This window comes from Neorhizobium sp. T6_25 (assembly GCF_002968555.1).
Classification (GTDB): domain Bacteria; phylum Pseudomonadota; class Alphaproteobacteria; order Rhizobiales; family Rhizobiaceae; genus Neorhizobium.
The window spans coordinates 105,618-217,044 of sequence record NZ_PVBL01000009.1 but is presented as its reverse complement, the minus strand read 5'-3'; the positions used below and the strand labels follow the sequence as shown (position 1 = coordinate 217,044).

At 62.0% G+C, this 111,427-nt stretch carries 116 protein-coding genes, 1 tRNA gene, 2 pseudogenes and 2 riboswitches (1 of these 121 running past the window's edge); of the genes and pseudogenes, 51 read left to right on the top strand and 68 right to left on the bottom strand.

What is annotated here, in order from left to right:
• Positions 1-76 precede the first annotated feature (76 nt).
• The 4 genes from C5L10_RS15255 to C5L10_RS15240 form a co-directional block, all read right to left on the bottom strand.
• Positions 77-1,705, bottom strand: coding sequence for a CTP synthase (locus tag C5L10_RS15255; protein ID WP_172717046.1), 1,629 nt, complete (start codon positions 1,703-1,705; stop codon positions 77-79).
• A gap of 135 nt (positions 1,706-1,840) precedes the next feature.
• Complete coding sequence (gene secG / locus C5L10_RS15250; RefSeq protein ID WP_105430364.1) at positions 1,841-2,293, bottom strand: preprotein translocase subunit SecG; 453 nt, start codon at positions 2,291-2,293, stop codon at positions 1,841-1,843.
• Positions 2,294-2,389: 96 nt separating this feature from the next.
• The gene (gene tpiA / locus C5L10_RS15245; protein WP_105430363.1) at positions 2,390-3,160 is read right to left on the bottom strand and encodes a triose-phosphate isomerase; all 771 of its coding nucleotides are present in this window, start codon (positions 3,158-3,160) and stop codon (positions 2,390-2,392) included.
• Positions 3,161-3,304: 144 nt separating this feature from the next.
• Positions 3,305-4,189: an alpha/beta hydrolase gene (locus C5L10_RS15240; RefSeq protein ID WP_172717045.1), complete on the bottom strand. Its 885-nt coding sequence runs from the start codon at positions 4,187-4,189 to the stop codon at positions 3,305-3,307.
• A 195-nt stretch (positions 4,190-4,384) separates the two neighbouring features.
• Here C5L10_RS15240 and parE point away from each other — a divergent pair, with 195 nt between their 5' ends.
• On the top strand, positions 4,385-6,436 hold the full coding sequence (gene parE, locus C5L10_RS15235; RefSeq protein ID WP_046666904.1) for a DNA topoisomerase IV subunit B: 2,052 nt from the start codon (positions 4,385-4,387) through the stop codon (positions 6,434-6,436).
• 42 nt (positions 6,437-6,478) lie between these two features.
• Here the strand turns inward: parE and C5L10_RS15230 are convergent, their stop codons facing one another.
• Positions 6,479-9,028, bottom strand: coding sequence for an HWE histidine kinase domain-containing protein (locus C5L10_RS15230; protein ID WP_105430361.1), 2,550 nt, complete (start codon positions 9,026-9,028; stop codon positions 6,479-6,481).
• A 251-nt stretch (positions 9,029-9,279) separates the two neighbouring features.
• Here C5L10_RS15230 and C5L10_RS15225 point away from each other — a divergent pair, with 251 nt between their 5' ends.
• Entirely contained in the window at positions 9,280-10,500 is a 1,221-nt protein-coding gene (locus C5L10_RS15225; protein WP_105430410.1) for an AI-2E family transporter, read from the top strand.
• Here the strand turns inward: C5L10_RS15225 and C5L10_RS15220 are convergent.
• On the bottom strand, positions 10,478-10,936 hold the full coding sequence (locus tag C5L10_RS15220) for a GNAT family N-acetyltransferase (protein WP_105430360.1): 459 nt from the start codon (positions 10,934-10,936) through the stop codon (positions 10,478-10,480). The genes C5L10_RS15225 and C5L10_RS15220 overlap by 23 nt on opposite strands.
• Positions 10,937-11,056: 120 nt before the next feature.
• Here C5L10_RS15220 and C5L10_RS15215 point away from each other — a divergent pair, with 120 nt between their 5' ends.
• On the top strand, positions 11,057-11,500 hold the full coding sequence (locus C5L10_RS15215; RefSeq protein ID WP_105430359.1) for a hypothetical protein: 444 nt from the start codon (positions 11,057-11,059) through the stop codon (positions 11,498-11,500).
• An 8-nt stretch (positions 11,501-11,508) separates the two neighbouring features.
• Here C5L10_RS15215 and C5L10_RS15210 read toward each other — a convergent pair whose 3' ends face one another.
• Positions 11,509-12,636, bottom strand: a complete 1,128-nt coding sequence (locus tag C5L10_RS15210; protein WP_105430358.1) for a DUF2336 domain-containing protein — start codon at positions 12,634-12,636, stop codon at positions 11,509-11,511.
• Between C5L10_RS15210 and C5L10_RS15205 the strand changes: the two genes are divergently transcribed.
• Positions 12,569-13,402, top strand: coding sequence for an aldolase/citrate lyase family protein (locus C5L10_RS15205; protein ID WP_245448008.1), 834 nt, complete (start codon positions 12,569-12,571; stop codon positions 13,400-13,402). The two genes, C5L10_RS15210 and C5L10_RS15205, sit on opposite strands and share 68 nt — an antisense overlap.
• Here C5L10_RS15205 and C5L10_RS15200 read toward each other — a convergent pair.
• Together C5L10_RS15200 and C5L10_RS15195 are read right to left on the bottom strand one after the other, a co-directional pair.
• Positions 13,392-14,012: a flavin reductase family protein gene (locus C5L10_RS15200; protein WP_105430356.1), complete on the bottom strand. Its 621-nt coding sequence runs from the start codon at positions 14,010-14,012 to the stop codon at positions 13,392-13,394. The two genes, C5L10_RS15205 and C5L10_RS15200, sit on opposite strands and share 11 nt — an antisense overlap.
• A gap of 8 nt (positions 14,013-14,020) precedes the next feature.
• On the bottom strand, positions 14,021-14,599 hold the full coding sequence (locus C5L10_RS15195) for a nitroreductase (protein WP_046667144.1): 579 nt from the start codon (positions 14,597-14,599) through the stop codon (positions 14,021-14,023).
• A 105-nt stretch (positions 14,600-14,704) separates the two neighbouring features.
• Between C5L10_RS15195 and C5L10_RS15190 the strand changes: the two genes are divergently transcribed.
• Positions 14,705-15,691: a hypothetical protein gene (locus tag C5L10_RS15190; RefSeq protein WP_105430355.1), complete on the top strand. Its 987-nt coding sequence runs from the start codon at positions 14,705-14,707 to the stop codon at positions 15,689-15,691.
• Between the two features lie 114 nt (positions 15,692-15,805).
• On the opposite strand, the gene thrS is transcribed toward C5L10_RS15190, so the two are convergent.
• The 4 genes from thrS to C5L10_RS15170 form a co-directional block, all read right to left on the bottom strand.
• On the bottom strand, positions 15,806-17,818 hold the full coding sequence (thrS, locus tag C5L10_RS15185) for a threonine--tRNA ligase (RefSeq protein ID WP_105430354.1): 2,013 nt from the start codon (positions 17,816-17,818) through the stop codon (positions 15,806-15,808).
• Between the two features lie 126 nt (positions 17,819-17,944).
• The gene (locus C5L10_RS15180) at positions 17,945-18,469 is read right to left on the bottom strand and encodes a DUF1697 domain-containing protein (protein WP_105430409.1); all 525 of its coding nucleotides are present in this window, start codon (positions 18,467-18,469) and stop codon (positions 17,945-17,947) included.
• A 7-nt stretch (positions 18,470-18,476) separates the two neighbouring features.
• A complete protein-coding gene (yidD, locus tag C5L10_RS15175; protein ID WP_105430353.1) occupies positions 18,477-18,854 on the bottom strand; it encodes a membrane protein insertion efficiency factor YidD in 378 nt (125 codons plus the stop codon).
• A gap of 4 nt (positions 18,855-18,858) precedes the next feature.
• Complete coding sequence (locus C5L10_RS15170) at positions 18,859-19,308, bottom strand: iron-sulfur cluster assembly scaffold protein (RefSeq protein WP_172717043.1); 450 nt, start codon at positions 19,306-19,308, stop codon at positions 18,859-18,861.
• A gap of 286 nt (positions 19,309-19,594) precedes the next feature.
• Here C5L10_RS15170 and folE point away from each other — a divergent pair, with 286 nt between their 5' ends.
• From folE to C5L10_RS15155, 3 genes are all read left to right on the top strand, one after another.
• Entirely contained in the window at positions 19,595-20,209 is a 615-nt protein-coding gene (folE, locus tag C5L10_RS15165; RefSeq protein WP_105430351.1) for a GTP cyclohydrolase I FolE, read from the top strand.
• A 27-nt stretch (positions 20,210-20,236) separates the two neighbouring features.
• Positions 20,237-20,698: a phosphoribosyl-AMP cyclohydrolase gene (hisI, locus tag C5L10_RS15160; protein WP_105430350.1), complete on the top strand. Its 462-nt coding sequence runs from the start codon at positions 20,237-20,239 to the stop codon at positions 20,696-20,698.
• Between the two features lie 108 nt (positions 20,699-20,806).
• Positions 20,807-21,766, top strand: a complete 960-nt coding sequence (locus tag C5L10_RS15155; RefSeq protein ID WP_105430349.1) for a patatin-like phospholipase family protein — start codon at positions 20,807-20,809, stop codon at positions 21,764-21,766.
• A 58-nt stretch (positions 21,767-21,824) separates the two neighbouring features.
• Here the strand turns inward: C5L10_RS15155 and C5L10_RS15150 are convergent, their stop codons facing one another.
• Together C5L10_RS15150 and C5L10_RS15145 are read right to left on the bottom strand one after the other, a co-directional pair.
• On the bottom strand, positions 21,825-22,259 hold the full coding sequence (locus C5L10_RS15150) for a CBS domain-containing protein (RefSeq protein WP_105430348.1): 435 nt from the start codon (positions 22,257-22,259) through the stop codon (positions 21,825-21,827).
• A gap of 130 nt (positions 22,260-22,389) precedes the next feature.
• Positions 22,390-23,148: a rhomboid family intramembrane serine protease gene (locus C5L10_RS15145; protein WP_105430347.1), complete on the bottom strand. Its 759-nt coding sequence runs from the start codon at positions 23,146-23,148 to the stop codon at positions 22,390-22,392.
• Between the two features lie 220 nt (positions 23,149-23,368).
• Here C5L10_RS15145 and C5L10_RS15140 point away from each other — a divergent pair, with 220 nt between their 5' ends.
• From C5L10_RS15140 to C5L10_RS15115, 6 genes are all read left to right on the top strand, one after another.
• Positions 23,369-23,950 (top strand): PAS domain-containing protein, encoded by a 582-nt coding sequence (locus C5L10_RS15140; RefSeq protein WP_105430346.1) that lies wholly within the window; start codon positions 23,369-23,371, stop codon positions 23,948-23,950.
• 112 nt (positions 23,951-24,062) lie between these two features.
• Entirely contained in the window at positions 24,063-24,674 is a 612-nt protein-coding gene (locus C5L10_RS15135; RefSeq protein WP_046666919.1) for a PilZ domain-containing protein, read from the top strand.
• A 542-nt stretch (positions 24,675-25,216) separates the two neighbouring features.
• Entirely contained in the window at positions 25,217-25,828 is a 612-nt protein-coding gene (locus C5L10_RS15130; protein ID WP_105430345.1) for a transglutaminase-like cysteine peptidase, read from the top strand.
• Positions 25,829-26,055: 227 nt separating this feature from the next.
• Complete coding sequence (locus tag C5L10_RS15125; RefSeq protein ID WP_105430344.1) at positions 26,056-26,790, top strand: hypothetical protein; 735 nt, start codon at positions 26,056-26,058, stop codon at positions 26,788-26,790.
• 278 nt (positions 26,791-27,068) lie between these two features.
• The gene (locus tag C5L10_RS15120) at positions 27,069-28,511 is read left to right on the top strand and encodes a D-alanyl-D-alanine carboxypeptidase (RefSeq protein ID WP_245448007.1); all 1,443 of its coding nucleotides are present in this window, start codon (positions 27,069-27,071) and stop codon (positions 28,509-28,511) included.
• A gap of 86 nt (positions 28,512-28,597) precedes the next feature.
• On the top strand, positions 28,598-28,867 hold the full coding sequence (locus C5L10_RS15115; protein WP_105430342.1) for a hypothetical protein: 270 nt from the start codon (positions 28,598-28,600) through the stop codon (positions 28,865-28,867).
• 15 nt (positions 28,868-28,882) lie between these two features.
• Here the strand turns inward: C5L10_RS15115 and C5L10_RS15110 are convergent, their stop codons facing one another.
• The 3 genes from C5L10_RS15110 to C5L10_RS33675 form a co-directional block, all read right to left on the bottom strand.
• Positions 28,883-29,320, bottom strand: coding sequence for a DUF1489 family protein (locus C5L10_RS15110; RefSeq protein WP_105430341.1), 438 nt, complete (start codon positions 29,318-29,320; stop codon positions 28,883-28,885).
• Positions 29,321-29,389: 69 nt separating this feature from the next.
• On the bottom strand, positions 29,390-30,790 hold the full coding sequence (locus C5L10_RS15105) for an L-serine ammonia-lyase (RefSeq protein ID WP_105430340.1): 1,401 nt from the start codon (positions 30,788-30,790) through the stop codon (positions 29,390-29,392).
• 183 nt (positions 30,791-30,973) lie between these two features.
• Positions 30,974-31,204: a hypothetical protein gene (locus tag C5L10_RS33675; protein ID WP_172717030.1), complete on the bottom strand. Its 231-nt coding sequence runs from the start codon at positions 31,202-31,204 to the stop codon at positions 30,974-30,976.
• 114 nt (positions 31,205-31,318) lie between these two features.
• Here C5L10_RS33675 and C5L10_RS15100 point away from each other — a divergent pair, with 114 nt between their 5' ends.
• Together C5L10_RS15100 and C5L10_RS15095 are read left to right on the top strand one after the other, a co-directional pair.
• The gene (locus tag C5L10_RS15100) at positions 31,319-32,017 is read left to right on the top strand and encodes a DUF599 domain-containing protein (protein ID WP_046636193.1); all 699 of its coding nucleotides are present in this window, start codon (positions 31,319-31,321) and stop codon (positions 32,015-32,017) included.
• A gap of 23 nt (positions 32,018-32,040) precedes the next feature.
• Positions 32,041-33,027 (top strand): DUF1624 domain-containing protein, encoded by a 987-nt coding sequence (locus C5L10_RS15095; RefSeq protein ID WP_105430339.1) that lies wholly within the window; start codon positions 32,041-32,043, stop codon positions 33,025-33,027.
• A gap of 15 nt (positions 33,028-33,042) precedes the next feature.
• Here the strand turns inward: C5L10_RS15095 and C5L10_RS15090 are convergent, their stop codons facing one another.
• Positions 33,043-33,435 carry a MerR family DNA-binding transcriptional regulator gene (locus C5L10_RS15090; protein ID WP_037082306.1) on the bottom strand — a complete coding sequence of 131 codons (393 nt, stop codon included), beginning with the start codon at positions 33,433-33,435 and terminating at the stop codon, positions 33,043-33,045.
• Positions 33,436-33,493: 58 nt separating this feature from the next.
• Entirely contained in the window at positions 33,494-34,912 is a 1,419-nt protein-coding gene (gene mgtE, locus C5L10_RS15085; RefSeq protein ID WP_105430338.1) for a magnesium transporter, read from the bottom strand.
• A gap of 205 nt (positions 34,913-35,117) precedes the next feature.
• Between mgtE and C5L10_RS15080 the strand changes: the two genes are divergently transcribed.
• The 3 genes from C5L10_RS15080 (at position 35,118) to C5L10_RS15070 (ending at position 36,499) form a co-directional block, all read left to right on the top strand.
• Positions 35,118-35,609, top strand: coding sequence for a peptide deformylase (locus tag C5L10_RS15080; RefSeq protein WP_105430337.1), 492 nt, complete (start codon positions 35,118-35,120; stop codon positions 35,607-35,609).
• Positions 35,610-35,676: 67 nt separating this feature from the next.
• A complete protein-coding gene (locus tag C5L10_RS15075; RefSeq protein ID WP_052754717.1) occupies positions 35,677-35,934 on the top strand; it encodes a BON domain-containing protein in 258 nt (85 codons plus the stop codon).
• 73 nt (positions 35,935-36,007) lie between these two features.
• Positions 36,008-36,499 carry a BON domain-containing protein gene (locus tag C5L10_RS15070; protein WP_046666929.1) on the top strand — a complete coding sequence of 164 codons (492 nt, stop codon included), beginning with the start codon at positions 36,008-36,010 and terminating at the stop codon, positions 36,497-36,499.
• On the opposite strand, the gene C5L10_RS15065 is transcribed toward C5L10_RS15070, so the two are convergent.
• Both C5L10_RS15065 and C5L10_RS15060 read right to left on the bottom strand, forming a co-directional pair.
• On the bottom strand, positions 36,496-36,918 hold the full coding sequence (locus C5L10_RS15065; protein ID WP_105430336.1) for an OsmC family protein: 423 nt from the start codon (positions 36,916-36,918) through the stop codon (positions 36,496-36,498). The two genes, C5L10_RS15070 and C5L10_RS15065, sit on opposite strands and share 4 nt — an antisense overlap.
• Before the next feature lie 177 nt (positions 36,919-37,095).
• Positions 37,096-37,180: transfer RNA gene (locus C5L10_RS15060), tRNA-Leu, on the bottom strand.
• Between the two features lie 176 nt (positions 37,181-37,356).
• Here C5L10_RS15060 and lipB point away from each other — a divergent pair.
• From lipB to fghA, 10 genes are all read left to right on the top strand, one after another.
• A complete protein-coding gene (gene lipB / locus C5L10_RS15055; protein WP_105430335.1) occupies positions 37,357-38,085 on the top strand; it encodes a lipoyl(octanoyl) transferase LipB in 729 nt (242 codons plus the stop codon).
• 62 nt (positions 38,086-38,147) lie between these two features.
• Positions 38,148-39,068 carry a DMT family transporter gene (locus C5L10_RS15050; protein ID WP_105430334.1) on the top strand — a complete coding sequence of 307 codons (921 nt, stop codon included), beginning with the start codon at positions 38,148-38,150 and terminating at the stop codon, positions 39,066-39,068.
• A gap of 157 nt (positions 39,069-39,225) precedes the next feature.
• Positions 39,226-39,879: a hypothetical protein gene (locus tag C5L10_RS15045; protein WP_172717042.1), complete on the top strand. Its 654-nt coding sequence runs from the start codon at positions 39,226-39,228 to the stop codon at positions 39,877-39,879.
• Between the two features lie 136 nt (positions 39,880-40,015).
• Positions 40,016-41,284: a hypothetical protein gene (locus C5L10_RS15040; RefSeq protein ID WP_105430408.1), complete on the top strand. Its 1,269-nt coding sequence runs from the start codon at positions 40,016-40,018 to the stop codon at positions 41,282-41,284.
• 77 nt (positions 41,285-41,361) lie between these two features.
• Positions 41,362-41,976, top strand: a complete 615-nt coding sequence (locus C5L10_RS15035) for a GNAT family N-acetyltransferase (protein WP_105430332.1) — start codon at positions 41,362-41,364, stop codon at positions 41,974-41,976.
• A 104-nt stretch (positions 41,977-42,080) separates the two neighbouring features.
• The gene (locus C5L10_RS15030) at positions 42,081-43,208 is read left to right on the top strand and encodes an S-(hydroxymethyl)glutathione dehydrogenase/class III alcohol dehydrogenase (protein WP_046611292.1); all 1,128 of its coding nucleotides are present in this window, start codon (positions 42,081-42,083) and stop codon (positions 43,206-43,208) included.
• Between the two features lie 86 nt (positions 43,209-43,294).
• The gene (locus tag C5L10_RS15025; protein WP_046636214.1) at positions 43,295-43,483 is read left to right on the top strand and encodes a YegP family protein; all 189 of its coding nucleotides are present in this window, start codon (positions 43,295-43,297) and stop codon (positions 43,481-43,483) included.
• Between the two features lie 87 nt (positions 43,484-43,570).
• Positions 43,571-44,017, top strand: a complete 447-nt coding sequence (locus C5L10_RS15020) for a YaiI/YqxD family protein (protein WP_105430331.1) — start codon at positions 43,571-43,573, stop codon at positions 44,015-44,017.
• A 16-nt stretch (positions 44,018-44,033) separates the two neighbouring features.
• Positions 44,034-44,696, top strand: coding sequence for a DUF1345 domain-containing protein (locus C5L10_RS15015; protein ID WP_105430330.1), 663 nt, complete (start codon positions 44,034-44,036; stop codon positions 44,694-44,696).
• Between the two features lie 19 nt (positions 44,697-44,715).
• Positions 44,716-45,549: an S-formylglutathione hydrolase gene (gene fghA / locus C5L10_RS15010; protein WP_105430329.1), complete on the top strand. Its 834-nt coding sequence runs from the start codon at positions 44,716-44,718 to the stop codon at positions 45,547-45,549.
• A gap of 3 nt (positions 45,550-45,552) precedes the next feature.
• On the opposite strand, the gene C5L10_RS15005 is transcribed toward fghA, so the two are convergent.
• From C5L10_RS15005 to crcB, 5 genes are read right to left on the bottom strand one after another with little or no spacing between them, the layout of a single operon-like run.
• A complete protein-coding gene (locus tag C5L10_RS15005; protein ID WP_105430328.1) occupies positions 45,553-46,041 on the bottom strand; it encodes a hypothetical protein in 489 nt (162 codons plus the stop codon).
• A gap of 57 nt (positions 46,042-46,098) precedes the next feature.
• A complete protein-coding gene (locus C5L10_RS15000; RefSeq protein WP_105430327.1) occupies positions 46,099-46,890 on the bottom strand; it encodes an ATP12 family chaperone protein in 792 nt (263 codons plus the stop codon).
• A gap of 12 nt (positions 46,891-46,902) precedes the next feature.
• Complete coding sequence (locus C5L10_RS14995; protein ID WP_105430326.1) at positions 46,903-47,556, bottom strand: HAD family hydrolase; 654 nt, start codon at positions 47,554-47,556, stop codon at positions 46,903-46,905.
• Entirely contained in the window at positions 47,553-48,545 is a 993-nt protein-coding gene (locus C5L10_RS14990) for an RluA family pseudouridine synthase (protein WP_046666940.1), read from the bottom strand. The genes C5L10_RS14995 and C5L10_RS14990 overlap by 4 nt, the downstream gene beginning before the upstream one ends.
• A gap of 49 nt (positions 48,546-48,594) precedes the next feature.
• Positions 48,595-48,972, bottom strand: a complete 378-nt coding sequence (crcB, locus tag C5L10_RS14985; RefSeq protein ID WP_046636229.1) for a fluoride efflux transporter CrcB — start codon at positions 48,970-48,972, stop codon at positions 48,595-48,597.
• A gap of 124 nt (positions 48,973-49,096) precedes the next feature.
• Here crcB and C5L10_RS14980 point away from each other — a divergent pair, with 124 nt between their 5' ends.
• Positions 49,097-49,375 carry a hypothetical protein gene (locus C5L10_RS14980; RefSeq protein ID WP_052751782.1) on the top strand — a complete coding sequence of 93 codons (279 nt, stop codon included), beginning with the start codon at positions 49,097-49,099 and terminating at the stop codon, positions 49,373-49,375.
• Positions 49,376-49,392: 17 nt separating this feature from the next.
• Here C5L10_RS14980 and C5L10_RS14975 read toward each other — a convergent pair whose 3' ends face one another.
• A complete protein-coding gene (locus C5L10_RS14975) occupies positions 49,393-50,988 on the bottom strand; it encodes an EAL domain-containing protein (RefSeq protein ID WP_105430407.1) in 1,596 nt (531 codons plus the stop codon).
• A 177-nt stretch (positions 50,989-51,165) separates the two neighbouring features.
• The gene (locus tag C5L10_RS14970) at positions 51,166-51,651 is read right to left on the bottom strand and encodes an Lrp/AsnC family transcriptional regulator (protein WP_105430325.1); all 486 of its coding nucleotides are present in this window, start codon (positions 51,649-51,651) and stop codon (positions 51,166-51,168) included.
• 138 nt (positions 51,652-51,789) lie between these two features.
• On the opposite strand from C5L10_RS14970, the gene C5L10_RS14965 reads away from it, so the two are divergent.
• Positions 51,790-52,206, top strand: coding sequence for a DUF2000 domain-containing protein (locus C5L10_RS14965; RefSeq protein WP_105430324.1), 417 nt, complete (start codon positions 51,790-51,792; stop codon positions 52,204-52,206).
• Between the two features lie 40 nt (positions 52,207-52,246).
• Here the strand turns inward: C5L10_RS14965 and C5L10_RS14960 are convergent, their stop codons facing one another.
• Together C5L10_RS14960 and C5L10_RS14955 are read right to left on the bottom strand one after the other, a co-directional pair.
• Positions 52,247-52,735 (bottom strand): copper chaperone PCu(A)C, encoded by a 489-nt coding sequence (locus tag C5L10_RS14960; RefSeq protein WP_105430323.1) that lies wholly within the window; start codon positions 52,733-52,735, stop codon positions 52,247-52,249.
• Positions 52,736-52,802: 67 nt separating this feature from the next.
• Positions 52,803-53,180 (bottom strand): hypothetical protein, encoded by a 378-nt coding sequence (locus C5L10_RS14955; RefSeq protein ID WP_105430406.1) that lies wholly within the window; start codon positions 53,178-53,180, stop codon positions 52,803-52,805.
• 195 nt (positions 53,181-53,375) lie between these two features.
• Positions 53,376-53,463, top strand: a riboswitch (glycine riboswitch).
• A riboswitch (glycine riboswitch) is annotated at positions 53,464-53,543 on the top strand.
• A gap of 67 nt (positions 53,544-53,610) precedes the next feature.
• On the opposite strand from C5L10_RS14955, the gene gcvT reads away from it, so the two are divergent.
• The 6 genes from gcvT to C5L10_RS14925 all read left to right on the top strand — a co-directional run bounded on the left by gcvT (position 53,611) and on the right by C5L10_RS14925 (position 59,368).
• Positions 53,611-54,747 carry a glycine cleavage system aminomethyltransferase GcvT gene (gene gcvT, locus C5L10_RS14950; protein WP_105430322.1) on the top strand — a complete coding sequence of 379 codons (1,137 nt, stop codon included), beginning with the start codon at positions 53,611-53,613 and terminating at the stop codon, positions 54,745-54,747.
• A gap of 16 nt (positions 54,748-54,763) precedes the next feature.
• Positions 54,764-55,126 (top strand): glycine cleavage system protein GcvH, encoded by a 363-nt coding sequence (gene gcvH, locus C5L10_RS14945; protein WP_046666948.1) that lies wholly within the window; start codon positions 54,764-54,766, stop codon positions 55,124-55,126.
• Positions 55,123-57,990: an aminomethyl-transferring glycine dehydrogenase gene (gene gcvP / locus C5L10_RS14940; RefSeq protein ID WP_105430321.1), complete on the top strand. Its 2,868-nt coding sequence runs from the start codon at positions 55,123-55,125 to the stop codon at positions 57,988-57,990. Before gcvH ends, gcvP begins: the two co-directional genes overlap by 4 nt.
• Before the next feature lie 135 nt (positions 57,991-58,125).
• Entirely contained in the window at positions 58,126-58,380 is a 255-nt protein-coding gene (locus tag C5L10_RS14935; protein WP_105430320.1) for a hypothetical protein, read from the top strand.
• 131 nt (positions 58,381-58,511) lie between these two features.
• A complete protein-coding gene (locus C5L10_RS14930) occupies positions 58,512-58,796 on the top strand; it encodes a hypothetical protein (protein WP_105430319.1) in 285 nt (94 codons plus the stop codon).
• A 242-nt stretch (positions 58,797-59,038) separates the two neighbouring features.
• Positions 59,039-59,368 (top strand): flagellar basal body protein, encoded by a 330-nt coding sequence (locus tag C5L10_RS14925; protein ID WP_105430318.1) that lies wholly within the window; start codon positions 59,039-59,041, stop codon positions 59,366-59,368.
• A 654-nt stretch (positions 59,369-60,022) separates the two neighbouring features.
• Here the strand turns inward: C5L10_RS14925 and dusA are convergent.
• The 6 genes and pseudogenes from dusA to C5L10_RS14895 form a co-directional block, all read right to left on the bottom strand.
• A complete protein-coding gene (dusA, locus tag C5L10_RS14920) occupies positions 60,023-61,087 on the bottom strand; it encodes a tRNA dihydrouridine(20/20a) synthase DusA (protein ID WP_172717041.1) in 1,065 nt (354 codons plus the stop codon).
• 345 nt (positions 61,088-61,432) lie between these two features.
• Positions 61,433-61,855 (bottom strand): annotated as a pseudogene (locus C5L10_RS14915) (CBS domain-containing protein); the annotation flags it as partial.
• 17 nt (positions 61,856-61,872) lie between these two features.
• Complete coding sequence (locus C5L10_RS14910) at positions 61,873-62,337, bottom strand: YbhB/YbcL family Raf kinase inhibitor-like protein (protein ID WP_105430316.1); 465 nt, start codon at positions 62,335-62,337, stop codon at positions 61,873-61,875.
• Positions 62,338-62,351: 14 nt separating this feature from the next.
• Positions 62,352-62,486, bottom strand: a pseudogene (locus C5L10_RS14905) (DUF2267 domain-containing protein); the annotation flags it as partial.
• 98 nt (positions 62,487-62,584) lie between these two features.
• Complete coding sequence (locus C5L10_RS14900) at positions 62,585-63,637, bottom strand: AI-2E family transporter (RefSeq protein ID WP_105430315.1); 1,053 nt, start codon at positions 63,635-63,637, stop codon at positions 62,585-62,587.
• Positions 63,638-63,787: 150 nt separating this feature from the next.
• On the bottom strand, positions 63,788-64,315 hold the full coding sequence (locus C5L10_RS14895; RefSeq protein WP_046666956.1) for a DUF4142 domain-containing protein: 528 nt from the start codon (positions 64,313-64,315) through the stop codon (positions 63,788-63,790).
• Between the two features lie 146 nt (positions 64,316-64,461).
• On the opposite strand from C5L10_RS14895, the gene C5L10_RS14890 reads away from it, so the two are divergent.
• Positions 64,462-64,680, top strand: a complete 219-nt coding sequence (locus C5L10_RS14890; protein WP_046666957.1) for a hypothetical protein — start codon at positions 64,462-64,464, stop codon at positions 64,678-64,680.
• A gap of 69 nt (positions 64,681-64,749) precedes the next feature.
• Here the strand turns inward: C5L10_RS14890 and C5L10_RS14885 are convergent, their stop codons facing one another.
• The 4 genes from C5L10_RS14885 to C5L10_RS14870 all read right to left on the bottom strand — a co-directional run bounded on the left by C5L10_RS14885 (position 64,750) and on the right by C5L10_RS14870 (position 69,275).
• Entirely contained in the window at positions 64,750-67,152 is a 2,403-nt protein-coding gene (locus C5L10_RS14885) for an FdhF/YdeP family oxidoreductase (protein ID WP_105430314.1), read from the bottom strand.
• A gap of 134 nt (positions 67,153-67,286) precedes the next feature.
• Positions 67,287-68,282, bottom strand: coding sequence for a TIGR03885 family FMN-dependent LLM class oxidoreductase (locus C5L10_RS14880; protein WP_105430313.1), 996 nt, complete (start codon positions 68,280-68,282; stop codon positions 67,287-67,289).
• A gap of 89 nt (positions 68,283-68,371) precedes the next feature.
• A complete protein-coding gene (locus C5L10_RS14875; protein WP_172717029.1) occupies positions 68,372-68,704 on the bottom strand; it encodes a hypothetical protein in 333 nt (110 codons plus the stop codon).
• A 127-nt stretch (positions 68,705-68,831) separates the two neighbouring features.
• On the bottom strand, positions 68,832-69,275 hold the full coding sequence (locus tag C5L10_RS14870) for an SRPBCC family protein (protein ID WP_046636274.1): 444 nt from the start codon (positions 69,273-69,275) through the stop codon (positions 68,832-68,834).
• 246 nt (positions 69,276-69,521) lie between these two features.
• Here C5L10_RS14870 and C5L10_RS14865 point away from each other — a divergent pair, with 246 nt between their 5' ends.
• Positions 69,522-71,201 (top strand): Na/Pi cotransporter family protein, encoded by a 1,680-nt coding sequence (locus C5L10_RS14865; RefSeq protein ID WP_105430311.1) that lies wholly within the window; start codon positions 69,522-69,524, stop codon positions 71,199-71,201.
• Here C5L10_RS14865 and C5L10_RS14860 read toward each other — a convergent pair.
• A complete protein-coding gene (locus C5L10_RS14860) occupies positions 71,198-71,731 on the bottom strand; it encodes an NUDIX hydrolase (protein WP_105430405.1) in 534 nt (177 codons plus the stop codon). The two genes, C5L10_RS14865 and C5L10_RS14860, sit on opposite strands and share 4 nt — an antisense overlap.
• Before the next feature lie 94 nt (positions 71,732-71,825).
• Between C5L10_RS14860 and C5L10_RS14855 the strand changes: the two genes are divergently transcribed.
• Positions 71,826-72,470 carry a DUF47 domain-containing protein gene (locus C5L10_RS14855; protein ID WP_046636276.1) on the top strand — a complete coding sequence of 215 codons (645 nt, stop codon included), beginning with the start codon at positions 71,826-71,828 and terminating at the stop codon, positions 72,468-72,470.
• On the top strand, positions 72,470-73,474 hold the full coding sequence (locus tag C5L10_RS14850; RefSeq protein WP_105430310.1) for an inorganic phosphate transporter: 1,005 nt from the start codon (positions 72,470-72,472) through the stop codon (positions 73,472-73,474). The genes C5L10_RS14855 and C5L10_RS14850 overlap by 1 nt, the downstream gene beginning before the upstream one ends.
• A gap of 89 nt (positions 73,475-73,563) precedes the next feature.
• Here C5L10_RS14850 and C5L10_RS14845 read toward each other — a convergent pair whose 3' ends face one another.
• Complete coding sequence (locus C5L10_RS14845) at positions 73,564-74,310, bottom strand: SDR family oxidoreductase (protein WP_105430309.1); 747 nt, start codon at positions 74,308-74,310, stop codon at positions 73,564-73,566.
• 99 nt (positions 74,311-74,409) lie between these two features.
• Between C5L10_RS14845 and C5L10_RS14840 the strand changes: the two genes are divergently transcribed.
• Positions 74,410-75,315, top strand: coding sequence for an AraC family transcriptional regulator (locus C5L10_RS14840; protein ID WP_105430308.1), 906 nt, complete (start codon positions 74,410-74,412; stop codon positions 75,313-75,315).
• 49 nt (positions 75,316-75,364) lie between these two features.
• Here the strand turns inward: C5L10_RS14840 and C5L10_RS14835 are convergent, their stop codons facing one another.
• Both C5L10_RS14835 and C5L10_RS34320 read right to left on the bottom strand, forming a co-directional pair.
• On the bottom strand, positions 75,365-78,112 hold the full coding sequence (locus C5L10_RS14835) for an ATP-binding protein (protein WP_245448012.1): 2,748 nt from the start codon (positions 78,110-78,112) through the stop codon (positions 75,365-75,367).
• Between the two features lie 5 nt (positions 78,113-78,117).
• Positions 78,118-79,143, bottom strand: a complete 1,026-nt coding sequence (locus C5L10_RS34320) for a hypothetical protein (RefSeq protein ID WP_245448006.1) — start codon at positions 79,141-79,143, stop codon at positions 78,118-78,120.
• A 406-nt stretch (positions 79,144-79,549) separates the two neighbouring features.
• Between C5L10_RS34320 and C5L10_RS14830 the strand changes: the two genes are divergently transcribed.
• Together C5L10_RS14830 and C5L10_RS14825 are read left to right on the top strand one after the other, a co-directional pair.
• Positions 79,550-80,236, top strand: a complete 687-nt coding sequence (locus tag C5L10_RS14830) for a fumarylacetoacetate hydrolase family protein (protein WP_105430307.1) — start codon at positions 79,550-79,552, stop codon at positions 80,234-80,236.
• 24 nt (positions 80,237-80,260) lie between these two features.
• Positions 80,261-80,788: a gamma carbonic anhydrase family protein gene (locus tag C5L10_RS14825; protein ID WP_105430306.1), complete on the top strand. Its 528-nt coding sequence runs from the start codon at positions 80,261-80,263 to the stop codon at positions 80,786-80,788.
• Here the strand turns inward: C5L10_RS14825 and C5L10_RS14820 are convergent.
• Genes C5L10_RS14820 through C5L10_RS14810 form a run of 3 tightly spaced genes read right to left on the bottom strand, consistent with a single transcriptional unit; the run spans position 80,785 to position 82,950 of the window.
• Positions 80,785-81,225 (bottom strand): Fur family transcriptional regulator, encoded by a 441-nt coding sequence (locus tag C5L10_RS14820; protein ID WP_105430404.1) that lies wholly within the window; start codon positions 81,223-81,225, stop codon positions 80,785-80,787. The genes C5L10_RS14825 and C5L10_RS14820 overlap by 4 nt on opposite strands.
• On the bottom strand, positions 81,225-82,049 hold the full coding sequence (znuB, locus tag C5L10_RS14815) for a zinc ABC transporter permease subunit ZnuB (protein WP_105430305.1): 825 nt from the start codon (positions 82,047-82,049) through the stop codon (positions 81,225-81,227). Before znuB ends, C5L10_RS14820 begins: the two co-directional genes overlap by 1 nt.
• Positions 82,042-82,950 carry a metal ABC transporter ATP-binding protein gene (locus tag C5L10_RS14810; RefSeq protein WP_105430304.1) on the bottom strand — a complete coding sequence of 303 codons (909 nt, stop codon included), beginning with the start codon at positions 82,948-82,950 and terminating at the stop codon, positions 82,042-82,044. The genes znuB and C5L10_RS14810 overlap by 8 nt, the downstream gene beginning before the upstream one ends.
• Positions 82,951-83,045: 95 nt before the next feature.
• On the opposite strand from C5L10_RS14810, the gene C5L10_RS14805 reads away from it, so the two are divergent.
• Complete coding sequence (locus C5L10_RS14805; protein WP_105430303.1) at positions 83,046-84,050, top strand: zinc ABC transporter substrate-binding protein; 1,005 nt, start codon at positions 83,046-83,048, stop codon at positions 84,048-84,050.
• A 95-nt stretch (positions 84,051-84,145) separates the two neighbouring features.
• On the opposite strand, the gene C5L10_RS14800 is transcribed toward C5L10_RS14805, so the two are convergent.
• From C5L10_RS14800 to C5L10_RS14750, 10 genes are all read right to left on the bottom strand, one after another.
• A complete protein-coding gene (locus C5L10_RS14800; RefSeq protein WP_105430302.1) occupies positions 84,146-84,478 on the bottom strand; it encodes an RcnB family protein in 333 nt (110 codons plus the stop codon).
• 125 nt (positions 84,479-84,603) lie between these two features.
• Complete coding sequence (locus C5L10_RS14795; RefSeq protein WP_105430301.1) at positions 84,604-86,217, bottom strand: glycoside hydrolase family 43 protein; 1,614 nt, start codon at positions 86,215-86,217, stop codon at positions 84,604-84,606.
• A gap of 63 nt (positions 86,218-86,280) precedes the next feature.
• The gene (mgrA, locus tag C5L10_RS14790) at positions 86,281-87,324 is read right to left on the bottom strand and encodes an L-glyceraldehyde 3-phosphate reductase (RefSeq protein ID WP_105430300.1); all 1,044 of its coding nucleotides are present in this window, start codon (positions 87,322-87,324) and stop codon (positions 86,281-86,283) included.
• Positions 87,325-87,393: 69 nt separating this feature from the next.
• Positions 87,394-88,530: a Gfo/Idh/MocA family protein gene (locus tag C5L10_RS14785; protein WP_105430403.1), complete on the bottom strand. Its 1,137-nt coding sequence runs from the start codon at positions 88,528-88,530 to the stop codon at positions 87,394-87,396.
• Between the two features lie 23 nt (positions 88,531-88,553).
• On the bottom strand, positions 88,554-89,315 hold the full coding sequence (locus tag C5L10_RS14780) for a sugar phosphate isomerase/epimerase (protein WP_105430299.1): 762 nt from the start codon (positions 89,313-89,315) through the stop codon (positions 88,554-88,556).
• Positions 89,312-91,771 carry a glycoside hydrolase family 2 protein gene (locus tag C5L10_RS14775; RefSeq protein ID WP_105430298.1) on the bottom strand — a complete coding sequence of 820 codons (2,460 nt, stop codon included), beginning with the start codon at positions 91,769-91,771 and terminating at the stop codon, positions 89,312-89,314. Before C5L10_RS14775 ends, C5L10_RS14780 begins: the two co-directional genes overlap by 4 nt.
• Positions 91,772-92,015: 244 nt before the next feature.
• Positions 92,016-93,128: an ABC transporter ATP-binding protein gene (locus C5L10_RS14765; protein WP_046636290.1), complete on the bottom strand. Its 1,113-nt coding sequence runs from the start codon at positions 93,126-93,128 to the stop codon at positions 92,016-92,018.
• A 5-nt stretch (positions 93,129-93,133) separates the two neighbouring features.
• The gene (locus C5L10_RS14760; protein ID WP_046636422.1) at positions 93,134-94,063 is read right to left on the bottom strand and encodes a carbohydrate ABC transporter permease; all 930 of its coding nucleotides are present in this window, start codon (positions 94,061-94,063) and stop codon (positions 93,134-93,136) included.
• A gap of 10 nt (positions 94,064-94,073) precedes the next feature.
• Complete coding sequence (locus tag C5L10_RS14755) at positions 94,074-94,976, bottom strand: carbohydrate ABC transporter permease (RefSeq protein WP_105430297.1); 903 nt, start codon at positions 94,974-94,976, stop codon at positions 94,074-94,076.
• Positions 94,977-95,075: 99 nt separating this feature from the next.
• Positions 95,076-96,311, bottom strand: a complete 1,236-nt coding sequence (locus C5L10_RS14750) for an ABC transporter substrate-binding protein (RefSeq protein ID WP_046636292.1) — start codon at positions 96,309-96,311, stop codon at positions 95,076-95,078.
• Positions 96,312-96,728: 417 nt separating this feature from the next.
• Here C5L10_RS14750 and C5L10_RS14745 point away from each other — a divergent pair, with 417 nt between their 5' ends.
• A complete protein-coding gene (locus C5L10_RS14745; protein WP_105430296.1) occupies positions 96,729-97,781 on the top strand; it encodes a LacI family transcriptional regulator in 1,053 nt (350 codons plus the stop codon).
• 66 nt (positions 97,782-97,847) lie between these two features.
• On the opposite strand, the gene gndA is transcribed toward C5L10_RS14745, so the two are convergent.
• Positions 97,848-99,281, bottom strand: a complete 1,434-nt coding sequence (gndA, locus tag C5L10_RS14740) for an NADP-dependent phosphogluconate dehydrogenase (protein ID WP_105430295.1) — start codon at positions 99,279-99,281, stop codon at positions 97,848-97,850.
• A 185-nt stretch (positions 99,282-99,466) separates the two neighbouring features.
• On the opposite strand from gndA, the gene C5L10_RS14735 reads away from it, so the two are divergent.
• From C5L10_RS14735 to C5L10_RS14725, 3 genes are all read left to right on the top strand, one after another.
• A complete protein-coding gene (locus C5L10_RS14735) occupies positions 99,467-100,243 on the top strand; it encodes a helix-turn-helix domain-containing protein (protein WP_105430294.1) in 777 nt (258 codons plus the stop codon).
• A gap of 68 nt (positions 100,244-100,311) precedes the next feature.
• The gene (locus tag C5L10_RS14730) at positions 100,312-100,779 is read left to right on the top strand and encodes a polyketide cyclase (protein WP_105430293.1); all 468 of its coding nucleotides are present in this window, start codon (positions 100,312-100,314) and stop codon (positions 100,777-100,779) included.
• The gene (locus tag C5L10_RS14725) at positions 100,728-101,084 is read left to right on the top strand and encodes a VOC family protein (RefSeq protein WP_046666983.1); all 357 of its coding nucleotides are present in this window, start codon (positions 100,728-100,730) and stop codon (positions 101,082-101,084) included. Before C5L10_RS14730 ends, C5L10_RS14725 begins: the two co-directional genes overlap by 52 nt.
• 3 nt (positions 101,085-101,087) lie before the next feature.
• Here the strand turns inward: C5L10_RS14725 and C5L10_RS14720 are convergent, their stop codons facing one another.
• From C5L10_RS14720 to C5L10_RS14685, 8 genes are all read right to left on the bottom strand, one after another.
• Positions 101,088-101,801, bottom strand: a complete 714-nt coding sequence (locus C5L10_RS14720) for a PAS domain-containing protein (RefSeq protein ID WP_105430292.1) — start codon at positions 101,799-101,801, stop codon at positions 101,088-101,090.
• Positions 101,802-101,983: 182 nt separating this feature from the next.
• The gene (locus C5L10_RS14715; protein WP_105430291.1) at positions 101,984-102,913 is read right to left on the bottom strand and encodes a lipid A biosynthesis lauroyl acyltransferase; all 930 of its coding nucleotides are present in this window, start codon (positions 102,911-102,913) and stop codon (positions 101,984-101,986) included.
• An 11-nt stretch (positions 102,914-102,924) separates the two neighbouring features.
• The gene (locus C5L10_RS14710; protein WP_105430290.1) at positions 102,925-103,953 is read right to left on the bottom strand and encodes a zinc-binding dehydrogenase; all 1,029 of its coding nucleotides are present in this window, start codon (positions 103,951-103,953) and stop codon (positions 102,925-102,927) included.
• Between the two features lie 59 nt (positions 103,954-104,012).
• Positions 104,013-105,299: a beta-ketoacyl-ACP synthase gene (locus C5L10_RS14705; protein WP_105430289.1), complete on the bottom strand. Its 1,287-nt coding sequence runs from the start codon at positions 105,297-105,299 to the stop codon at positions 104,013-104,015.
• A gap of 11 nt (positions 105,300-105,310) precedes the next feature.
• Positions 105,311-106,510, bottom strand: coding sequence for a beta-ketoacyl-ACP synthase (locus C5L10_RS14700; RefSeq protein ID WP_105430288.1), 1,200 nt, complete (start codon positions 106,508-106,510; stop codon positions 105,311-105,313).
• A 38-nt stretch (positions 106,511-106,548) separates the two neighbouring features.
• On the bottom strand, positions 106,549-107,022 hold the full coding sequence (locus C5L10_RS14695; RefSeq protein ID WP_046636302.1) for a 3-hydroxyacyl-ACP dehydratase FabZ family protein: 474 nt from the start codon (positions 107,020-107,022) through the stop codon (positions 106,549-106,551).
• Between the two features lie 31 nt (positions 107,023-107,053).
• Complete coding sequence (locus C5L10_RS14690) at positions 107,054-107,338, bottom strand: acyl carrier protein (protein WP_092662234.1); 285 nt, start codon at positions 107,336-107,338, stop codon at positions 107,054-107,056.
• 117 nt (positions 107,339-107,455) lie between these two features.
• A complete protein-coding gene (locus C5L10_RS14685; protein ID WP_105430402.1) occupies positions 107,456-108,427 on the bottom strand; it encodes a nucleoside hydrolase in 972 nt (323 codons plus the stop codon).
• Positions 108,428-108,605: 178 nt separating this feature from the next.
• Here C5L10_RS14685 and C5L10_RS14680 point away from each other — a divergent pair, with 178 nt between their 5' ends.
• Entirely contained in the window at positions 108,606-109,391 is a 786-nt protein-coding gene (locus C5L10_RS14680; RefSeq protein ID WP_105430287.1) for a TSUP family transporter, read from the top strand.
• On the opposite strand, the gene cobU is transcribed toward C5L10_RS14680, so the two are convergent.
• The gene (gene cobU, locus C5L10_RS14675; protein ID WP_105430286.1) at positions 109,388-109,909 is read right to left on the bottom strand and encodes a bifunctional adenosylcobinamide kinase/adenosylcobinamide-phosphate guanylyltransferase; all 522 of its coding nucleotides are present in this window, start codon (positions 109,907-109,909) and stop codon (positions 109,388-109,390) included. The two genes, C5L10_RS14680 and cobU, sit on opposite strands and share 4 nt — an antisense overlap.
• 808 nt (positions 109,910-110,717) lie before the next feature.
• Between cobU and C5L10_RS14670 the strand changes: the two genes are divergently transcribed.
• Positions 110,718-111,427: the 5' portion of an ABC transporter substrate-binding protein gene (locus tag C5L10_RS14670; protein WP_105430285.1), read on the top strand. The gene runs 286 nt beyond the window's last position; only the first 710 of its 996 coding nucleotides appear in the window; the start codon lies at positions 110,718-110,720; the stop codon falls past the right edge of the window.

Genomic DNA, 111,427 nt, shown 5'->3' with positions numbered 1-111,427 from the left:
TCCCGCCAGTGCGAAAACGGAAGGTCTCCGCCTGACGGCAAAAAGGCAGGATGCGAGACCCTTCCTTTGAATTTGCTCAGACGAGGCGGCTCTGTTCCAGGGCCGCTTCGATGAAGCTCGCAAACAGCGGATGCGGATCGAGCGGCCGGCTCTTCAGTTCCGGGTGGTACTGGACGCCGATGAACCACGGATGGTCCGGATATTCGATCGTCTCCGGCAACACGCCGTCCGGCGACATGCCCGAGAAGACCAGGCCGCAGTTTTCCAGCCGGTCCTTGTAGTCGACATTCACCTCGTAACGGTGGCGGTGACGCTCGGAAATATCGGTCGAGCCGTAGATCTCCGCGATCTTGGTTTCCTTCTTGAGCGTCGCCTTGTAGGCGCCGAGGCGCATCGTGCCGCCGAGGTCGCCGGCGGCCGAGCGGATTTCGAGCTCGTTGCCCTTCACCCATTCGGTCATCAGGCCGACCACTGGCTCCTTGGAGGGGCCGAATTCCGTCGACGATGCCTTCTCGATGCCGGCGAGATTGCGGGCGGCCTCGATGACGGCCATCTGCATACCGAAGCAGATGCCGAAATACGGCACCTTACGTTCGCGCGCGAAACGCGCCGCATTGATCTTGCCCTGCGAGCCGCGCTCGCCGAATCCGCCGGGTACCAGGATACCGTGGACCTTCTCAAGCCACGGTGCCGGATCTTCCTTCTCGAAGATCTCCGACTCGATCCACTCGAGGTTGACCTTGACGTGGTTGGCGATGCCGCCGTGATGCAGCGCCTCGATCAGCGATTTATAGGCGTCCTTGAGGCCCGTGTACTTGCCGACGATCGCGATCGTCACTTCGCCTTCCGGGGTGCGGATGCGGTTGCAGACCTCTTCCCAGGCGTCGAGGCGCGGCTTGGGGGCCGGTTCGATGCCGAAGGCGGCGAGAACCTCACTGTCGAGGCCTTCCTTGTGATAGGCCATCGGCACGTCGTAGATATTGGCGACGTCGAGCGCCTGGATGACGGCGGACGGGCGGACATTGCAGAACAGCGACAGCTTGCGGCGTTCGGGCTCCGGGATTTCCCGGTCGGCGCGCACCAGCAGGATGTCGGGGGCAATCCCCATCGCCTGCAGTTCCTTGACGGAATGCTGGGTCGGCTTGGTCTTCAATTCGCCGGCCGCAGGAATGAACGGCATCAGCGTCAGGTGGAGATAGATCGCGGTGCCGCGCGGCAGGTCGTTGCCGAGCTGGCGGATCGCTTCCATGAACGGCATCGCCTCGATGTCGCCGACCGTTCCGCCGATCTCGCAGATGACGAAATCGTAGTCGTCATTGCCTTCGGTGACGAAATCCTTGATCTCGTTGGTAACGTGCGGGATCACCTGGACGGTCGCGCCGAGATAGTCGCCGCGGCGTTCCTTGTCGATGATGTTCTTGTAGATGCGACCCGTGGTGATGTTGTCGGTCTTCGTCGCCGAACGCCCCGTGAAGCGCTCGTAGTGACCGAGATCGAGGTCGGTTTCCGCCCCGTCGTCGGTGACGAATACCTCGCCGTGCTGCGTCGGGCTCATCGTGCCCGGATCGACGTTGAGATAAGGATCGAGCTTCCTCAGCCGAACCCGGTAACCTCGTGCTTGTAACAAAGCTCCGAGTGCCGCGGCCGCAATTCCTTTTCCGAGGGAAGAAACCACGCCGCCAGTTATGAATACATATCGCGCCATGGGATTCACCGGATACCTTTTCATTGGTGATTCCGCCAGCCCAAATCGTCTGCTTTATAAAAACGGCTGTGGAATCTTCACAAAATAAAACCGGCAGGCTTTTGGCCTGCCGGAGCTTGAAACGTTGACCGAGCCTTATTGGCCGGTCGGAACACCCGTCGGCGCAGCCGGAGCGGCAGGCGCCGAACCGGTCGCGGGGGCCGCAGGAGCGTGCGTTGCAGGGGCTGCCGGAGCGGATGCGCCGGAACCGGACGGAACGCCGTTGCCTGCCGGAGCGGGTGCGGGCGCCGGGCCCAGCTGGTCGAGAATGCCGCCGCCGGTGCCCTGCTGGCTCTGCGGGATGCGGTTCAGGATGTCGCTCGGGCGGGATTCGTACCGCGCGAGGATGCCGAGCGCCAGCGAAGTGATGAAGAACAGCGTCGCGAGGATGGCGGTCGTGCGGGTCAGCGCATTGGCGGTGCCGCGTGCCGACATGAAGCCGGAGCCGCCGCCGATGCCGAGCCCGCCGCCTTCGGAGCGCTGGATCAGCACGACGCCGACAAGCGCCAGCACGATCATGAGATGAATAACGATCAGAACGGTCTGCATGAATTAAAGATCCCTGCCCCTCGACGAGGCAATAGAAGAAGATTGGCGGCTCTTTACATGAGGCTCGCGTGCATTCCAAGCCCCTATCAAAAAGCTTTAGGCCGTCAGTCCCTCATAGACCCGATAGATGGCGAGAAAGTCCTCGGCTTTCAAGCTCGCGCCGCCGATCAGTGCACCGTCGACATTCTCGACGCCCATCAACTCCCGGGCATTGCCGGGCTTGACCGAACCGCCATAGAGGATGCGCATCTGTCTGCCTTCATCGCCGAACCGCTGAACGAGTTCTGCCCGCATGAATGCATGGGCGATTTCGATATCCTTGACGGTCGGCGTCAGTCCGGTGCCGATCGCCCAGATCGGTTCATAGGCGACGACGGTGTTGGCAGCGTTTGCCGAGAGGGGCAGCGAGCCGAAAATCTGGCGTTTCAGGATGTCGAGGGTCTGGTATGCGTCGCGTTCGTCGCCGGTTTCGCCGATGCAGACGATCGCCGTCAGGTCGGCGGCATAGGCCGCCTCCGCCTTGGCGCGGACCAGATGATCGGTCTCCGCATGGTCGGCTCGGCGCTCGGAATGTCCGACGATCACATAGGTGCCGAAGCAGTCGGCGATCATCTCCGCGGAAATGTCGCCGGTATGGGCGCCGCACATGTTCTGGTGGCAATCCTGGCCGCCGATTTCGAGCGGGCTGTCGGTCGCCAGGGCGGTTGCGACATAGATCAGCGTCGCCGGCGGGCAGATCAGCGTATCGACCTTTTCCGACAGCGGTCCCATCACGCCATCGGCAATCGTCTTGATTTCGGTCAGGAACTCGCGGGTGCCGTTCATCTTCCAGTTTCCGGCAACGAGCGGGCGCACATCAGGCGTCATAGGCAAATATTTCCTCTCCGTTCGGTTCCGACCAGCAAAACCGAGGCCTCCGTCTATTCGGGAAACTGTTTTTAGACATATCCTGCGTGAATTGGTATGCAAAAGACAGGTTTTGGTTCAGGACCTTGGTTAACAACCGGCATTTCAGTGGCCGGTCAGCAGAAAATTCAGGACGTTCCGCCAATCGACCATCCGGATCGGCGTGCCGTGGCTGCCCGTCGCAAACAGCGTGAACCGGGTCGGGTAGCGCGCGGCCTTCAGCTTGCGATAGACCGCTTCCTGATCCTCGAACTTGTAGACGCTGTCGCTGCCGCCATGCGCGAAATAAATGGGCAGCTTGCGCTTTGCCAGAAGCGATTTCGGCAATTCCGGGTCCGGCGGGCCGCCGAGCAGCGCCATGCCCTTCAGATACCGGACGGCCTGCTCGTCGCGGCTGATGCCCTGGCATATCAACCCGCCCATCGATGCGCAGGCAAGGATCACCGGCCGTCCGGAAGACCGTTCGAACGCGTAGCGGATCAGCGCCGCGATATCGGCAACCCCTTGTTCGTCGAACGAGGTGACGCTCGGCGAATAATAGGTGCCGCCATTGCCGGTAGCGAGGTTCTTCAGGCGGTTGAAATTGCCGCCGAACGTATAGTCGTTGACGCCGAGCCGACGGTCGCCGCCGCGTCCGTGGATGAAGATCACCGTGAAGGCGGCGCCGTCCGCCTGTCCCACCCTGGTGACATCGAGCCGGCGTCCGGCGAGATTCAGCGTCTCGTTCTGCTGGTAGCGCCTGACGCCCAGGGAAACATACTCGTCCTTGACGCGCCGTTCCGGCTCGCGGTCGCGGCCATTGATGTCGCGCATTTCCTGGTAGTCGATTACCTCGTAGGCGCCGCCGTCCAAGGATTTCAGCACCGTCATCTGGGAAAAAAGCTCGTCCTTGAAGGGCTTTATCGGCCCTTGCTGCGCTTGCGCTGAAGCTGTGGCAAGAGTTGCAAGGACAGCAAGAAACGTGCCGAAAACGAAATGAACTGTGGACATGCTTTGTTTCATCCGGTTCCTTCAGCCTTGCAAGCTTGCCATGGCCCGATCGGCGCAGCATTGGTGAAAAACGACCGTTTCCATGCGGCATCGCGAAAAAGCCGGGTTTCTGGCAGAATCGCGAGTGATTCGAAACAGCACGAGATGGGTATGGCTTCCTCTTCCGCACCCCGACAGGTAGTACCGACGCAGCCAATGGATGACAATAACGACCTTTTTGCCGATTTGCCGGTGACAGCCAAGGCGGTCGCCGCCGAACCCGCGCCCGCCCTCAAGGCAGAGCCCTCGACACCGCGCCCGGCGCCGACGACTTTGTCCGGCGACGACTACGGCGCCTCCTCCATCCGAGTGCTCGAGGGCCTGGAGCCGGTCCGCATGCGTCCCGGCATGTATATCGGCGGCACCGACGAAAAGGCGATGCACCACCTCTTCGCCGAAGTCATCGACAATTCGATGGACGAAGCGGTTGCAGGCCATGCGGACTTCATTGACGTGCATCTCGATGCCGAGGGTTTCCTGACGGTCACCGACAACGGCCGCGGCATCCCTGTCGAGAATCACCCCCAGGTGCCGGGCAAATCGACGCTCGAAGTGATCATGACCAAGCTGCATGCGGGCGGTAAGTTCGACGGCAAGGCTTATGAGACCTCCGGTGGTCTGCACGGCGTCGGCGTTTCCGTCGTCAACGCGCTCTCCGACCTTCTCGAAGTGGAAGTCGCCCGCAATCGAAAACTCTACCGCCAGCGTTTTTCGCGCGGCATGCCGCAGGGCGGCCTGGAGGAACTCGGCGACGTCCACAACCGTCGCGGCACCAGGGTGCGCTTCCATCCAGACCCGCAGATTTTCGGCGACCACGCGAAATTCGATGCCGGCCGCATCTTCCGCATGGCGCGCTCCAAGGCCTATCTGTTCGGCGGCGTCGAAATCCGCTGGAGCTGCGATCCGGGCATGGTTCCCGCCGGCGGCGACATTCCGGAAAAGGCGGTCTTCCACTTCCCCGGCGGCCTGAAGGATTATCTGTCCGCCACGCTCGGCAAGGATTTTACCGTCACCCGCGAAATCTTCGCCGGTCGCACCGAGAAGACCGGCGGCCATGGCGCCATGGAATGGGCGATCACCTGGTATGGCGGCGATCCGGAACTGCATTCCTATTGCAACACCATCCCGACGCCTGAAGGCGGCACGCATGAAGCGGGTCTGCGCATCGCGCTTACCAAGGGCCTCAAGAACTACGCGGACCTGACGCAGAACAAGCGTGCGAAGGACATCACCACCGATGACGTGATGATCTCGGCGGTCGGCATGCTTTCGGTCTTCATCCGCGAGCCGGAATTCGTCGGCCAGACCAAGGACAAGCTCGCAACCGTCGAAGCCCAGCGCATCGTCGAAAATATCCTGCGCGATCCTTTCGACCACTATCTCGCCGGCAACCCGGCCGAAGCCGCAAAACTGCTCGAATGGGTGATCGAACGCGCCGAAGAGCGCCTGCGCCGCCGCAAGGAAAAGGAAGTCAACCGCAAGACGGCGGTGCGCAAGCTGCGCCTGCCCGGCAAGCTCGCCGACTGCTCGCAGAACACCGCCGAGGGTGCTGAACTCTTCATCGTCGAAGGTGACTCGGCAGGTGGGTCCGCCAAGCAGGGCCGCAACCGCGCCAACCAGGCCATCCTGCCCTTGCGCGGAAAGATCCTCAACGTCGGCAGCGCCAGCCGCGAAAAGCTGTCCGCCAACCAACAGATCGCCGATCTCATCCAGGCGCTTGGCTGCGGCACGCGGACGAAATACCGCGAGGAAGACCTGCGTTACGAGCGCATCATCATCATGACCGATGCGGACGTCGACGGTGCCCATATCGCCTCGCTGCTGATCACCTTCTTCTACCAGGAAATGCCCGAGCTGATCCGCGGCAACCATCTCTATCTGGCGGTGCCGCCGCTTTACGTCCTGCGCCAGGGCGGCAAGACCGTCTATGCCCGCGACGACGCCCACCGGGCGGAGCTGATGGAAACGGTGTTCAAGGGCAAGAAGGTCGAGATCGGCCGCTTCAAAGGCCTCGGCGAAATGATGGCGGCGCAGCTCAAGGAAACGACGATGGATCCCGCCCATCGTACGCTGCTGCGCATCTCGATCGACGACGTGGATTTCGAAGGCACCCGCGAGGCCGTCGACAACCTGATGGGCACCAAGGCGGATGCCCGCTTCCGCTTCATCCAGGAGCGTGCCGCGTTTGCTGAAAACCTCGATATCTGAGCCGGATTCCCGGCTCGGATACCTCCAGCGTGTTCATGAAAGTCAACTCCGTTCGCCGAGCACCTTGGTAACCGCCCCGATCAACGCTGACGCCTCATAAGGCTTGAGGACGACGGGCGCCGAAAAGCTTGACGGGATGATCGACTTGTCGCTGTAGCCGGTCGCGAAAATGAACGGAATGTCCCGGCGGATCAGTTCCTCGGCGATCGGCAGCGATGTGCCGGAGCCGAGATTGACGTCGAGGATCGCAACGTCGAACCTGATCTCCTTGAGCTTGCGGAGCGCGTCGGCGACGGAGGGCGTCGTCGTCACGTTGTCGATGCCATGCGCGGCAAGCATCGCCTCCACGTCCGCGGCAATCAGCATCTGGTCCTCGACCAGCAGGAATTCGAGATCCTGAAGCCGAGGCGTCGCCGTGTCATCGCGGACGGCGCTGTTGCTTTCCTCGGTTTCAACTTCTGCCAGCTCATCATCGCCGTGAATGTGTTTCGACGGCACCACGAAGCGCGCCCTCACCCCTTCGGGCGGATATTCGATCTTCGCCTCGCCCTCCAGCTCGTAAGGCACGCTGCGGGTGATCAGGACGCTGCCAAAACCGACGCGCGATGGGAGGCTTACCGGTGGCCCGCCGTTCTCGGTCCAGACAAGTTCGCAGTCGTGGTTGGCAAGCCGTCGCCACTCGACATCCAGCCGTCCGCCATTGACGGAGAGCGAACCGTATTTGGCCGCATTGGTCGACATCTCGTGCAAGACTAGCGCCATCACCGAGAAGGCGCGGCTGTCGAGCCAAATGCGCGGCCCCCTGAGTGTGACGCTGCGGGTTCCCTCCCTGTAGGGCTTCAGCTCCGCTTCCAGAAGATCGGACAGCACGCCGCCGTCGCCGCCGCGCACGACCTGGTCATGGGCGAAGGCGAGCGCCTGGATGCGCCCCTTGAGCGAGCCGACATAATCCTTGAGGCTGACGTCGGCGTCGACCGAGTGCCCGACCAGCGCCTTGATCACCGCAAGGATGTTCTTGACCCGGTGATTGAGCTCCTCGTTCAGCATTCGCTGACGCACGTCCGCCTTGCCGCGTTCGTCGGCCAGCAACTCGTTGTGGTGGAGGACCACCTCGACGAGCACGGCGCGGATCGCGTCGGCGATTTCGCGGTCGGCATCGGTCCAGGGCTGGGCCTGCTGATGCACCATCTCCTTCCAGATGGCGAAACTCTTGCGGGGCGTCAATCGGTCGCCGAGTGGCCCCGTCTCGTAGGATTTTTCAGGATTGCCCGCCCAGTCGAGCGTCTGCACCTTTTCGCGGCGGAAGAAGAACAGGTAGTCGCGCGGCCTCTGTGAAAGCGGGATGGCCAGCAGGCCGCAGATCGTGTCCGGAGAAACGGGCAGCCCTGGGAGATCTACGGAGAGCTGAAAGCTGGACCAGATTCTGCCGCCCGAGGCACCGCCGACAAGTTCGGCGAGCTCTGCTATCAGGTTCTGCGGCGGCACGGCCCCTTCGCCGCTCCATACGCCGTCGAGCAACAGACCGACGCCGTCGCAGGTCAGCATCCGGCTGAATTCTCCAAGCGAACTGCGCAGCAGGCCGGTGATGTCCGCGTGGTGGGAGGCGGCCTGCAGGAAGCGGTCGAGCGACCGTCGCGCCTGACCCGCGGTTTCCATGAGCTGCCGCTGTTTCAATGCGCTCAGATGCAGCGAGAAAAATTCGCCGAAGGTTTCCGCCGCCACCCGCTGCGGCATCGAGAGCACTTTCGGAGAATAATGGTGGCAGGCGATCAGCCCCCAGAGTTCGTCGTCCACCACGACCGAAATCGACATCGACGCGGCGACGCCCATGTTACGAAGGTATTCGCAATGGACGGGCGAAACGCTGCGCAGATGCGCGAAGGACAGATCAAGCGCCTCGCCTGTCTCGTCTGTTTCCGGCACGATCGGGATGCGTGGATTGCTGGCGTCGGAAATCACCCGCACCGTGTTCTTGACGTAAAGTGCGCGGGCCTGTTTCGGGATGTCGCCTGCCGGGAAATATTGGCCCTTGAAGCTTTCGAGGTCGCGCCTCTTGTATTCGCTGACGACTTTTCCGGCACCATCCTCCTCGAAACGGTAGATCATCACCCGGTCGTAGCCGAGCATGGCATAGATCAGCCGCACCGAGCTTTCGATCAGCCGGTCGAGGCTGGCGACGTTGCGGATGCGGCTGATCAGCATGCGCGCCACTTCGAGCGGCTGGTCGGAATCGGTCGAGGCCGGCTCGAATTCCAGGATCACCTTCGATTCGAAACGATGGATCGCGACGTCGAAAGCGGCTCCCGAGGCAAACCTGAGACCATGCCGAAGCGCCGGCCTCGCCGGGTTATCGGAGGTCGCGAGCGCATTGCGCAATGTGTGCGCCGCCTCCCCGCCGACGATCTCCTCCAGCCGCCGGCCGTTGATGTCTCCCGTGATCGAAAGCATGTCCGCCACATTGGCGGAGTGTTGCATGATCTCCGCGCCGGCGGCGTCGCAGGCGATAAGGCATCCATGAGGTTGAATGCTGCCGGGGATATGGATCGGCTCTCGGTCGCAATTGCTAAGATCGACCGCATCCCTGTGAGGCATGTTACAAGTCCCTGAAGACAGTCCGACCAATACAATGGGGACAGCAGACGCTTCGGCATCCTTAAGGTTAGGAAAACTTCATCAAGAAGGTTTGCATCGTATTTCCGGCTCTGCCGGAAGGTGATTTCATATTTCTATCGCATCTGCCGTCTAGGGCAAGGAGTAAGCTTCCTTTTAATGGATGACGCATTAGTCTTGTACGGGCGAACCTCATAAGCCATATGATGGTGAAAACGAAAAAAGGAAATTCGGTGAGCGGAAATAACGATCGCAAAGGCCCGAAAGAGCCGCGCTGGCTCGGGCCAGTCGCGCCGAGCAGGGTCGCGCTGATCCCGCCGATCTCCGCTGCTCGCTGGCTTCTCGTGCTTGTCGCCGCTGCCGGCATCTATTTCTTCCATGGATTCCTGGTTCCGGTTCTCGCCGCCCTCGTGATCGGCTTTGCCAGCTGGCCGCTTTATCGCGAGCTGCTGCGCCGGACCGGCGGCAACACCACCATCGGCGCCTCGCTCGCCATCATCTTCATCCTGACCTTCCTGATCGTGCCGATCGGCATCGCGATCTCCTATACGATCGGCGAAGTGCGCCAGTGGATCATCTGGGCGGCCGAAGTGAACCGTTTCGGCGCCCCGCCGCCCGCCTGGATCACCGGCCTCCCCTGGGTCGGCGAATGGCTGGGCATCCAGTGGGTCCAGCATGTCGGCTCGCCCGGTGCGGTCGGCGAACTCATCCAGATCGTCTCGGGCGCCAATATAGGCAATATCTACCGCGCCATCGTGGCGGCAGGCGACGGCGCCTTCCATCTGGTGCTGACGCTGCTCTTCATGCTGATCGCGCTGTTCTTCGTCTATCGCGACGGCGGCTCCTTCAGCGAGCAGATCGACCTTCTCGGCGAGCGCATCTTGCCGACCCGCTGGGAACGCATCTCGCGCATCGTTCCAAGAACGATCAGCTCCACCGTGACCGGTCAGACGCTGATTGCGATCGGCGAAGGCATTGTGCTCGGCATAGCCTACTGGATCGCCGGCGTCCCCTCGCCCGTCACCCTCGGCGTCCTGACCGGCCTGATGGCACTCATCCCTGGTGGCGCGCCGCTGTCTTTCACGCTGATCTCGTTTTACCTGGTTGCCAACGGCGCCTATGTCGCCGGCGGTGCGCTTTTCCTCTGGGGCACGGTCGAACTCTTCATCGTCGACAAGACGCTGCGGCCGCGCCTAGTCGGCGGTCCGATCAAGCTTCCCTTCCTGCCGACATTTTTCGGCCTCGTCGGCGGCGTCAGCACCATGGGTTTCCTCGGCCTGTTCATCGGCCCGGTCCTGATGGCGCTGCTGGTCTCGATCTGGCGCGAATGGATTCGGGAAGTGAAAATGGCCGATGTGACCGAGGTCGAATCCGCCGACCTGGCCAAAGGTCCGGCGACGTCCCCGGACCTTCCGCCCGATCTTCCCGTGGTCAGGAAAGTCTCTTCTCCATGAAGATGCTGAGCGGATCGGGCCGGTAGTTGGAGAACGGTCCGATCTCGGAAAAGCCGTAGGCGCGATAAAGCCCGATCGCCTGCGGTTGATGGATGCCCGTCTCCAGCCGGATCGCCGACAGGTGACGCTCGCAGCCGTGTTCCAGGATCGCATCCATCAGCCGGCTGCCGAGTTTCAGCCCTCGCGCCGCCTCGTCGACGAACATCCGTTTGATCTCCCCGGTGCCGTCGCCCGCCTCGACCAGCGCTCCGCAGCCCAAGATCGTGTCTCCATCGCGCGCCACGAAGAAGGAGACGCCGGGACCCTCGAGTGTCGCGACGTCCACCATGTGATTGCTCTCGGTGGGATAGAGCGAGGCCGCATAGGCGTCGGAGAGTTCAAGAAGCTTCAGCACGCCCGCCTGACGCGGCGGTTCGATCGCGATCGTGACGGTCATTTCTGCCTCCTGGAGCTTTGGTAAGAGAATGCCTTACCGGATGCGGCATGCCTGTGAAACCTGCCTTGGTCGGGCCAAGATTGTTCGATCTAAGTCATCCACCACATTCCAGGGGACGACATGAATTCCGCACTGATTGTCATGACCATTCTCGGCTGCAACGACGCCGGAACGGACTGCCACTATATTGCCACTGCTGAAAATCGCTGGCCGAGCATCGAATTGTGCAATTCCGTGTCGGAGCAGCAGCTGTCCGGTTATGCCAACCAGCCCTATCCGATGCTTATCGCCGTTTGCCAGAAGCCGGAAGCCGCAAAGATTGCCAATGCGCCGGTGCCGCGGGCTCGACCCGAGACGCCGCCGCCAGCACCAGCCGGACAGCCGGCCGCGACGCTTGCTCAGGAACCGGTGACGCAGCAGGAGAAGGAAACGCTGGCGGGCCGCGCCATCCAGCGGGTCAAGACCGTGCTTCCGACCACCGAAGGGGTAAAAACGCTGATGACCAGCCCGGTGCGGCTGGTCGAGAACGGCTATTCCTGGGTCGCCAAGAAATTCGAGCGATAAGCCGGCGGTTACGCCGCCAGCGACACTCGGTTTGCGTAGGACCGTGCGCTGAGCCGGACTTCCAGCCGATGCAGCTTCTCGATCATGTCGAGGAGGTCGGAGACCGGCGAAAGCTGCATGTCCGACCGCTGGAACTTTTCGAGCAGCAGGCCGGCGATATTGTCGAGCGCGCCGGTTGCCGCCGCCTTGCGCCAGAGGAAGACCGCTTCGACGAAGACGGCTGCGATATCCCGTCCGAGGCCCGAGGCTTCGAAGAGCGCCCGCACCGCATGCATACGGCCGGTCGCAAGGATCGCCCGCACGCGGCGGTCGTCGAGGCCGGAAAGCGACACCATCGCGCCTGCGAAGAAATCGACCTTGCCGCTGCAGAGCGCATGGATGAGAAAGGCGGGCGTCAGCCGTCCGGCCGTGCGCAAATGTTCGACCAGGCCGGGGATTTCCTCCTGCAGCACGGTGCCGGCAATGGCGACGGCCGCCGCCTCTCCCGCTTCGCGGGTCATGTGCTCGATCCGCGCCGGCGCCATGCTGGTCCGCACCAGTCCGGAGCCGGCAAGGGCTGCGGTAATGTGGTTGACGAGCATGTGGCGGGCATCCGCAGGCAGCGCGTCGCGCTCCAGCAGCAGGTTGCGGATTTCGCAGCAATGCCCGAACCGCTCGGCGATCCGCCTGAGCGAAACCCGGGTAATCGCGGCGGTCTCGTTTTCCAGCAGGATGGTGACTTCGCATTCGTCGCCGATCTCGGCGATCGCGGCTGCGACGCCGCGCGAAAGGTTCGGCCTGGCGGCGATCATTCCACGGGTCAGGCTGTCGCTGCGCCCGGCAAGATCGACGAGGTCGTTTTCGGTCAGTACGGGCGAACAGGCGATGACCGTGCAGGCGATCTCCGGCTGGTCTTCGGCAAGGCACACGATGACGGCCCGCGGCGCATTGGGAGAGTCCGCCAGAGCCTCCGCGAGCGCCAGGCGCACGTGCGGCGATGGATCGTCGAGGAGATAGGTCATGGCAAGGGCCGCGGCCTGATGCTGCTCACCGCCCATGGGCGAGTGGAGATAGGCCCGGGCGAGAGCATTGGCCGCCTTCGCCCTCTCGCCTGTTCTTGCCGTTTCTGCCCAACGAAGAAATGCCTGTACGATCACACTCGGCCTCGACTACACATGCCAGTTCGGATGTGGCTGGCTGATCCGTCACGCTAATGCCAAAAAGTTTAAGATTGGTTCACCACGTTCCTTAACCATGGCGAAGTCCTTGAAAATACGGTCCTGGTTTATCGTCGACCCCTCCGCGAAGGCCGCATCGGTCCATTCGGCGGGCGCGGATATGGTCGTGCTCGATCTCACGGGCCCCCTTGAGTCGCGGAATGCAGTTAGTGATTTCTGCCGGACATGGGCCGACTTGGCGCCGGCCGCGGAGCTGGCGTTCCTCCTGCCGGCTTTCTCTTCGGCAGGTACCGAGGCCGCCATCGATCTCGCCATTCGATATGGGGCCGCCTCGGTCGTGCTCTCGGGCGTCCGCAACGGGGCCGAAGTCCAGAGACTGGACATGGCTTTGCGCGTGGCGGAAATCCGCGCGGGGCTGGCGCCGGGCAAGACGCGGATCGTCGCGCTTGCCAATGCCTCCGGCATCCTCGCCGCTTCCAGCTTCGAACGCTGCAGCAATCGGCTGGCGGCCCTCGGCTGGGAAGGCGGCTATGGCCCCTCCTCCGATACCGCGCGTGTTGCGGCTGGAACCATCGCGCTCACCGCCGCCGCCGCAGGCATAGCGGCCATCGACGCCGTCTCGCCCGCGGGGGACGCGGCCATCTTCCTGTCTGACTGCGAAAGAGCAAGAGCGAACGGCTTCTCCGGCAAGCTCTGCAGCAGCCCCGATCAAGTTGCGATTGTCAATCGGATTTTCAGCGTTTAGGCTCGGCGCCGGTCGGCCGGGTCATTTCGAACACGTCCGCGCCGCCGTCGGCATAGTCGCGATAACCCATGCGCGCGATCGGCCGGGCAAGCCCCATGTCGATCCGCCCGCCCCGCAGGATCTCTTCGCTGATATGGATGCCGACTACTTGGCCAAAAACCATGTAGGCATCCGCCGGCTCGCCGTCCAATCCGACCGGCTGGATCACCTGCGTGACGCGGCATTCCAGCACCGTATAGGCTTCGCCGACGTAAGGCGCATCGATGAGTTCCGCCATCTTGGCGGTCAGCCCCGCCACCTCGAACTCGCTGACGCCGTAAGGCACCGGCTCCGACGAAGCGTTCATCTGCTCGGCTAGGTGACGGCTTGCGAGGCTTGCGGTGAAGACGCCGGTTTCCTCGGCGTTCTTCAGGCTGTGCTTCCGGCCGCTGGAGGAAAACATCACCAGTTTCGGGCTGTCGGAAATGGCGTTGAAGAAGGAATAGGGCGACAGGTTCATGGACCCATCCCTGCCCTTCGTGCCGATCCAGCCGATCGGGCGGGGCGCGACGATCGCCTTGAAGGGATCGTACTTCAGTCCATGCTGGTTGGTGTCGGTCGTGTAGAACATCGAAAACCCTATTCGCCGGCGTAGGTGACGATCTGCGACAATTCCGGCCGCGGGCGGTCCGGCGTCGCGAAATCGCTCGAGCCAATATGGATGAAACCGGCGACCTTTTCGCCCGGCTTCACGCCGAGGAGCGCCAGCGCCTCGTCGTCATAGGCGACCCATTCCGTACGCCAGTTGGCGACATAGCCATGCGCGTTTGCCGCCATCAGCATGTTGAAGCAGACGGCGCCGGCCGAAAGCACCTGTTCCCATTCGGGGATTTTCGGATGCGGTGCCGCGGTGCTGACGACGGCGACGACCAGCGGCGCACGGGTGAAACGCGTCAGCTCCGCCTGCCGGGCGGCATCAGTCATGTCGGGCGTCTTCTGGAGGGACAGGGCCAGAAACTGTTCACCGAGCGTCCTGCGCACGTCGCCGCGATAGACGATGACGCGCCAGGGGGCCAGCTTGCCGTGATCCGGAATGCGGGTTCCGAAGGTGAGAATCGTCTCCAGTTCTTCCTGCGACGGGGCCGGCTCCTTCATCTGGGCTACCGGCGTGGAATGCCTGTCGCGCAGAAAATCGATGAGTTTAACGTCATTTTGCATGGTCAGAGCTTTCATTTGGAGCCGGCGGTCGGGAAGGTCTTGAAATTGCCTTGTCATTGGTCTTCAAGTGACGTCTCGGAAAACAAGAGTCAACCGGTACAACAGATGGCAGGCACTTCCCTTGCGGCACGCTGGTTCCTCGCCGGAGCGGTGGCTCTCGGCTCAGCTTTCAGCGCATTCGCCCAGGAAGAAGCCTTCAAGAATTTTCGCGCGCTGGACAGCACGGCGAAGATGCCCAAGCTCAATGCCTTCTCGGCTCTGCCCGGCGGCCCGCCCGGCTCACTCTCAAGGGACGTGCAGTTCGACGCCAAGCTGACGTCCGACGGACAGCCCATGCAGGAAGGCCTCACCTGGCGCGTCTTCAGCCCGATCGCCGGCGAAGACGGAAAATTGCCGCTGGTGGCCAGTTCCGAAGGCGGCTCGGCGTCGTTCCAGCTCGCCCCCGGCGACTATTTCGTCAATTGCGCCTTCGGTCGCGCCGGCGTCACCAAGAAACTGAAAGTCCCCGAAAGCGGAAACGTGCCGAAACAGACGCTGGTGCTCGATGCCGGCGGTTTCGTGCTGAACGCGGTTGCCGGTACGGACCAGCGCATTCCGCCCAAGGAACTGAGCTTTTCGGTCTATTCGGCCGATGTGCGCGACAATGGCGACCGGGCGCTGGTGATGTCGGACGTGAAGCCGAATACGGTCGTGCGGCTGAATGCCGGCACCTATCATGTCGTCTCGGAATATGGCGGCGTCAACGCGGTGGTGCGGGCCGATATCCAGGTGGAGGCCGGCAAGCTCACCCAGGCGGTGCTGCAGCATCGTGCGGCGCAGATCACCCTCAAGCTGGTCTCCCAGCCAGGCGGCGAAGCGATTGCCGATACGGCCTGGTCCGTCCTGACCGCCGCCGGAGACATCGTCAACGAAAGCGTCAGCGCTTTCTCGACCATGGTACTGTCAGAGGGCGAATATCTTGCCGTCGCCCGCAACAAGACCAAGATCTATCAGCGCTCGTTTACCGTCAAAGCCGGCCGCAATACCGAGGTCGAAGTGCTGATGCGCGAAACGCCCCAGGTCGCCGGCGCTGTCGCCAACGACAGGAACTAGCCGAGTTTCCGCAGCAATCGCCGAACCTCAGCCAGCCTGACGAAGCCGTCTCATCTTATCGTTGCCATATCGCATTGACGGCGCCTGCATTCACAGGCGCCGCCATGAGTTGGGTCAGGCTGCCGCCTTTGCCGCCTTCCTGGCTTCGAGGCGACGCAGCACGTCCGGCGGGGTTGCCTCGAGGCTGAGCGAGGCGATCGCCTCGTCCAGCGTCATCGAGGTCTGGGCCTGCGAGCCGAGGCGGCGGATGTTGACCGAACGCTCCTCGGCTTCCTTTTTGCCGCAGACGATGATGACCGGCACCTTGGTGACCGAGTGCTCGCGGATCTTGTAGTTGATCTTCTCGTTGCGGAAATCGGTCTCGACGACCATGCCCGCATCGCGAAGCGCTTCCGCCACCTCGCGACCGTAATCGTCGGCGTCCGAGGTGATCGTCGCCACCACCACCTGCATCGGCGCGAACCACAGCGGCATGTGGCCCGCGAAATTCTCGATCAGGATGCCGAGGAAACGTTCCATCGAGCCGCAGATGGCGCGATGGATCATCACCGGCTGGGTCTTTTCCGAGTTCTGGTCGATGTAGAACGCGCCGAACCGTTCCGGCAGGTTGAAGTCCACCTGCGTCGTGCCGCACTGCCATTCGCGGCCGATCGCGTCCTTCAGCGTATATTCGAACTTCGGACCGTAGAACGCGCCCTCGCCCGGCAGGATGCCGGTCTTGATGCGGCCTTCCGACTGCGCCTCGATCGTCTTCAGAACATCGAGCATGACGGATTCGGCACGATCCCAAAGCGCGTCGGTGCCGACACGCTTGTCCGGCCGGGTCGACAGCTTGACCACGACTTCCTTGAAACCGAAATCCTCGTAGACCGACAGGATCAGGTCGTTGATCCGCAGGCATTCGGCGGCCATCTGCTCGTCGGTGCAGAAGACGTGCGCGTCGTCCTGGGTGAAACCGCGCACGCGCATCAGCCCGTGCAGCGCGCCGGATGCTTCGTAGCGGTGCACGAGGCCGAATTCGGCAAGGCGGATAGGCAGTTCCCGGTAAGACTTCAAGCCATGCTTGAAGATCTGCACGTGTCCTGGGCAGTTCATCGGCTTTAGTGCGAAGACCCGGTTGTCCGCTTCCTTGTCTTCCGGATGCGTGAAGGCATAGGCAGACTTCACCGCGAACATGTTCTCCTGGTACCAGCCCCAGTGGCCCGACGTCTCCCAGAGCGAGGCATCGAGAACCTGCGGCGCGTTGACTTCCTCATAGGTGCCGGCGAGCCGGCGACGCATATAGGCGGTCAGCGTCTGAAACATCCGCCAGCCCTTGCCGTGCCAGAACACGACGCCCGGTCCTTCTTCCTGGAAATGGAAGAGGTCCATTTCCCGGCCGAGTTTGCGGTGGTCGCGCTTTTCTGCCTCGGCCAGCACATGCAGGTACTGGTCGAGTTCCTCCTGCGTCGCCCAGGCGGTGCCGTAGATGCGGGTCAGCATGGCGTTGTTGGAGTCGCCGCGCCAATAGGCGCCGGCAACCTTCATCAGCTTGAAGGCCGTACCGATCTGGCCGGTCGAGGCCATATGCGGACCGCGGCAGAGATCGAACCAGTCGCCTTGATAATAGATCTTGAGGTCCTGGTCTTCCGGGATCGCATCGATCAGTTCGACCTTGTAGCCTTCGCCCTTGGCTGCGAAGACTTCGCGGGCCTTTTCGCGAGACCAGACCTGCTTGGTGAACGGTTTGTTGCGGGCGATGATTTCCTTCATCTTCGCCTCGATCTTCGGCAGATCGTCGGGCGTGAAAGGCGCGTTGCGGGCGAAATCGTAATAGAATCCGTTCTCGATCACCGGGCCGATGGTGACTTGCGTGCCGGGCCAAAGCTCCTGCACGGCCTCCGCCATCACGTGGGCGGCGTCGTGGCGGATAAGTTCCAGCGCTCGGGCGTCTGTGCGGGTGACGATCTCGATCTTTCCGTCGGTCACCGGCTCGGCGAGGTCCTGCACGGTGCCATTGATGGTGACGGCGACAGCCTTCTTGACGAGCGACTTGGAAATGCTCTCGGCAACGTCACGGCCGGTCGTGCCGGCGTCGAAAACGCGGACGGAGCCATCGGGAAATGTAAGGGAAACGGATTGGGACATGTCTTTCTCCTGTCCAGTCCCGCCAACGAATGCGGGTGGTGTTGGAATAAATGGCGGTTCGCCCTTTGGGCGCAGCCGGCGTGGCTGATAAATGCTTTTGGCGTTTTAGTAAAGGCGAGCGGCCGCTCAGCCGATCATTTCGGCAAGCCCGGCGACCGTGTTGGCATTGCGGATCGTGCCGATGCCGAGCTTCTTGGTGGTCATCGCCGACAGCAGCCGCGTCTCGCTCGCCTTGCCGCCGAAATCCACCCAGAGATCGCCGTCGACGATGGAAATCTTCTCCTCGCCGCGGTGGCGCTCGAGCAGGTTGAGGACACTTTCCTCGAGCGGTTGTCGCATCACCCGCACGCCGACCTCGGAACCTTCTCCCGACGGAAAGGGATTGCCGGCCGCGAGCTTCAGCCAATCGGCACCGGTCCTCGCGATGATATCGACATGTTTGCCGAACTGCTTCTCGAAGGCGGTCTCCAGTCTCTGCTCAAGATCGCCGATCGGCGACCTGCCGGTCTCGAAGACGAGATTGCCTGTCGAAACCAAGGTCCGGCAATTCCGGTAGCCGAGATCCTCCGCCATGGCGCGCAGGTCGGCCATCACGACCCGTTTGCCGCCGCCGAGAACGATGCTGTGAAGCAGCGCGACATACGTGATCATCGGTTCCTCATCGAGGCGATGCCGGTTCGGCATGGCGACGCCAGTATCGCCACGGCATCCACCAGTGCTGCCGCATTTCGAGCGCTTCCGGCACAGGATCGAGCCCGCTTGTACCGCCCGGCCCGCAACGCGCCACCCGAAACAGCGTCATCCATCCTCCGGGCCACAGCCCATGCCGCGCCACCGCCTCATAACCATATTCCGAGCAGGTCGGAATATGCCGGCAGGAATTGCCGATGAAGCCTGACAGGGTCAGCTGGTAGAGGCGGATCAGCCCCATGCCGAACAGCCGGCCGGGCGTCTTGGCAAACGGGCCGGTCCAGTTGCGTGAGCGGCCTGCCTTCGGTTCGGATCTGGAATGCTGGCAGTCGGGGGCATTGCACATCGGATCAGACGGTGGCCGCTTCGGACCGTTCCATCGCCTCGATCTGGTCGATCGCATCGACGACCGCTTCGAAGGTCAGCATGGTGGAAGGATGGCGGGCCCTGTAGTCCTTGACCGGCTTCAGATAGCGCATTTCCTCAAACCGGCCGTCCGGCCCTTCGCCATCTTCCTTCAGCATGGCGAGCATGTCCTGGCGCGCCTTGCGGATCTCGGCAGTCGTTGCGCCGATCACATGCCGCGCCATGATCGAGGACGAGGCCTGGCCAAGTGCGCAGGCGCGGACCTCATGGGCGAAATCCGTGACCCGGTCGCCGTCCATCTTCAGATGCACGCGTACCTTCGAGCCGCACAGTTTCGAGTGTTTTTCGGAACTCGCATCCGCATCGGGCAACACGCCCGAATGGGTGATATTGCCGGCGAATTCGAGGATCTTGCTGTTATAGATGTCGTCCATCAAGGCTCGCTTTTGAAACCGCCGTCGCTCGTTGAACACTGCGTCACGTCCGGCGGGCTACCATAAAAGGCTTCCTGCCATTATATGTGATGTCCGGGCGAGATCATCAAGAAAGGATGTTTTCACGAAATCCTACCGAAAACGGAATAGGATATCTTGTAAAAATGTCCGCCGAAGGTCAGATAATCCCGGATTGCCCAAAAATCAGCCGCAGGTGCCCAGCGGCTGGTCAGTCCGTGAGTAACGCCAGTCGGATGCGGCCTTGAACCGCATCAGGAGACGATAGATGGATGCCATTGTAAAGAATTTCCCGGCCTCGAAAGAGAAGCAGGTCCGGCCCTCGCAGCAGGAAGCCGAAGAAGCGGTGCGCGTTCTGCTGCGCTGGGCAGGTGACGATGCGGCTCGCGAAGGCCTGCTCGAGACCCCGAAGCGCGTCGCCGCCTCCTACCGCGAACTATTTGCCGGTTACGAACAGTCGCCGGAGGACGTGCTCGGCCGCACTTTCGAGGAAGTCTCGGGTTATGACGATATCGTGCTGGTGCGCGACATCCCGTTCTTCTCCCATTGCGAACACCACATGCTGCCGATCATCGGCAAGGCGCATGTCGCCTACCTGCCGAACGGTCGCGTCCTCGGGCTCTCGAAGATCGCCCGCGTCGTCGAGATCTTCGGCCGTCGCCTGCAGACCCAGGAAAACCTGACGGCGCAGATTGCCAACGCGATCGAGGAAACGTTAAAGCCGCGCGGCGTCGCCATAATGATCGAGGCCGAGCATCTGTGCATGGAAATGCGCGGCGTGCAGAAGCAGGGCTCGCATACGATGACGACGACGTTTACCGGCGAGTTCAAGGCGAACGCTGCAGAACAGGCCCGTTTCTTCACGCTGGCCCGCAACCGCTAAGGCGCGGTTTCCGGGCGGAGTTTCCCGATGTCGCTTTCTTTCGACCAGCCTTCCGCCGACAAGACGGAACTCGAAGGCGCTGGCGCCTTCACGCCCCGCTTCGATCAGAACGGTCTCGTCACCGCCGTCGTCACCGATATCCGTGACGGCGAGCTGCTGATGGTCGCGCATATGGATGCGCAGGCGCTGGCGCTTACTGTCGAGACCGGCATCGCCCACTATTACAGCCGCTCGCGGGCAAAGATCTGGAAGAAGGGCGAGTCCTCCGGCAATCTCCAGACGGTTCATGAACTGCGCACCGACTGCGATCAGGACGCCGTCTGGCTCAAGGTCTCGGTCGGCGGGCACGACGCCACATGCCACACGGGACGCCGCTCCTGTTTCTATCGGACTGTTACCCAAAGTGATGGTAGGGCGGTTCTTGAAATCACCGACGATCAGCGTCATTTTGACCCAGCTGTCGTTTATTCGGATCAAGGAACCATTTAGGGATCTGCCTCGTTTTTCGGCATGTCTCGACTGAATAAACGATTTCGAAATCTGTTGGTGCGTTAATCGACGGACCGGGGTTTGTTCAGCTGTGGAGGGCGTTTATCGATGCTGAACTGGAGTTGGAACCGTCACGATCCGCAAGCGGCACCTGCCGACGGCGGCGAAACGAAGATCCTCGAACCTACCCCTCCTCCCCTCCTCGAATCCCCAAAAAAAGCAAAGCTTGCCCTCGCCCTCGGCGGCGGTGCTGCGCGCGGCTGGGCGCATATCGGCGTGCTCAGGGCGCTTGACGAAGCCGGGATCGAAGTCGGCATGATCGCCGGCACCTCGATCGGCGCCCTGGTCGGCGGATGTTATCTTGCCGGCAAGCTCGACGAACTCGAAACCTTTGCCAGGTCACTTACCATGCGCCGCATCGCCGGCCTGCTCGATCTGACGATCGGCGGCGGCGGCCTTCTCGGCGGCATGCGCCTGACGAAGCGGATGCAGGAACATCTCGAAGGCCTGTCGATCGAGGAGCTCGACCGCCCCTTCGTTTCGGTTGCGACCGAACTTCACACCGGCCATGAAGTGTGGATCTCCAGCGGCTCGCTGATCACCGGGCTTCGCGCTTCCTACGCCCTGCCGGGCATTTTCGAACCGGTGAAATGCAACAACCGCACGCTCGTGGATGGCGCGCTCGTCAATCCGGTGCCGACCTCCGTATGCCGCGCCTATGAGCAGCCGCTCGTGGTCGCCGTCAACCTGAACTACGAGATTTTCGGCCGGTCGGCTGTCGTCAAGCACAATGCCAGCGTCCAGCCGATCGACGACGGGCGCAAGAAACCCGAGGACATCCGTGTCGGCCTGACGGGCACCATGGTGCAGGCCTTCAACATCATCCAGGAGCGTATCTCGCGGGCTCGGCTTGCCGGCGATCCGCCGGACCTGGCGCTGCATCCGCGGCTTGCCGATATCGGACTGTCGGAATTCCACCGCGCCGGCGAAGCGATCGACCGGGGCTATACGGAGACGATGGCGCAGATCTCGGCGCTGAAGCGCATGCAGGAAGTTTTCGCTCGCTGAGCGGGCAGCCATCGCCACTTATTTAAAAAGCCTCGCCTTTCGGCGAGGCTTGGCACAATCAGCCGGCGATATAGGCCTTGATGTGTTCGGCCTCCAGTTCGATTTCGCGGATGCGCGACTTTACCACGTCGCCGATCGAGATGATGCCGGCGAGCTTGCCGTCCTGCTCGACGGGCACGTGGCGGAAACGGCCCGAGCTCATCATACCCATCAGTTCATCGACGGTCGTTTCGTCCTTGCAGCGCTGCACCGAAGTGGTCATTGCCGACTTGACCGGTTGATCGAGCACGGCGGCGCCCTTCCCGGCGACGGCACGCACCAGGTCGCGTTCCGTGAAGATGCCGGCGATGCGGCCTTCCATGCCGATCACCACGACGGCACCGATCTTCTTGTCGTTGAGGATCCCGGCGACTTCAAGCAGCGTTTTGTCGGGACCGACGGTCACCACGTCACGCCCCTTTGCATCCAGCATGTTCTTGACGATTATTGCCATGGCTCTCTCCTCGCAACCAGTTCGGCTTGGACATCGTCCGTTCCCGAAAAGCAAAGCGCCCGGGTGGAGGAACCGTCCCTGCACGTATGGGGAAGTGTAGAGCGAGGCGGGAAAGAGATCAAGAAAGAGATCAAGGACGCGCGAGCGGCATGACGCGGCGTGGCAAGGGATCGAAAAACCCGAACAGCAGGAAGCCGAACAGGAAGCCGCCGATATGCGCATCCCAGGCGATCGGTCCCATATCCGCCCCGAACAGCGTCACCCCGAAGGCGATCAACAGGTTGCCGGCAAACCACATGGCAGTGAAGATCACCACGGTGCGGTTGCGGAAGGAGCCGAGGATCGACTGGCGCGGATAGAGATGGCCGTGGGTTCGGTCATAGCCCCGACGTTCTGGGAAGGCGAAACGGCAGGCGGCCCCCATCAGCGCCGAGACGACCCCCGACGCGCCGATCAGCAGCGTCTCGTTGCCCCAGTTGAGCGCGGCGTGGAAGAAGGCGGCGGCCACCGCCGAGAGGATCCAGAAGATCACGTAGCGCAGGGTGCCGATCCGCCGCACCACCGGCGCCCCGAAGGCCATCAGCCAAAGCGCGTTGAAGAGGATGTGTTCGATGCCGCCGTGCAGAAGCGAGTAGGTGACCGGCGTCCACGCCCATGCAAAGCCCTGCTCGCCGAGCGGATAGACGTAACGCAACGGCGTGAACGCCAGATTGACGACCATATAGGCGCGCGTATCCTCGTCCAGCACATAGTCCTGCACGATGTAGATGACCGCAAGCAGAGCCAGCGTCACGACAAGGCTGCGGGGAAGATTGAAAATCGGCTGCGAGCGCTCAGCGTCGTCGTCCGCCTCGGGCTGCTCGTTTGCCATATCCGGCCCGTCGTTCATGCCAGCCCCTTCTGTCTTCTCATTCCCCGGCGGAATGGCCGACAGCCATATAGGAGCGGCCGTTCAAATGAAAGCACACCGGGATCACAGTCACGCCAGCGCATCGGCAGATCATCGACCGTTAACCATGATCGCTTTGCCGTGGCATGGATTTCGCTGCTTGAGAAGGACCAGTCGCGCATGAAGCGCGATCTGTCTCGAAATGTAACAGGTAAGATGAATGCGCAACCAGGCCAGCCGGGCGATCTTCGACTACTGGATCAATCTCAAGCACGACGGGGCAGTTCCCCTCAAGACCGAGATCGATCCAGCCGCCTTGCGTCATCTTCTCCCGCATCTTTTCATGGCCGCCATGGACCCCTCCGGCACGCTGGCATTCCGCCTGGCCGGTACCCGCATCTGCGACCTGTTCGACCGTGAATTCCGGGGCCAGGCTTTTGCGGATGTCTGGCCGAAAACCGACCACCGGCAGCCGGTGGAAATCGCTCACAACGTCATTCATTCGCAACAGCCGGCGCTTCTGGACGTTCTCGCCTCTAATGGCCACATCCGCCATGCCTATGAGATGTTGCTTCTGCCAATCCGATCGGTGGAGACGGTGGCGAGCGACCGCATTTTCGGCGCCCTCGTGCCCCGGCTCTCTCCCTATCCCGTAACGGCAACGCCGGCCACGTTCCTGACGCTCGAGAACTGGACGTTCCTGACCGGCAGCGGTTCGCATTTCGGCGTGCCGGTCACGGGCGATCGCGGGATTTTCCGCAACCCGCCAGCTCGGCTTCCGTCCGACCGCCCTCCCTCATGAGAGCGAATGCCGGTCGCGGCAGATAGCAGCGGCGGCGCCTTCCAAAACCTTCTGTTAACCGAGGCGCGCTAATACTCTTAACGATAGACTTAGAAGAGAAAAGCTCTCTCAAATGTATTCATTTCAGCCGGCTCATACTCCATCTACACCCAGCGTTCCCGCACAGCGTTCCTTCCAGCGCGTGTCCGTCAATATTCCAGGACGGCTGATGCTGGCGACGCATGAGGAATTTCCCTGCAACGTCGTAGACATGTCGCCGGGCGACGTCAGTTTTGCCTGCGTCGGTCGTCCCCTCGTCGGCGAACGCGTGATTGCCTATCTAGAGCATATCGGCCGGCTGGAAGGCATGGTCGTCAGTGTGTCGGATACCGGCTTCGTGATGTCGATCAACGCGACGGACCGGAAGCGCGAGAAACTGGCCGCCCAGCTGACCTGGATCGCCAACAAGCATGAACTCGGCCTGCCGGAAGATCGCCGCCATGATCGCCTGGCGCCGCGCATTACCCGCACGGAGATCACGCTCGACGACGGCCGGCGTTATGCCTGCCGCATCGTGGACCTTTCGCTGTCCGGCGCGGCCGTCGATATCGATATCCGCCCGGCGCTCGGCACACCCGTCCGGCTCGGCAACATGCGCGGGCGCGTCGTGCGCCACTTCATGGAAGGCGTGGCGATCGAGTTCAATTCGATCCAGTCGCGCGAAACGCTGACCGAATTCCTCTAAAAGCGTTCCTGCCTCCGCAATCCGGAAGCGTCCCGTTCGGGGCGCTTTTTTGTTGTCCGCCTCCGCCAGCCGTCCCGTTTCGTTGCTGGACAGACCGGGAAAAGCCGGCGGCTTGTGCCGAAACGGGCTTTCTTTCAAAAAAATGTCCTCTTTCGGCACTTTTTTTGAGGCTGGGAATCGACCTCGGCGAGCCCGATTCGACTGCGGTGCACCCTCACTCCGCCCTTTCCTCTCCTGCTCTAACACAACCAACCGCCGCCATTTCCGGGTTCCCGACGCTCCGGCGGCTGCTCCAGCCCTTCGCAAGAAGTGCTGGAATTACAGTTGGATAGTAGGAAAGCGGCAATGCCGGCCGTTGTCGGCAGGGCGCATTTTACGAAAACCAATAGCAAATTTGTCTCGAATTTTATGAAAGTTCGAGATGCATTTGAGCTATGTTTTAGACGAATTGAATTCAAATAAGATATTGATTTTACTACGAGATTTTCCGGTCGATCAAACCCTGTCTGGCAGTGTTCTTCCCACAACGGGGAGACATAAAAATGAAGTACAGCAAGGGACTAGGCCTCGCCGCCATCACCGCCGCCGTCGCACTCTTTACCGCCGGAAATTCGTTCGGCATGCCGGCCGGCTCCGTGCGCGTTCTCGGCCAGGCCAATCCGCCGCTCGGCCACTATGAGTTTTGCAAGACCTATGTCAGCGAATGCGCCGCGACCTACAAGGACGCCGGCCCGCTGGCGCTGACCGAAGACAAGTGGCGCACGCTTCTGGACGTCAACTACACGGTCAATTCCTCGATTACGCCGATGACCGATCAGGACATCTACGGTGTCGAAGAGCGCTGGGCCTATCCCCGCACCGTCGGCGACTGCGAAGACTTCGTGCTTCTGAAGCGGAAGATGCTGATCGCGAGGGGCTTTTCGCCGTCCGACCTGCTGATTACCGTCGTCCTGCAGCCGAATGGCGAAGGTCACGCGGTCCTGACGGTCCGCACAGATCGCGGCGACTTCGTGCTCGACAACATGCGCAACAAGGTCATGGTCTGGTCGGATACCGAATACACCTTCCTGAAGCGCCAGGCGAACGACGATCCCGCCCGCTGGGTCAAGCTGCAGGACGGTCGCGCCACCGCCGTCGGCTCGGTCGGCCAGTAATCCCACCTCTCCTACGGGCGGGAGACCGCGGCGACCCGAGTCGCGGTCAATGGGCGTGATCGCACCTCTGCAGGCGATCGCCCGAACTGTCCCGGATTCGATTTGCTTTACGAAGCGTTAATCATAACGATCCAGACTGCGACCAAATCGCCTGGCCTCTTCCCGTATTCCTGTCCCGTTCCGGCGCTGGCGAATCCCCTCTCGAATGAGAACATGGAGCGCACGTCATGGCAGGTCCGGCCCGTAACCTCTCGGCTGCAGAAGAAACACCGCTCCTCTCAAATCGCTTCGTCTATCGGCTGACTGTCGTCATCGCCGTCCTTGCTCTGTTGACGGCGGCGATCAGCATCAGTGGTCATTGGTTCGGCCAGCGTATCGCGCTTGCCGGCCATACCGACAGTACCGAAGAATTCCTGATCCGGATCGGCCAGGACAAGCTCGAGCTTCCGGCCAACACTATCCGCTTCCGCGACCAGCGCCGGGCCGGTATCACCGAGCGCGTCGACCTCTATCTCACATGGCCGGAGCTCGAAGGTTACAGCGCCGGCCTGCGGTCTCGCTTCGATGATGTCGGCCAGTCTTCCTCGTTGATTTTCCTACAATTATCCCAGAGCACCATGTCTCGCGACATGTCAGGGCGGCTGGAGCCGATATACTCCAAACTGTTCGAGGGCGCGCCGCAACAGGCGGCCTTCGGATTGACGCTTCACCGGCTGCGCGCCGATTCGGGCTACGGCAGCGAAATCGTCCTGACGGGGCGGGTCGCCGGTGCGCCGGACTACGTCGTGCGCTGCGTGCTGCCGGCTGCCGGAGAGAGGGCGACCAGCGGCGACTGCCAGCGGGATATCCACATCGGACAGGACCTGACGATACTTTATCGCTTCTCCAGTGCGCTTTTGAGGGATTGGCAACATATTGATGCCGCAGTTCGCCTCTTTGTCGAAAACCGGTTGGCGAAATAAGCCGCCGCGGACGGGTCGGGTCCAAGCCCCCAAGTTGATGTCTAAAATGCAGTCTATCGAAGCAAGCTGCTGTTCATCATAAACCTCTTGGTAACGCTAATCCCCTAGATTGACGGGTAACGGTCGTGGCGGGGGTGCGTCCGGATATGACTAATGTGATGCAAGCGATGAGTGCGGCAGTGTCGAAAAAAATGTTCTCTGCATTCCCTTCAAAGGGTGATGCGACGGTTCCGGGACGTTTCCTCGGATTTCTCTTCACATTGGCTGTGGCGATTTCGATGTTTTCGACGCCGGCTGCCGCCGGTCCGAAATATGCCGGTATCGTAGTCGACGCCAAGACTGGCAAGGTTCTCTATTCCGAGGATCCGGATGGCCTGCGTTACCCCGCGTCGCTCACCAAGATGATGACGCTCTACCTGACTTTCGAAGCGCTTGAAGCCGGCCGGATCAGTCTCGACACGCAAGTCCCGGTCTCTGCTCATGCCGCATCCGAGCCGCCCTCCAAGCTCGGCGTTCGCGCCGGCGGTTCGGTCTCGGTCGATCAGGCCATCCGCGCACTCGTCACCCGCTCCGCCAACGACATCGCCACCGCTCTCGGTGAATTCATCGGCGGCTCCGAAGAGCGCTTTGCATCGTTGATGACCGGCAAGGCGCGTGCGCTCGGCATGACCCGTACCACCTATCGCAACGCCAACGGCCTGCCGAATACCGCGCAGATGACGACGGCACGCGATCAGGCGCGTCTCGGCATGGCGTTGCGCCAGCACTTCCCGCAATATTACGGCTACTTCGCGATCCGCAGCTTCAATTTCGGCAAGCAGACGATCGGCAATCACAATCGCCTGGTTGGCAACGTCAAGGGCGTCGACGGCATCAAGACCGGCTACACCCGCGCCGCCGGCAGCAATCTTGCAACCTCGGCGCAGCTCGATGGACGTTCGATCGTCGCCGTCGTGCTCGGTGGCCGCTCCAGTGCTGCCCGTGACGCAACGATGCGCAAGCTGGTCGCGGAATATCTTCCGGAGGCATCTCGCGGCGGCAATAACAACCTGATCGCCCAGGTGGCCCCGGCTGCCCCGGTTGCGCCCGCTCCTTCTGTTCCGGTCAGGTCCGCTTCGCCGGTTGCCGCGTCCCAGTCCGATGCACGCCAGATGGCTGCGCTCGACCTGCCGCCGAGCGGTCCGCTGCCGGGCGCCCGTTATGCCGAGCAGCAGGCCGCAGCCATGGCTCCCGCCGCATCGGCCTATGCCGCGGAACCGGAACAGAAGAAAGTCATCACCCAGGCGATGAACTCGGCGATGGCCGGCGCCTCCGCCGTCCCGACGCCGGCTCCAGAATACATGCCGGCCAAGACCGAGGTGGCCGTCGCGCATCGGACCGGCCGCTCTGCCGTCGATGAAGTGACGACCGCTTCCACCAAGGCCTCCGTCTCTGTGGCATCCGCAAAGCCCTCCTCCGAGGCGTCGATGGCGGCGAACGGCTGGGTCATTCAGATCGGCGCCTCGCCGAACCAGAAACAAGCACAGGATCTCCTGCAGAATGCGCAGGATAAAGGCGGCAAGGTATTGCGTTCCGCCAAACCCTTCACTGTCGCCTTCAGCAACAATGGCGAACAGATCTACCGCGCCCGCTTCGGCGGCTTCGACGACCAGAAGACGGCCATCGATGCCTGCAACGTGTTGAAGAAGAAGGGCATCAGCTGCTGGGCGTCGCTTCAGTGAGCGTCGCCGCCGGCGATCAAGGAAATACCCGCGCCGGGTTTTCGGCGCGGAGGGATCTCGAGAGTAACGAGTAGACGGGGTTTCCGATGGCAATGAATGAAAACAGCGCAGAATTGGCCTTCAAGCCGGCGCAGAAGTCCAAAGCGAAGGGCGTCGCCCTCAACCCGCTTCACGAGGCGGCCATGCGGCTTGCCGGTCTCGGCTTGAACCGCTCCAAGGAAAAGACCCGCGACCTGGTCTCGATGCTGCTCAGCCACGGTGCCCGCGCCTGGCGGCATTCCCAGCCGGAAGCCAATGTCCACCTGCATATCGGCATCCGCGCCGGCCGTGCACCAGTTCGCATCAGGCTTCGCTGATCGAAAGATCAGCCGCTAAAGAAGTCCGAGCTCGGCGAGTTCCCGCCGCAGATCTTCCGGAAGCGCCGCCACGTCCTCGCCCAGTTTGCCGAGGTCGCGCGGCGCTTCTTCACTTTTCAGATACCGCCATCCCTGGAAAGGCCGTTTCGGCTGCGATGCGGTTTCGATCACCTCGGGGCCAAGCACCAGCTCGCAGCGCTGGATGCCGTCGCCGCCGGTAACCGTGCGGATATCGAGCAGTTTCTGCCGCGCCATCACCTGCCCTTTGATCACCCAGTAGAGCGATCCGTCGTCAAGCAGTTCCTCCATGCGCTTCGGCGCCATGCGTGTCGTATGGATGCTGTGCGGCTCGAGGCCGGCAGCCATCGCATTGAGCGACCGCTCGGCGACCCAGTCCTGGAGATCCTGGATCGAATCGGCGCCGACGCAGAGTTTGATGAGATGTAGAGCCATGGTTTGGTTGAAGACCCATCCGGACGTGAGGTCAAGCGTTTGCTCGGTTCACTCCACAGCGGGGACGGTTCAGCACTCGACGACGTTGACCGCAAGGCCGCCCGTGGACGTCTCCTTGTATTTCTCGCTCATGTCGTTGCCGGTCTGGCGCATCGTCTCGATACAGGCGTCGAGCGGCACGAAATGCGTCCCGTCTCCCTTGATGGCGAGCGAGGCGGCCGTGACCGCCTTGACGGCCCCGAGCGCATTGCGCTCGATGCAGGGCACCTGCACGAGACCGGCGATCGGGTCGCAGGTCATGCCGAGATGGTGTTCCAGCGCGATCTCGGCGGCATTCTCGATCTGCTCCGGCGAGCCGCCCATGACGGCCGCAAGCCCTGCCGCGGCCATGGCGGCAGCCGAGCCCACTTCGCCCTGACAGCCGACTTCGGCGCCTGAGATCGAGGCATTGTGCTTGATGATGCCGCCGATTGCGGCCGCCGTCAGCAGGAAGTTGTGGACGTCGGCCTGGGTCGCATCGTCGTGGAAATGCAGGTAATAGCGCACCGTCGCCGGAATGACTCCCGCCGCGCCGTTGGTCGGTGCCGTGACCACCCGTCCGCCGCCCGCATTCTCCTCGTTGACGGCCATGGCATAGACACTCAGCCAGTCGTTGGCGAGCAGCGGGTTCAGCCGGTTGCTGCGCCATTCCTCGTTCAGCTTGTCGTGGATCGCCTTCGCCCGACGCTTCACCTTCAGCCCGCCGGGCATGATCCCGTCGACCTTGAGGCCGCGGTCGATACAGCTCGACATCGCCTCCCAGATGCGGTCGAGACCGGCATCGAGTTCGGCCGAGCTCATCTTGGTTTCTTCGTTGGCGCGCTTCATCTGGGCGATCCTCAGGCCCGAATCGCGCGCCATGTCGAGCATCTGCCGGGCGGAGGCGAAGGGATAGGGAATGCGCGCATCGCCTGCTGATTTCTTGGAGGCACGCATGGCCTCCAGCTCGGTATCGGTCACCACGAAACCGCCGCCGATCGAATAGTAGATCCGTTTCAGGAGAAGCCGGCCGTCACGGTCGAAGGCGGAGAAACTCATGCCGTTGGCATGGCCGGGCAGCGGCTGCTTCTTGTCGAAGATCAGGTCGGTCCTCGGCTGGAATTCGTAAGCCGGATGGCCGGGCGGCGTGACGCGGCCGCTGCGTTCCACTTCGCCGATGATCTCGTCCATCCTGTCGGGATCGACGGCGTGCGGCTCCTCGCCGACCAAGCCCAATATCACCGCCCTGCCCGTTCCGTGACCGATCCCGGTGAACGCCAGGGACCCGTGCAGGCTCACCTTCAGCGCCGCGACATGTGCCCCGGTCGGCCGCGGCCAGTCGTTGGACAGGATAAGCTCCAGGAATCGGTTGGCGGCGGACATCGGTCCCATCGTATGGGAGCTCGACGGACCGATACCAATCTTGAAAACGTCGAAAACGGACAGGAACATGAGAATCCGTGCGGTGATACGAGGATGGCCAAGTCTATGTCAGCCAAACCTATGTCAGAGTGCCGCCATGCCTTGGCGATTGCCCGACATTCGGTGAGCCGGCCGCGACATGGCCTTTAAATAGAAACGGCGCGGTACGAATACCACGCCGAGGACCGAAATTCCGGAATTTCATTGAGATGGTCAGATAGCGCCGAAGAGGTACGCGAGAGCCAAGGCACCTGCAAATCCCACCAGCGCCTTGAAGGTCACGCCCCAGCAGGACTTCTGAACGGTATCTTCCATGTCGTCTCCAGGTTCTTGCCGCATTGATAAACGTCCGCTCCGGGTCGTCATGGCTAATGGTTTATTAAAATCCCGCCGCCTGCGCAATGCGAAAATGGCGGAAACGTGGCGGAATCCCAGGCCGCTCATGTTTGCAACGCCTGCCCGGCCCCAATAGTTCCGTTGCCGATGCAGGAGGCTTGCCGCCGAAACCGAAACAAAGCATGACGGGACGGAGCAAGACCGATTCCGACGGTGAGGCCTATGACGAACGCTGATTATGTTGCGCTTGCCCTCTTTGCCGCGCTTTGGGCCCTTTATTCCTGGGTGACCGCCGGGGCCGGCTCACGGCTGTTTCCACGCGCCAGCCTGAACCGGGCGATGGCGGAACGGCGGAAGGACTGGATCTATAACTCGCTCCGCCGCGACCTGAAGATGATCGACACCCAGATCTTGGCGGGTCTGCAGAATGGCACCGCCTTTTTCGCCTCGACGTCCATCTTTGCGATCGGCGGCTGTTTTGCGCTGCTCGGCGCCACCGAACAGGTGGAAGCGGTCTTCCGCGACCTGCCCTTCGTCGCTTACGGCGGCCGCACCGCCTTTGAACTCAAGGTCGCCGGCCTGACCTTCCTGTTCGGCTATTCCTTCTTCAAGTTCGGCTGGTCCTACCGGCTGTTCAACTACTGCACCATTCTCTTTGGCGCCCTGCCGATGATGCACGACACCCACGCCGACCGGGCGGCGGCCGAGCGGGCGGCCGATCAGGTGGTGCGGATGAACACGATCGCGGCCGGCCACTTCAATTCCGGCCTGCGCGCGCTGTTTTTGTCGATCGGCTATCTCGGCTGGTTCATCGGGCCCTATATGTTCATCGCGATGACCGTCGTCGTCATTGTCGTGCTCACCCGCCGCCAGTATTTTTCCGAGGCCCGGCTGGCGATCATGGACCGTGGGACGCCCTGAGATCTGATCCGGAAAGATAAGCAGTGACCGTTGCCGAAACCGAAAATCTCGCCCCGCGCAGACCCCGCATCACGCTGATCGATACGCTGCGCGGCGTCGCCCTCATCGCCATGGCGACCTATCACTTCACCTGGGATCTCGAGTTTTTCGGCTATGTCGATCCCGGCACGGCGACTCAAGGGCTCTTCAAGGTCTATGCCCGCTCGATCGCCAGCTCGTTCCTGTTCCTGGCGGGCGTCAGCCTCGTCCTCGCGCATTTCCCGAAGATCCGCTGGGAGCCCTTCTGGAAGCGTTTTGCGATGGTCGCAGGTGCCGCGGTCGTGATCAGCATCGCGACCCTGATCGCCTTTCCGGGCGAATGGATCTATTTCGGCATCCTGCACAATATCGCGCTGTCGAGCCTGATCGGTCTCGCCTTCCTGCGTCTGCCGCCGTTGCTGACGGGTGCCGTCGTCGTCCTCGTCGCGGCAGCTATGATCGTCGACTACAGTCTTTTCCCCGGCGCGTTGGACTGGGCTTTATTCAACGCCCGGTACCTGAGCTGGCTCGGTTTTGCAGAAATCCCGCCGCGTTCGAACGACTATGTGCCGCTGTTTCCCTGGATCGCAGCACTTCTGGCCGGGGTGGCGGTCGGGCGGCTGGCGCTATCGAAAAACTGGCTTCCGAAGCTCGCAGCGGTCCAGACGCGGCAGAACCTTCTCTCGAAGGCCGGTCGCAACAGCCTGATCGTCTATCTCGTCCACCAGCCGGTGCTGATCGCGCTCGTCTATCTCTTTTCGCTGGTGCATCCGGCCCCGCCACCGGACCCGCGGGTCGGCTACGTCAGAAGCTGCGAGGCGGGCTGTACGGGCCAGGGCAACGACGCCGGCCTCTGCCAGAAGTTCTGCGGCTGCACCGCCGATAAGCTGATCGCGCAGTCGCTGATGACGCCGCTGCAGTCCGGCGCCATCGCCCCGCAGGACGAGCGGGTGCAGTCGCTCGCCGAACAATGCTCGATCGAGGCGCAATAGCGGTCGCTTTGACGATCAGGTGCCGACGCCGATTTCGGCAAGTCGGGTCAGGCAGGCTTCCTCGACATTGTCGAGTTCGCTCAGCGTGTCGTCGATATCTTTGCGCTTCTGGCGCAGGTCGTTGCGCTTCTCGTCGAGGCGCGTCATCAACAGCTTGAGCTGCCCCAGCTCTCCCGGCGGCTCCTTGTAGACCTGGATGATTTCGCGAATCTCGGCGATCGTGAAGCCGATCCGGCGGCCGCGCAGGATTTCCTGGATCAGCCGGCGATCCGTTGCCCGGAAAAGCCGCGTACGACCCCGGCGTTCGGGGTGGATGAGACCCTCATCCTCGTAGAAGCGCAGCGTGCGGGTCGATACCCCGAATTCACGCGTCAGCTCCGTAATGCTATAATACTTGTTCACGATCATGTCCTGCTACTCGTCAGCCAAACTAATTGACTTTTACGTAACAGTCAATTTTTTGGGCTCAAGGGAGCATGAACCACCAGGTCGCGAGGCCGAGGAACGAGAAGAAGCCGGTCGTGTCGGTAATCGCGGTCACGAACACCGCCGACGATACCGCCGGGTCAGCCCCGGCCCGGTCGAGAAGCAGCGGGATCGTGATGCCGGCCATGGCCGCCGCAAACATGTTGATCAGCATGGCGGTAGCGATCAACCCGCCGATATGGACGTCGTGGAACCAAAGGCCGGCCACCATGCCGACGAGACAGCCGATCACCACGCCGTTGATCAGGCCGACGCCCGCCTCGCGTCGAGCGACGCGCCAGGCATTGTGGATGTCGAGATTGCGGGTCGCAAGCGCCCGCACCGTCACCGTCATCGTCTGCGAACCGGCATTGCCGCCCATGCCGGCGACGATCGGCATCAGGATGGCGAGCGCCACCACCTGTTCGATGGTTGCTTCGAAAAGCGAGATCACGGACGCCGAAATGAAGGCGGTGAACAGGTTGACCAGCAGCCACGGCACCCGCGACCGCGAGGTTTCCCGGACCGAGTCGGACAGTTCTTCGTCGCCGACGCCGGAGAGGCGCATGATGTCCTCTTCCGCCTCCTCCTGGATGACGTCGACCACGTCGTCGATGGTGAGCACCCCGACGAGGCGGCCGTTGTCGTCGACGACGGCAGCCGAGAGCAGGTCGTATTGCTCGAAAAGCTGGGCTGCCTCTTCCTGGTCCATGTCGGCTGGGATCGGATAGTTCGTCTCCCGCATGATCGTCTCGATCTTCACCTGCCGCTTGGCGCGCAGGATGCGGTCGAGGTCGAGCACGCCGAGCAGCTTGAAGGTCGGGTCGATGACGAAGATCTGGGTAAAGCTCTCCGGCAGGTCCTCCTCGTCGCGCATGTAGTCGATCGTCTGGCCGACGGTCCAGAACGGCGGCACGGCGACGAATTCCGTCTGCATGCGGCGGCCGGCCGACTGTTCGGGATAATCGAGCGCGCGGCGTAGCCTCACCCGCTCGGTGAACGGCAGTTGCGCCAGAATCTCTTCCCGGTCCTCGTGGTCGAGGTCTTCGAGAATGTAGACCGCATCGTCCGAATCGAGTTCGCCGATCGCCGCCGCGATCTGCGCGTTCGGCATCTGGTCGACGATCTCCATTCGGATATTTTCGTCGACCTCGGTGAGTGCGGTGAGGTCGAAATCGTCGCCGAGCAGTCGCACAAGCGCATGGCGCTGGTCGGGCAGGATCGCCTCGAGCAGATCGCCGAGTTCCGATTCGTGCAGCCGCGCCACATGGCTGCGCAGGAAAAGCGTGTCGCGGTCGGCGATTGCAGCGCCGACCATCGCCAGGAAGTCGGCGCGGATCGCGCCGTCCTCGGAATAGATGTCGTCACCGGCATCGTCGGTTTTTGTGCGCAGGCGGTAGTCTTCGCCGATATCGCTCATCTGCCGCCCTCGCTGCTGGTCTTCGACAAAAGGAGAATGGCGGCAAAAAACATATTGTCAACAACTGGATAGCTGCATCCGGCGCTATTGCTTATGCCGCCGGTTTTCCTGCTAGAACAAATGCCGTTCCGGGTCCAGAGCGCATGGTGAAACGATGCGGAAAAACCGGGAAGTCAGCCCGAAAGGCAGAAAAAGGAGTTCGAAATTGGCCATCCGAACCATCCTGAAATATCCCGATCCGGGCCTCTCCAGGCCTTGCGAACCGGTTACCGCCTTCGATGCCGCCCTGACGGCGCTGGCCCATGATCTCCTCGATACGATGCGGGCGGCACCCGGCGTCGGCATCACCGCCGCGCATGTCGGCGTCTTCACCCGGCTCGTGGTGCTGGAACTGTCGAGGGAAAGCGGCCCGCGCTTCTACGCCAACCCGGAAATCCTGGTCTCCTCGGACGAGTTGATGCGTCATACGGAGGGCAGCGTCTCCATGCCCGGCGCCAATGACGAGGTCGAGCGGCCGAAAAGGATCCGGTTCCGCTACCAGGACCTCACCGGTACCGTCCGTGAGGAGGACGCCGAAGGCTTCTATTCCATCTGTATGCAGCACGAGATCGACCAGCTCGATGGCACCTTCTGGCTGAAACGGCTGTCCCGCCTGAAGCGTGACCGGCTGCTGCGCAAATGGGACAAGGGAAAATAAAAACGCGGCCGAACCAAATTCGCGTTCGCCCGTTGTCAGGTCGCAAGTCCAGCGAGGATCTACGACCATGAATGCGACAGCAGACAAGACCGCAGCCGAGCTCGAGCGAAAAGTATCCGAGCGCCTGGCTGCACTGCCGGACGTCGATTCGTCGACGATCGAACCACATGCCGAGGGAACCAAGGTTATCCTCGAGGGTTCTGTCGATACCGTGTTCTCCGCCCGCAAGGCGGTGTTGAGCGCGGAAACCGTGGATGGCGTACATGATGTCGAAAGCCACCTGACCCTCACGGGTCAAAGGAACGGCGCATCCACGAGCCACTGAGCCGAAATACCCGGCGCGCCGGCCTTTCAGGAGGGGGTGCGCCGGGTCCATGTGGGAATGACAGGAGACTGCAGTGCCAGGCAAGAAAAAAGCTGACGACATTTCCCGCGAGGAAGATTTCCGCGACTACGACGACCGAAATATCGACGAAGGCTGGCCCTACGACGATGCGGCCGGCGCGCGCCCCGTCGACAACGCCGCCTATGGCGATCCCAAGGCCAATTTCGATACCAACCGCAATCGCGGCTATCAGGTGGACAACGTCGAGCGGGACGGGTCGGAAGAGCGCCTGGTCGACAGCATTCGCCCCGGCACCAAGGGTATCGAGGAGGCCGACGATCTCGAAGAGCGGATCACCGACGCGATTGAGGAGCTGGACATGATCGACATGGCGTCGATCGACGTGCATGTCGAGGACGGCACCGTCACGCTCGAAGGCGCCGTCGACGATGCGGCGACCTCGCGCAAGATCGTCCGCAGGATCCAGCGTGTCGCCGGCGTCCGCCAACTGGTCAACAACCTTCGCCTCGAAGGCGTCGACAGCCACATTCCTGACGACGACTAATCGATTGTCAGGGAAATCTCCGGATAACCTTTCAGCGTATTGCTGACGGTGCAGATTTCCTCGGCCACATGGGCGATCTGCTTCTTCTGCTCGTCGTCGAAATCCCCTTCAATACGGAAATCCACGATGAACCGGGTGAGCCGGGATGGGCCTTCATGGGCCTTTTCGCCGCTCACATGCACCCTCACCTCGCTCAGCCTTTCGAGGATGCCGAGCTTGCTTGCGGCGATTCGACCGCTGAGCACTAGGCAGGCGGCAAGCGATGAAAACATCAGGTCGAGCGGGTTGAACCCCGGCTCGGAAGCGCCCGTCACCACTTCCACCTGACCACCCGTCTCACTCGTCACCCGCGGGTGACCGAGGCGCCCGAGCACAGCCGTCGCGCCGATCGGCCGCGTCTTGATTTTCAGTTCGACCATGGGCTTGTCCTTCCCTTGCACATACGAACTTGGAGCGAACCCATAGATAGGCGAGGAATTTCAGGATCGCATCCGCGATATAGCTCGATGTTTTGTCATCGAGCGGCGGATAGCCCCAATCTCTCGGATGCTATTTCATCCGGGCAACAAAAAACCCGCCGAAGCGGGTTTTTATTTTGGTGCGGTCGAGAAGACTCGAACTTCCACGTCTTGCGACACAGCGACCTCAACGCTGCGCGTCTACCAATTCCGCCACGACCGCATCGTGGTAGATGCCGACTTGCGCCGGCGGGGCTGCATGTAGCAAAAGCATTTGGGGTGCACAAGTGCGCCGTGACAGATTTTTGAAGGATAAAAATTGCAAGTGTGAATGCCTATATAAACCGGGCCGAAACCAGGCCCTTGCCGCACCCTTTTGTTTTTGCCAGAAGATTTTCCATGCTCACACGCACCGACCTCAATCTGTCCATGCTGCCGCAAACAGGCTCGCCGCCGGCGCGCTGGCGAATCTCCGATGGGCTAGTCCCCTACAAGGAGGCGGTGGCCGAGATGGAGCGCGAGGTGGCGGCAATCGCCGATGGCCACGCAAACGAGCTCGTCTGGCTGCTCGAACACCCGCCGCTCTATACTGCCGGCACCAGCGCCGATGCCGCCGACCTGATCGAGCCGGACCGGTTTCCGGTGTTTTCCACAGGCCGCGGCGGCGAATACACCTATCATGGTCCCGGCCAGCGCGTCGCCTACGTGATGCTCGACCTCAAACGCCGTCGCCAGGACGTGCGCGCCTATGTTGCGGCCCTCGAGGAACTGATAATCCGTACCCTCGACATGATGAACGTGCGCGGCGAGCGGCGCGAGGATCGCGTCGGCGTCTGGGTGCGCCGGCCGGAAAAACCCCTTCTGCCGGACGGTTCGATGGCGGAGGACAAGATTGCGGCTCTCGGCATACGGCTGCGCCGCTGGGTCAGCTTCCACGGCCTCTCCCTCAATGTCGAGCCTGACCTCTCGCATTTCACCGGCATCGTACCCTGCGGCATCAGTGCCTATGGGGTGACCAGCCTCGTCGATCTCGGCCTTCCGGTGATGATGGCGGATGTGGACATGCGGCTGCGTGAAGCCTTCGAGGAAATTTTCGGGGCCACCGTTTCCGAGACCACCGTGATCTGATCCCGACTTGAACATTGCCGCTCGCTGTGGTTGAAGAACCCGGTTCCTCGAAAGTGCCGGGCATGCCCTCTTCCACACCTGAAAATCCGCTGAAGGGCATGGCCATCATGGCCACCTGCATGGTCATCCTGCCGCTGATGGATGCCATCGCCAAATACATGGCGACCTTCGAGGCGATGTCGCCCGCTCAGGTAACATTCTACCGGTTCTTCTTTCAGCTGGTCTGCATCCTGCCGCTCGCCGTCTTCACCGGGGCTGCCATCTTCCGGCCGAAACGCCCCTGGATGAACCTGCTGCGCGGGGTGCTGCACGCGGCGGCCAGCCTAATGTTCTTCGCGGCGGTCAAATACATGCCCCTCGCCGATGTCTTCGCCATCTATTTCGTCGAACCCTTCATGCTCACCATGATGTCGGCGATCTTCTTGCGGGAAAAGGTCGGCTGGCGGCGGTGGCTGGCGATCGTGGTCGGTTTCAGTGGCGCGATGATTGTCATCCAGCCGAGCTATGCGATCTTCGGCTGGACGGCGCTTCTGCCGGTCGCCTGCGCCTTCCTCTTCACGCTCTACCTCTTTCTCAACCGGGCGATCGGCGAAGCCGATTCGCCGCTCCTCATGCAGACGATGGCGGGCGTCGGGGGAACTTTGTTCATGGCCGCGGCCCTGGTCATCGGGGATAGCACAGGGGCTGCGGATTTTACGCCGTCGCTCCCCGCCTCCTGGCTCGGTCTCGTCCTGCTGATGCTGCTCGGCTCGATCTCGGGCTACATGCATCTGCTCGTGGTGCGCGCCTTCCGGCTGGCGCCGCTTTCGCTGCTTGCACCCTTCCAGTATTTCGAGATCATTTCGGCGACCGTGCTCGGTTACGCCCTGTTCGGTGATTTCCCGACCGCCTCCAAATGGCTCGGCATCGCCGTCATCGTCGCCTCCGGCCTGTTCATCATCTGGCGGGAACGTTCCAGATCGAAACAGGTGGAAACTGTCTGACCGCGATGTTTCCTGGCAGTTAACCGCGCTTCTTTTCTGCCTCTCAACTTCTCTCATTTATCAGCCACATTCAGTTTCATGATGAAACGGAGAAATGAAGATGAGCGGGTTCCGCTTTTCTTTTCCTGCATGTGTCATCGCCGGGAAGGGTCGGATTGTGGCCGACGATATTCTGATGCTGCGCAAATACGCGTTCCCGGATGGCATTTGCTCCTCCGAAGACGCGCTCGCCCTTTTTGCGCTGAATGATTCCTGTCCCGAACAAACTCCCGAATGGTCGACCTATTTCGTCGAAAGCCTGACAGCATATCTCGTGCGCGGCACGGAGCCGCTAGGACGCATCGACGACGCGAAAGCCGGTTGGCTGATGCGCACGATCGCCGCCGACGGCGCCGTCCATTCGGCCCTGGAGCTCGAACTGCTGCTGCATGCCATGGAAGTGGCATCCGAGGTACCGGAAAGTCTGTCGGCCTTCGCGCTCGACCAGATCCGCCTGGCGCTCGAGCCCGGCGCGCGCTGTGCCTACCACGCCGCTCGCCCCGCCTCTCCTGGCATCACCGCCTTTGACCTCACCTATATCTGGCGGGTTCTGCGGGGAGCGACAGAACGTGGCCGGCTGATGCTGTCGCCGGTCGAAGCGCGGGTCCTGCGCGAGATCGACGAACTGGCCGATGCTAAGACCCATCATCCCGCCTGGCGGGAGATCATCGCGGCGGTGACGACATATGAAAGGCCGAAGGAAGTGCTGCGGTCGGGTCCCTGGCTGGTGACCGATGCCGGGCATCGCCTGACGCAAGAGGTGGCGGCCTGACGAACCGCCGGCCGCGCCGCCTTGCACGGCTGCTCGTTCGCATTTTATCGGTTGGCTAAACCGCCTGGAAAATCAATCGGCTTAAAGTGTCCCTGATGATCGGCCGATGGCGAGCCGACAGGCTTCCGAGGTCGATATGACGCCCACTGTCTCCGCCGTCCTGTTGCTGACGATCAATCTCGGTCTGCTCTGGCTGCTGATGGCCGCGCCCGTCGGCCGCCGTACCATCGCGCTGCGCCGGACGCTTGACATCACTCCTGAGCGCCTGTGGCACGCTTTTCACCCCGGCGGCGAGGAAGCGAGCTGGAATCCTTCGATCCTCTCCTCAGGGACGGAAAAGAGCCGCGGCGGGATAGAGATCGCCTACAGCCATCCCGATCGCCACGGTGCGCCGATCCGGCGGGTCTTCAGGGTCGAGGAAACTATCGATAGTGCCCGGCTCAGCTACGAGAGCCGTGCACGCGTCGTCGACGACACCGCGCTCGACATTTCCTTCTGGCGCAATTTCGAGGAATACCGTGCCGTGTCGCCTTCACCCGGCGGCTCCACGGTCACCCTCGCCCAGACCGACGACTATCGCGGCTTCGCCGTCTACCTGTTTCGCTATTTCATGATCCGCCGCGAGCTTTCGTCGCTGACTGCCTGGATGAAAAACGGCCGGCCGAAAACAGGCGGCATGATCGAACATCCGGTTGTCCAGATCGTCCTGGCGCTCCTCTCGACGCTGCTGCTCTGGCCCTTTTTCGGGCTCACAGCGGCGGGCCTGACGATTTCCATAATCCTGACCCTGGTCATCGTGCTGCATGAACTCGGGCACATGGCGGCCTATCGCGCCTTCGGGCATGAACGGGTCAGGATGATCTTCGTGCCGTTTCTCGGAGGCATCGCCATCGGCGGTCGGCCCTACAACAGCCGCTTCGAAGTCGCCACATGCGCGCTCATGGGCGCAGGCATGTCGGCCTTCCTCGTACCGGTGGTGATTTCCGTCCACGACCTTTCGACGACCCACCTATTGTCCTCGTCCCTGCGTGAGCCGGCTCTGGTCTTCCTGCTAATATTAGGGGCCTTCAACCTCCTCAATCTCCTGCCGATGTCCCAGTTCGACGGCGGCCGGGTGCTGAGGCAGATCTTTCCGACCCGCAGCCTGCTCGTCGCCGGCAGTTTCGGAATCACGCTTCTGATGCTCTGGGTCGGTAACCGGATCGGCCTGTCGTCGACCGCCCTGATCGCGGCACTTGCCGTCTTCACGCTGATGAGCCTGATGGGCATTTCGTCCGCCAAGCCGCGCGAAAGCCTCGACCCCATGCATCCGGGGGAGCGGCTGATGGCGGGGCTCGGCCTCTATGCGGCGGTCGCCATCCATTCGCACGGTATCGTCTACGCCTGCGACCGCCTTTTCGGTTGATCACCCACGTTTGATATCACCTGCAATCGACGTCTCCGCCCATTGACATCAACCCGCCAAGCGGCTCAAAAGGTTACATGAAAAGCGAAAACCCCACATTGCCGTCCGGCTATTCCGCGGTCCCTCCGGGCAAGATCGCCACCGTCGTGACCTGCCTCGAAATGTTCGAGAAGCCGCGCAGGAAAACCGCTACGGCGCCGGACACGCTCACCCTGGAACGCTGGCAGTCTCCTGCTCCCGACGAATACCGCGCGCTGTACCGCGCGGTCGGCGAGAACTGGATGTGGGTCTCGCGGCTGGTCATGAGCGACGACAAGCTTTCGTCGGTCCTCGACAACCCGCAGGTCGAGATTTACGTGCTTCTCGACGGCGGCCGCCGCATCGGCCTCCTGGAACTGGATTTCCGTCAGCAGGGCGAATGCGAACTCGTCTACTTCGGTCTCGTCGCAGGTGCGATCGGCAAGGGCGCCGGTCGCTTCTTGATGAACTGGGCGATCGAGAGGGCCTGGGCGCATCCGATCCGCCGTTTCTGGGTGCATACCTGTCACCTCGACCACCCGGCCGCCATGCAGTTCTACCAGCGGTCGGGGTTCACGCCCTACGCCCTGATGGTCGAAGTGCTCGACGATCCGCGCTTGACCGGCCTGGCGCCGCGCACGACCTCGCCGCACGTGCCCCTGGTCGGTCCTTGATCCGCTCACCGAAATACGACGGCGAACGGCTCGTTCCGGCTTGAGCCGGCCCCCTCGCCTGTGCCAAGGTCGCGCCGAATCTTAAAGCCTCAAGGGAGAACATCATGGATGTCCGCGCCGCCGTCGCCGTTCAGGCTGGCAAACCGCTCGAAGTCATGACCGTACAGCTCGAGGGGCCCCGCGCCGGCGAAGTGCTGATCGAGGTGAAGGCGACCGGCATCTGCCATACCGATGATTTCACCCTGTCCGGCGCCGATCCGGAAGGCCTCTTCCCGGCGATCCTCGGCCATGAGGGTGCCGGCATCGTCGTCGACGTCGGCCCCGGCGTCACCTCGGTCAGGAAGGGCGACCACGTCATTCCGCTTTATACGCCGGAATGCCGCGAATGCCCGTCGTGCCTGTCGCGCAAGACCAATCTCTGCACCGCCATCCGTTCGACCCAAGGCCAGGGGCTGATGCCCGACGGCACCTCGCGCTTCTCGATCGGCAAGGACAAGATCCATCACTATATGGGCTGCTCGACCTTTGCGAATTACACGGTCCTTCCGGAAATCGCGGTCGCCAAGATCAACCCGGACGCCCCCTTCGACAAGGTCTGCTACATAGGCTGTGGCGTGACGACGGGCATCGGCGCCGTCATCAACACCGCCAAGGTGGAGATCGGCGCCACCGCCATCGTCTTCGGCCTCGGCGGCATCGGTTTGAACGTCATCCAGGGCTTGCGGCTGGCTGGCGCCGACATGATCATCGGCGTTGATCTGAACAACGACAAGAAGGCCTGGGGCGAACGCTTCGGCATGACCCATTTCGTCAATCCGAAGGAAGTCGACGGCGACATCGTTCCTTACCTCGTCAATCTGACGAAGCGCGGCGCCGACCAGATCGGCGGAGCCGACTATACGTTCGACTGCACCGGCAACACCAGGGTCATGCGCCAGGCGCTCGAAGCTTCGCATCGCGGCTGGGGCAAGTCGGTGGTAATAGGCGTTGCCGGCGCCGGCCAGGAAATCTCCACCCGTCCCTTCCAGCTCGTCACCGGTCGCACCTGGATGGGCACGGCCTTCGGCGGCGCCCGCGGCCGCACCGACGTTCCGAAGATCGTCGACTGGTATATGGAGGGCAAGATCGAAATCGATCCGATGATCACCCACACCATGCCGCTCGAGGACATCAACAAGGGTTTTGAGCTGATGCATGGCGGCGAATCGATTCGCAGCGTAGTGATCTACTGAGCGAAGTTCCAAAACGTTCCGGAACTCGCTCCGATACTGCGAATAGATCTAGGATTTAACTCCGTTTAATGTGAGGGACGCAGAAGATGTACAAATTTGAAATCTACCAGGACAAGGCTGGGGAATACCGTTTTCGCTTCAAGGCTTCGAATGGCCAGTCGATGTTCTCTTCGGAAGGGTATTCGGCCAAGGCTTCCGCCGTTTCGGCCATAGAATCGATCAAGAAAAACGTACCCGGCGCAGCAGTCGACGACCAGACCACTGCCGTCGCCTGAAGCATATCCTGCGCGTAGCCCGCTGGGGCGGGCTACGCTGCCTCCCATTGTGCGGGAGGTCGCCGGATTGGACCTGAGTATCCATCCATGATCTACGTCGACGCCGATGCCTGTCCGGTCAAGCCGGAGGTCCTGAAAGTCGCTGAACGCCACGGCATCGAGGTGACCTTCGTCGCCAATTCCGGCCTTCGCCCCTCTCGTGATCCGATGGTCCACAACGTCATCGTGTCGGCCGGTTTCGATGCCGCCGACAACTGGATCGCCGAGCGCGCCGGACCCGCCGATATCGTCATTACCGCCGACGTGCCGCTGGCGGTACGCTGCGTAGCATCGGGCGCGCTGGTCACCGGTCCGACCGGCCGCATCTTTGACGAGACCAATATCGGCATGGCGAGCGCCATGCGCGACCTTGGGGCGCATCTGCGCGAGACCGGCGAAAGCAAGGGCTACAACGCCGCCTTTTCCCCACGCGACCGTTCGAAATTCCTGGAAACGCTGGACAGGCTCTGCCGCCGTTCCAAATCAGCCACGTGAGCGATCGGAAACCCGGATGCCGAGCCCCTGGCGCAGATTGACCTATCACCGGCACGGGCCGTTCTTCGCCGGCACCATCGCTTCGCTGGTCTGTTTGCCGTTCCTGCTCCTCTACATGCCGGAACTCGCGCCCGGCATTGCGGTCGTCGTCTTCTTCCTGATCTATCTTGTCATGATGGCCACGCGCATCAGCAAGCTCGACGGCCCCACGTTGAGAGACAAGGGGCAGAACGACGACGAACCGGCGCCCGTCATCCTCGCCGTGACCTTGCTTGCCGTTGCCGCCGCCATTGTTTCGCTGTTCGAGGCCTTGAACCGCTCGCAGCCCGCGGGTGCTGCCTCCGTGTCGCTTGCCTTCGCATCCGTCGTGCTCGGCTGGCTGACGATCCACACCATGTTCGCCATGCACTATGCCCATCGCTTCTGGCGGCCGGAGGAACAGGCGGAGAAGAACGAAGCGAAGCGCGGCGGCCTCGATTTTCCCGAAACCGACGAGCCCGGCGCCTACGATTTCCTCTATTTCTCGTTCGTCATCGGCATGACCGCCCAGACTTCGGACGTCCAGATCACCACGACCGGCATGCGCCGCATCAACCTTCTGCATGCGGTCGTGTCCTTCTTTTTCAACACCGTCCTTGTCGCCGCGGCCGTCAACGCCGTCGTGTCGATGGGCAACTGATATTTTTCGAGGAGCACCGATGAAGGTCCTTTCCCAGAACACTGCCTTCGGCGGCATGCAGGGCGTGTTCATGCACGATTCCGAAGCCTGCAAATGCGAGATGACTTTCGCCGTCTTCGTGCCGCCCCAGGCGATCAAGGAGCCCTGCCCGGTTGTCTGGTATCTCTCAGGCCTCACCTGCACCCATGCCAACGTCATGGAAAAGGGCGAATACAGGCGGATGGCCGCGGAACTCGGCCTGATCGTCATCTGCCCGGATACCAGCCCGCGCGGCAATGACGTGCCGGACGAGCTCACCAACTGGCAGATGGGCAAGGGCGCCGGATTCTATCTCGATGCGACGGAAAAGCCGTGGGCCGAAAACTATCAGATGTACGCCTACATCACCGAGGAACTGCCGAACTTCGTCAGCCAGCATTTCCGCATGGACATGGACCGCCAGGGGATTTTCGGCCATTCCATGGGCGGTCATGGCGCGATGACGATCGCGCTTCGGAACCCCGATCGCTTCAGGAGCTGCTCCGCCTTCGCGCCGATCGTCGAGCCCTCGACCGCCGACTGGTCGGCGCCGGCCTTCGAGAAATATCTGGGCGCCGATCGCTCCACCTGGCGGCAATATGACGCCTGCGCCCTGGTCGAGGACGGCGCGCGCTTTCCGGAATTCCTGATCGACCAGGGCAAGGCCGACGGCTTCCTCGAAAGCGGCCTGCGTCCCTGGCTGTTCGAGGAAGCGGCCAAGGGAGCGGATATCGACGTGACGCTGCGGATGCACGAGCGCTACGACCACTCGTATTATTTCATCTCGACCTTCATGGACGACCATCTCCGCTGGCACGCGGAACGGCTGGGCTAAATCTCACGGAAACAGCGCGGTCGCCATCGTTGGACGGCGCTGACCGTCGAGGCGGAATTCGCTGGAGATGCGGTCGGCGATCTTTTCGGCGAGGTCGCGGTCCGCGGTGTCGCCGTCCAGCAGGTAGATCGACGTCTTGAACGTTCCCCTGGCGATCGGTTCGCCGCTGTTGACCGAAATCGCCTGCACCGTCACCTTCGCCTCATGCCGGCTGCCGATCAGCATGGGCATATGCGACATCTCTTCGATGCGTACCGAGATGATCGTCCGCGGCAGGGCGATCGACCTGACGGTTGCGCGGATCGCCTCGTCGACCAGCATGTCGGTGGCGATCACCAATCCCTTCGGGACATCCGGCCGCGCGGTCACGAAGGCGCCGCGTACGTCATAGAGAAGTTTCTCCTGCGCCGTGTTTGCCTGTTCCAGACGGAACGACATCAGCGGCAGGGCCATCAAAGCGATAAGACAGAAACGAGACAGACGACGAAACATGAAGGGACCCGCAAGACGGCACCTTCAGATGTTCCAACGAACACGGTTAGAGAACGATTAAGCCGAGGGCTTCAAGGCAAGAAAAGTTTCGGTCGCCGCCCGCATTTCCTCGAGCCGCTTGGCGCGGCGATGTTCAGCCTCCGCGTCCGTGCCCCAATGTTCGTTCGTCCAGTCCTCGTCGAGATGGGCGAGCGTCCAGGCCTCGTCGGCGGTGAGCCGGCCTTCCGCGAAGGCAAGCGCCAGGATCGCCGAACCGGTCAGCGTCGTCACCGTGTGCAGCACGGCGAGTTCGATCGGCGTATCGTATTTCTTCAGCGTTACCGCAAAGGCGGCGGTCGCTTCCTTCGGCTGCTCTTGGGGCATCACGCCCTCGACCAGGATGAAGCGGGCGCCGAGTTCGTTCGCGGCCCAGTCGACGACCGGGTCCCATTGTTCGCTCTGGCGGGCGACCAGGTTTTCCGGTCCTTCGGCGCGGTAGCAGAGCAGGTCGCTCGAAGAGAAGCGCAGGATATCCTCGAACACTGCCTGCGGGTCGGTGGCGATGCCGTCGATCGCGGTGTTGACGAGGCGCGTCACCGGCATGGTGCCGGGATCGATGACATCCACCTGGCTTGCCCATTCGTCGCGGATCAGTTCGGCAAGCCATGCCGTTGGCGCGACGAGCCCGTTCTTGGCCGGCGTCCTGATCGGCCGGCCATCGAGATGGATGGCATGGCCACCCTCACCCTCGGCAACCGATACTTCTTTGTAGAAGCGCTTCGGCAGCGGCTTGTGCATCTGGATCTGCGCCCGCCGCGTCGGGTCCGGATGGCTCAGCGCTTCGGATGGATCGGGAAACATGTCACGCATGGAAATAAAACCTCAGCCGATATGGCTCAGCAACTCGCTCGGATGATGGATGATCGCGTCGGCTCCGGCCTTGTTCAGCTCGTCCACCGAGGCGTAACCCCAGGCGACGCCGATCGCCGTGGCGCCGGCCGCCTTCGCCATCTGCATATCGTAAATGGCATCGCCGATGACAAGAGTGTCGGAAGGTTTCATGCCGGTCTCGTCGCAGCATTCGGTCACCATCGCCGGATGCGGCTTCGAGGGGCAGTCGTCGGCGGTGCGCGACACCATGAAATACTTGTCGAACCCGTGTGTCTCCACGACCAGCTTCAAGCCGCGCCGCGATTTGCCGGTCACCGCGCCGATCAGCAGGTCCTCACGCGGACCGATCGCGTCGATCAGCTCGCGAATCCCCTCGAACAAAGGCTCCTTGAAGCCGAGATCCTGGCGCACGACGGCAAACAGCGTCTTGTAATAGGCCATCATCTCGACGGCTTCTTCGTCCGCATGCGGCTTGCCCTGCATCCGGGCGATCGCGATGTCGAGCGTCAGCCCGATGATCGCCTTGGTGTCTTCCACCTTCGGTTCCGGCTTGTCGAAATGGGCGAAGGTGCGGCGCATGGTTTCGTGGATCAGGTTCGCGCTGTCGACCAGCGTGCCGTCGCAATCGAAAAGGACCAATTTCATTCTTCGTCGTCCCTGCGGCCGTTTTCCATGTCGAAGCCGAGAAGGTTCCAGCTCTGGACCATATGCGGCGGCAGAGGTGCCGTGACCTTCAGGCGTCCGCCGTTCGGATGCGGAATGTCGATATGGCGCGCGTGGAGATGCAGCTTCTTCTGGATGCCGCCGGGAAAATCCCAGTTGTGATCGTCGTCGAAATATTTCGGGTCGCCGATGATCGGATGGCCGATATGCAGCGCATGGACGCGCAGCTGGTGGGTGCGGCCGGTATAGGGTTCCATCTCCATCCAGCAGAGCGTCTGCGCCGCCATTTCCAGCACCCGGTAATAGGACACCGCGTGGTCGGCGCCGTCCTCGCCATGCCGGGCGATCCGCATGCGGTCGCCATCCGGCGTCTGTTCCTTCACCAGCCAGGTGGAGATCTTGTCCTCGTGCTTGCGCGGCACGCCCTTGACCAGCGCCCAATAGGTCTTCTTGGTATCACGCTCGCGGAAGGCGGCGGTCAGCTTCTGGGCAGCACCGCGGGTGCGGGCGATCACCAGCACGCCCGACGTGTCGCGGTCGAGCCGGTGCACGAGCCGCGGCTTTTCGCCCTTCGGGCTGATCCAGCTGTCGAGCATCTGGTCGATATGGCGTGCGACGCCCGATCCGCCCTGCACCGCAAGGCCGGCCGGCTTGTTGAGCACGATGACCTTCTCGTCCTCGTGCAGGACCATGCGCGACAGCAGTTCGAAATCGCTGGAATGCTTGAGATCCTTGCCGGCGATCGGACCCGTCTTCTTCGCATCCACGTCCAAAGGCGGAATGCGCACCGTCTGTCCCGGCTGTACGCGGGCGTCGGATTTCACCCGTCCCCCGTCGACCCGCACCTGTCCGGAGCGCAGCAGTTTCTGGAGCGGCCCGAAGCCGAGGCCCGGGTAGTGGATCTTGAACCAGCGGTCGAGACGCATTCCCGCTTCGTCCGCTTCGACGCGGATATGCTCGATGCCTGCCATCAAAGCTCTTTCATATTTATGTGTGGGCCGGCGGCCCTTTGCCCGGTCTTTAGAGCATTGCCCGCCCGAGCGCCAGTCCGGCGAAAACCGCACCGAGCGAGATTGCAACGCTCGCGACGATATAGGTGACGCCCACCATGGTCGCGCCCCGCTCCAACAGCGACACGACATCCAGCGAAAAGGCCGAGAACGTCGTGAAGCCGCCGAGAAAGCCGGTGATGATCAGCAACCGCAGCTCGGGCGACGCGTCGAACCGTCGGACGATGAGCTCGGCCAGAAAGCCGATCGCGAACGAGCCGGCGATATTGACGGCAAGCGTCCCCCACGGAAACGCCGGCCCCCACAGGCGCAACGCCCATAGCCCGACGAGATAGCGGCAGACGGAGCCGATCGCTCCGCCGATGGCGACGAGAAGCATGTTGGTCATCGAGCTCTCTCTAGGACAGAAACGAGAATCGTCAAATCGATAAAATGCCGGCGTTTTGTTTAAAGGGGAACAAATCAGGGCCGCCGTAATTATCATATTCTGAGAAAAGAGAGTGATAGGCGACATGACACTACTAGTCAGCATATCAGCAAGCACCGCCGCACTCGCGATCGAGGCGCTGAAGCCCGGCCGGCGCATCTCGGCCAAGGATCAGGTTAGGGACATCAAGGCCGATGCGGACCGAAACCAGCGCCGCGCCGAAAACGCCGGCGACCCCGGCGATACCGAATTCATGATCCCGGCCACCACCGTCTCGCTCGACATGCTTACCGCCGACCAGAAGCCGCGCCAGCAGGTCACCTACAGCCAGGTCGAATCGGCCTATCGCGATCTGGAAGATTGATATTACCCGGCGGGCCCTCAGGCCGCCACGCACCGGATATTCTCCCGCCCGCTCCCCGAGCGGGCTTTTGCGTTCCGGTGGTAGTCGATGAAATCGGCGGCCGGCAGCGGTTTCGAGAACAGCCAGCCCTGGCCAAACTGCACGTCGTGAGCCTTCAGATAGTCCGCCTGCTCCTGCGTCTCCACGCCTTCGGCGACGATCTGAAGGTCGAGCGTCTTCGCCATCTCGATGATATGGCCGGTGACCGAACTGGTGGCGCTGTTGCGGCCGATCGTGTCGACGAAGGACTTGTCGATCTTGAGCGCATCCATCGGCAGGCCCTGCAGGTATTGCAGGCTGGAATATCCCGTGCCGAAATCGTCGATCGCTACCGAGTGGCCTCTTTGCCGAGCCTCAGTCAATGTCGTCCGCGCCGCCTCGATGTCGATGAAGCCGCGTTCGGTCGCCTCCAGCCAGATCTGCCCTGCAGCTATCCCGGTCTTTGCGAGTTTCTCATCAAGCACGCCGAGGATGCGCCCGGAGGTAACATCGGCGGCGGAAAGGTTGACGGCGATATGCAGCGAACCTTCCGCCCTGAGCAGTCCTCCGAGATCGGCAATGATCGCTTCGATGACCTGGTCGGTGATCGGCAGAATGAGCCCGCTCTCCTCGGCGAGCGGAATGAACAGGTCCGGCCGCACCAGCGATCCATCCGGCCGCCGCCAGCGCACCAGCGCCTCGGCGCCGACGCAGACGCCGGTCTTGAGCTCGATGATCGGCTGGTAATGGACGATGAATTCGCGCTTGCGCACTGCGATCGCCAACTCGCCGAGCGGTGAAAGCCTTTTCTTGGACAGCCACACCACCACGCCGACAATGAAGATGGCGACGAAGGCACCAACCGGCAGCAGCAGGAGCTGTTCTTCGCGCAGCCGGCCGGTCAGGTTGGAACGCGGCTCCATGGCGATCGCGATCAGCCCCTTGTCGTGTGCCGCCGCATAGAGCGCCGAGGAGGTCATGCCGTTCTTGGGCTCGTCGATCAGGGCGTTGACGAGATCCGTTTCCGGGGAATTGAGTTCGTTGATCAGCATGCCCTGCCGGTTGGCGAGCGCCAGCGAGATGTCGGGGTCCACCAGGATATCGACGAAACGGGCCGGATCGACCAGCACGTTATACGGGCCGTAATGGAGCGCCATCATCGGGTTGCCCATGCTGACCGCCGGCTGCACGCGGGTGGCCACTTCCACGCCGTCGGGCGTCATGTAGTCGATCCACGGCCTGTCGACCATGCGCTCCTCGATCCCCCAGGAGGTGCATTTCAACAGGCCGTTCTCGAAATAACCGACTTCCTTGACCGAGGGCGTATTGAAGGCGATCACCCGCATCCGGGCGATGTGCTGCTCCGAACAGGGCACCAGGCGCGGATAGGCAAGCGAATCGAGCGCCGCCCGTGCATCCTCGAACGTTCGGCTCGCGCGCAGGATCGTCTGCTCGGCGATCCGCTCAAGATTGTTCTGCTGTTTCTCGACCGTGATGATCCACGAAATGTAGACCATCGCGGCAATCGGAATGATTGCTCCGAGCAGGCCGAGGAAAATGGCCGCCGCAATCACCCGAGAACGTCGCAGTTCCATTGCCGAAACCTTTGATGAGAGGTCTTGGGCGATATTCATCGCGGACTTCTGTTAAGATTTCTTGATGCAACTCGATCAGGTTGTATCGAAGCAACCTCTAAAAGCCCGAAGGTTGCGTTCCGCCCGTGCAAGTCGGGCAGAATGGACATCTCCGCCCGGCAAGCCCGGAGAGGATTTTTAGGCCCGGTGCCCTGCAAAACGCAGCGGAAGCCCATCGAAAGCCTTGATCTCCTTCAGCACGAAGGTCGTCTGCATTTCCTTGATGCGCGGCAACCGCCGCAGCGTCGACATGGCGAAATCCGCATAGGCGTCGAGATCGGGTGAGACAACCTGGAGCAGGAAATCCGCGTCGCCCGCGATGCTGTAACAGGCCACCACCTCGTCCAGCCCGATCACCTCCGCCGCGAACGCTTCCGCTTCTTCCTCGCTATGGCTGTCGATCTTGACGCGGATGAAGGCAAGTACGCCGAGACCGATCGCCTTTCGGTTCAGCACCGCCTTGTATCCCTGGATGACGCCCGTCTCCTCCAGATGCCGCACGCGCCGCCAGCTCGGAGATGTCGAAAGCCCGATCCTGTCCGCGAGCGCCTGATTGGTCAGGCGGCCGTCGTCCTGCAACGCTTCCAGAATTCGTATATCCGCCGGCTCGATGTCGTTCTCCATCAAGTTCTACCTATATTTCCATCTAAGTGGGTAGATCCTACCGTAAAGTCCGGAAAGGGAGAAGTAAAAGGCAGGATCGACCGGACGATGGGGTGTAATCTGCAGATCCCCTTCCATGAATGGATATCCTGCCTGCCCATGACCGACGACACCCGCATCGCCATCATCGTCAACCCTACCCTGCCGCTCGGCCTCCTTGCCAACACGGCCGGCGCCATCTCGATCGGCCTCGGCGCTCGTGTGCCCGCGCTCGCGGCTCGCCGGCTGACCGATCGCCAGGGTCGCACGATCGATATCAGTTCTTCCCTGCCGGTACCGATCCTGCAGGCGCAGGCGGAGACGATCCGATCCCTGATGTTGAAAGCCATGGAGCAGATCCAGAACCGCGCCGTCGTGCCCTTTCCGGCTTTCGCCAGATCGCTGCACGATTACCGCGACTACGAGGCGGCCTTCCCCGATCGCGATCTCGCGGAAGAGGAGATCGACGGGCTCGGCCTCGCCGGGCCTTCGAAATGGATAAAATCGCTGACCGGCAGCCTGAAACTGCTGCGCTAGAGACAAAAGAGCCCGCTCCGGGGAGCGGGCTCCATCGAATTTACTTGTGCATGTGGCCGCCCGGCCCCGCCGCCTCGACCGGCAGCGTGATGTCGACCTTGCCGGCCTTCTCGAAGGTCAGGGTCACCGGGACTTGGCCGCCCTGCTTGAAGGGTTCCTTGACCTTGATGAACATCAGATGCAGTCCGCCGGGCGTCAATTCGACGGTCTTGCCCGCCGGGATGGCAATCCCGGTATCGAGCTTGCGCATTTTCATCACCTCGCCCTGCATCGCCATCTCGTGCAACTCCACGGTGCCCGAGGCCGGCGACGAGACCGAAACCAGCATGTCGTCGGACTTGCCGCTGTTCTTGATGGTGAGATAACCGCCGCCAACCGGCTGACCGGGCAGCATCGCCTTGGTGAAGGCGCTGGTGATTTCGAGGTGGGCGACCTTGGCCGGGGCATCTTGAGCGGCCGTAGCTCCCGCAATGATAATGCCGGTCGCAGCAAAAATGCCGAGGAAAGCGAGTTTGGTGAAAGTCTTCATGGAATATCCCCATACGGTGACAGCATCCGTGCCGGTCAACCGCGATTGATCTGAGAGCGTCGAAACATCAGATCGAGATCGGGGGCGCGCGGGATTTCGGCCGGGCGACGGCACTCCTGCCGAGCAGTCGGGAAAACTGGCGCAGCGGGTTGGCAAGCGAGGCGCGCTCGCGGCCAGGCCAGGTTTCATCTCTCGGCGGCGGCAGGATGACCGATGCGGAGAGCAGGCAGACTTCGCAGAGCGGCTTTGCCGCCGGCATCTGATGGCCGTGGTCGCCTTCCGAGCAGATGTCGGCAAAGGTGCCGTCCGGCAGCCGATAGGCCTCGCTGTAGGAATCGAGCGGCGCCGAAGCCTCCACCGGTTGATGGGCAAATCCCAGCAAAAGCAGCAGCATCGCGCAGAAAATGCGCGTGGAGGTCGCCGCCGTGTTGAGCCGTGCAGTCATCGTCTCGCCTGTTCGAATGCCTGCCGGAATAACCCAAATCGCGGCAAAGCGCAAAAGCCCTTTTTGCCGCGGTTTTTTCAATCATTTCGCCAGCCGTTGCATTAGGTCAAATCGCGTTTGCTGCGTTGCGACAAAAATAGTGTTTCGTGCGACATGGAGGGCTTGCCAAATGGCGATCGAGGCCGATAATACCGCCCAGACTCGCTGGGAGAAGCCGCTTAGATGCGGTGCCGAAGGAGCAACCGCCCCGGAAACTCTCAGGCAAAAGGACCAGCAGTCGACCGACAGGAACTCTGGAGAGAAGCCCGAAGAGGGCTCGCCGAAGGGATAACAATCTCAGGCGCCAAAGACAGAGGGGGCTCATAAACCGGTGCGTCACTGCGCCTGAATCTGAGCCGGCGCTTGAAATGCGCCAACCCTGGAGGCGTCCTTGGACGATCAAACCGTTCTCAAGACCACCCCGCTTCATGCCCTCCATCTGTCGCTCGGCGCCAGGATGGTGCCCTTTGCCGGTTACGACATGCCCGTGCAATATCCGGCCGGCGTGCTGAAAGAACATCTGCACACCCGCACCGCCGCCGGCCTTTTCGACGTCTCCCATATGGGCCAGGTCGTCATCCGCGCGAAATCCGGCGCTTACGAGGATGCAGCACTTGCGCTCGAAACCCTGGTGCCGGTCGATATCCTCGGCCTGAAACCCGGCCGCCAGCGCTACGGCTTCTTCACCGACGACAACGGCGGTATCCTCGACGATCTGATGATCACCAATCGCGGCGATCACCTGTTCGTCGTCGTCAACGCCTCCTGCAAGGACGCCGACCTCGCCCACCTGCAGGCGCACCTGACCAATTGCGACGTCGAACTCCTCGAAGACCGCGCGCTCATCGCCCTCCAGGGGCCGCGCGCCGAGGGCGCACTGGCGGCTCTCTGGCCGGATGTCACCTCCATGAAGTTCATGGACGTCCGCGACGCGTCCCTGCACGACGTCGAATGCATCATCTCCCGCTCCGGTTATTCCGGCGAGGACGGGTTCGAGATTTCGGTTCCGGCAGATCAGGCCGAACAGATCGCCAAGGCGCTGCTCGAAGACCTGCACTGCCAGCCGATCGGCCTCGGCGCCCGCGATTCGCTTCGCCTCGAAGCCGGCCTCTGCCTCTATGGCAACGACATCGACACGACCACCTCGCCGATCGAGGCCGCGCTCGAATGGGCGATCCAGAAGCCCCGCCGCGCTGGCGGCGTCCGCGCCGGCGGCTTTCCGGGTGCGGCCCGCATCCTCGATGAACTGGCGAACGGCACGACCCGCCGCCGTGTCGGCCTGAAGCCGGAAGGCAAGGCGCCCGTCCGCTCCCACGCCAAGCTCTATGCCGATGCGGAAGGACGGATCGAACTCGGCGAAGTCACCTCCGGCACCTTCGGCCCCTCGGTCGAGGGCCCGGTCGCCATGGGCTACGTGCCGACCCGCTTTGCCGAACCCGGCTGCCAGATTTTTGCGGAGGTGCGTGGCAAATACCTACCCCTCACCGTCGCCGCACTCCCCTTCATCACCCCCACCTACAAACGATAATCCTCCGGAGAGAACCATGCTGAAATTCACCGCCGAACACGAATGGCTGAAGCTCGAAGACGGTATCGCGACCGTCGGCATCACCTCCCACGCTGCCGAGCAGCTCGGCGACCTCGTTTTCGTGGAACTGCCGGAAGTGGGCGCCGAACTGACCAAGGACGGCAATGCCGCGACCGTCGAGAGCGTCAAGGCCGCCTCCGACGTCTATTGTCCGCTGGATGGCGAAGTCACCGAGGTCAACCAGGCGATCGTTGACGATCCCTCGATCGTCAATTCCGATCCTCAAGGAGCAGGCTGGTTCTTCAAGCTGAAGCTCAAGACCGCCTCCGACGCCGACGCGCTGCTCGACGAGGCCGCCTACCAGGAACTGATCGCATGACCACCGACAGCACCGATTTCCATTTCACCGACTATCAGCCCTACGATTTCGCCAACCGCCGCCATATCGGCCCCTCGCCGGCCGAGATGGCCGAGATGCTGAAGGTCGTCGGCTACAAAAGTCTCGACGCCCTGATCGACGCCACAGTGCCGGCCTCGATCCGCCAGACGACCCCGCTTGCCTGGGGTCCGGCGTTGACCGAACGCGAGGCGCTCGACAAGCTGCGCGATACCGCCAACCGCAACAAGGCGCTCGTCTCGCTGATCGGCCAGGGCTATTACGGCACCATCACCCCGCCGGTCATCCAGCGCAACATTCTGGAAAACCCGGCCTGGTACACGGCCTACACACCCTACCAGCCGGAAATTTCGCAAGGGCGCCTCGAAGCGCTGCTCAATTTCCAGACGATGATCTGCGACCTGACCGGCCTCGACGTCGCCAATGCCTCGCTGCTCGACGAGGCGACCGCCGCTGCCGAAGCCATGGCGCTTTGCCAGCGCCAGGCAAAGTCCAAGGCGACAGCCTTCTTCGTCGATGCCGCCTGCCATCCGCAGACGATCGCGCTGATCGAAACCCGCGCCGCCCCGCTCGGCTGGAGCGTCGTCATCGGCGATCCGATGACCGATCTCGACCCGGTCGACGTGTTCGGCGCGATCTTCCAGTATCCCGGCACCAACGGCCATGTCCGCGATTTCACCGGCCTGATCTCCCGCCTGCACCAGACCGGCGCGGTCGCCGCCGTCGCCGCCGATCCGCTGGCGCTGACGCTGCTCAAGTCCCCCGGCGAAATGGGCGCCGACATCGCCATAGGCTCCTCGCAGCGCTTCGGCGTGCCGGTCGGTTACGGCGGTCCGCACGCGGCCTATATGGCGGTCAAGGACGCCCACAAGCGCGCCATGCCCGGCCGCCTGGTCGGAGTTTCGGTCGACAGCCGCGGCAACCGCGCCTATCGCCTGTCGCTGCAGACCCGCGAACAGCATATCCGTCGCGAAAAGGCGACCTCGAACATCTGCACCGCCCAGGTCCTGCTCGCGGTCATGGCCTCCATGTACGGCGTCTTCCACGGGCCGGACGGGTTGAAGGCCATCGCACAGCAGGTCCACCGCAAGGCCGTGCTGATGGCCAAGGGCCTCGAAAAGCTCGGCTACACCATCGAGCCCGACACCTTCTTCGACACGATCACCGTCGAGGTTGGCCATATGCAGGGCCTGATCATGCGCGCCGCTGTCGCCGAAGGCGTCAACCTGCGCCAGGTCGGCGAAACCCGCATCGGCATGTCGCTCGACGAGCGCACCCGGCCTGCCACCCTCGAAGCCGTCTGGCGTGCCTTCGGCGGCAATTTCAAGGTTTCGGATTTCGAGCCCACCTGGCGCCTGCCGACTGCGCTGCTGCGCAAATCCGATTACATGACCCACCCGATCTTCCATATGAACCGCGCCGAAAGCGAGATGACCCGCTATATCCGCCGGCTTTCGGACCGGGACCTGGCGCTCGACCGGGCGATGATCCCGCTCGGCTCCTGCACCATGAAACTCAATGCCACGGCCGAAATGCTGCCGATCACCTGGCCGGAATTTGCCGACATCCACCCCTTCGTGCCGGCGGACCAGGCGCTCGGCTACAAGGAGATGATCGACGATCTGTCGCAAAAGCTCTGCCAGATCACCGGCTACGACGCCTTCTCGCTGCAACCGAATTCCGGCGCGCAGGGCGAATATGCGGGCCTCTTGACCATCCGCAACTACCACATCGCCAATGGCGACACCCATCGCGACGTCTGCCTCATCCCGACGTCCGCGCACGGCACCAACCCGGCGTCCGCCCAGATGGTCGGCATGAAGGTGGTCGTCGTCAAGGTCCGCGACAATGGTGATATCGACCTCGACGACTTTCGCGCCAAGGCCGAACAGCATGCCGCAGACCTCTCGGCCTGCATGATCACCTACCCCTCGACCCACGGCGTCTTCGAGGAAACCGTGCGCGAAATCTGCGAGATCACGCACAAGCATGGCGGCCAAGTCTATCTCGACGGCGCCAACATGAACGCCATGGTCGGCCTCTCCCGCCCCGGCGACATCGGCTCCGACGTCTCCCACCTCAACCTGCACAAGACCTTCTGCATCCCGCATGGCGGCGGCGGTCCCGGCATGGGCCCGATCGGCGTCAAGTCGCATCTGGCGGCACACCTCCCCGGCCATCCGGCGACGGACGGCCGTGAGGGTGCCGTCTCGGCGGCCCCCTTCGGCTCCCCGTCGATCCTGCCGATCTCCTGGTCCTATTGCCTGATGATGGGCGGCGAAGGCCTCACCCAGGCGACCAAGGTGGCGATCCTCAACGCCAACTATATCGCCGCACGGCTGAAGGGCGCCTATGACGTGCTCTACAAGTCGCAGGCCGGCCGCGTCGCGCACGAATGCATCATCGACACGCGCCCGCTCAACGTCTCGGCCGGCGTCAGCGTCGACGACGTCGCAAAACGCCTGATCGACTGCGGTTTCCATGCCCCAACCATGAGCTGGCCGGTCGCCGGAACACTGATGATCGAGCCGACCGAAAGCGAGACCAAGGCCGAGATCGACCGGTTTTGCGATGCGATGCTGGCGATCCGCGAGGAAGCCCGCGCCATCGAGGACGGCCGCATGGACCGGCAGAACAACCCGCTGAAGAACGCCCCGCACACGGTCGAAGACCTTGTCGGCGAATGGGACCGCCCATACTCCAGAGAGCAGGCCTGCTACCCGCCGGGCGCCTTCCGCGTCGACAAATACTGGTCCCCGGTCAACCGCGTCGACAATGTCTATGGCGACCGAAACCTCGTCTGCACCTGCCCGCCGCTGGAGGCTTACGCGGAGGCAGCCGAGTAACTGCCCCTCCATCCCGCCTCGCCCACGGATCGATCCCGGAGGCGGGGCGATCCGCGCGCACCTGTCTTTGTACGCTAGCGAACGGGAACTCCGGCGCCGCCCCCTGGTTTGCGGGGCGCGGCAAGGGAGCTGGCCATGCAGCGGTTCTTCTTTCACATCAACTTTACCGGGAAATTCATCATCGATCCCGAAGGGGTGGAATTTACCGATCTCGACGCTGCGAAAAATTCGGCGCGCCGGGCAATCCGCGAACTGGCCGCCGATTCCCTTGCGGCAAGGGCGAAATTCACGCTTCGCAGTGCCCGGATCTGCAGCGAGAAGGGTGAGGTTCTGGTCGAGATTTTTGTTCCAGAAGCCATCCGTGAAATGATCCCGGCCGATCTCCTGTAGACAACCGAGACGCGCAATCGAAGCCGACCAAGGACTGAGCCCGTCCCTCGGTACGTTACCGCACTTTCCCTGACAGCTTTGGCGTTTTTGATATTCTGTCGCGGTAGTTTTCAGAACCGGGACAGCCCCCCATGTCCGATGATTGGACGTTTTTTCCGCATGTCATGACCATGCATGATCTGCAAGCGATGCGCGAAGCGGTGCGACTTGCGGAGGGCATCCGGCCGCCCGCCGATCCCGCCGAGACGGAACTGCTCGCCTGGATCGTCTTCCGCTACTACAGGCGCGGGCTGACGGATCCGGAACGGCTGGCCTCGGTCGCCGTCTTCCTCTCCAGCTCCCGCGTGATGAAGCGCCAGCGGGCGCACACCGAAGCCGGGGTCGTGGTGCATCTGGACCTGCGCAGCCACACCTGACGCCCCCGATCTGACTCGCCTGGGCGCCGGCTCCGTCATTACGGCAGCACCCGCCCGATGACGATGCCTCGGGACACGCGACGGAATCGCCTTCAAGCGCGGATTGCGCCTTGCCGGCAGGTCCCCGCCCCGTTCCGGCACATCTGTGCCGCGCCATAATACGCTTCCCTTACCCTTCCCGTTCAGTCTTCCTTGAAGCTCTTGCCCTAAAATATCCGTCATCGGGTTTGGGGATGCTTGTCATGGGTCTGTCGTCGGTGATGAACATTGCGGTTTCGGGCATGCAGGCCCAGGCCAAACGCCTTGCGACCGCGGCCCACAACATCGCCAATGCCCAGACCCCCGGCTACAACCGCCTCGACACCCAGGTCTCCTCGCTCCCCAATTCCGGCGGCGTCACCACCACCGTCACCCCGTCGACCTCGGTCACCTTCCCCGAAAGCTCGAATGTCGACATGGCCAGCGAAATGCTCGACGCCTTCACCTCGGCGCAGGGTTATGCGGCCAACGCCGCGGCATTCGAGACGGGCGCGGACATGTGGGCCGTGCTGATGAGCATCAAGCGGGACTGAGGGGGCGGCTGCGTCTTACTGAGTTCGGCACGAAGCGGGCGCTTACCCAGTAAAGGGACGTCTCCTTGCGAATGTATGGCGGCTGGATCCTCGGGTCGAGCCCGAGGATGACGGAGGAGAGGACGAGGATCACGGTGGAGAGGATGCCGATGACGGACTTGGCACAACATCCAAGGTCGTCATCCTCGGGCTCGACCCGAGGATCCACCCTCCAGGCGCCGACCTATCCGGGGACCTTCGACACCTGCCCACCAGCCCCATCAAGCACTTAGCCTCCCTCTCATCCCCGCTCCCCGGCCCGTGCCTACAATCCCCCCGTTCCGTCGCGGATACACCGGCAGGCCTGCCGGCGAGGCGGGACCGGCGCGGACCTCAAGGGCAAGACGCAAAACCTTGGCGTTCGGGTTCGGAGAAAATGGTCTCCGTCCGGCGACAACGGGGAAAGCAATGGGCATACGGACCGAGCCCCTTGCTTCTGAAGCCCGAAAGCGCGCGCCGGACGTGCCTGTGCGGCACACATGGTGGCTGACCGGATGGTGTCGCCGGATTTTTCAAAGTCCGTTCGACCCTCGCGTTCCTCCTCGGGAGAGCGAAGCGAAAACCGAGGACCGCCAAGGGAGGACTGTGTCCGATGGGGCTCGAAAATCTCCGCCCTCACCCTGCCAGCTTCTTCTCCTCGGATTGGACCCGAGGCCCGCCGTCGATATCCACCACCGCGAAAGCGGCCGCGATGACCTCCGGCCCGGCACCCGGGCGAGTGGCATCGGTGGAGAGGATCTGGCGAAACCGCCGTGCGCCTGCAAACCCCTGGAACAGCCCGACCATGTGCCTTGTGACGTGATGCAGCCGCCCGCCCCGGCCGATCAGCTCCGCCGCATAGTCCGCCATCGTATCGCGCAGCGCCAGCCAGTCGAACTCGGCGGTGGCGACCCCTGCAGGACTGGCATCTTTCAGAAACGCATCCACCCCGGCCAGAAGTCCGGTATTGTGATAGGCGGCGCGGCCGAGCATCACCCCGTCCATATGAGCGAGATGGTTTGCCGCCTGTTCCAGGTCGGCGATGCCGCCGTTGATGCCGATGAACACGTCCGGGTTTTCCCGCTTCATGGCATAGACCAGCTCGTAGTCGAGCGGCGGCACTTCGCGGTTTTCCTTCGGCGAAAGCCCCTGAAGCCAGGCCTTGCGGGCATGGATCCAGACGGCATCCGCACCCGCCCCGATCACTTGGGCGAGAAAGTCCGGCAGCACGTCCGTCGGCTCCTGGTCGTCGACGCCGATGCGGCATTTCACGGTGACCGGCACGCTCGACACTCGCTTCATCGCCGAAACCAGGTCGGCCACATGCGCCGGATCGCGCATCAGGCAAGCGCCAAACGTGCCCGACTGCACCCGGTCCGACGGGCAGCCGACATTGAGGTTGATCTCGTCATAGTCGAAATCGGCAGCGATCCGCACTGCCTCGGCAAGCTTTGCCGGGTCCGAACCGCCGAGCTGCAGCGCAACCGGATGTTCGGCCGGCGAAAAGGACAAGAGCCTCTCGCGCGGCCCATGAATGATCGCATCGGCCACCACCATCTCAGTATAGAGCAGCGCGGATTTCGACAATTGCCGATGCAGGAACCGGCAATGCCTGTCCGTCCAATCGATCATAGGCGCGACGGCGAAGATCGGAGCTTTGGAATATCCAGCCTTTTTAGCCGCTTGCGTCACTTTCTTCACCGTCTTTTTTACAATCGCCTTCGCCTCGACCCGGTGTTTTGGGGCCGGACCGGGTGCAATCTAGCAAATGGAATTGCGATATGCCAAACGAGCAGACGGCCACCGGCACGATTGCCGGCCCGCCCGTGCAGGGATGCCGCGTCGGCTTTCCCTACTCCATCGACCCTATCGGGGTCAATTTCAGAGCTGTCCGGGATCTGCGAGAGAAATCCGGGGGGAGCGTTCACAGCTGGAATAAAAGCCGGGCTGGCAAAAGAAGCATTCGCCGCAGGAGATCGTGAAGAGGACCACGAGGCGATCCCCTACTTTCAGGTTGGCGTTGTCCCGGCCGACGTCCTTTTCTCCGTGCGCGTGAGCACCGCCCGGACGGGAAACCTTCTTCAATCCGGCTCCCGCGGCTGCGGCGTCCGCAAGGGCGGCATCACCGAGCGAAATGACGCCCGTCAGGCGTTTGTCGCGATTGACCACAGGAAGACGACGGACCTGAACCTTGCCCATGTTGCGGGCCACGTCGTCGACATCGTCGTCTTCGAAACAGTACTTTACGTCGCGCGTCATCACTTCCCGGATCTTCGCATCGCCTCCGAGCCCGTCGGCAAGCCCGCGGATGACCAGATCCCGGTCGGTGATCGTTCCGACGAGCTGGTCGTTGTCGCCAACCGGCAAAAAGCCGATCTGCCTGTCGGCCATGCATCTGGCGACTTCGGCGACGGTCTGGTGGGGACTGGCGACCTCGACATCGCGCGACATGATCTCTGACACTTTCATGGTCTTTCCTCCTTCGTTCAGTGGACGTCGAATGTTCCGGTGAGACTGGTCTCCGAGAGGATGTGGCTACGCGCCTCCTTCCACATCGCCTCGACCCCCGCGCTGGCCGGCACCTTGAGGTTCGGAACGTCGAGGGCGGCAAGACGGAACCGGTAATGGTGCAGGCCGTGGCCTTTCGGCGGTTGAGGCCCGTCGTAACGGGCGTTGCCGAAGTCGTTCGCGGAGAAACGCGGACCGCCGCCGGGCGCCGTATCCGCGCTCTCGCCCAACTGGTTCCAGTCCTTCGGGATATTGAAGACACCGCAATGGCGGAAGGTCCCGCTCGGTGCGTCCGGGTCCTCCACGATCAGTGCGAAGCTTTTGGCCTCCGCGGGCGCACCGCCCCATTTCAAAGGCGGCATCAGGTTTTCCCCAAGGCGGGTATACTTGTCCGGCATGCGTTCGCCATCGGCGAAAGCCGGGCTGGTGAGGGTCATGTTCATTGGTCGCCCCTTCCGAGCGTCTGGAGAACCGCGCCCAGCACATGCCAGGCAAGCTGCCGGTCAGGTCCCTGGTCAGCCATCAGATCGTCCAGCCATATGTTGGTGGTTTGCAGCCTCTTGTCGAAGACGGTGAGACCCGAAGCACTCATGGCTTCACCTCCATGATGATGGTTCGAATCTTTCGAACCGGTCAGGGAGACGGAAGTTCCGAAGGCCGTCTTAAAAATGCACGGACAGGTCGTTGCCCTCACTGCGTATCGGCAACCCCCTCCTCCTCGACGAATATTGCCCATGCGGCGATGAACAGAGCAGCGACGAGCGGTCCGATGACGAACCCGTTGATACCCATCAGAGAAATGCCGCCGATGGTGGAAATCAGGACGACATAGTCGGGAAGCTTGGTTTCTCTGCCGACCAGGCGCGGCCTCAGAAGATTGTCGACAAGACCGATGACAAGGGCGCCGACCGCAACCAGCACGATGGCCTTCACCCAAAAGCCGGCAAGCGCCAGGTAAACGGCCGTGGGTATCCAGATCAATGCAGCACCGACCGCCGGCAACAGCGACAGGACGCTCATCAGAACGCCCCACAGCAAGGCCGGCTCCACGCCGAGCGCCCAGAAGGCGACGCCGCCGATCGAACCCTGGATGATGGCGATGATGATATTGCCCCGCACGGTCGCGTGGATGACGGCGGTGAATTTGGAGGTGAAACGACGGGTATGCGCGTCGCTGAGAGGCAGTGCCTTTCGGATCGTGCGGGCGAGCACCTGCCCGTCGCGGAACATGAAGAACAGCAGATAGAGCATCACGCCGAAAGCGACGAGGAACTGCAGGGTGTTCTGGCCGAGGCTCAAGGCGCGTCCGGCAAAGAAACCGCCGCCCTGCATCAGCGCCGCGGAAATACGTTCCCGAAGCGTGTCGAAGCCCTCCAGCTCGATCCGCTCGATCCAGCCGCGGACGAACAGGGGGAGCGATGCCTGCAGCTCCTGGAAAAACCTTCGGACATCGATCTCCCCGTTGTCGATGCGTCCATAAAGAAGATTGCCCTGCTGGACGAGCGAGCTGAGGACGATCAGCCCCGGAATGATGACGACGCAAAGGCAGATCAGGACGGAGAGCGCCGCGGCAACATTTCTGCGGCCGCCGAGCCGGGCCTCGATACGAGCGTGGAGAGGAAAGAAGATGATGGCGAGGACGATTGCCCAGAATATCGCTGAATAAAACGGCAGGACGACTGCGACGAACGCGATGGTCACCAGGACCAGAAGCACATAGAAACTGACACGCTGAAGGGGCATTCGACCTTTCCGCTTTGAGACCGCTGGAATGGTAACACAAATACGGCTGCGGCGTGGCTCCGGTCTTCCCCCACTGGCTCAGTTTTGCGCAGACACCTCGACGGCCGCCGCATAAGCGACAGCCGTCGGATGGAATCCCGCGAACAGCGATTACTTGTTCAAATCCTCGGCCATCTGCAGATGATGTTCGAGCGCAGGGACAGTCTTTGCCGCCCACGCCTTCAGTTCGGCGTTTTCACCTTCCTTGCCATATCGCTTGAACAGGTCGACGGCATCTTCATGGGCGTCCTCCTGGTCAGAATGATATTGCTTCGTGAACTCTGCGCCCTTCAAGCCCTTGAGCTTGGCGATCGACTTCTTTTGCGCGTCGGTCATCGCCGTCGGCAACTTGACTTTCACCTTGCCGCTATCGACAAGCTGTTTCAGTTCAGTCGTAGTCTTCTGATGCTCCTGGATCATCTGCTGTGCGAACGTCTTCGTCGCCGCGTCGGCCCGTTCGGCGGCCAGCTTGCTGGATTCGATCTCGAACATGTCGCTCGTTGCAGCTTCGGTCACGAAATCCTGGGTCTTCGGAGGGATGCCCGCAAGCGAATTGACGCCTGATTTTTCCGCCGCGGATTGGGCGAAGGCCGACGTCGTAACCATCGCCATGGCAGTCACTAGAATGATCTTGTTCATGCAATTCTCCTTTCGCATCAGCGCGAACAACGCATTCCTCCGGTTGTTCCAGGACCAGCAGAAAATCTCCTTTTCGGCCTCCGAAGGGCCGCATGTCAGGGCACAAAACCGGCTGTCGATTGTTGGAAAGGTCCAAGGAGGCTGAAATGAGCACTGAAAAACAGACCGAGGGCCTGAACGACAGGCCGAAGAACGCGCCGATAGGCCAGACCGCCGAAGGCCTGCCGGACGACAGCGGGCGACCAGTCCAGGTCGACGACGAGACCATCGAAAGGACGCGTCGCAAACTCTCCGACAATCCCCGCGAAAAGCTTCTGAAGGAGGTTCGGGAGCAGGAGGACGCCTCACGACGGGGGTCCGAATGAATACATCAGCGCCGCCGGCGTTTGCCTGAGACAGCCGGCGGCACCGCTTGACGTCCCTGCGCTTCACCCTTAACCGAGCGGTATGTGGCTCGACCGGCTGAGACGAACCGGCAGGAGCTTGTAGGATGGCGTCTTCGATTGAGGGCTGTGATAGCTGAGCGGAAACAGGGGATTGGTTTCTGGATAATAGGCTCCGCAACAGCCTTTGGGGATGTCGTAAGCGACGATCCTGAAGCCCTGGACCACCCGCGGTGTTTCAGGTTCGATTGCGGTCGCCAGATCCACGATATCCCCGTCTGCAAACCCGAGCCGCTCGATGTCCTGCGGATTGACGAACAGGACCTGCCGCGTCCCGTCGACCCCGCGGAAACGGTCGCTGTAGCCATAGATGGTCGTATTGAACTGGTCGTTCGATCGCAGGCTGGCGAGATGGAGGACATCCTCTCCCATCGCTTCGGCGGGAAGCTCGGGGAACAGCCGATCCGGGGTGATGAAGTTCGCCTTTCCGTTCCGGGTCACCCATTTCCGTTCCCTGGCCGGCAGAGGACGCGGGATCCCCCCGGGCTGGAAGAGCCGCTTGTTGAAGTCCTTGAAGGTCTCCGGATAGGTCTTTTCGATCGCGTTGCGGATTTCCGAATAGTCGTCGACCCAGCGGTCCCAAGGCACGTTGCCTCGCGTCAGCGTAGCTTTGGCGATGCCGGCGATGATGGCAGGTTCCGACAGGAGTTCGGAACTGGCGGGTTTGGCCCTGCCGCGCGAGCCGTGGAAATGTGCCACCGAACTTTCCATCGACACGGCCTGTGGTCCGCTTGCCTGTTCGTCGATCTCGATGCGGCCGAGACAGGGAAGCAGGTAGGCGATTTCCCCGTGAACGACATGGCTGCGATTGAGCTTGGTGGCGATCTGAACCGTCAGGCGCAGCTTGCGCCACGCAGCTTCCATGGCAACAGTTTCGGGCGCTGCTCTTAAAAAATTGCCGCCGAGGGCGATGAAGGCTTTCGTCTCCCCGTCGAGGATCGACCTGCAGGACTCGACCGTGGAATGCCCCTGCCAGCGCGGAGGATCGAAATGGTAGAGTCGCGAGAGTTTGTCCAAGGGCGCTAGGCCCGGCTTCTCGGTAATGCCGACGGTGCGCTGACCCTGGACGTTGGAATGGCCCCGGACAGCGCAGATGTTGGCACCCGGCTTTCCGATATTGCCGCGCAGGAGGGCGAGGTTGACGACCATATGGACGTTCTGCACGCCCATCATGTGCTGGGTCAGCCCCATGCCGTAGACCATCAGGACGGCGTCGGAGCGGGCATAGATGCGGGCAGCCTCCGTCATCTGCTCGCGGGTGAGCCCTGAAACGCGCTCCAGCTCTTCCCAGGTATAATTGCGGGTGGCCGCCGCGAACTCCTCGAAACCGGACGTGTGCTGGGAGATGAAATCGTGATCGAGAATGTGTTTCTTGTCGGCCGCGGCAATCGAGGCCGCGAAGGCTACCGCCGCGGCGTCGGACGGATCGTCCGGCGTGCCGTCAGATCCTGAAACCTTGCTGACATGGGCCTCGTGAAGCGCATCGTCAGCCTGTATGAGCGCCTTGCAGATGCCAAACAGGGCGGCGATATCTCCCCCCAGCCGGACCTGGTAATATTTCGAGGAGATCTGTGTCTCCCTACCCGTCAACATCTGGCTTGGAGCCTGGGGATTGACGAAGCGCTCCAGCCCCGGCTCCCGGAGCGGGTTGAAGGTCACGATCTTGACGCCGCGGTCGGCGGCATCCTGAAGGTCGTGCAGCATCCGCGGCGACGAGGTCCCGACGTTCTGCGCCATATAGAAGATGCAGTCGCAGTTCTGGAAATCCGACAGGATTGCCGTGCCCACCGAAGCGCCGATGCTTTCCGGAAGGGCGACCGACGAACTCTCGTGGCACATGTTCGAGGAGTCAGGCAGGTTGTTGCTGCCGAATATCCGCGCGAAAAGCTGGTACATGTAGGAAGTTTCGAGCGAAGCTCTGCCTGACGTGTAGAACTCGCACTTTTCGGGGGCTATCGCCCGCAGCTCGCGGCCGATCTCCTGGAATGCGGATGCCCAGCTCACCGGCACATACTTGTCGCTCGCGGGGTCCCATCGCATCGGATGGGTCAGACGCCCCTGTTCCTCCAGATCGTGGTCGCGCCAGGTCTCCAATTCGCTCAGCGTATGGGCGTCGAAAAAGTCCCTGTCCGCGCGCCGGCCGGTGATCTCCCAGGCGGTCGCCTTCGCACCGTTCTCGCAGAACTCCAGCGGGTGCGGCTTGGCCGGTTTGGCCCACGCACAGCTGACGCACATATAGCCGTCCGGCTTGTTCTGATGCGCCAGAAGAGACGGGCCGGACACCGGAACATGTTCCCGAATGAGCACCTCGCCCACCGACTTGGCCGATCCCCAGCCGCCGGCAGGGCCACTTGGAAAGCCTACTCGTGGTCTCTTTTTCGGTCTTGATGTCATTGCGAAACGCGATGGTTGGATTGAGCTTCTCATAACTTGGGTGAGCTATCGTGGTTCCACAGCCCGGGAACTTAGGCCGGAATGGGCCCGATTTCCGGTCAGGGGCCTCCGCCGAACGCGACGACGCCAACCCGTCACCGGCCGTTCCGTTGGCGTTTATCCGCCTTCACGTGAGGCAAGACCTCGCGTCCGAAGCGATCGATGAATTCGCGCTGGTTGCGTCCGACATTGTGGACGTAGATTTCCGCAAAGCCCATGGCGGCGTCGGCTTCCAGCCATTCGACATGCCGGCGCGGGTCGGCCGAGATCCGCACATGCTGATCCATGTCTTCCGGCCGCACATTGGCGCACGCCTGGTCGAATTCCTCGGGCAGGCGCAGCGTTTCGGAGACCGCCGCCGTCACTGCATTGCTCCGCCACTGGTCGAATGCGTTTGCTCTCGCCTCGTCATCGGAGCCGGCGATGGACACATGGGTCTGCAGGTAAAGCGGTTTGCCCTCGCCGCCGCCGCGCCGGAAACCGTCGATGATCTTGCGCAGATTATCCTTTGGCTGATTGATGGTGATCAGCGCGTCGGCCCAGCGTCCGGCCCATTGCGCCGTCTCGGGCGACAAGGCGCCGGCAACGAGGCGGGGCGGCTCTTCGGGAAGGGTATGGACACGCGCCTCGTCCACCCTGATCGGCTGCTCCCGGCTGACCAGCTTGCCCGACCACAGATCGCGGATGATCTCGACCGCCGCCTGTAGCCGTTCGTTCCGTTCCCGCTTCGAAGGCCAGCGCTCGCCGGTGACATGTTCGTTCATGGCCTGCCCGCTGCCGACCGCAATCCACGGCAGCCTTCCGGGAAACATTTCGGCGATCGTCGCGGCGGCCTGCGCCGTGATGACCGGATGGTAGCGCCAGCCCATCGGGATGGTGATGAGCCCGAACGGGATCGACCGTGTCGCCTGGAGCGCCGCCCCCAGCCACGCCCAGGCAAAACCCGACTGCCCCTGCCGCTCGCTCCATGGGGTCAGATGATCGGAGGACATCACCGCGCCGAAGCCCGCGGCCTCTGCAGCCTGGACATGCCCGATAAGCTCGCTTGGCGAAAACTGTTCATGGGAAGCGTGATAACCGACAAGCGTCATGGTCCATTTTCCTCGGAGATCCGCCGACGCCGGGCATCGGGCTCAAGTCCAGACGGGATTTCCCCTGAAGAATGTCGCCACCGGCACGCTCACCCAAAGGCGATTTCTTCGGCCGAGCGTTCGATATCCTGCCGGCGATGCCTCTTGGGACGCCCCTTTCCAGCCAGAATAAAATCGAGCTCCGCCGCGGAGGCTCCGAACCGGTCGATGAGACGCTGCGCTTCCTGCGCACTCAGGCCATAGTTCTTCACGAGGTCCTCGGGCGTATATTTCGGCTTCGCGTCGTTCTGCTGCGGATGGGGACCGGGGGCCTCCTCCGGCAGACGATCTGATTGCGCTTCGGAGGCCGGGGGGACCGGATTGGATCGCGGCGGCACGAGAGACTGCCGGTCGGTAGAGGATGCTGTCGGTGGCTGTTGCATGACTTCCTTCTCTTTCAGAAGGTCAACAAGACAGGCCCGCGATAGTTCCCGCAGGCAACTGCTTCCAGTACCGGATCGCGAAAGTCACCAACGCGAACCGGTCCCGGGCTTGCGCCGTCATGATAGATTATTCGTTGATCTCGGGCTCGACGACCCTTGCCAGGTTCCGCAGCGACTCCTGCCAGCCGAGATAGCAGGCTTCGGGCGGGATGAGGTCCGGCACTCCTGCCTGCGTTATATTCACCTCGGTTCCGACCGAAACCTTCTTCAACGTCACCGTGACTTCCATTTCGCCCGGCAGGTTGGGATCGTCGAATTTGTCCGTGTAGCGGACAAGTTCGCCTGGGACGAGCTCAACAAATTCGCCGCCGAAGGCATGGCTGTTGCCGGTCGTGAAGTTGCGGAAGGACATTCTGAACTTGCCGCCGACTTTCGGTTCCAAGTGATGCACAGTGCACAAAAAGCCGTTGGGCGGAAGCCATTTGGCAAGCGCGTCAGCCTCGATGAACGCGCGATAGATCTTTTCCGGGCTGGTTGCCAGAACGCGATGCAGGCGTATGGTGTTCGGCATGGTCGTGATCCTTTTGAAATGTGGAATGGACGACTCTAAGGACGAACCAGACTTTGCCAACCCGACACCCCCTCGTCTCAAAAAAATCTCCCGCTTTCCGGGCAGTGCCGGATGGTAGACCCCCAATACCTACCGGTCAGACCTCAGCCTTGAAAAAGCAATAGATCCCCGGCAACTATGTTAGCTGGCTAACATCTTGCGCTGCCAGTGCGATTCTCCATCCGGCTGCTCACTTACGGAAATGCCATGCCCTTCATCATTGCAATCATCACCATTGCCGGACACATAGCCCTCCTTCTATGGGGGACGCGGATGGTGCAGACGGGCATCCAGCGTGCTTTCGGCCCCAATCTCAGGTCTTTTCTCGGCCGCGCGCTGAACAATCGGATAAAGGCGTTTTTTTCCGGATTGGGCGTCACGGCAATTCTTCAGAGCAGCACGGCGACCGGGCTGATGGCATCGGGGTTCGCGGCCGACGGGCTGGTCGATCTTGTCCCGGCGCTTGCCGTCATGTTGGGCGCCAATGTCGGCAGCACGCTCATCGTGCAGGTCCTGTCCTTCGACGTGGCCGCCGCGTCACCGGCTCTCGTACTGCTCGGCGTCCTGATGTTCCGCCGCACGCAAAATCCGCAGGTCCATGACCTCGGTCGCGTGTTTATCGGCCTCGGCTTCATGTTGCTCGCCCTGCATCAACTGCTCGACGTGCTGACGGAATATGCCGATACACCGGCCTTCGCTGCGGTTCTTTCAGCCATTTCGACGACGCCGCTCCTCAGCCTTCTGCTCGCGGCCGCGCTGACCTGGGCAGCCCATTCCAGCGTCGCGGTGGTCCTGCTCATTATGTCACTTGCGAGCCAGGGGCTGATCGATCCCTACCAGGCTTTCGCACTGACCCTCGGCGCCAACCTGGGAACGGCGATCAATCCAGTTGTCGAGGGGCAGTCCGGGAAGGATCTTGCGGCCAGGCGGCTTCCGATCGGCAATCTGGTTACCAGGATCCTCGGTGTTCTGGCGGCGTTTGCGCTTCTCTCTCCGATTACGGCGCTGATGATCCAGATCGAGGGCGATGGTGCCCGGTTGGTCGCGAATTTCCACACGGCATTCAATCTCGTGGTCGCGGTCGTCTTCATGCCGTTCCTCTCGCCCTTCGCAAACGCCCTCGTCAGGCTGCTGCCGCGGCGGATCGACGAGAGCGATCCCGGCCATCCGCGATATCTCGATCCTTCCGCCAAGGAAACGCCGGTCGTCGCGCTGCAGGGAGCGGCGCGGGAAGTCCTGCGACTGGTCGACGTGCTGGAGGAAATGCTGGCGGGGACGAAGGCTGCCCTGACGAGCACCGATCGCCGCGCCCTGGCGGAACTACGGCGGAAGGACAACGTCCTCGACCGTCTGAATACGGCGGTCAAACGATACCTCACGTCCATCGACCCGGAAGAACTCAGCGACATCGACCGGAGACGTCTCGATGAGATTCTGCTGTTCTCGACTGGCCTGGAACACGCGGGCGACGTCGTCGACCAAAACGTGCTTCCCCATCTGGTCAAGAGACTGCGCCGAGGCATGACCTTTTCTAAGGAAGGGCAGAATGAACTCAGCGGCCTGCTGGACCGCCTCTCCACCAATCTGCGCACCGCCGCAGCGCTTTTCATGTCGCAGGACGAGCGCGTCGCACGTATGCTCGCCGACGAAAAAATCGTCTTCCGGCGGGCGGAGCGTGACGGAACCAACGCTCATTTCCAGCGGCTGCGCGAGGGCGATTTCGATACGGCGGAAACCAGCTCTCTCCACCTCGACCTGCTGCGGGATTTCAAGCAGATCAATTCGCACCTCGTCGCAGCCACGGCCTATCCGGTTCTGGAAAGGCAAGGCGAGCTGCTGCAAAGCAGGACCACCTACCAAAGCGCCGGCGATCAGGTTCAGAACTAGCCGCGATTGCGCTTCTTGCGACCCTGCGGCTCGAATTCGACGAGCAGCGACTTGAGTTCGATCTCGCGGACGCGTCGTGCCGCTTCATCAGGGCTGACCCATTCGAGAATGCGCTGCCCCTGTTCCTTGAAGCCACCCGTGACCTCCGTGACTTCGATCTGGAACACGTCGACGATACAGGGGGCCACATCGCCGTCGTCGAGTTCTTTCAGATAGGTATAGCGGCCGATGGGCTTCTTCTTCACCGTTCCATTCACGCCTGCTTCTTCCCAGGCTTCGGTGGCCGCCGCCTCGAACGGCTTTTTTCCCTTCATCGGCCAGCCTTTCGGGATGACCCACCGCCCTGCCTCGCGCGAGGTGATCACCAGGATTTCAACCTGAGGGCCTCCACCCCGATATCGAAAACACAGGGCGCCATATTGTTGGCGAAACGCGCCGGCGAATAACCTTCCCGGAACTGCCGCAAGTTGCCTGAGCAGCGTCTGGGACCTGTCCGGTCGCGGCTTGCTGCGTTTTTTTGTGGATTTCATGCGGATCAAACTGTCGATTTTGCGTGTTGCTTCAATTGCCCGAGCGTGTTTATGACACATTTATGACAGTCAGCCGCATGGAAGGTCGCACGGTATGATGAGTATTTTTCGGAAGCTGATGCCGCGTGAAGACAGTTTCTTTGAAATGTTTTCCCAGCACTCCAAAACTGTCGTTGCAGCAGCCCACGCGCTTGACCAGCTCCTCAAGGGCAACGAGATCGAGAAGAACTGCGAGCTGATCGTCGCATTGGAGAATGAGGCCGACGACATCACGCGGGAGGTTCTTCTCGCCGTCCGGCGGAGTTTTATCACGCCCTTCGACCGCGGCGACATCAAGGATCTCATCCAGTCGATGGATGACGCGATCGACATGATGCATAAAACGGTCAAGACGATCCGGCTGTTCGAGCAGTCCGACTTCGATCCGCTGATGCAGCAGATGGGTGGCGAAATCGTCAAGGCGGCGGATCTCATTTCGGAAGCGATCCCCCTCCTCAACAAGGTGGGCTCCAATGCTCACCGTCTTGCCGCGATCGCCGAGGAGATCACCCGCGTGGAAGGCCGGTCGGACGATCTTCATGACCAGGGCCTGAAAGACCTATACCGACGTCACGGGGCAAGCGGGAATGCGATGGCCTATATGATCGGCAGCGAGATCTACGGCGAACTGGAAAAGGTCGTCGACCGTTTCGAGGATGTCGCCAACGAGATCAGCGGCATCGTTATCGAGAACGTTTGATGGATATGTCTCTCGCCTTGCCACTTCTCTTCGGGCTGATCGCACTCGCCCTGTTCTTCGATTTCCTCAACGGTCTCCATGATGCGGCCAATTCCATCGCGACGATCGTCTCGACCCGCGTCCTGCGGCCGCAATATGCGGTCGCCTGGGCGGCGTTCTTCAATTTCATCGCCTTCCTTTTCTTCGGCCTGCACGTGGCGGAAACGCTCGGCACGGGCATCATCGATCCGGGGATCGTTTCACCCCAGGTGATTTTCGCCGCCCTCATGGGGGCAATCATCTGGAATATTCTCACCTGGATTTTCGGAATTCCGTCCAGTTCCTCGCATGCGCTCGTCGGCGGGCTGGTGGGCGCCGGCCTGGCAAAGGTCGGCTTCAGTTCGATTGTCTGGAGCGGTCTCGGGAAGACGGTAGGTGCGATTTTCCTCTCGCCGGCCATCGGCTTCCTGCTTGCCCTGGTGCTCGTGCTCCTGGTTTCCTGGCTCTTCGTCCGGCAAACGCCGTTCGCGGTGGACCGGACATTCCGCGTGATGCAGTTTATCTCCGCCTCGCTTTATTCCCTCGGCCATGGCGGCAATGACGCGCAGAAAACGATGGGCATCATCGCGGTGCTTCTGTTCAGCCAGGGATATCTCGGTTCGACCTTCTACGTGCCCTTCTGGGTGGTGATCTCCTGCCAATCCGCCATGGCTCTCGGCACGCTCTTCGGTGGGTGGCGGATCGTCCATACCATGGGCTCGAAGATCACCAGGCTCAACCCGACGCAAGGCTTCTGCGCCGAGACGGGCGGAGCGTTGACCCTGTTCGGAGCGACCTGGCTCGGCATTCCCGTCTCGACGACCCACACGATCACAGGAGCGATCGTCGGCGTCGGCGCCGCAAGGCGGGTTTCGGCGGTACGCTGGGGTCTCGCCGGCAACATCGTGATCGCCTGGATCGTGACTATGCCGGCAACTGCCGCGATATCGGCGGCGTTTTACAGCCTGGCGGATCTGCTGCCATAGGTGCAACCTTGGCCAGAAGGTCGACTTGTCGCGGAGGGGCCTCCGCGGCAAGCCAGTTCGTGGCGCTTGAAAGATAGTTGGCGCCAGTCTCAGCCAGCCAGTGCCACGGCGTCGTCGCCGGCGGGAATGCGAGCCGGCGACGACGGATCGGTTGCCGCAAGCCAGACTGCCTCGGCCACATCGAGCGGCCGGGTGACAGCCGACTGGTCCTGCTCCCATTCGGCGAACACGCTTTGTACCAGATCGGCATACGCTTCGGGGAAGCCACCCTGTGTCTGCATGCGGGAGCGCGCATTATCCCCGAAACAGGTGTCGGGCGCCCTTCCCGGCTGTACCAGTCGCACCCGCACATCGAACTGCTGGAGTTCCAGCGCCAGCACCTCGGTGAAAGCATCCACCGCAGCCTTGCTCGCAGTATAGACGGAAAGCAGCGGAATCGGCTTCAACGTCACGCTCGACGCCACGTTCACCACGACGCCGGTTCTCCGTTGCCGGAATTGAGGCAGGACCGCCTGTGTCACCGCCATAGTCCCGAGAGTGTTCGTCTCGAAGATCTCCCGGGCGATATCCATAGATGTGCCCTCGAGGGCATTCAGCCAGCCGATGCCCGCATTGTTGACCAGCACGTCGATTGGTCCGGCGGCATCGATGGCCCGGCGAATGCTTTCCGGATCGGTGACGTCGAGGGCGAGTATCCGAAGGTGCTCGGAGGAAGGCAGAATATCCTCGCGCGGCGACCGCATCGTCGCGATAACCTTCCAATTGCGGTCGCGGAAATACCTGGCGATCTCCAGACCGAATCCGGACGAGCAACCGGTGATGAGAACGGTTTTCATGGCGGCTCCTTCATGTGTTTTGCAGCACCTGAAATCTAGACCGCCGAGGCTGGACTGACTATAATCGGAAGTCCGGTTCTCATTCGTGAAGGTCCTGAAATGGTCGATCCATTCGCTGAAGTGGTGACATTGCTCCAACCCAGCGTCCCCTCGACGAAGCTCGTCAGCGGCGCCGGCGCCTGGTGTGTTCAGCGCCTGGAATCGGGACAGCCCTTCTACTGCGTGATCCTCGAAGGTTCGTCGCGCCTGACCGTCGACGGACAGGAACCGATCGACCTGCGGGAGGGCGACTTCGTTCTGATCCCGTCGGCCTATGGCTTCAGCATGTCGAACCTGGAACCGATGCCGTCGGAGGGCGTGGATCCCTTGACCGTCACCAAGTTGGCGGATGAAATAAGACACGGTAATCCGGATGGGCCGCCCGATGTCCGGTTGATGGTCGGCCGTTTTGTCTTCGGGTCGCCGGACGCTGCCCTGCTGGTGTCGCTCCTGCCCCAACTCGTGCACGTTCGCGGCGAGAGGCGGCTTGCGACCCTTGTAAAGCTGGTGCGCGAAGAGGCTCGCGAACAGCGGCCTGCGCGGGACATGATCCTGGCGCGCCTGTTGGAAGTTCTGCTCATCGAGGCGCTCCGATCCACGGCAGGCACCGCAGCGCCGCCCGGGCTTCTGCGCGGACTGACCGATGGACGGCTGGCGGTCGCGATCCGTCGGATGCACGAAGATCCGACCCAGGACTGGACGGTGGAGCAACTGGCCCAGGAAGCCGCCCTCTCCCGCTCCGCCTTCTTCGATCGATTCCGCCGCGCCATGGGCGTCACCCCGATGGAGTACCTGCTTTCGTGGCGCATGGCTCTGGCGAAGAACCTTCTGCGGCGTGGCGACGGCGGCATGAAGGAGATTGCCGAACGTGTCGGATACAGTTCCGCCAGCGCGTTCAGCGTCGCATTCACCCGCGTTGTCGGATTGCCACCGACGCACTATGCGCGCAGAGCAATCCAAACATGAAGTCCGCACAACGGCGCTTCGATCGGCCCCCCGGCAATCGTCGGGGTGTCTACTCCCTGGCGTCCGGGATCGTTGCCCGGAGAGCCTCCGAAAGCTGCCGCAGACTGTAGGGTTTTGGCAAAATGTCCACGCCTTGCGCGGTCGCGGCGCTCTTGAGCATGTCCGCATAACCCGATGTGAGCAGGATCGGCAGTGTGGGATGCCTTTGTTTGACTTCCTTGGCGAGATCCACCCCATTGATGCCGCCAGGCATCATGATGTCGGAAAACATCAAGTCCGGCTCAACATCGGATGCGAGCACGCTCAACGCGGCGGCTGCCCCGTCGACGCGGGTTACGGAATAGCCGAGCTGGTCGAGCATGTCGTTGACCAGCATCGCGACGCTGTCGTCGTCTTCCACGACCAGGATTTTTCCGGCGACGCTCCTGTCCGCCTCCCCCTGGCTGCGGGACGAATGGTTGCCGCTCGCCTCGAACGCCGCCTGGATCGACCGGGGAAGCCAAAGCTCCACGGTCGTTCCGACCCGGGGTTCGCTGCGGATCTCGACCGATCCGCCGGAAGCCTCGACGAAACCGTAAACTTGCGCAAGCCCCAATCCTGATCCCTTGCCAACTTCCTTCGTGGTGAAGAACGGCTCGAACACCCGCTTGAGAACCTCGGGCTGCATTCCGATACCGCCATCGGCGACGGTGATCTTCACAACGTCGCTACGTTTGCCCGACGCATCGACGACGGAATTGGAAGCGCTGATGACGATCGTACCGCCCGCCGGCATTGCGTCGCGGGCATTGACGCAAAGGTTCAAAAGCACGAGTTCGAGTTCCGACGGGTCCGCCTGCACGGGCCACACGCCCGCATCGACGTCGACTTCGATAGTGATGTCCCCGCCGAGCGTCCGGTCGAGAAGTTCGCGCATCTGGGAAATCTGATGGCGAAGATCGACAGGCTGCGGCTTCAATGGCTGCCGCCTGGCGAAGGTCAGCAATTGCCTGGTGAGCGACGCTCCCCGATTGACCGCCTGCAGCATGCCGCTTTTGATACGCTCCCGCCGCACCGGATCGTCGCGTTTGTCGAGAACGTCCAATCCGCCGGAGATGACCATCAGGAGGTTGTTGAAATCATGCGCGACCCCGCCTGTCAGCTGACCGATCACCTCCATCTTCTGGGCCTGGCGCAGCGTCTCCTGCGTTTTCCTCAGCTCGTCGTCGCGCGTTTTGTGGTCGGTGACGTCGCGGGCGCTGCAATAGAGCTTGTCATCGACGACGACCGCCACCCAGGAGAGCCAGCGATAGTCGCCTTCCCGGGTCAGGCATCGGTTTTCGAAGTGGAGCACGGGCAGGCCGTTTTGCGCAGCCTGGAACGCAGTTTCGCTCGCAACGACGTCGTCCGGATGAAGAAGCGCCCGCAACGGCGTGCCCAGAAGTTCCTCCTCGTCCACACCGAGGGTTTTCTTCCAGGCGGGATTGGTCTTTTCGAAGACACCGGTGGCAAAATCGATCACCGAGAGCAGGTCCGGGCTATATTTCCACGTCCGTCCCCGCTCGCGCGAATGTTCCAGAACGCGGCGCTCCAGATCCGCATTCAGCTCACGAAGGCGGGCGGCGGTTTCTCGCAAAAGCGTCTCGCGCCGATCCCGCGACAGCCTGACCAAGGCCGCAATCCGCGCCACCAGTTCCCGGGCCGAAAAGGGCTTCACCAGGTAATCGTCCGCCCCGGCGGCGATACCCTCCAGCCTCGCCTCTTCGCCGGCCCGGGCCGACAGCAGGATGAAGGGCGTATCCTTGAGTTCGCCATCCGCCCGTATCCTCGACAGCAGACCAAACCCGTCGAGCCCTGGCATCATCACGTCGGAAACGATGAGGTCCGGCCGCCTCAGGCGCGCGGCGCTTAGCGCCGCCTCGCCGTCAGCCGCCGTCTCGACCGTAAAGCCGGATATCGACAGCAGCCGCTCCACATAGGCACGCATATCTGCGTTGTCGTCGGCCAGGAGGACATGTCCCGTCGGAGCAAGCGTTTCGGCCGTCTCCGTACCCTCGGCCGGCGGTATCGACGGGGCGGGCGCGGCAGCGCCTGTCGGCAGCCACGACATCGCTTCATCGACGAAAGCCTGGCGTCTGCCGACGTTGCCCTCGACCGGCTCAGAACTTCGCATCTGTTCCGGAGTTATATGCGCCTTTCCGAAGGGGATCGAGATCGAGAAGGACGTGCCTTCGCCAAGCCGGCTTTCGGCACGGATTTCTCCGCCCTGAAGATGCACCAGTTCCTGCACCAGGGCGAGCCCGATGCCGGAGCCCTCGAATGACCTTCCTTTGGCGCCCTCGATGCGGTGAAAGCGCTCGAACAGGCGCGGCAGTTCTTCAGGCGCAATTCCCGTACCGGTGTCGCGGATCGTGATTTCGGCCCGCTCCCTGTCGTCCGACGCCCTCACGCCGATGCTTATCTCCCCCTCGAACGTGAATTTGAACGCGTTGGAAAGCAGGTTCAGGACAATCTTCTCCCAGAGATCCCGGTCGAGATAGACCGGCTGGGGCAAGTTTGCGATATCGACAACCAGCCTCAGCCCGGCCTGTTCGATCGCCGACCTGAAATTCGATGCCAGTTCCGCGGTCAGGCTGCCGATATCGATCGGCTCGAAGGAGGCCTGCACACGCTGGGCCTCCATCCTGGAAAAATCCAGGAGCGTGTTGACCAGTTTCAACAGCCGGTGGCCGTTGCGCTGGGCGACAAGAATTCGCTGCCTGTCTTCGAAGGAAAGCGCCTCGGGCTGCTGAAGCACGTCGGCGAGCGGCCCGAGCATCAGCGTCAACGGCGTGCGGAACTCATGGCTGACGTTCGAGAAGAACATGGTCTTGCTGCGATCGATTTCCGCCAGCGCTTCGGCCCGCCGCCGCTCGTCGGTACGGGCCCGCACGGCGGCGACGGCTGCAGTAATCGCCGTCGAAAGCAGCTCGTAGAAGCCCATATAGCTGTCGTCGAAAGGTGTGGTGAGGCGCCGGCCACCACCAGGAGCGTCGGCAACTCAAGTCCGGGAACCGTGATGGGAAGAATGAGCGCCCGCTCCGGGGGCTCCTCGTAAGGCCCTGCGCCCTTGAAGAGATCGGAAAACTCAATGATCCCCAGCGGGCCATCTGGTGTCAACGCTTTCGCCATGAGCCAGGGAGTGGTGGAGTGTGCGTCGATGGTGGCGATGGATGCGAGGCGGCGAACCGGCGAACCGTGATGCGCCGCCAACCCATAGGTGCTCCCATCGGGGGACAGATGGTAGAGAAGCAGAAGCGGCAGGTCGAACTCGAACTGTGAAAGAACCTCGACTGTTCGCCGAGACAGGTCGTCCATGTCCACTGCCGAAGCCAGACTGGCGTTCAGATCCCTAAGTGCGCGGGTTCGCCGCTCCGACAGCATAGTCGCCGTCGTCTCTGTCACCGGATGAAACAGGCCGCCGATTTCGCCCGTCTCGTCCCGGATCGGCGACAGCGAAAAGGTGAAGAACGTTTCCTCCAGATAACCGTTGCGGGTCAGAAACATCCGCTGGTTTTCGAGGAACGACGTATGGCCCTCACGCGCCTGACGAAAAGGTTCGCCGATCGCCGGCCAGGCGCTCGACCACGTGACGCCGTAATCCTCCCCGAGCGCGCGGGGATGAGCCTCGCCGCACACGGTGCGATACCCGTCGTTGTAGATCTGGATGTTGTCGTCGCCCCAGATCACGTTGATCGGAAAATTCGAGGCGAGACAAAGGCTGACGGTTGTCCTGAGGCTTTGGGGCCATTGATCGATCGGCCCCAGCGGTGTGTCGCTCCAGTCCTTTGTCCGGACAAGCTCGGCCATTTCGCCACCGCCCGCCAGGAAGTCGCCGGTGAGTATCTGCTGTGTCGACAACCAGTTAGCCCCATTCTGGCACCGGCTTTGGAACCTAACACTCGATACAATGAGCCCCGCAGCTCAGCCGTTGTAATATCCAACTTTTATTCGTGAGGCCGCCTAGAGGCCACAGATCATGCGTTCTTCTTGACGAAATTGGCCTCCAAAAGCCCTGGCTCGCTTATTCAACGAATCACTGAAATAACCTAGCATGAACCATCCGGGGTTGAAATTGCGCGTGATGAAACCTTCCGCAGCGGGGTGCGAGCTTTTTCCTCGGGTCTTGAAAAAGTGCTAGGATTAATCAGCGAATTGGAAGACAAAGGGCACCGTCTTCATCGCCCCGTGCCCACAGTTTTCCAGGATATCTTCCATGCTTGCGACCGTGATCCCCATGCCCGAAACCGTTCTTCTGCCGGTCGAGGGAGTGACGGAGCGCTTTCCGGTGCGCCGGGTCTATTGCGTTGGCCGCAACTATGCCGACCACGCAATCGAAATGGGCGGCGATCCAACCCGCGAGCCTCCGTTCTTTTTCCAGAAGAATGCCGACAACATCTATAACGGCGAGACCTTTCCCTACCCGCCGCTCTCCTCCAGCGTTCACCATGAAGTGGAACTGGTCGTTGCGCTCTCGGGCGGCGGCGCTGATATTCCGGTCGGAGACGCGCTGTCCAACGTCTACGGCTATGCCGTCGGCATCGACTTCACCCGCCGCGACCTGCAGGATGTCGCCAAGAAGATGAGCCGTCCGTGGGAGGCCGCCAAGGCCTTCGAGAAATCGGCCCCTGTCTCGGCCCTCGTCCCGGCCGAACAGATCGGTCATCCGCAGGCAGGCGCGGTCTGGCTCGACGTCAACGGCGCACGAAAACAGTCGGGCGATCTCAATCAGTTGATCTGGAAACTGCCGGAGATCATCGCCGAACTGTCGAAACTGTTCGTCCTCGCCCCCGGCGACGTGATCATGACGGGCACGCCGGCCGGCGTCGGCGCCGTGGTGCGCGGCGACAAGGTCACCTGCGGCATCGACGGCGTCGGAACGCTGTCGCTGACGGTCGCCTGACGAAACCGCGACAGGGAGGAAACCATGCCGATCTACGCACTCGGAGAGTTCAAGCCGAAGACCCCCGGCCCCGACCGTTTCTGGCTGGCCCCGGATGCCATCATCATCGGCAAGGTCGACCTCGGCGAGGATGTTGGCATCTGGTTCGGCTCGGTGCTGCGCGGCGACAACGAGCCGATCGTCGTCGGCAAGGGTTCGAACATCCAGGAAGGCGTGATGATCCACACGGATCCGCGCTATCCGGCAACGATCGGCGAAAACTGCACGATCGGCCACCATGCGATCATCCACGGCTGCTCGATCGGCGACAACTCATTGGTCGGCATGGGCGCGACGATCCTGAACGGCGCCAAAATCGGCAGGAACTGCCTGGTCGGCGCCAATGCGCTAGTCACCGAAGGCAAGGAATTTCCCGACAATTCCCTGATCGTCGGTTCGCCGGCAAAGGTGATGCGGGTGCTCGACGACGAGGCGGTCGAGAAGCTGAAACAGTCGGCGGTCCGCTACGTCGCCAACTGGAAGCGGTTCGCCCGCGACCTTCGGCTTCTTTAGGCGGCGCAAGCGCCGCACAATCCGCGGATTTCGATCGTTGTCTTGGCAGGCTTAAAGTTTTTGCTCTTCGCCCAGGCGCCGAGGCGGTGATCGACCTCGTGGTCGTGGAATTCCGAGACATGGCCGCAGCTCTCGCAGATCGCAAATGCGACCGTGCCATGCCCGTGGCCGTGCCCCTTGCCGCAGCATTCGCTTTCTGGATGGGCGCAGGCGACGAAGGCGTTGAGGCTTTCGAGCCGATGCACCATGCCGAATTCGAGAAGCTTGTCGAGCGCCCGATAAACCTGCAGCGGGGCGCGAAAACCGTGGTCGCGCAGCCGGTCGAGGATAGTATAGGCGCTGATCGGCGCATCGGCGCGGTCAAGAACGTCGAAGACGAGCGACTGGTTTTTGGTCAGCGCCGGAGCGGATGTCGGGGTCGAAACTGGTGCGTTCATCATCGCACTCCTTGGTTGCCGGCCTTTTCGGCCGTGTTTTTACCCGCTGCGGGAAGCAGGCTTACAATGAAAAGTAAGAGCGCCGCGACCACAATGGAAGGGCCGGACGGCGTGTCATAGTGCAGCGAGCCGAACAGGCCGCCGACCACGGCGAGTGCGCCAATCAGCGAGGCGAGCACTGCCATCAGCTCCGGACTTGCCGAAAACCGCCGCGCAGTCGCCGCAGGGATGATCAAAAGCGCGGTGATCAGCATGATGCCGACGATCTTCATCGCGATGGCGATAACCAGCGCCATCAGAAGCATGAAGAGCAGCCGCGTCTGCGCCGGCTTCATGCCCTCGGCTTCGGCCACATCCTCGCTGACCGTGGATGCGATCAGCGGCCGCCAGAGCCAGACGAGCGCCGCCAGCACAAGCACCCCGCCGCCCCAGATCAGCGCGATATCGGTGCGCGTCACGGCGAGGATATCACCGAACAGGAAGGCGATGAGGTCGATCCTGACCCAGGTCATGAACGCGACGAGCACGAGGCCGATCGCCAAAGCCGAATGGGAGAGAATGCCGAGCAGCGCATCCGCCGACAGCGATTGCCGCCGCTGCAGCGCCAAAAGCAGCAGCGACACGACGACCGCGACGCCGAAGACGGCAATCAGCAGGTTGATCTGGAAGAACAGCGACAGCGCCACGCCGAGCAGCGCCGAATGGGCCATCGTGTCGCCGAAATAGGCCATCCGCCGCCAGACGACGAAACAGCCGAGCGGACCGGCTGTCAGCGCCACACCGATTCCGGCAACGAGAGCGCGGGTGAAGAAGTCGTCAAACACGGCCCTCTCCCTTCGCCTCGGCATGGTCGCCATGATGGTGGCCGCCATGATGGTCATGGTCGGAATGGTCGTGATCATGCCCATCGTGATGATGATGTCCGTCATCGGGATGGCAGTGATCGGTGACCGAACCGTCGCCATGCATGACCCGGCCGTCCGGCAGATGGGTGTGATCGTGATGATGGTTGTAGACCGCCAGCGAACGAGAATTGCCGAAGAGTTTCAGGTAGTCGGCGCTCTGGCTCACCACTTCCGGCGTGCCGCGGCAGCAGACGTGGCCGTTGAGGCAGATCACGGTATCGGTTCCCGCCATCACCATATGCAGGTCGTGCGAGATCATCAGGATACCACAGCCGGTCGTGGTCCGGATCGAGCGGATCAGGTCGTAAAGCGCGCTCTCGCCGGCAAAGTCGACACCCTGCACCGGCTCGTCGAGCACCATCAGGTCCGGCTTGCGGGCGATCGCGCGGGCAAGCAGCGCCCGCTGGAATTCCCCGCCGGAGAGGTGCCGGACCTCGGCATCGATGAGATGTGAAATGCCGGTCGATGCCAGCGCCGCCAGAAGATCGGTATCGTCAAGCGGGCCGGTCAGCCGCATCAGCCGGCGCACGGAAAGCGGCATGGTCCAGTCGATCGACAGTTTCTGCGGCACATAGCCCACGCGCAAGCCGGACAGTCTTGCAACCGATCCTTCGTCCGGGCGCAGCACACCGATGGCAAGCTTTGCGGTCGTCGACTTGCCTGCGCCGTTCGGGCCAATCAGCGTCACGACCTCGCCACGGCGGATCGAGAAATCGACGCCCCGCACCAGCCATCGGCCATCCCGGCGAATGCCGGCATTGGCAAGCGATACCAATTGGCTTTCGGTTTTGGGGGCGCGAGCCCGATTGGACATCAGCATGTTTTTCCGGATTCCCTGTTGTCAATGGCTATGACACACGTTATAGCATAACGCAATTGATGTAATAACATTACGTTACGATGCAAGGACATAGCATGAAGCCGGCTTCGATTTCCCTCCTCTCCGCCGCGGTGTTCTCCATCGGTGCTGGCCCCGGCGTTGCGGCACCAGACGTGGTGGTTTCGATCAAGCCGATCCATTCGCTTGTCGCCTCCATCATGAAGGGCGTCGGCGAGCCGAAGCTGATCGTTGATGGCGCCGCCTCGCCGCACACGTTCTCGCTGAAGCCCTCCAACGCGGCCGCCATCGAAGGCGCCAAGGTGATCTTCTGGATCGGCCCCGGCATCGAGGCCTTCCTCGAAAAGCCGCTGGATTCGCTGGCGAGTTCGGCAACGGTGATCGAGCTGGGGGATGCGCCTGGACTGCAAAAACTCCCCTTCCGCGAAAGCGGCGCCTTCGAGGCCCATGACGACGGGCATCAAGCGGGAGAAGCGGAGCATGACGACCATCAACATGGCGACCATGCAAAGCCCGCCGACGACCATGCCGACCACGACGATGACCATCACGACCATGGCGGCTTCGACACACATCTCTGGCTCGATGCGATGAATGCCAAGGCGATGGCGGCGGAAATCGAAAAGACGCTGGTCAGTGCCGACCCGGCGAATGCCGCCGCCTATCAGGCAAACGGCGCCAGGCTGATGAAGGATATCGACGCGCTCGATACCGAGATCAAGGCGACGGTCGCGCCGGTCAAGGACAAGCCTTTCATCGTCTTCCACGACGCCTATCAGTATTTCGAGCATCGTTATGGGGTGAGCGTAGCCGGTTCGATCACCGTCAGCCCGGAGACCATGCCCGGCGCGGAACGGGTCGACCAGATCCAGAAGAAGGTGAAGGAACTGGGCGCCACCTGCGTCTTCGCCGAACCGCAGTTCGAGCCCAAGCTGGTGGCGGTCGTGACCGAAGGCACGCCTGCCCGCTCAGGGACGCTCGATCCGGAAGCAGCGACGCTGAAATCCGGTTCCGGCCTTTATTTCGAGCTGATGCGCGGACTTGCCCGCTCGATGAAGGAATGCCTGTCCCAAAGGACCTGAGACCAGCCACCGAAAGCACGATCGCCGGTCGCATAGCGGCGAATGTGTGAGGCCTGCGGGCGGGAAAGCAAAATACCCCCGCAGGCCGATCTTTCTCAGCGAGCCGCGATGAAGCTCGAAATCACGCCGCTTGCGACGCCGACCAGCAGGAAATCGTTTTCGACCCTGACCCAGTGATAACCGCGCGGCGGAGCCGAGAGGCGGTAACGGCGGTAATCGCGGATTTCCGCCATGCGGCGACGTTCGGCGGCCGTCATGCGATGACCCTTCGACCAGCGCGGCTTCACCACTACGACCTTCTTCTGAACCGTCACCGTGCGGGTCACGGTCCTGGTCCGATCCGGACCGGAATGACGATCCTGCGCCTGGGCGGCAAGCGGAGCGGTAAGCACGGTTGCAGAAAGAAGGATTGCAAAGAACTTTTTCATCGGATGTCTCCTCGTGTTGAGCACGCCAGGAAACTAGGATCCGAATGATGAACCGTTTCTGAATTGATGCATTACATTTTCGTAATGAAATTAAGGTGTTCCGCTGGCTTCCTGATATTTAGAATTTACTGCATTAGTGCCTCATAAACGAAATAGTTGAAATCCGCAGTCTTCGCCCTACCCGAGGTGTCGAAGGCGAAGAGGCCAACAAATGCGCCGGTGAAGGAGCCGTGTTCGCCACGGCCGCCCTCGTCCGAGATGACGCCGGCGTCGAGCACCGGGCCAAGCTCCTGCCACTCGTTGGAGCCGCCGGCGCGCCAGAGGAACTGCAGGTCGTTGTCACGGATCTCCATCGCGAGATGCACCGGCCCCTCGGAGACGGAAACGCCGCTCCCCACCGGAAAGCTCATGCGCCCATGCGGAAAATCACCCGGGCAGGAGAAGATCGTCACCACGCGGCCAAGCTTTTCATGCAGCGTCACCACCAGCGAATGGAACTTGTGGCGATTGTAATAATGCGTCAGCCCCGCGACCTGCTGGTAGGTCTCGGGCGAGAACTCGACCACGGTCTCGGCGCGGAAGGAATGGTGTTCCTGCCGGCGGGCGACGAGCGATTGTTCGAACCAGGAACCGATGCTCTCGCGGCCGAAAAAGCGCAGGTGACCGGGACGCTCGGTCAGGCTGAACAGGCGCTCCGGATGAGGTGTGCGCAACCACTGGAATTCCGGCGGCAGGGCCTTGTCGTCGAATGAACGCTCGATGCGGGCAGGCTGTTCGATGCGCCTGGCATCGCCCGGTGCGGGCACGTCGACATCCGGCACGACGCCGCCTTGGGCGAGATAGAGCCAGTCGTCCTCCCAGATGCAGCGCTGCAGCGCGGTTTCGCGGCCGAGCGTGCAGCGGCGTTGCGGGGCGAGCGGCCGGCCGCAGAGATGGGTGTGGTAGGCTTGGCCATCCGGCGTTTCGACGTACTGGCCATGGCCGGCACGTTGCAGCACGGCTTTCGGATGGTCCTTCGAGGTGATGAGATGCGTTTGCGGATGCATCTCGTAGGGGCCGTCGATCGAGCGCGAGCGGGCCATGGTGACAGCATGGTCGTAACCGGTGCCGCCCTCCGCGGTCGTCAGGTAATACCAGCCGTTACGCTTGAACACATGCGGGCCCTCGACAAGGCCGAGCGAACTGCCGGCAAATATGTTCTTGATCGGCCCCTTGAGCGCCCTCGTCTCGAAATCCCATTCCTGCAGCAGGATGCCGTCGAAGGCCGGATGTTTCGGCGCGCCGCCATAACTTTCGGTGCGGTGGTTCCATTGCATGTTGAGGAACCACTTGCGGCCGTCATCGTCATGGAAGAGCGTCGGGTCGAAGCCGGAGGAGTTCACATAGATCGGATCGGACCATTCGCCTTCGATGGTCGGCGAGGTGACGATGTAGTTATGAGCGTCCTTGAAATTGCCGTCGAGGCGCTTGACGTCCGTATAGACCAGGAAAAACAGCCCGTCGGAATGGGAGAGGCACGGCGCCCAGATGCCGCAGCTGTCGGGATTGCCGCGCATATCGAGCTGGCTCGCACGCTCCAGCGGCCGGCGTTTGAGCGTCCAGCTCACCAGGTCGCGCGAATGATGGATCTGCACGCCCGGATACCATTCGAAGGTCGAGGTGGCGATATAATAATCCTCGCCGACGCGGCAGATGGACGGATCGGGATTGAAGCCCGGCAGGATGGGGTTGTGGATCATGTCCTGTCTTCCTCCCAATGACATATGACAATGCCCGGCGGCCGGCGCCGCCGGGCAGCGGGATCAGCGTTGCGGCCCTGCCCGCTCGGCCGACTTGGCCCAGAGGTTGATGTCGGCATCCTTGGCATGGGTGTCGATCTCGGCGAGTTCGGCCGCCGTGAATTCCAGATTGTCGAGCGACCTGACGCAGTCCTCGACCTGTTCCGGACGGCTGGCACCGATCAGCGCCGTGGTCACCCGGCCGCCGCGCAGGACCCATCCGAGCGCCATCTGCGCCAGCGTCTGGCCACGCTTTTCGGCGATCGCGTTAAGCGCCTTGAGATTGGCGATATTCCGGTCGTTCAGGAAGGCCGGCCGCAGCGACTTGCCCTGCGCGGCTCGGCTGTCTTCCGGAATGCCGCCGAGATATTTCGAGGTCAGCATGCCTTGGGCGAGCGGCGAAAAGACGATCGAGCCGATGCCAAGGTCTTCCAGCGTGTCGAGCAGGCCATCCTCCTCGACCCAGCGGTTGATCATCGAATAGCTCGGCTGGTGGATGAGGATCGGCGTGCCAAGCTCCTTCAGGATCGCGGTCGCTTCCTGGGTGCGCTTCGAATTGTAGGACGAGATGCCGACGTAGAGCGCCCTGCCCGAGCGGACGATATGATCGAGCGCGCCGCACGTCTCTTCGAGAGGCGTATCCGGGTCAAAGCGGTGCGAATAGAAGATATCGACATAGTCGAGGCCCATCCGCTTCAGGCTCTGGTCGCAGGAGGAGATCAGGTATTTGCGGCTGCCCCATTCGCCATAGGGACCGGGCCACATGTTGTAGCCGGCCTTCGACGAGATGATCAGCTCGTCGCGGTACCCCTTGAAATCCTCGCGGAGAATTTGACCGAAGGCGGTCTCGGCGCTGCCGGGCAGAGGCCCATAGTTGTTGGCGAGATCGAAATGGGTGATGCCGAGATCGAAGGCCTTGCGGGCGATCGCGACCTTGCGTTCATGGGGCGTGTCGTCGCCGAAATTGTGCCAGAGGCCAAGCGAGATCGCCGGGAGCTTCAGTCCCGAACGGCCGCAGCGGTTGTACTTCATGGTTTCGTAGCGGTTGGACGCGGGTTGCCAGGTCATGATCGAAATCCTCCGAATGAAGTGCGGCGCGCCGGTGTCTCAAACGGTGCGCGCCGCATTCATAGCCGATCAGCGCAGAAGCGCCAGCGCCTCGTCGATGCCAAGCGCCGCCGGCTGGGTGCAGGTGGTCGAAAGCTCGATGAACCGCCCTTCCTCTCCGGATTTCAGGATCGAGGTCATGACGTCGACGCCGTGGAGCGTGCGCTCCAGCGAGCAGCGGGCATCGCGCCCCTCGATCAGCGCTATCGCCATGTCCGCAAGACCGGCCGTGCGGTAGTTGGCGCGCGGCCCCTGCGGATGTTCCTGATTGTCGATGCCGAACGGGTGACCCCAGGGCTCCAGCGGCTGGACATCCTTGTTGCGGCCGCTTGCCTCGACCGTGCCGCCGAAGAAGTTCGGGTCGGGCACGAAGATCGAGCCCTCGGTGCCGTAGAGTTCCATGTTGGCGTGGCGGTGCGACCAGACATCCCAGCTGGCCGACAGCGTGATCGTCGCGCCGTTGACGAATTCGAGCAGCGCGTGGATGTTAGTCGGCGTCTCTACCGGGATCGATTGTCCTTTAAACGGTCCCTCACTGGTGACATTGCGCGTCGGGCTCGCCATGGAGGTGAGTGCGCCGACCCGCTTCACCGGGCCGATCAAGTTGATCAGGTTGGCGATGTAATAGGGGCCGAGATCAAGGATAGGCCCTCCGCCTTCGAGGAAGAAGAAGCCGGGGTTCGGATGCCACATTTCCATGCCCGGGCTCATTACGTGGCAGGTGCCTGACGTGATGCGCCCGACACCGCCCTCGTCGATATATTTGCGCGCGAGCTGATGCGCGCCGCCAAGGAAGGTGTCCGGCGCGCAGCCGACCGACAGGCCCTTCTCCTTGGCAAGCGCCTGCAGCGCCTTGCCCTCCTCCAGCGTGATGACGAGGGGCTTTTCCGAATAGACGTGCTTGCCGGCTTCGAGAATTGCTTTCGAGACCGCGAAATGCGCCGCCGGGATGGTCAGGTTGACGATCACGTCGAGCTCGTCATTGGCAAGCATCTGCTCGATCGACTGTGCCTTGACGCCGTATTCCTCGGCGCGCATTTGGGCTGCCTGCGCGTTGAGATCCGCGCAGGCGAGAACCTTCAGGCCTTTGAAGAGCGGCGACAGCTTGAAGTAGGTCGTGGAAATATTGCCGCATCCCATGATGCCGACGCCAAGTTCCTTGGGCATGGAAAACTCCGAAAAATCTGTGATCAATAGGTCTTGAAGGAAGCGATCGAGCGCGTCAGAAGCCGGTCGAGGTCCTTCGGGTTATCGTGTTCGAGGACGTAATGTTTTGCGGACGTCTTCTTCAGCGCCGCCATCAGGTCCTTCCACGGAACGGTGCCGTGGCCGACATCGGCCCAGCCATCCTCGTCCGCGTTTTCGCCGGCCGGCGCGATGTCCTTGACGTGAACGGCGGTGATCCGCTTGGCGTAGCTCTCGATCCAGGCGAACGGATCGGCGCCGCCGCGGATGACCCAGGCGATATCCGCTTCCCAGGCAAGGTCAGGACCGCCGGCAAGGAGCTGTTCCTGCGGCGTCGAGCCGTCCGGCAGCGTCTTGAACTCGAAGTCATGGTTATGCCAGCCGAACGTGTATCCGGCATCCCAATAGCGTTTGCCGACATTTTGCAGCCGCTGGCCGAAGGCGAACCATCCGGCGGCATCGGTCGGGCGCTGGTCGGCAAGCAGATGCGGGCAATAGATCGCCTCGACGCCGAGCGTCCTGGCGATCAGCAGCGCCTGTTCCGGCTCCTTTTCCAGAAGGTCGATGCCGAAATGACCGGTGGGCATGGTCAGGCCGTTGGCATCGAGATCACCTTTGAGCGTCTTCAGCGACAACTCGTCGAGATTGGCGTAAATTCCGCCAAACCCTTCCACCTCGGTATAACCCGCCTGCGCAACCTTCTTCAGGACATCTGCGAGCGGCGGAAAGTTGCGGGCGCAATAAAGCTGAAAACCGAGTTTCGTCATAGTGATCCTCCCTTGATAATACCCTCGCCTGCTGCGTGGCAGGAATAGAGGTCGTAGATGCGGAATTGCGGGATCGCGTCCGTCGGCGCGGCGGGCGTGAAGCGGATGCTGCGGCTTTCGCCGCTGGCGAGATCGAAAGCATTGTCGGAATAACGGCCGGCCGTACCGCTCTCGATCAGCACGAAAAGCGCAAGGCCGTCAGCCTTGACGACGAGGTCAAAAGCTCCGTCACCGGATGGAGACACGGCAAGCTCAAGCCTTGCCGGTTCGAGCTCCAGGGCCTTGTAGCTGCCCGGCACATGATGCCCCTCGCCGGCCATGCCGTTCGACGCGGCAAAGCTCCAGGCAAGGACCGACTCGTCGGGAATATCCGCGCTCGGCAAGGTGAGCCCGGTGACGGCTGCAGCGGGTGTGCAGACGGCTTCGATGCTCCGAAGCGAGCTGCGCTCGCCCTGGAGCGTCAGGAGCGACAGATTGAGGGTCACCGTCACATCGACGGCTGTGTCATTGACGAGCGAGAACCGGATCTCCTGGCCGTCGTCTGACGGGATCGCCGCAACTGTGACCGGCTGGAAAAAGCGCTTCGCCATGTAGTGCAGCACTTTCCAGCTGCCGCCGTAATCGAGGCTCGACCAGGAGGCGACTGGCCAGGTGTCGTTGAGCTGCCAGTAGAGCGCACCCATCGTATGCGGCTTCAGCGACCTCCAGAAATCGACGGCAGTCTTGATCGCCAATCCCTGCTGCACCTGGCTGAGATAGACGAAATTGGCGAAATCCGTCGGAAAGCGGAAGTTGCGGAACATCGTGCCGGCGATGCGCTCGTTGCCGCCGGCATTCTTCTGGTGATGCTCCATAACCGGCGAGGCGATATTCATGTCCTTAGGCGCGGCATAGGTCTCGATGACCGGCAGTGACGTATAGGACTGGAAACCGAATTCCGAGCAGAAGCGCGGGCGAACGGAGCGGTAGTCGGCGAACGGTTTGTTCTCGTGCCAGACGGACCAGTAATGCATGTCGCCGGAGCCGTCCGCATGCCAGGCATCGCCATAATCGAGATAGCCGGATGCGGGGCTGGACGGCCACCAGATGGCGTCTGGCGCGGCCCTTTCGAGCGCCTGTTCGATGACGCGGTTCAGCCGGTCGTAGGAGACGAGGTAGCGGTCGCGGTTCTCACGGGATTCCGGAAACCATGTCAGTGCGCCGACCAGCTCGTTATCGCCGCACCAGAGCACGATGGAGGGATGCGAGATCAGCCTGCGGGCCTGGTATTCGACTTCCGCGGCGACGTTTTCGAGGAAATCCGATGTCGAGGGATAGAGGTTGCAGGCGAACTGAAAATCCTGCCAGACCATCAGGCCGAGTTCGTCGCAGAGATCGTAGAACCAGTCCGCTTCATAAAAACCGCCGCCCCAGACCCGGATCATGTTCATGTTGGCATCGACGGCGGAGCGCAGCAGATCCTCGGTTTTCTCCCGGCTCGCGAGGGAAAACAGCGCGTCGGCGGGAATCCAGTTCGCGCCGCGGCAGAAGATCTCGCGGCCGTTGATACGGAAGGCGAAACGGCTGCCCGCTTCGTCCGGATCAGTCAGCAGTTCGGCCGTCCTGATGCCGATCCGGCGGGTGATGGCTTCGGTGGGGGTGCCGACCGTCAATTCGTAGAGCGCCTGCTCGCCACTGCCGGAGGGCCACCAGAATTCCGGCTCGTCTATATGAAAAACGTGCGTCACCGTGATTTCGCCGGCGCGCACGCCGCAATCGAGCCGAACCCGTTCTTCGCCGAGCGAAAAGAAGACCGGCAGAACGCCCTGCCCTTCAGCGTAAAGCGTCACCGTTACGACGAGATCGACCGCGCCCGCCTCATGTCTCTGGTTGGTGACGACGTGTTCGATACGGGCGGTTTCGAGCCGCTTCAGCGCGATTTCGCCGTAGAGGCCGAGCGGCGCCAGGGCGACATTCCAGTCCCAGCCGAAATGGCATTGCGGTTTGCGCAGCATATTGCCGTTCGGGATCGGCGAATTGGTCGTGGAATAGGGAATGTAGAACGGCTGCCGCGCCTGCCGCTCCGCACCTTCGGCGATGCTGGAACGGAAAAGGATGCGGACCGTGTTCTCGCCAGCCTTCAGCGCCTTCGACACGTCCGGTCGGTAACGGCGGAAACAGTTGTCTGCCTGAAGGACCGGGACATCGTTGACGAAGACGGTCGCGACCGTATCGAGATAGGTGATGTCGAGATACCAGGCGCCTGCGGGCTCATCGAGCGTGAAGCGCCTCTCGATCGTCCAGTCTGCATTTGCGACCCATTGCACATCGTTCTCGTTGCGCCCGAAATACGGGTCGGGAATGATGCCGGCCGTCTTCAGCGCAGTGTGAACGTCGCCCGGAACCGGCATCTGCGTGCGATGCGTTCCGTCGGCAGATGCGAGCTGCCAGGGGCCGGATAGGTCGATCGTGATCATTGCGCCGGTCCGGAGAGTTTACGCTGTGCCAGACCAGCCCCCCTCTGGCCTGCCGGCCATCTCCCCCTCACGTGGTGAGATCGGCTGGGCGCGCCCCCGCCACTCCCATCGTAAGCATCGAGGATGGTGAGACGTTGCCACGAGTCGATCTCCCCCCTTGAGGGGGAGATGTCCGGCAGGACAGAGAGGGGTACCGCCTGGCGCAAGCGTAACCGGCCCCCATCAGACTGACTGCACGCAAACATCAGATCCGCTCTTCCGTTCCAGCATCGAACAGCGAAGCCATGGTCATGTCGAAGGCGAGGCGCACCTTGGCGCCGACGGCATAACGCCGAGCGCCGCCGATGCGAACCGACATCACGTGGCCTGCATGTTTCAGCCAGAGCAGGTTGTCGGCGCCCATGGGCTCCTCGATATCGACCACCGCCTCATGCACTTCGCCGCCGGCGATATCGCCGTCCACCTTGATATGCTCCGGACGGACGCCGAGAATGACCTTGCGCCCGCCCTTCAGCGGCTCGTAAGCATCGTAACCGTCGAGCGAGAAGCTGACGCCATTGGTCTTGAAGACGGTGCGGCCGCCCTCATCCACCAGTTCGCCGGTCAGGAAATTCATGGATGGCGAACCGATGAAGCCCGCGACGAAGCGGTTCTTCGGGCGATTGTAGATCGTCACCGGATCGTCGAGCTGCTGGATGACGCCGCTCTTCATGATGGCGATGCGGTCGGCCAGCGTCAGCGCCTCGATCTGGTCGTGGGTGACGTAGATCATCGTGTTCTTGAGCGCCTGATGAAGGCGCTTGATCTCGACGCGCAGTTCGGAGCGCAGTTTTGCGTCGAGGTTCGACAAGGGCTCGTCGAACAGGAAGACATCGACATCGCGCACCAGCGCCCGGCCGATCGCGACGCGCTGGCGCTGGCCGCCGGAGAGCTCCGAGGGCTTGCGCTTCAAGAGCGGCTCGATCTGCAGGATGCCGGAGGCGCGTGCCACGCGGCGATCGATCTCGTCCTTCGGAACCTTGGCGACCCGAAGGCCGAACGAGAGGTTCTTCTCGACCGTCATCTGCGGATAGAGCGCGTAGGACTGGAACACCATACCGATGCCGCGGTCCTTGGGTTCCTCCCAGGTGACGTTCTTGTCCTTGATGAAGATCTGGCCTTCGGTCGGCTCGAGAAGTCCGGCAATGCAGTTCAAGAGCGTGGACTTGCCGCAGCCGGACGAGCCGAGAAGGACCAGGAATTCGCCATCATGGATGTCGAGGTTGAGATTTTCGAGCACCGTCACCGAGCCGAAGGACAGCGACAGTTCGCGGATGGAAACGCTGCTCTGAGTGCGCGCGGAAACATTGTTGAGCATCAGGCTTACCCCTTGACTGCGCCGGCCGCGATACCGCGGACGAAAAGCCGGCCGGAAACGAAATAGACGATCAGCGGAACCGCACCCGTCAGCAGCGTCGCCGCCATGTTGACGTTGTATTCCTTCACACCCTGGACAGAATTGACGATGTTGTTGAGCTGAACGGTCATCGGATAGGTATCCGGGCGGGTGAACACCACGCCGAACAGGAAGTCGTTCCAGATGCCGGTGGTCTGCAGGATCATCGAGACGACGAAGATCGGCAGCGACATCGGCAGCATGATCCGGAAATAGATCTGCCAGAACCCCGCCCCGTCGATGCGGGCCGCCTTGAACAGTTCCTCCGGCAGGGAGACGAAATAGTTGCGGAACAGCAGCGTCTGGATCGGCATCCCGAAAATCGAATGCACCAGGATGAGGCCGTAGAGCGAGCCGTAGAGGCCCATTTCGCGCAGTATGATGACGATCGGATAGATCATCACTTGATAGGGGATGAAGGCACCGACGATCAGGATCGTGAAGAAGATCTCCGAGCCCTTGAACCGCCAATTGGCGAGCGCATAACCGTTCACCGAAGCGATCGCGATCGACACGATCACCGACGGCACGGTGATGCGGACCGAATTCCAGAAGCCACGCGAAAGGCCGTCGCAGTTCAAGCCCGTGCAGGCCTCCGCCCAGGCCTTCACCCAGGGCTCGAAGGTGATCTCCATCGGCGGCGAGAAGATATTGCCGAGACGGATTTCCGGCATGCCCTTCAACGAGGTGACCACCATCACGTAGAGAGGAATAAGGTAATAAATTGCCGCAAGGCCGAGCGCGCCGTAGACGATGATATTGCGCGACGAAAGCACCTTGCGAGGGCGTTTTCCCTGCGGCCCGGTTTCCAGTCGGGAACCGGCCGGAGCGGAAATGCCAGGCCCAGAAACGGGCATCGTGAGCGATTTATCCACGCTTGCGTCCTCCGAATTCGAGATAGGCCCAGGGAACGATGATGATGGCGACTGCGAGCAGCATCATGGTGGATGCCGCAAAGCCCTGCCCGAGGTTCTGGGCGAAGAACATGTAGTCGTAGACGTATTTGGCGGGCACATCGGAAGCGATGCCAGGGCCGCCGCTCGTCTGCGCCACGACAAGGTCGTAGATCCTGACGATGCCGCTGGCGATGATGACGAGCGTGGTGACGAAGACCGGCCGCATCATCGGGATGATGATGAAGAGATAGGTCTTCCACATCGGAATGCCGTCGACGCGCGCCGCCTTCCAGATGTCCTCGTCGATGCCGCGAAGCCCGGCGAGCATCAGGCACATGACGAGCCCCGTCCCTTGCCAGAGCGCGGCGATCAGGATGCCGTAGATGACGATGTCGGAATTGTAGAGCGGATCGAAGGTGAAGCTCGTCCAGCCGAGCGAGCGAACCACGGACTGCACGCCGAATTCGGGGTTCAGGATCCATTGCCAGACAAGGCCGGTGACGATGAAGGACAGCGCGAACGGATAGAGGAAGATCGTCCGGAACGTGTTTTCGAAACGGATCTTCTGGTCCATCAGCGCGGCCAGCAGGAAACCGATCGTCAGGCTGAAAATCAGCGACAGGCATCCGTAGGTCGCCAGATTCTGGATCGAGACGACCCAGCGCGGCGTATCCCAGAGCCGCTCATACTGTTCCAGACCGACGAAGGACAGGCGCGGCAGGAGCTTGGAATTGGTGAAGGAATAAACGACGGTCCAGATCGTGCCGCCGAGGAAGATCACCACGGCTGTCAGCATCATCGGGATCGAGGCAATCTTCGAATTGAGATTGCGGAATAACTGGTTGGGTCGGCCGGGCTGAGTGTGCGCCGCCATGGTCAACTCCTCTGGATGGCAAAGGCTGCAGGAAGCAAGCCACCACCGGCCCCGCCCCTTTCGGACGCGGAGCCGGCTGTTGGATCGCTGTCTGTCGGATCAACCGGCCTTGGAGAAAATAGCGACGAAGCGCTTCTGGGCTTCCTCGGCAGTGATCGACGTATTGGCGAAGAACTGCGACATCAGGTCTTCCAGCTGCTTCTGCGTATCCTGCGTGATGAGCTGGTCGGTGCTGGTGACGACATTGCCCTTGGCGAGGATCTCGAGACCCTTCTTCATGCAGTCGTTGGCGGCCGCAAGATCGACGTCGCCGCGCACCGGCAGCGAGCCCTTCTTGAGGTTGAAGGCAACCTGGGTCTTGGCATCGAGAAGCGTCGAGGCGAGCGCTTCCTGTGCCTTCGTCTTCGCCGCATCCTTGAGGACTGGGAAGTAGAAGGCGTCGCCGGCCGTCGAGATCACCTCGTTCACGCCGAGGCCCGGCAGGCAGGTATAGTCGACGCCGGCCTTCTTGCCGGCCAGCTGGAACTCGCCCTGCGCCCAGTCACCCATGATCTGACCGCCGGCCTTGCCGGTGATCACCATGTTGGTCGCCTGGTTCCAGTCCTGGACGTTGGTGCCCTTCGACATCTTGCGGGCATCGTCGGCCGCCTTGAAGACCTTGGCCATTTCCGGACCGGCCGCGACCTTTGCGTCCTTGTCGCCATAGACCTTCTGGTAGATTTCCTTGCCGCCGATCGCGACCGTCAGCACGGCGAACAAGCCGGTCGACTGCCAAGCCTGGCCGCCGATGGCGAGCGGCACTATACCGGCCTTTTCAAGCGCCGGAGCGGCTGCGACATACTCGTCCCAGTTCTTCGGAACTGCAACGCCCGCCTTCTTGAAGGCGTCGTTGGAAAGCCACAGCCACTGCCAGGAATGGATGTTAAGCGGCACGCAATAGATCTTGCCCTCGAAAGTACAGGATTTCAGCAGCCCCGCAGGGCGGACGATCTTGTCCCAGCCTTCCTTCTTGGCGAGATCGGTGAAATCGCGCATCAGGCCTGCCTGGACCAGCTCCTCGGCCTGGCGGCCATGGTTGAACTGGGTGGCCGACATCGGATCGCCGCCGGTGATACGGCTGATCATGATCGGACGGGCAGTGCCGCCGGAACCTGCAATCGCGCCGTCAACCCACTTGTTGCCGGTTGCGTTGAAAGCCTTGGCGAGTTCCGCGACTGCGGCAGCCTCGCCTCCGGATGTCCACCAATGGGTGACTTCGAGATCTGTGGCATGAGCCGCGCCTAACGGCAGCATCACGGTTGCGGCAAGAACAGCCGCCATAGAACGAATATTCATGAGTCTCCTCCCTCACTGAAACGTTGCCGTAAAAACGTAAGGCAATCCCCGATATGACGCAACCGGTTTTGTCCGAAAAAATCCGCGGGTCGCGTAAATACAACCGGAAGAGGAGTGCACGCAAATTTTCTGGCTCACTCATTCGCCCGTCAAGGCAGTCCAGAAGGCGCGATCTAGGCGACTGACGGGCAATATCAGGAAGTCTGATTTTCGCATCTGCAAAAACTCATTTCGCATCTGCGTTGTACAACTCTGAGGAATAGGGGTTTCCCGTCGGGCAAAATTCCTCTCGACATTTTACCTGTATCGTTTCAGTTATTAATTTCGTATTGGAGGACAGGGAGGTGTCGCGACGTTTCCGGGCAAGCTTTGGCCCTTTATAGTGGCCACCTGACTCGGGGGCAGCGACGGCAAATCATGGATGACAGCGGAAGACCAAGGACGGGCGGAACGCAGACGGCGGTCCGTGAACGTCCTACCTTGAAAACGATCGCCTATATGACGGGCCTCGGCATCACCACCGTCTCGCGGGCGCTGAAGGATGCGCCGGATATCGGGGCCGACACCAAGGAGCGCGTTCGCCTCGTCGCCAACCAGCTCGGCTACCAGCCGAACCGCGCCGGCGTGCGCCTCAGGACCGGCAAGACCAATGTCATCGCCCTGGTGCTCAGCATCGACGAGGAGCTGATGGGCTTCACCAGCCAGATGGTGCACGGCATTTCGGAAGTGCTGGGCGGCACGCAATATCACCTCGTGGTGACGCCGCATTCCTTCCAGAAGGACCCGATGGTGCCGGTACGCTATATCCTCGACACCGGCTCGGCGGACGGGGTGATCATCTCGCGTATCGAGCCGGACGACGCGCGGGTGCGGCTGATGACGGAGCGGAACCTGCCTTTCGTCACCCACGGCCGCACCGACATGGGGATCGTCCATCCCTATCACGATTACGACAACGAGGCTTATGCCTATAAGGCCGTTCAGAAATTGGTGGGAAAAGGCCGCCGGAGGATCGCGTTCCTGTCGCCGGGAAGCCGCTTCTCGTTCTACGTCCACAGCCGCGTGGGCTTCGAACGCGGGCTTGCCGATTTCGGTGCAACCGAAGTGCCGATGGGCCGGGTGACCAGCGAGACGCCGCTTGAAGAAACCCGCGCCTATGCGGAACGGATGATGCGCGCTGCCGAACCGCCTGACGGCATCATCTCGATCAGTGGATCGGCGACGATCGCGCTGGTGGCCGGGCTAGAGGCCGCCGGCAAGAAACTGGGCCACGATGTCGATATGGTGTCAAAACAGTCGGCCGATTTCCTCAACTGGATTCGGCCGGAGATCTATACGGTGAGCGAGGACATTCGCCAGGCCGGGAGGGAACTCGCCAAGGCCCTGATGGCGCGCATCGACGGCGTCGGGCCGGAACTGCTGCAGAGCGTCGCCAGCCCCGTCTGGTCGAAGATGGCGCCCAAGGACTAAGCGCTAGGGACTGAAACAAAAACGCCCGCCGGATTGGCGGGCGTTTTGCATTGCGTGGATCAATGATCAGGCGAACTCGCTAAGGCCGCTGCCCCACGGGCCATGGTGCTTGTCGACGCCGTCGAGGCGGTCGAAGCCATGGGCGCCGAAGAAGTCGCGCTGCGCCTGGATGAGGTTCGCCGTGCCACGGCCACGCCGATAGGCGTCGAAATAGGAGAGCGCCGAGGACAGCGCCGGAACCGGCAGGCCGGAGAGAGCGGCGTAGGACACGACGCGACGCAGCGGGGCGTCGGTATCCTTGACCATCTGCGCGAAGGCCGGCGTGACGATCAGGTTCGCCACATGCGGATCCTTGGTGAAGGCCGAGGTGATCTCATCAAGGAAGGCCGAGCGGATGATGCAGCCGGCGCGCCAGATCTTGGCGATCGTCGGCATTGGCAGGTTCCAGTTATATTCGACGGACGCTGCCGACATGACGGCAAAACCCTGCGCATAGGCGGCGATCTTGGCAGCGAGCAGCGCGCTTTCAAGGTCGGCGATGAAGGCAGCCTTGTCCTTCGGCGCTTCCGCGACCTTCGGCAGGCCGAAGATCTTTTCGGCAGCGAGGCGTTCCGTTCTCTGGGACGAGAGGACACGGCCGGCGACGGCAGCTTCGATGGCTGTCGCGGCAACGCCCATGTTCTGGGCTTCGATGACCGACCACTTGCCGGTGCCCTTCTGGCCGGCGGCATCGACGATGACGTCGACCATCGGCTTGCCGGAAATCGGATCGGCGGCGGTCAGCACCGTCTGGCTGATTTCGATCAGGTAGGAATTGAGGCGACCCTCGTTCCACTTGCCGAATACGTCGCCGATTTCGGTCGCGCTCATACCGAGGCCGTCGCGCAGGATGCCGTAGATTTCGGCGATCATCTGCATGTCGGCATATTCGATGCCGTTATGGATGGTCTTGACGAAATGGCCGGCGCCGTTTTCGCCGAGCCAGGCAACGCAGGGCTCGTCGTTGAATTTTGCCGAGATCGAGGTCAGCACCTTCTCGACGCGCTTCCAGCTGTCCTCGGTGCCCCCGACCATGATCGACGGCCCGTGGCGCGCACCTTCTTCACCGCCGGAAACGCCCATGCCGATGAAGGTCAGGCCGCTGTCCTTCAGATTGTCGAAGCGGCGCATCGTGTCGCGGAAATTGGCATTGCCGGCATCGATCATGATGTCGCCGGCCGAAAGGTAAGGCTTCAGAAGCTCCATCTGCTGATCGACCGGATCGCCGGCCTTGATCATGATGATGATCGGCCGCGGCGGGCGGATGGCGGCGACGAATTCCTCGAGCGTCTCGCAGGGGACAAGCTGGCCCTGCAGTTCGCCGGCCTCGGCGTAGAACTTGCGGGTCGCTTCCGGAGACCGGTTGAAGACGGCGATCTTGTTGCCTTTTTCGGCAATGTTGAGCGAGAGGTTAGAGCCCATGACGCCGAGCCCGATAAGGCCGATTTCTGCCTGTTCCACGGATGTGCCTCCTTATTGAGATTCGAGGGTGTTGTCGCATTCATATAGGGAAACGGCAAGGCGATGGCGACGCTAAACGATTAAATTTCCATGACACTCCGTCTCCGTCGCGGCGACGCAGAGACCTGTTTTCTCCGCGGCGGACGGCGTCTTGCGGCTGCCAAATTCGGATGCCACAAGGAGGTATGAATACGGCCAAAAATACGTTCAAAAACACGCCGATCCTGGCAATGCGCGCCGGCACTTACCGAGAGCGGCCGGCGAACGGGCCGCTGTCGAGGCTGTTTTGCCGTGTCTGGTCGCACCGTCTGCCGCAGGAGTTCGAGGGCCAGATTGTCGTCGTGCCGGACGGTTGCGCGGACCTGATCTGGACGGGCGGTCAACTGATGGTGATCGGCCCCGACCGCACCGCCGCCTTCCCTGCCCTCGCCCCCGGCGAAACCATCCTCGGCCTGCGCTTCAGACCGGGTGCGGCCCTGCACTGGCTCGACGTGCCGCTGCGGGAGCTGGTCGGACGAACCGTGCCGCTCCGCGAACTCCGGGACGACGTCCGGACGATGGAAGAACGGCTGGCCGAAGAGGACTGTTCAATGGAAAGGCGACGGCTGTTTGAGGGTTGGGCGGCGGGAGAGGCATCACTGGCTGCCGACCCCCAGAACCTGGCGGAAACGCTCTTCGATGAGCTCGGCAGCGACGCGCTGCCCGGCACGTCGGCGACGCAGGCGCTCGGCGAACGCACCTTGCGCCGCCGGAGCCACGATCACTTCGGGTATGGGCCGAAAACGCTTGAACGCATCCTTCGCCTCCAGCGCTTTCTTCGCATGGTGCGCCAGCCCGCATCCGGAAACCTCGCTCTTCTCGCGCTTGAAGCCGGCTATGCCGATCAGGCGCACATGACGCGGGACGTGAAGGAGCTGACGACTTTGACTCCGAGAGAAATTCGCGGGCAACTTTGCAGCTGATTGTCCGTTTTGTTCAAGAACCGCTGTTTCTCATCGGCTAGACCGAGGGAGAAAACGAGGATTCCTCCATGACCACCCTGCCCGCCCGTATAATTCATATCGGCATCGAGAGACCTTGGCAGCACGTCTACGCCTTCGCGAGCCAGCCGGAAAACATGCCACTCTGGGCATCCGGCCTTGCCGCCGGGCTTACCCAGGACGGTGACGACTGGATCGGCGACGGCGGACCGGTCGGCCTGGTGCGCATGCGGTTCTCGCCCGACAATCCATTCGGCATCCTCGACCATACCGTTACGATGGAAAACGGCCTCGTCGTCGAAAACCCGCTGCGCGTCGTGCCGAACGGCGATGGCGCGGAAGTCATGTTCACGCTGTTCCAGCGCCCGGACCTTGACGACTCGGCTTTCGAGGCAGATGCCGCCCATGTGCGGAAGGATCTCAGGACGCTGAAGAACCTGCTGGAAGAAGGAAATAGGAGGATCCCATGGGAACCAAGGGAGCGGATCGCAAGATCGACTATATCGAATTCAATGTGAAGGACGTCGAAGCTGCCAAGGCCTTTTACGGCTCGGCCTTCGGCTGGACTTTCACGGACTACGGACCGGATTACTGCGAGTTCCAGGACGGAAGGCTGACGGGTGGATTTGCGAAATCGGCGGATGTAACAGCCAAGGGCGGCCCACTCGTCATTCTCTTCGCGGACGATCTGGAAGACGCCCTTCGGCGGACCGAAAAAGCCGGCGGCAGCATCGTCAAGCCGATCTTCTCATTTCCCGGCGGACGGCGTTTCCACTTTGCCGATCCGGAAGGCTACGAGTTGGCCATCTGGTCCGACAGGTAAGGGTCAGGCCGCGGGGCGCCGGCGTCGGTCGGCAGTTTCCTGCATCACCAGAAGCGCGCCGATCAGCTGCGACGATCCCGAAACGCAGGGCGACATGCGGCAGCGGACGACGACCGTCTGGCCGTCAGTCTGATCGGCGTAAGTCAACGATATGCTCTCGCCCGCAAAGCAGCGATCGAGGTTCGGCTTGAAATCGTTCTTGAAACGGTGAAGGCCGACGAATTCAGCAAAATGCCGGCCGATCAGCGCGTCGCGATCGAGATCGAGACGGCGTGCGTTGGTCTCGTTGGAGTAGAAGATCCGATAACCCGGCGCGATCACCACGATACGGTCGGAAATCCGGTTCAGCAGAGCGTCGTCGAGAAAACCGTCTGCCGTCGCATCGGCGATCACTGCGTGCTCGTGCGGTTCCGGCTCCGGACGGCGATTTGCCGAAAGGCCGGTCTCCGGAACGACGTAGCGTTCCACCAGCATCTGCAGCAGATGACCGTTGCGACGGACGCAGCCGCGATCGTCGGCCTCTTCGTTCAGGAGATCGAGTGCGAAGCGGAATTGCGCCTGGATACTGGCCGGATCCTTGCTCTGGCTCGAAAACACGGCGAGCAGAAGCGGATCGAGGTCACGATCGAGCGAGGCGGTTGCATCATCGTCGTTGCGTTCGACGGCCTGCCGCAGATCGGCATATTTTGACCAGAACAGATCGATCAATGCTTCCAAAATGCCCTCCCCCTCGTGCCGGAGATCATCGCCGATCTTTCCCGAGATCGACGCCTCCGCTATTCAATGCGAATCAGATTAATTTATCCCTCAAGAAGCAGACCCAACTTGTGGCCGGTGACTTACGGTAGAAGTCCCGCTACGCGAGTTGAAGACACAATGGAATCTGATAGATAATCATATTACAGATACCGCTTGATATGCCACCGGTCGTGGTACCAGAGCCATTGTTCGGGATATTCGCGAACCCAGCTTTCCACCTTGTCGTTGAGGAGCTGCCCGGTCGCCTGGAGATCGAGTTTGCCGTTGGCATCGCGCGGCAGTTCGATCTTCGGTTCGATCTCGAGCCGAAACCGATTGCCCGGCAGCCGGATGCAGCGAGCCGGATAGACTTCCGCATCGAACTGCCGAACCAGCTTTGCGAGCAATGGGCTCGTCTGGACAGGTTGGCCGAAAAAGCTGGTCTTGAGGCCCTTGCGGAATTTCTGATCCACCAGAACGCCGACGCCGCCCCCCGTTTCGAGCTTGCGCGCCAGAGCAAAGGACGAGCCGGCATGCGAAGGCACGAGCTGGCCCATGCGGGCGCTGCGGAAGGCGAAGACCTTGTCGGCGATATAAGGATTGTTCGGCGGCCGGAAGAGAACCGTCACTTCGAGGCCGAACGCATTGCCGGCGACCGGCAGCAGTTCGAAATTGCCCGTGTGGGCCGTGAAGACGATGAACGGCCGCGGATTGTCGCGCAGGTCGGCGAAGATCGGAATACCGGAGACTTCCACCCTGCCCGGCTTGTCCTGTTCCGGATCGAAATCAAACAGCCGGTCGAGAAAGACGTACTCGGCGGCGAGCCGGCCCATATGGCCCCAGCTCGCTATGGCGATCTCCTCAAGTTCCTCGTCGGTCTTTTCCGGATAGGCGTTGCGCAGGTTGACGAGCATCAGCTTGTGGCGGCCGAGCTTCGGCCCGATGCGACGCGCCATCCGGTCGGCGAACCGGATGCCCGGATCCGCGGGAAAGATCTTCAGGAAATTCAGGAGCCCGAACGCGCTCTGCGCCACCAGCCATTGCTGGAAGTGAAGCAACGCCAGAGCGATCCGGGTAAGGAACATCTTCACGGGGGGACGCCTCAGTCCATCCGGAGCACGATCTTGCCGAACACCTGGCGGGTTTCCATCCGCTCCAGCGCCTTGTCGATCTCGCCGAAGGTGACTTCGGTGTCGATCACCGGATGAACGATGCCCTGGGCCATCTTCTGCATGGCATTCGCCATGTTCTCCATACGGCAGCCGAAGGAGCCGAAGAGCTTCAGCTGTTGCTGGAAGAGCATCATCAGGTTCATGTCGGTCGAAACGCCGGATGTGGAGCCGCAGGTGACGAGGCGGCCGCCGCGCTTCATGCACAGCATCGAGCCGGCCCATGTGTCCTTGCCGACATGTTCGAAGACGACGTCGACGCCCTTTTTCTTGGTGAGCTTGCGCACCACGCCTTCAAACCGGTCGGTGCGGTAGTTGATGACGTGATCGGCGCCGAGCGCCTTGGCCCGTTCGATCTTGTCGTCCGAACCGACCGTGGTGATCACCGTGCAGCCGATCTTCTTGGCGAGCTGGATGGCCGCGGTGCCGATGCCCGAGCCGCCGGCATGGACCAGAATGGTTTCACCCGGCTGCAGCTTGGCATTGTCGAACAGCATGTGCTCGACGGTCCCGAAGGTGACCGGTGCAAGCGCTGCGGCAACCGCATCGACGCCCGGAGGTGCAGGCACGAGCAGGCGGGCCGGCAGGTTGGCTTTTTCCTGCGCGAAACCGTCGAGGTGGAAGCCGTGCACGCCGGACACGTGTTCGCAGAGATTGTCGCGCTTCTCGCGGCAGGGCTTGCAGAGGCCGCAGGTGCGCGCGCCGTAGATCGACACGAGCTGGCCCGGCAGGACGTTCGAAACGCCTGGCCCGATCGCCTCGACGACGCCGGAGGCTTCCGCTCCGATCGTCAGCGGCATCTTGCGCTTGGCGAATGCCATGCCGCGCCAGCCCCAGACGTCGATATGGTTGAGCGCGACGGCCTTGACCCGCAGCGTTACCTCGCCTGGGCCAGGGGCCTCGGGCTCGGGAATGTCCACCGCTTCGAGCTTCCGGTCATCGATCAGTTGCAGAGCGCGCATAATAGGTCTTCCTTCGCCCGGAGGCGTCCCAATTCGTCAAACGTGATTGGCGACGGTCTCTAAGCCGGTTCCAGCGCCATGACAAGGCTGGCGTTCTGTCCGCCGAAGCCGAATGAGTTGGAAAGGACCGCCGTCGGCTGTCCATCCCGCTTTTTGTTCGGCACGACATCGAGCACGATCGTCGGATCGGGGTTGGTATAGTTGATGGTCGGCGGCAGCGTACCGGTCAGCATCGTCTGGATCGAGAAGACGGCTTCGACAGCACCGGCCGCAGTCAGCGTATGGCCGATCATCGACTTGTTGGAGGAAACCGGAATTTCCTTCAGTCGATCGCCGAAGACGGCGAGCATAGCGCCATATTCCATCTTGTCGTTTTCCGGCGTCGAGGTGCCGTGCGCGTTGATATAGCCGATGCTGCTCTCATCCATGCCCGCGTCTGCCAGCGCCGCGCGGATCGTCGCAATCGCCGGGCCGCCGTCCGGCGAGGAACGGGTGCGGTGGAAATGGTCGGCCTTTTCGCCGCAGCCCTTCATGATGCCGAGCACCTTGGCACCGCGGGCGATTGCCGATTCGAGCGATTCGAGCACCAACGTCGCCGCACCTTCGGCGATGACGAACCCGTCGCGATCCTTGCTGAACGGCTTGGAAGCCTTTTCCGGCGGGTCGTTCTGGGTGGAGAGTGCGGAAAGGAGCGAGAAGCGGATCAGCGACTCGGCGCTGACCGAACCGTCGGTCGCAACCACCAGCGAACGGTCGGTACGGCCCTGGCGGATCGCTTCGACGCCGAGCTGGATGGCCGTCACGCCGGAGGCGCAGGCCGTCGAGAGGGTCACGGGCAATCCCCGGGTGCCGAACTTGTCGGCGAGGCGTTCGGAGATCGAGCCGAACTGCACGGCTTCGAGAAAGACCGGGTCCGGGCGTTCGCGCATGGCGGCGAGGAAACGGTCATAGGCGTCGCCTTCGACCTTCGACGGCGGAGCGCGGTCGGCAAGCGCGAAACGATCGCTCCATTCCGGCTCGACCGGCGGTGCCGCAAGAAAGAGCGGCCCGTCGAAATCGCCGGAAAGGCCAGACTGGGCGAGCGCTTCGGTGGTGGTCTCGCGCGCAAAGGCGAAGGAACGTTCGACGGAGTTTTCAGCCGGAACGGCGATAAAATCCACCGTGCCGCTAATCCGGGTGGACAGGCCTTCGGTCGGGAAGCGGGTCACCTTGTGGATGCCGGAGGTGCCAGACGTCAGCGCCGCCCAGTTATCGGCAAGTCCCTGCCCAAGCGAGGTGATGACGCCCATGCCGGTGATCGCGATGATCGGGCGGCCGAGATGATCCTTGAAGCGGTTGTCGCTCATCAAAATCTCCTTTACGCGGCTGAGAGGACCGCTAGGCCCTCGCCGCGCGTATAACCGACGGTCGTCACCACGGCATGTTTCGCAGGCCCAGCCATCGGCTTCTCGTTCTCGGCGTCGAATGTGGGTACTGTGGCTGCGCCGTCCAAGGTCAGTGCCGCAAGCGCCAGACCCAATGGGAACTGTGCCTCCATGCCGTGGCCGGTGATACCGCCAAATCCGCGGATCGCCGCTCCGGGGAATTCCTTCTCCAGCAGCGCCTTTTCCCGCGTCGCGAGATCGACGACGCCGCTCGCTCCGGAAAACACGATCGTATCGCCCTTCGAAATGCCAGAAGCGTGGCCGGCAAGACGGGTGATGCGCTTTTCGAGCCTGCCTTCATCGCGATTGCCGCGATCGCCCTCGATCGCGTCGATGACGGCGTAGATATGGGCGCCGCGCGCTTGCGCATGGGCGCGCGATTCGAGCACCAGGAAGGCCCCGACGGTGCCCATGATCATGCCGCCGCCATTGTCGGCGGAACGCGACCAGAGAGGATGCCAGCCACCCGTCGCATGCGCCTGGATACCTTCGACCAGAAGAATGATGTCGGCCCGCTCGGCGACGAAGGCGCCGCCGACCAGGCTGTGGGTCGATTGGCCCGCCTTGATGCGGTGGAAGGCGGTCTCGACGGCGGAAATGCCGGCCGCTTCTTCGCCCATGAACGTACGCGACGAACCGGTGACCTTGTGGACGATCGAGATATTGCCGGCGACCAGGTTGGAAAGCTGGGCCAGAAACAGCGTGGGGCGGAGCTCGGTGGTCAGTTTCTCGTTCAAAAGCATTTCGCGGTCGTTGCGTTTCAGCGCTTCGTCGACGATCAGCGAATCGACCTTGATGTCGCGCTCGCCGCCGCCGGCGGCGACGATCATGTCCATGGAGGCGCAGGCTTCGGCGTCCGTCTTGAAGCCGGCGTCGTCCAGCGCAAGGCCGGCCGAAAATACGCCGAGCCGCTGCCAGTTCTCCATCTGGCGCTGGTCGCCGCGCTTGGCGATCTGCGCCGACCAGTCGATCTCCGGCATCGGATGCACCGGATACGGCGCAAAACGATCGGTCTCGACATTCGGCGCACCGGTTTCGGCCGACGACAGGAGCGCGATATGCGGCTCCTTGCCAACGCCCTGGCTGGTGACGATCCCGATACCAGTGATCACGACATCATTGTCAGACTTCATAATGTCCTCTTTGCCCGCCGGGTTCGATGGGTGGGCTATTACGCGCTTGCGGCGATCGCGTCCATCAGGCCGACTTCTTCGGCGCGCTTGCGGACGATCGGCGCCAGCGGGATTTCGCTGAAAGGCATAGTGCGCAGCTTGAGCTGGGCGTCGCAAACTTTCTTGCCGGCGCTGGTAATCTTGGCTTTGGTCACCGCATACCCCGATCCCTCATGCTCCAGAAACGCCTCGATGTCGAGAACCGCGTCCGGCTCGACGAAGGTGCGCATCTTGGCGCCGTCGACCGACATCAGAAACGGCATGGCGGCGAAATCGGTGGCAGCAAGCACCAGGAAACCGGAGGCCTGAGCCATGGTCTCAATCAGGAGAACGCCCGGCACCAGCGGCATCCCGGGAAAATGGCCTTCGAAGACAGGGCTTTTAGCCGGCACGATCGATTGCGCCTTCAACACCTTCGCCCCGAGATCGACCGCCACGACGCGGTCGATCATCTGGAAATATTCGAGCAGCATGAGATTTGCCGGCCGGGAAGATCGGTAACGATCAGCCCTTCGCCGCCTTCAGCTCGTCGATCTTGGCACACAGGTTCTTCAGAACGAAGTATTCTTCGGTCGAAACCTTGCCTTCGTTCACTTCCTGGGTCCACTGTTCCAGCGGAATCTTGATCCCGAATTCCTTGTCGATGGCGAACACGATATCCAGGAAATCCAGGCTGTCGATGCCCAGGTCATCGATCGTGTGGCTTTCCGGCGTGATGGTCTCGCGATCGATTTCGCTGGTCTCAGCAATGATGTCGGCAACTTTGTCGAATGTAGCAGTCACGCCCATGTCCTTCGCAGAATATCAAAATCAAGGTTCCACATAGGGAAATCGATCACAAATGCCAATGGCTTCGTCCTCCCGCATGAAAATTTGCACCGGAACTGTTGCCTAAACAGCAATCGGCTAGGCGCCGGAGGCCCGGTTGTCGACCAGCGCAGCCCGGATCACCTCCAGAACCTCGCCCGATCGGACGTCGGTGCACACCCACTGGCTCGGCTGGCCATCCCAGGCCGTGCCGACGAATTTGCGGCCACTATCGGGTGCCTGGATCGTTTCGCCGTCGGCAATGCCGCCGCAGACGACTCGCACCGGACCACCACGCAGGATAAAGAGATCCGGGCGTACCAGATAGACGCAGGCCGTGCTGTCGTGCACCGCCATGCCGGAAATGCCGACCCGGCTCTTGTAGAACTCGATGTAATATTGCGACAGGTCGGATAGCAGCTGCACAGACTTTTCGCCCGACTTGGCCATGTCGGCAAGATATTCCCCGGTCATGATCGTCTTCATCGTCACGTCCAGACCGACGATGGTAACCTTCCACGGCGTGGTAAAGATGATGTCGGCGGCCTCCGGATCGCCATGGATGTTGGCTTCCGCTGCCGGCGTGACGTTGCCGTTCACATCGAAGGCGCCGCCCATGACGACGACTTCCTTGACGAGACCGGCGAAATCCGGATCGGCCTGCAGCGCCAGCGCCAGATTGGTCATGCGGCCGACGGCGATCAGCGTCACCTCGCCCGGATTGTCGCGGACGGTATCGATGATGAACTGGTAGGCGGGACGCGGATCGAGCGGCCAGTCGATCGTCTCAGGCAGGCCGATATTGCCGAGACCGTCGAGACCGTGCACGACGGAAGCGGCGCGATCGTCGCTGCGCAGCGGATCGATCGTCCTGTCGGCGCCTTTGGCGATCGGGGCTGAAATTCCCCATTCCTGATGCAGGAATTGGGCATTACGGGTGGTGAGATCGAGCGGAACATTGCCGAAAACGGTCGTCACGCCGAGAAGATCGATTTCCGGGTGCCGGTGCAGAAAGAGCAGCGCCATCGCGTCGTCAACGCCGGGGTCCGTATCGAAAATGACCTTGTGCATAAGCTTTTCCTCGTTCGGCTCTTCGAAAGCCGCGCACAATAACGCCAAACCGATGATGCGCAATCCCGGAAGCAACATGGCTGGGGTCCTGCCGGAGGCGGTTGCAGTCGCGACGGTTCGATGCGAGAAGCACGCCGCACCCGTCCGGATGCGCTTTCGCCGATAGAGTCTCCTCCCCTTGACCGACCTTGCATTCCAATTCCTCTTCCTGCTGTTTCTTGCTGCGATTTTTGCCGGTTTCGTCGATTCGATCGCCGGTGGTGGCGGGCTCATCACCATTCCGGTCATGCTGATCGCCGGCATCCCGCCGCTCGAATCGCTTGCTACGAACAAACTGCAGTCGCAGTTCGGGTCAGCATCCGCGACGATCGCCTATGCGCGCCGTGGCCATGTGAACTTGAAAAGCCAGTTGCCGATGGCGGCGATGTCGATGGTCGGCGGTGCCGTCGGTGCCGCGCTCGCGTCATTGGTGCCGGCGGGCTGGCTTGCCGCGGCAATCCCGTTCCTGCTGATCGCCATCGCGCTGTTCTTCGCCATCAAGCCCAATCTCAACGATATCGACAGTCACCGCCGGGTGACGCCCTTCGTGTTCGGGGTGACGATCGTCCCGTTGGTCGGCCTGTATGACGGCATATTCGGGCCTGGCGCCGGCTCGTTCTACATGCTGGGTTTCGTGCTGCTCGCCGGCTTTGGCATGCTGAAGGCGACCGCCCATACCAAGCTCATCAATCTTGGCTCGAACTTCGGCTCGTTCGTGGTCTTTGCGGCAACCGGGTCCGTACTTTGGAAGATTGGCCTGATCATGGGCGTCGGCCAGTTCCTCGGCGCCCAGGTCGGCTCACGGCTGGCCATGAAGAACGGCGCGAAGCTGATCAAGCCGCTGCTCGTCATCTCCTGTCTGGCGCTCGCCGTGAAGCTGATCGCCGACCCGACCCATCCCGTCCGCGTCTGGCTCGGCTTCTAGCCCTTCATCCTGAGCGGCAGACCGGCGGCGACGAAGAAGACCTCGTCGGCAGATGCCGCGATCCGCTGATGCAGCCTTCCGGCATGGTCTCTGAAATCCCGCGCCATTCTGTTGTCCGGCACGATGCCGAGGCCGACCTCGTTGGAGACGACGACCAGTTTCGCCGAGAGGCTTTCGAACCGGCGCACGAATGCGGCCGCAGCAGTGTCGATATCGCGCTCGTCCATCATCAGGTTGGTGAGCCAGAGCGTCAGGCAATCGACAAGGATGACCCTCCCCGGCGCATCGATTTCGGCCAATCGCTCCACCAGATCGAGCGGCACTTCATGCGTGGTCCAGCCGTCTCCGCGATCGACACGATGCCGGGCGATGCGATCGCGCATCTCGTCGTCATAGGCACGACCGGTGGCCACGTAGTGCCGTTCCAGGCCGCTTTCCTTGGCAAGCCTTTCCGAAAACCCGGATTTGCCCGAGCGGGCGCCGCCGAGGACAAGGGTGACGTGACCGTTGCGTGTCATGGAGAAAATGGCCTGAACCAGAGGGGACCGGACGATTCGTAGACAGGAGGCGTCCGGCCCTGTTGGTGATGATGTCTCTGGATTCGCATTACGGTCAAATGGTGCAGCTATATACGCGAAGTGTCAACCAACACCCGCCTGCCGTCGCTCGGTCTCATCGACGCGGGCAGCCACGGCTGGCCGGGTCCGGCCAGCCGATTTCGGCCACAAATCCGCACATTTGGCAAAGGAGGCCGCGGCCCCGTATTTGACAATCGCGAATTTGACAACGATCGGAAGATGAAGTGTCCGCGGGCCAACAGAACGGGCCTGCCATCGGACGGCAAGGGCGACCGGTACGCACTACCTGATCCGGCGCCAAGCGCGAGCTAACCGCCCGCATGAAAAGCAATAACGCGACATTCTTACCGGATGGTTAGTGAACTCCGTAAGCCGCGTGTTTTTCTCATTTTTCTGTTCTTTCCGAAAAAAATGACCGTGTGAATAGCGGCGGCTACCGGAAAAAGGCCCAGCCTGACACGACATTGTTTCGCACTCAGTGAATGTTTGCCTCGCCGCAAGCGACGATCTCAAGGAGCAGCAATCGATGGCCGGCGCAGATTGCGCGGGCGTATGCATGTTGATTTCTGAGGAGGAAGACGTACCGTGATTTGAACTGACATAATAAATGCACAGTATCCGTGGAAAGCTGTCGCGATGCGAACGAGACCTATACTCTCACCGGCCTGCTCAGACTGAATCCAACAGTGTGCACCACCTCGCGCTCGATTGAAGTGAACAGTGAAAGGAAAGACCGGGAGGTCCCTGAATGAAAAAAATCCTCGCTTCCACGGTCTTCGCCGCCGGTCTCTATGCTTTCGCAGGGTCAGCCTCGGCGGACTGCGGTGCGGTCTCGATCGCCGAAATGAATTGGGCTTCGGCCGGCATTGCGGCCAATCTCGACAAGATCATCCTCGAACAAGGTTTCGGCTGCACGGTCCAGCTCGTCCCGGGCGACACGCTTCCGACCTTCACTTCCATGAACGAAAGAGGCCAGCCGGACCTCGCGCCGGAATTCTGGATCAACTCGGTGCGCACCTCACTCGACAAGGCCGTCGCCGAGGGCCGCATGATCGTCGGCGCTGAGATCCTCTCCGACGGGGCCGTCGAAGGCTGGTGGATTCCGAAATTCCTCGCCGACGCCCATCCCGATATCAAGACCGTGCAGCAGGCACTGACGCATCCGGATCTTTTCCCGGCACAGCAGAAAGCCGGAAGGGGTGCCATCTACAACTGCCCGTCCGGCTGGAGCTGCCAGGTTTCGACCGCCAACCTTTTCCGAGCGCTTGGCGCCGACGAAAAGAAATTCGATCTGATCGATACCGGGTCTGCCGCCGGCCTTGACGGTTCGATCACCAACGCCTTCGAGAAAAAGACCGGCTGGCTCGGCTACTACTGGGCGCCGACCGCCTTCCTCGGCAAATACGAGATGGTGAAGCTCTCCTTCAACGTCCCGCACGACAAGGCCGATTGGGACGC

Coding starts and splice junctions, on each gene's coding strand:
- C5L10_RS15255 (WP_172717046.1), bottom strand. CDS start 1,705: ATGGCGCGATATGTATTCATAACTGGCGGCGTGGTTTCTTCCCTCGGA.
- secG (WP_105430364.1), bottom strand. CDS start 2,293: ATGCAGACCGTTCTGATCGTTATTCATCTCATGATCGTGCTGGCGCTT.
- tpiA (WP_105430363.1), bottom strand. CDS start 3,160: ATGACGCCTGATGTGCGCCCGCTCGTTGCCGGAAACTGGAAGATGAAC.
- C5L10_RS15240 (WP_172717045.1), bottom strand. CDS start 4,189: ATGTCCACAGTTCATTTCGTTTTCGGCACGTTTCTTGCTGTCCTTGCA.
- parE (WP_046666904.1), top strand. CDS start 4,385: ATGGATGACAATAACGACCTTTTTGCCGATTTGCCGGTGACAGCCAAG.
- C5L10_RS15230 (WP_105430361.1), bottom strand. CDS start 9,028: ATGCCTCACAGGGATGCGGTCGATCTTAGCAATTGCGACCGAGAGCCG.
- C5L10_RS15220 (WP_105430360.1), bottom strand. CDS start 10,936: ATGACCGTCACGATCGCGATCGAACCGCCGCGTCAGGCGGGCGTGCTG.
- C5L10_RS15215 (WP_105430359.1), top strand. CDS start 11,057: ATGAATTCCGCACTGATTGTCATGACCATTCTCGGCTGCAACGACGCC.
- C5L10_RS15200 (WP_105430356.1), bottom strand. CDS start 14,012: ATGTTCTACACGACCGACACCAACCAGCATGGACTGAAGTACGATCCC.
- C5L10_RS15195 (WP_046667144.1), bottom strand. CDS start 14,599: ATGCAAAATGACGTTAAACTCATCGATTTTCTGCGCGACAGGCATTCC.
- C5L10_RS15190 (WP_105430355.1), top strand. CDS start 14,705: ATGGCAGGCACTTCCCTTGCGGCACGCTGGTTCCTCGCCGGAGCGGTG.
- thrS (WP_105430354.1), bottom strand. CDS start 17,818: ATGTCCCAATCCGTTTCCCTTACATTTCCCGATGGCTCCGTCCGCGTT.
- C5L10_RS15180 (WP_105430409.1), bottom strand. CDS start 18,469: ATGATCACGTATGTCGCGCTGCTTCACAGCATCGTTCTCGGCGGCGGC.
- yidD (WP_105430353.1), bottom strand. CDS start 18,854: ATGTGCAATGCCCCCGACTGCCAGCATTCCAGATCCGAACCGAAGGCA.
- C5L10_RS15170 (WP_172717043.1), bottom strand. CDS start 19,308: ATGGACGACATCTATAACAGCAAGATCCTCGAATTCGCCGGCAATATC.
- folE (WP_105430351.1), top strand. CDS start 19,595: ATGGATGCCATTGTAAAGAATTTCCCGGCCTCGAAAGAGAAGCAGGTC.
- hisI (WP_105430350.1), top strand. CDS start 20,237: ATGTCGCTTTCTTTCGACCAGCCTTCCGCCGACAAGACGGAACTCGAA.
- C5L10_RS15155 (WP_105430349.1), top strand. CDS start 20,807: ATGCTGAACTGGAGTTGGAACCGTCACGATCCGCAAGCGGCACCTGCC.
- C5L10_RS15150 (WP_105430348.1), bottom strand. CDS start 22,259: ATGGCAATAATCGTCAAGAACATGCTGGATGCAAAGGGGCGTGACGTG.
- C5L10_RS15145 (WP_105430347.1), bottom strand. CDS start 23,148: ATGAACGACGGGCCGGATATGGCAAACGAGCAGCCCGAGGCGGACGAC.
- C5L10_RS15140 (WP_105430346.1), top strand. CDS start 23,369: ATGCGCAACCAGGCCAGCCGGGCGATCTTCGACTACTGGATCAATCTC.
- C5L10_RS15135 (WP_046666919.1), top strand. CDS start 24,063: ATGTATTCATTTCAGCCGGCTCATACTCCATCTACACCCAGCGTTCCC.
- C5L10_RS15130 (WP_105430345.1), top strand. CDS start 25,217: ATGAAGTACAGCAAGGGACTAGGCCTCGCCGCCATCACCGCCGCCGTC.
- C5L10_RS15125 (WP_105430344.1), top strand. CDS start 26,056: ATGGCAGGTCCGGCCCGTAACCTCTCGGCTGCAGAAGAAACACCGCTC.
- C5L10_RS15120 (WP_245448007.1), top strand. CDS start 27,069: ATGTTTTCGACGCCGGCTGCCGCCGGTCCGAAATATGCCGGTATCGTA.
- C5L10_RS15115 (WP_105430342.1), top strand. CDS start 28,598: ATGGCAATGAATGAAAACAGCGCAGAATTGGCCTTCAAGCCGGCGCAG.
- C5L10_RS15110 (WP_105430341.1), bottom strand. CDS start 29,320: ATGGCTCTACATCTCATCAAACTCTGCGTCGGCGCCGATTCGATCCAG.
- C5L10_RS15105 (WP_105430340.1), bottom strand. CDS start 30,790: ATGTTCCTGTCCGTTTTCGACGTTTTCAAGATTGGTATCGGTCCGTCG.
- C5L10_RS33675 (WP_172717030.1), bottom strand. CDS start 31,204: ATGAGCGGCCTGGGATTCCGCCACGTTTCCGCCATTTTCGCATTGCGC.
- C5L10_RS15100 (WP_046636193.1), top strand. CDS start 31,319: ATGACGAACGCTGATTATGTTGCGCTTGCCCTCTTTGCCGCGCTTTGG.
- C5L10_RS15090 (WP_037082306.1), bottom strand. CDS start 33,435: ATGATCGTGAACAAGTATTATAGCATTACGGAGCTGACGCGTGAATTC.
- mgtE (WP_105430338.1), bottom strand. CDS start 34,912: ATGAGCGATATCGGCGAAGACTACCGCCTGCGCACAAAAACCGACGAT.
- C5L10_RS15075 (WP_052754717.1), top strand. CDS start 35,677: ATGAATGCGACAGCAGACAAGACCGCAGCCGAGCTCGAGCGAAAAGTA.
- C5L10_RS15065 (WP_105430336.1), bottom strand. CDS start 36,918: ATGGTCGAACTGAAAATCAAGACGCGGCCGATCGGCGCGACGGCTGTG.
- lipB (WP_105430335.1), top strand. CDS start 37,357: ATGCTCACACGCACCGACCTCAATCTGTCCATGCTGCCGCAAACAGGC.
- C5L10_RS15050 (WP_105430334.1), top strand. CDS start 38,148: ATGCCCTCTTCCACACCTGAAAATCCGCTGAAGGGCATGGCCATCATG.
- C5L10_RS15040 (WP_105430408.1), top strand. CDS start 40,016: ATGACGCCCACTGTCTCCGCCGTCCTGTTGCTGACGATCAATCTCGGT.
- C5L10_RS15035 (WP_105430332.1), top strand. CDS start 41,362: ATGAAAAGCGAAAACCCCACATTGCCGTCCGGCTATTCCGCGGTCCCT.
- C5L10_RS15030 (WP_046611292.1), top strand. CDS start 42,081: ATGGATGTCCGCGCCGCCGTCGCCGTTCAGGCTGGCAAACCGCTCGAA.
- C5L10_RS15025 (WP_046636214.1), top strand. CDS start 43,295: ATGTACAAATTTGAAATCTACCAGGACAAGGCTGGGGAATACCGTTTT.
- C5L10_RS15020 (WP_105430331.1), top strand. CDS start 43,571: ATGATCTACGTCGACGCCGATGCCTGTCCGGTCAAGCCGGAGGTCCTG.
- C5L10_RS15015 (WP_105430330.1), top strand. CDS start 44,034: ATGCCGAGCCCCTGGCGCAGATTGACCTATCACCGGCACGGGCCGTTC.
- fghA (WP_105430329.1), top strand. CDS start 44,716: ATGAAGGTCCTTTCCCAGAACACTGCCTTCGGCGGCATGCAGGGCGTG.
- C5L10_RS15005 (WP_105430328.1), bottom strand. CDS start 46,041: ATGTTTCGTCGTCTGTCTCGTTTCTGTCTTATCGCTTTGATGGCCCTG.
- C5L10_RS15000 (WP_105430327.1), bottom strand. CDS start 46,890: ATGCGTGACATGTTTCCCGATCCATCCGAAGCGCTGAGCCATCCGGAC.
- C5L10_RS14995 (WP_105430326.1), bottom strand. CDS start 47,556: ATGAAATTGGTCCTTTTCGATTGCGACGGCACGCTGGTCGACAGCGCG.
- C5L10_RS14990 (WP_046666940.1), bottom strand. CDS start 48,545: ATGGCAGGCATCGAGCATATCCGCGTCGAAGCGGACGAAGCGGGAATG.
- crcB (WP_046636229.1), bottom strand. CDS start 48,972: ATGACCAACATGCTTCTCGTCGCCATCGGCGGAGCGATCGGCTCCGTC.
- C5L10_RS14980 (WP_052751782.1), top strand. CDS start 49,097: ATGACACTACTAGTCAGCATATCAGCAAGCACCGCCGCACTCGCGATC.
- C5L10_RS14975 (WP_105430407.1), bottom strand. CDS start 50,988: ATGGAACTGCGACGTTCTCGGGTGATTGCGGCGGCCATTTTCCTCGGC.
- C5L10_RS14970 (WP_105430325.1), bottom strand. CDS start 51,651: ATGGAGAACGACATCGAGCCGGCGGATATACGAATTCTGGAAGCGTTG.
- C5L10_RS14965 (WP_105430324.1), top strand. CDS start 51,790: ATGACCGACGACACCCGCATCGCCATCATCGTCAACCCTACCCTGCCG.
- C5L10_RS14960 (WP_105430323.1), bottom strand. CDS start 52,735: ATGAAGACTTTCACCAAACTCGCTTTCCTCGGCATTTTTGCTGCGACC.
- C5L10_RS14955 (WP_105430406.1), bottom strand. CDS start 53,180: ATGACTGCACGGCTCAACACGGCGGCGACCTCCACGCGCATTTTCTGC.
- gcvH (WP_046666948.1), top strand. CDS start 54,764: ATGCTGAAATTCACCGCCGAACACGAATGGCTGAAGCTCGAAGACGGT.
- gcvP (WP_105430321.1), top strand. CDS start 55,123: ATGACCACCGACAGCACCGATTTCCATTTCACCGACTATCAGCCCTAC.
- C5L10_RS14935 (WP_105430320.1), top strand. CDS start 58,126: ATGCAGCGGTTCTTCTTTCACATCAACTTTACCGGGAAATTCATCATC.
- C5L10_RS14930 (WP_105430319.1), top strand. CDS start 58,512: ATGTCCGATGATTGGACGTTTTTTCCGCATGTCATGACCATGCATGAT.
- C5L10_RS14925 (WP_105430318.1), top strand. CDS start 59,039: ATGGGTCTGTCGTCGGTGATGAACATTGCGGTTTCGGGCATGCAGGCC.
- C5L10_RS14910 (WP_105430316.1), bottom strand. CDS start 62,337: ATGAACATGACCCTCACCAGCCCGGCTTTCGCCGATGGCGAACGCATG.
- C5L10_RS14900 (WP_105430315.1), bottom strand. CDS start 63,637: ATGCCCCTTCAGCGTGTCAGTTTCTATGTGCTTCTGGTCCTGGTGACC.
- C5L10_RS14895 (WP_046666956.1), bottom strand. CDS start 64,315: ATGAACAAGATCATTCTAGTGACTGCCATGGCGATGGTTACGACGTCG.
- C5L10_RS14890 (WP_046666957.1), top strand. CDS start 64,462: ATGAGCACTGAAAAACAGACCGAGGGCCTGAACGACAGGCCGAAGAAC.
- C5L10_RS14885 (WP_105430314.1), bottom strand. CDS start 67,152: ATGACATCAAGACCGAAAAAGAGACCACGAGTAGGCTTTCCAAGTGGC.
- C5L10_RS14880 (WP_105430313.1), bottom strand. CDS start 68,282: ATGACGCTTGTCGGTTATCACGCTTCCCATGAACAGTTTTCGCCAAGC.
- C5L10_RS14875 (WP_172717029.1), bottom strand. CDS start 68,704: ATGCAACAGCCACCGACAGCATCCTCTACCGACCGGCAGTCTCTCGTG.
- C5L10_RS14870 (WP_046636274.1), bottom strand. CDS start 69,275: ATGCCGAACACCATACGCCTGCATCGCGTTCTGGCAACCAGCCCGGAA.
- C5L10_RS14865 (WP_105430311.1), top strand. CDS start 69,522: ATGCCCTTCATCATTGCAATCATCACCATTGCCGGACACATAGCCCTC.
- C5L10_RS14860 (WP_105430405.1), bottom strand. CDS start 71,731: ATGAAATCCACAAAAAAACGCAGCAAGCCGCGACCGGACAGGTCCCAG.
- C5L10_RS14855 (WP_046636276.1), top strand. CDS start 71,826: ATGATGAGTATTTTTCGGAAGCTGATGCCGCGTGAAGACAGTTTCTTT.
- C5L10_RS14850 (WP_105430310.1), top strand. CDS start 72,470: ATGGATATGTCTCTCGCCTTGCCACTTCTCTTCGGGCTGATCGCACTC.
- C5L10_RS14845 (WP_105430309.1), bottom strand. CDS start 74,310: ATGAAAACCGTTCTCATCACCGGTTGCTCGTCCGGATTCGGTCTGGAG.
- C5L10_RS14840 (WP_105430308.1), top strand. CDS start 74,410: ATGGTCGATCCATTCGCTGAAGTGGTGACATTGCTCCAACCCAGCGTC.
- C5L10_RS14835 (WP_245448012.1), bottom strand. CDS start 78,112: ATGCTCGGGCCGCTCGCCGACGTGCTTCAGCAGCCCGAGGCGCTTTCC.
- C5L10_RS34320 (WP_245448006.1), bottom strand. CDS start 79,143: ATGGCCGAGCTTGTCCGGACAAAGGACTGGAGCGACACACCGCTGGGG.
- C5L10_RS14830 (WP_105430307.1), top strand. CDS start 79,550: ATGCTTGCGACCGTGATCCCCATGCCCGAAACCGTTCTTCTGCCGGTC.
- C5L10_RS14825 (WP_105430306.1), top strand. CDS start 80,261: ATGCCGATCTACGCACTCGGAGAGTTCAAGCCGAAGACCCCCGGCCCC.
- C5L10_RS14820 (WP_105430404.1), bottom strand. CDS start 81,225: ATGAACGCACCAGTTTCGACCCCGACATCCGCTCCGGCGCTGACCAAA.
- C5L10_RS14810 (WP_105430304.1), bottom strand. CDS start 82,950: ATGCTGATGTCCAATCGGGCTCGCGCCCCCAAAACCGAAAGCCAATTG.
- C5L10_RS14805 (WP_105430303.1), top strand. CDS start 83,046: ATGAAGCCGGCTTCGATTTCCCTCCTCTCCGCCGCGGTGTTCTCCATC.
- C5L10_RS14800 (WP_105430302.1), bottom strand. CDS start 84,478: ATGAAAAAGTTCTTTGCAATCCTTCTTTCTGCAACCGTGCTTACCGCT.
- C5L10_RS14795 (WP_105430301.1), bottom strand. CDS start 86,217: ATGATCCACAACCCCATCCTGCCGGGCTTCAATCCCGATCCGTCCATC.
- mgrA (WP_105430300.1), bottom strand. CDS start 87,324: ATGACCTGGCAACCCGCGTCCAACCGCTACGAAACCATGAAGTACAAC.
- C5L10_RS14785 (WP_105430403.1), bottom strand. CDS start 88,530: ATGCCCAAGGAACTTGGCGTCGGCATCATGGGATGCGGCAATATTTCC.
- C5L10_RS14780 (WP_105430299.1), bottom strand. CDS start 89,315: ATGACGAAACTCGGTTTTCAGCTTTATTGCGCCCGCAACTTTCCGCCG.
- C5L10_RS14775 (WP_105430298.1), bottom strand. CDS start 91,771: ATGATCACGATCGACCTATCCGGCCCCTGGCAGCTCGCATCTGCCGAC.
- C5L10_RS14765 (WP_046636290.1), bottom strand. CDS start 93,128: ATGCTCAACAATGTTTCCGCGCGCACTCAGAGCAGCGTTTCCATCCGC.
- C5L10_RS14760 (WP_046636422.1), bottom strand. CDS start 94,063: ATGCCCGTTTCTGGGCCTGGCATTTCCGCTCCGGCCGGTTCCCGACTG.
- C5L10_RS14755 (WP_105430297.1), bottom strand. CDS start 94,976: ATGGCGGCGCACACTCAGCCCGGCCGACCCAACCAGTTATTCCGCAAT.
- C5L10_RS14750 (WP_046636292.1), bottom strand. CDS start 96,311: ATGAATATTCGTTCTATGGCGGCTGTTCTTGCCGCAACCGTGATGCTG.
- C5L10_RS14745 (WP_105430296.1), top strand. CDS start 96,729: ATGGATGACAGCGGAAGACCAAGGACGGGCGGAACGCAGACGGCGGTC.
- C5L10_RS14735 (WP_105430294.1), top strand. CDS start 99,467: ATGAATACGGCCAAAAATACGTTCAAAAACACGCCGATCCTGGCAATG.
- C5L10_RS14730 (WP_105430293.1), top strand. CDS start 100,312: ATGACCACCCTGCCCGCCCGTATAATTCATATCGGCATCGAGAGACCT.
- C5L10_RS14725 (WP_046666983.1), top strand. CDS start 100,728: ATGGGAACCAAGGGAGCGGATCGCAAGATCGACTATATCGAATTCAAT.
- C5L10_RS14710 (WP_105430290.1), bottom strand. CDS start 103,953: ATGCGCGCTCTGCAACTGATCGATGACCGGAAGCTCGAAGCGGTGGAC.
- C5L10_RS14705 (WP_105430289.1), bottom strand. CDS start 105,299: ATGAGCGACAACCGCTTCAAGGATCATCTCGGCCGCCCGATCATCGCG.
- C5L10_RS14700 (WP_105430288.1), bottom strand. CDS start 106,510: ATGAAGTCTGACAATGATGTCGTGATCACTGGTATCGGGATCGTCACC.
- C5L10_RS14695 (WP_046636302.1), bottom strand. CDS start 107,022: ATGCTGCTCGAATATTTCCAGATGATCGACCGCGTCGTGGCGGTCGAT.
- C5L10_RS14690 (WP_092662234.1), bottom strand. CDS start 107,338: ATGGGCGTGACTGCTACATTCGACAAAGTTGCCGACATCATTGCTGAG.
- C5L10_RS14685 (WP_105430402.1), bottom strand. CDS start 108,427: ATGCACAAGGTCATTTTCGATACGGACCCCGGCGTTGACGACGCGATG.
- cobU (WP_105430286.1), bottom strand. CDS start 109,909: ATGACACGCAACGGTCACGTCACCCTTGTCCTCGGCGGCGCCCGCTCG.